We start from the raw sequence: 115343 nt of genomic DNA on the forward strand, positions 1-115343 counted from the left end.
CCCAGGCGCAAGAACACCCCCAGCACTTCCCTGCTGCGTCCCGGCACGGATATTGGCGGCTGCTCAGCAGCAGACATGCGGCGTCCCCCTCCGCGCAGCGCCGACGATGGCGCAGGCCGATTCTGCCAGGGTAGTGCGACCGCCGCTGCCTGGGACCGCGAACGATCCATGCCGGCCGGCTGGGCACTGCCAAAGCGCGTTCGCATCTACACTGAACTGGCAGTTCGCCCGCCCCGGACGCGTGCGTTTCGACGCCGGCGAACCGTTCTGCCGCTTCTTCCCGGCGCAACGGCTAGTACCAACGAGACCGAGCCGCGCTGGCGAGGCAGACGAACGACTTCCCGGCGTGCAGCCATGCCCGAGCGCACTCCCGACCCGGGTTGCGGTACGCATCCCAGCGCCTGCGCGGCAGCACAACTGTCTACTACTTGTGCCGGGGCGATCGGCTAGAGTCGAACGCGTCGAGCAACGCTGCGGATCGCGCGATAGCCGCGCACGCAGCATCTGACGCGTCACCTGGCACCCGCGCGGCAGCGTCACCGCCCGCCCCGCAGCATTCGTCCCCCGATGCTGCCTGCCACGCTGGCGCGTTCCCCCTGCGCTCGACGCACCTGGGACGATCACACAGCAGTTGCCTTCACCCGCCGGTCAGGAGAGCGACATGGATATTTCTTCTTCGATCCCGTAAGCGCAGCGTCGCAGGGCGCTGTCCATCGCCGCGGCCAGGCGCGTACGCGCCGCGCCGGTGTGCGGCTGCCCGAACCAGTCTGTCTCGACACAGCCGTCGCCGCGGTTGCGGGCGTGCATGCCCGCACCCCGGGCCGGCGCGCCCGGCGCAAGGTCCGTCCTCGCGCAACGGGCCTCTGCATTCTCGACCGTGCCGTCGGCGTGGTCGTGTGGCCGGTCCGGGGCCGGGGAGAGTCCGGACACACCCAGCACGCAGGCCACGTCCGCGTGGGACCGACGCACACAACAGGGAGTACACCATGCACCTGCCTCATCTGCGCATCATCGCCGCTGCAGCCGCGCTGGCGCTCGCCAGCGGCACCGCGACCGCCGGCAAGTTTCCCGACTTCGGCTACGCGCCGCCACAGACCTACAAGGGCCCGCTGTTCCAGCTCAGCCAGGACTTTCCGCAGCAAGCGCCCAGCGGGCCGCCGCCGGCGTTCTTCCAGAAGTTGCCCAAGCCGCTGAGCAACAATTTCGAGACCTGGCGCGGCTACGTGGACGCGGTGAAGACCTATTGCCTGGAAGGCAACGTGGAAAGCGACTGGTACGTGCAGAACAACAAGGTCCGGCGTTGGTACCACGCACCGTGGCAGCACTACGGGCCGCTCGGCCGCGAAGGCGTGCACGGCCTCACCAAGGAAGCGCAGATCCAGGTGAAGCAGCTGGCACCGACCCAGCTCACCACCGGGCAGACCTTCGCGGTGGGCATCTACAACGACATCGGCGCCTATACCTTCGGCCAGGTGTGGAAGGATCCGCAGAATCCCGATCCCAGTTTCACCTCCAAGCCGAACAGCTTCCGCGACGGCACCGTGGTGTGCAAGGCGCTGTTCGCCGACGTGGACAGGAGTCAGGTGCCGTTCCTGCAGAACCCGGTGCTGTGGACGGCGTACGTCACCAACAGTTTCAGCTCGGCGGACAGAACGCTCAAGCAGGTGGCCCTGATCCAGATGGACTTCGCCGTGCGCGACCGGCGCATTCCCGGCACCGGCTGGATCTTCGGCACGTTCCAGTACAACGGCGCGGTCAGCGGCAAGCCCGGCTGGCAGAACCTGGTCCCGGTCGGGGTGATGTGGGGCAACGACCCGCAGAATACCGGCAACGACTACACCAACAAGCAGCCGACCCAGACCCGGATCAATCCCGGCATCCTGCAGTCGGCGATCAACGCCCGGCCCGAACTGCCGGCGACCCACCTGGGCTGGAACGGCCGCCTCAACGGCCCGGTCGACAATCCCATCAGTTCCTGCCTGAGCTGCCACATGACCGCCGAGTCGCCGCAACTCTCGCCGATGAACCCGACCTTCCAGGCGGCCAGCAAGATCCCGCCGGTCGGTTCCAAGGAATGGATGCGCTGGTTCCAGAACAACGCGGCCGGCACGCCGTTCGACGCGGCGGCCCAGAGCACCGACTTCAGCCTGCAGCTGGCCGGCGGCATCGCCAACTTCTACGACTGGAAGTGCACCCAGGACGGCGTGTTCGTCAGCGGCGGCAACCTCTGCCAGCAGAGCGCGCTGCCGCTGAAACTGATGCGCTCCACCACCCCGCCAGCGACGGTCTACCCGGTCGAACGCGGCGTGGACAACCAGGAGCTGGAATAGTCCCGGCGCGCTCCGTTTGTATGTCGGGCGGGGCGCATTGCCCTGCCCGGCATGCGGCGGTAGAAAGCGAACCGCGATGCGCTGGCCCGATGATGGTTCAGGCGCGCAAATGTCAGCGGCTCAACCTGGATGCGCCGGGACCTCCGGCGGGCCGAAGTAGGAGTTCGGCAACGGCGCGCTGCGGATCACGATCTTCTGCACGACCATGGTCGGATCGACCATCATGATCTTCAGCACATGCCGCCCCGCAGTGGACACGGACTGCGAGGCGGTCAGGGTGCGCGCATTGTTCCTGGCGTTCTCGTAGAACGCCTCGCCCAGGAAATCCTGCGACACGCGCTGCTCCGGCGTGAACACGCTGATGACCTGCGGCGGCTGATCGTCGAAGGCCACGGCCACGCTCAGCTGGTGCGCCGTGTTCACGTTGAGCGTCGGGTTGGTGATCAGATCGATGTCGTAACGGCCGGCCTTGGCCAGATAGACCGGATACTCCAGGCGCGGCGCAGTGCGCGGGTCGGAGAACGAGGCCGCGGTGACGGGAAAGACCGACATGGCGGCGCGTGCGCGGCCGTAGTCGGGGATGCGCTCCCAGCGCACGCCGCCGGCATCGACGTTGCGTTCGAACGCGTCGGCGGCGATCGCGATCGGCCCTTGCAAGCCGCCGAATGCGCCACGCGCTTCGCGCCGCTGCGCCGCGGAGGCCTTGATCGCCTTGACGTGAATCGTCTGCGTCTTTTGCGCGCCGGTCACGACGATCGTCCCGGCCTGCTCGCCGACGCCGGCCTGGTCCCAATCGATCTCGACCCAGAAGCGCCGATCGTGGCGTCCTACGCCGAACGGCTTGCCCTCGGCGATCACGATCCACGGCTCGGCCGCGGCCACCTCGAACGCGATCGGGCGCGCGCCGCGCGGAAACACGTCGACGTAGTGCCGCTGCCGGCACAGGCTGTCGAACATCGGCAGCTCCGGGTCGAGCCAGTAGCCCGGCCAGCCCGGCACCGCACCTTCGACTGCCACCGCATAATCGGCGGTGTCTTCGATCCGCAGCGTCGTCACGGCTGGCATGATGTTCGCCGGCGGCGAGTACCAGTCGAAGTAGCCCAGATGCACCTGGTCCATCAGGTGGTTCCACTTGCCGCCCGCCAGGCGCGTGTTGTAGTACTCGGTCAGTTCGCGGTCGCGCTGGAACAACTGCCGCACGTAGTCGGCCTCGGCGTTCGCGCTCGCCCGGCCCTGTTGCGCGTAGAACGCATTGCGCGCCGCGGCGATGTTCAATTCCGTCGCCGTCGCGCAGGCCTTCACCGGATGCAGCACCAACTGGTAATACGCGTCGTGCGCATCCGCCGGCAACCGCGACTGGATCCTTTCGGCCTGCGCCACCAGCGTGGCCCAGGCGTCCAGCACGCGCTCGGCCTCGCGGTAGTGCAGCAGGCTGAAGGTCTCCGGCTTCACCAGTTCCGGCTTGCGCCAGGCGTTGTACTTGGCGTATTTGGCGACGATGTCCGCGATCTGCACGGCGTGCTCGGCGCCGAATTCCCTGCTCGCCCAGCGCTGCGTCCAGCCGGCGACATCGTCCTTGGTGATCGCGTCCGGATTCCAGGCCAGCCGCAGGAAGAACTCGATCGGGATCTCCAACGGCTTGAAATCGCCGACGTTGGCGATCCAGATCCGGTTGGCGCCATAGCGGTGCGCCAGGGTCATCTGCTCCCAGATCTTCGGCAGCGGATTGCTGTTGAGCCACTTGTACGAGAACGGCCCGCCGTTCATGTCCATGTGGTAGTAGATGCCGGAGCCGCCGGCGCGCTGGCGCTCGTCGGGTTTCGGCAGCCGGCGCAGATTGCCGACGTTGTCGTCGGTGAACAGCAAGGTCACGTCGTCCGGCACCTTCAGGCCGGCGTCGTAGAACTTCTGCACCTCGGTGAACAGCGCCCACAGCTGCGGGACCTGGCTCGCATCGGCACCTAGTTCCGCGGCGAGAATCTTGCGCTGATCGGCGATGATGGTTTCGAGCAGGCGCAGATCGGCCTGCAGATCGCCGGCGCTGGCCATGGCCACGTCGCCGTCGCCGCGCATGCCCACCGTCACCAGCACCTCGTGCGAGCGGTTGCGTGCGATGCCTTCGCGGAAGAAGGTCTGCAACGCCTCATTGTTGGTGGCGTAGTTCCATTCGCCGTTGCCGTATTGCGTGCGGTGGTCGGTCCACTCCTTGTGCGCGCGCATCATCGGCTCGTGGTGCGAGGTGCCCATGACGATGCCGTATTCGTCGGCGAGCCGGGCGTTGTCCGCATCGTCCTGCGCGAACGCGTTGTCCCACATCGCCGGCCACAGGTAGTTCGCACGCAAGCGCAGCAGCACCTCGAACAGGCGTGCGTAGAACTTGGAATTCATCCCGCCGAACTTCTCGGTGGTCCACTTGCCCAGACACGGCTGCTCGTCGTTGAGGAACACGCCGCGATACTTCACCGCCGGCGGCCCTTCGAAATGCGTGCCGCGCCGGATCGAGATCGCCGGACGCCGCCGAACCGGCACGTCCGCCCACCAGTACCAGGGCGACACGCCGATCTGTTCGGACAGCGCATAGATGCCGTAGATGGTGCCACGCTTGTCGCTGCCGGCGATCACCAGCGCTTCGGCCACGCCAGGCATCGGATCGGCCACGGTCTGCAGCGTGTAGGACTCCCACTGCCCGAGGATCGGCGCGGCATCGAGCTTGCCGTCGGCGACCAGCGCATCGACGACCGCACTTTTGCCGAGCGTGCCGATCAGTACGGCCCGGCGATCGAGCCGGCTCTTTTCGTTCACGAGCGCGGCAGGCGTTCCGAACACGCGGCCGATGTCCTCGGCGAGATCGCGCGCCGCCCTGGCCACGCCAGGGAAATCCTGCACGTCCACCTGGATCGGCGCGACGCCCCCGTCGCCCGCGAGCCGAAACGCGTTGTTAGCGCTATCAAAAATGACCATGGCGCGCAGCGGCGAGGCGAAGATCGCCGCGCTCCCGGCGCCGACCAGGAAGTCGCGGCGCGAGAGGAGGAAGGAGGAATTCGATTCGGTCATGGGATGCGATTCGAGTGGCGAATGGAGTGAAAGAACCAGCGACATCCAGCGGCAATGCCGTCTTCGGGCCTCGTTGGAGCGGCACTGGCGCGCTCCCCTGCAGCGACCCGCACCAGGCAGGACGATAGGCAGGGAATCGTCCAGTTCGCAACACAAATGCAGTGCACGCCCTTCAACCGTGGCATGGCAGGGAAAATCGCACCCGAGTTGCTGCGCAGCAGCATGCAGCTGCGCTGGATGGATGCCCGCTAAGCGGCGCCGCCAATCACTCGCCTGGAAGATGGAGCAGACGCAACGCGCTGGTAATAGGCGTGGCGTTCGACGAGGCTTCCGCGGTACTCCACTTCGTCAGTTGGGGGCGACGAACGACACGCGAAGTCGAACGAGACGACCTTCTCCGATCCGTTCTTATGCGGCTCGTCTCATACCGGAGTTCGAGCTTGGCGTGCATCAGTTGGTTACGGTCGATCGTCTCGGCGCTCAGCCTGTGCTCCAACCATGCGTTCAACTCACCCGCTATCCACAGCGTCGGACTGTGACCGGCGCTATGCATGACCGTCTTTTCCATGCGCCAACCAGCCATCATCTGGCAGAGTTCGTTTGCGATGTCTTGCGGCACTTTACGGCGCATCAGGGCGCCTAACGCGCGTTGCGCGGCGCTGCCACACGCAATGGATGTGCCGGATTGTCTCTGAGGAATGCCGGCACTTGCGCGAGCCTGTCGGGCAGCGCTGGTCCAGACGTGCTGCGGTAGCTGGAGAAGCGGAAGCCAGCCTCGTAGAGCGCCTGGACCTTCGCCCACTGCTCTGTGTCCTTGGCGCGTGGCGCCTTGAACGAGCGTCCCATCTCATGGATCTCGCCGGCGCAATTCGGGCACACCGCAGAATAGCCCGGCCGCGGAGCGATCTTGAAACTCTTGCGGCATTCGAAGCACGCATGAGCAATCAAATAGTGGGGAAAGAATTTTTCTGCAGTCTCCATCGCAATCCCCTATCGCGTTACGCCGCTAGGCGGCGCTGGCGTGCAGGCGCTCATGCAAGCCATATCAGTCTTCGGACTTGTCATAGATGTCCAAGCACAGCGAGATGCCACGTTTGGAGAGCTCCCCGAGCACGCCCGGACTGAATTCGAGCCCATCATTCGACGACCCCATGAAGACGCCGCAGAAGATATCGAGCGTGAACCGTGACGCGAGCAGATCCCAGACCGCCGGATCGGCACTCAACTTGCCGAGGATTTCGGCAATCTGGGCAGAGATGTCTTCGGGGTGCCGATCGGCAGCAGACACGCTCCAACGCCCGGTCTTTTCCACGTAACGGTTTCCGGTCTTCTTGCCGATACGCACATCGCCTTTTGCGAACGCCCGGGTCGGCTCGCACTGCAACAGTGCGGTCACCTCGGCGGGCACGAGATCATCTCCGAAGACCCGGAACGAAACGATCGAAGACTCAGCGATTCCCATCTGCCTGCGAGCGACCCCTGGGCCGCATTGCAGCGGCGGCATTGCCAGTATCGCGCATCGTGGCCCAGCTTCAAACGCCGGGGCAGGCGGCGTCTGCGATGCTTTGCGGACGTCCTGGAGGCTGCCCCCCTGCCCCTGGCGCGCAGCGATGGTGCCGATCGACGCAGCATCGGCCTGCTTCTACCAGCGATGCAGGTTCCGTCACCCCTTCCCCACCGGCAACACCACATCCATCAGCGTCGCATCTTCCGGGTCCGGCGTGGCCTTGAAACCCAGGTGTTCGCACATCGCCAGCATGGTGCGGTTCTCGCGCAGGACCTGGCCTTCGACGACGTTGAGGCCCAGCCAGCCGGCGTATTCGATCATGATCCGCATCAGTTGCCAGCCGATGCCGTGGCCCTTGAGGTCGGAGCGGATCAGGATGCCGTATTCGCCGCGGTCGTAGTCGGCGTCGGCGTGCAGGCGCACCGCGCCGAGCATGTCGCCGGTCTTGGGTTCGATCGCCACCAGGGCGATCGAACGGGCGTAGTCGAGCTGGGTCAGGCGGGCGATGAATTCGTGGCTGAAGTGCTTCACCGCCTGGAAGAAGCGCAGGCGCAGGTCCTCGTCGGTGACGCGGGCGAAGAAGCTGCGGAACAGCGCATCGTCTTCCGGGCGCACCGGGCGCACGAACGCGGCGGCGCCGTCGTTGAGCACGATGCGCCGCTCCCATTCCTTCGGATACGGGAAGATCGCGAAGCGCGGGTGGCCGCGGCCCTTGTGCAGGCGCCGCGACGGCGCCACCGCCACGCGAGCGTCGACCGCGATCACGCCGTCGCGGTCGGCCAGCAGCGGATTGATGTCCAGCTCGCGGATTTCCGGCAGGTCGGCCGCCAGCTGCGCCAGCTTGACCAGCACCATCGCCACCGCGCGCTCGTCGGCCGCGGGGACGTCGCGGTAGGCCTTGAGGATGCGGCTGACGCGGGTGCGGCCGATCAGTTCGTGGGCCAGGCGCAGGTCCAGCGGCGGCAGCGCCAGCGCCTTGTCGTCGATCACTTCCACCGCGGTGCCGCCGCGACCGAACACGATCACCGGGCCGAAGGTGGGGTCGTCGGCGATGCCGGCGATCAGTTCGCGCGCCTTCGGCCGCAGCAACGTGGGCTGCACCAGCACGCCGTCGATGCGCGCGTCCGGACGCGCGGCGCGCGCGCGGGCGAGGATGCCTTCGGCGGCGTCCTGCACCGCCTGCGCGCTGACCAGATTGAGGCGCACGCCGTCCACGTCGGACTTGTGCGGGATGTCGGCCGAATGGATCTTCACCGCGACCGCCAGGCCCTGCGCCAGCATCGGTGCCGCCGCCAGCGCGGCGTCGGCGGCGCTGGCGGCGTGCACCACCGGCGCGGTGGGAATGCCGTAGGCGGCGAGCAGGCGGGTGGTGGCCAGCGGATCCAGCCAGGTCTGGCCGGCGGCCAGCGCAGCGTCGACGATGCCGCGCGCGGTGGCCGCGTCGAACACGAAATCCTCGGGCAGGCTGGGCGGGGTCTCCATCAGCGCCGCCTGCGCTTCGCGGTAGCGCACCAGGTGCATGAAGCCGCGCACCGCGTCGGCCTCGGTGGCGTAGGTGGGGATGTGCGCGGCGTTGAGCGCGGCGGTGGCGCTTTCGTCGTTGCCCAGCCACACCGCGAACACCGGCTTGTCGCGGTGGTGGCGCGGGCGCAGGCCGAGGGTACGGGTCAGCGCCTGCGCCGCGTCGGCCGAGGAGGTGAACGCGGTCGGCACGTTGACCACCAGCACCGCGTCGTTCTCCGGATCGGCCAGCAGCGCTTCGGCGGCGGCGGCATAGCGCTCGCCGTCGGCGTCGACCACGATGTCCACCGGGTTGGCGTGCGACCACTCCTGCGGCAGCGCCTGCTCCAGGCGTTGCAGGGTCTGCGGCGACAGCGCGGCCAGGGTGCCGCCGAGGTCGGCGAGCTTGTCCACCGCCAGGCGGCCGACGCCGCCGCCGTTGCTGAGGATCGCCAGGCGGCGGCCGGGGAAGGTGCTGAGCCGGCCCAGGGTCTCGGCCGCGGCGAACAGTTCGTCCAGCGCGCGCACGCGCAACAGACCGGCGCGGGCGAAGGCGGCGCCGTAGACCGCGTCGGAACTGGCCAGCGCCTGCACATGGGTGTCGGCGTTGGGGTCGATGCGCAGCAGGCGCCCGGATTTCACCACCACCACGGGTTTGGCGCGCGCCGCGGCGCGCGCGGCGGACATGAACTTGCGTGCGTCGTGGATGTGTTCGACGTACAGCAGGATGGCGCGGGTGCGGTAATCGGTGGCGAAGTAGTCGAGCAGGTCGCCGAAGTCCACGTCCAGCGCATCGCCCAGCGACACCACCGCGGAGAAGCCGACCGAGCGCGCCACGCCCCACTCCACCAGGGCGGCGGCGATGGCGCTGGATTCGGAGATCAGCGCCAGGTCGCCGGGCTGCGGGCAATGCGCGGCGATGCTGGCGTTGAGCTTGGCGTGCGGGGCGATCACGCCCAGGCAGTGCGGACCCAGGATGCGCAGGCCCTTGGCGCGCGCCGCCGCCTCGACCCGCGCCGCGGCCGAGCCCGGGCCTTCGCCCAGCCCGGCGGTGAGGATGATCGCCGCGGCGACGCCGCGCCGCGCGGCGATGGCGACGATGCGCGGCACGATCCGCGCCGGCGCGGTGATGACCACCAGGTCCGGCACCCAGGCCAGATCGGTGAGCCGGCGCACGGTGGGCACGCCGTCGATCTCGCGGTAGCGCGGGCTGACCCAGCCGATCTGCCCGGGAAAGCCGGCGGCGCGCAGGTTGCGCACCACCGCGCGCCCGGCCGAGCGCTCGCGCGGACTGCCGCCGACGATAGCGACCGAAGCGGGGCGGAACACGGACTGCAGGTGGTAGGTGCTCATGGCGGGCGTGGGGCGGGCAAGCGGTGCGACAACGGTACACGGGTGATGCTGGCGCGGGGATGATTGGAAGATGCGGACGATCCGCGGCCTGCAGCGTCGCGGCTTTGGTCGATGCGGGAATGACGGTGGGTTCCGGCGTCCACGCGTCGGGACTGAAGTCCCTCCCACAGTGCACCACGGCCGATCGCGAGTTCCCTGCAGAAGCCGTTTAGACCGCGACGAATGCAGCGTTGAGCATTCCGGCACCGATTCCTGTCGGGGCTGAAGCCCCTCCTACAGTGCACCTGGACGCTGGCCGCAGGTCTGTGGGAGCGACTTCAGTCGCGACGAACGAAGCGGGGACGCTTGCCGGCTTCGCGCCTTGCCGGCGCCGATGGCCCGAAGCCGCCAAGCCGTGGCTCCCCGACCCCACCCGGCGTCCCGGCGATGCCAAAGGTCAGCGCCACCTGCGTCTTCCCCCAATCCGGGTAAGCGGACGGTCGCGTGGCGGCCGCATAATGGCGCGATGGAGACGACTCATGCATAGCGGCGGCCTGGAACTGGCGCTGGTCTTGCTGCTGGCCGCGGTGATCGCGGTGCCGGTGTTCAAGCGCCTGGGCCTGGGCGCGGTGCTGGCCTATCTCGCCGCCGGCGTGGTGCTAGGTCCGGACGGCCTGGGCTTCGTGCAGGACACCGAGCGCATCCTCAACGCCGCCGAGATCGGCGTGGTGATGCTGTTGTTCCTGATCGGCCTGGAACTGTCGCCGGCGCGGCTGAAGCTGATGCGGCGCGCGGTGTTCGGCGCCGGCACCGCGCAGGTGGTGCTGACCGCGCTGCCGCTGGGCGTGCTGCTGCTGTGCCTGGACCTGAACTGGAAGAGCGCGCTGGTGGTGGGCCTGGCGCTGGCGCTGTCGTCCACCGCGGTGGGCCTGCAGCTGCTGGCCGAGCGCAAGGCGCTCAACAGCGACTATGGCCGGCTCGGCTTCGCCATCCTGCTGTTCCAGGACCTGATCGCGATCCCGCTGCTGGCCGCGATCCCGCTGCTCGGCGGCGCCAAGAACGACACCCTCACCTGGACCGAGGTGGCGCAGGCGCTGGGCGCGCTGACGGTGGTGGTGCTGTGCGGCCGCTTCGCGCTGCGCCACCTGTTCCGCGTCGTGGCGCGCACACGCATGCCCGAGGTGTTCACCGCCAGCGCGCTGCTGGTGGTGCTGGGCAATGCCTGGTTCCTGCAGAAGGCCGGGCTGAGCCCGAGCCTGGGCGCGTTCCTGGCCGGGGTGCTGCTGGCCGACTCGGAATTCCGGCACGAGCTGGAGGCGCAGATCGAGCCATTCCAGGGCCTGTTGCTGGGCGTGTTCTTCATCGCCGTGGGCATGGGCATCGACCTGGACCGCATCGTCGCCGAGCCGTGGCTGATCGCCGGCGGCGTGGCCACGCTGCTGTTGGTCAAGTTCAGCCTGCTGGTCGGCATCGGCCGGGTGGCGCGGCTGCCGCTGCGCAGCGCGCTGTTGCTGGGCAGCCTGTTGTGGCTGGGCGGCGAATTCGCGTTCGTGGTGTTCACCGAAGCGCAGCGCGTGCAGTTGCTCGACGACGCCAACCACGACCGCCTGGTCGCGGTGGTCGGCGTGTCGATGGCGCTGACGCCGCTGCTGTTGATCGGCATCCAGCGCCTGCTCGACGGTGGCGAGGCGGCCAAGGCCAGGCGCACGCCGCCGCCGGCCGCCCAGTACGACACCGTGGACGAGCAGCGCGCGCAGGTGCTGATCGCCGGCATGGGCCGTTTCGGCCAGGTCGTGGCGCGCCTGCTGACCGCGCAGCGCATCCCGTTCGTGGCGCTGGAGCACAACCCGGACACGGTGGAAGACCTGCGCCGCTTCGGCAACAAGATCTACTACGGCGACCCCAGGCGCCCGGACCTGTTGCGCGCGGCCGGCAGCGACAGCATCGGCATCTTCGTGGTGGCGATGGACGACCCGGAGACCAACATCAAGACCACGCGGCTGATCCGCCGCCTGTATCCGAAGGCGCAGGTGCTGTCGCGCGCGCGCAACCGCCAGCACGCCTGGCGGCTGATGGATCTAGGCGCCGAACCGTTCCGCGAGGTGTTCGCCTCGAGCCTGGAACTGAGCGAGAAAGTGCTGGTGAATCTGGGCCTGAGCCCGGAGACCGCGCGCGACCGCATCGCCCGCTTCCGCCAGCACGACGAGCAGCTGTTGCGCGCGCAGCACCTGGTGTACGACGACGAGGCGGCGGTGGTGCAGACCTCGCGCGATGCGCGCGCGGACCTGATGCAGCTGTTCGAGGCGGATGTGAGCGACGCGCCCGGGGACGCGGCGGACGATGCGGCGGCGGCGAAGCCGCAGGCATAACGGTGTTGGTGTTGATGGTGCGGCGCTTGCGTAGCGTGTGCGGCGGGAGGACTGGCGGCAGGGATGTCGGTCGTGGCGCTGCCGGATGCCGGTTGGATCCTTGCTTCGTTCGTCGCGGCTGAAGCCGCTCCTGCAGGTTTCGCGAGCTTATTCTGGAGCGCTTGCAGGCGGGCTTTCGCCCCAACAGGATGCGAAGCCGGTGGGCTCCACCTCTGCGTTCGTCGCGACTGAAGTCGCTCCCACAACGTGCGGCCGGCATGCCGAGGTGCTGTGGCGGGAGGAATCTTGACGGTCTTGGGCCATCGGTTCCGACAGGATCCGAAACCTGACGATTCCGCGGCTTCGTTTGTCGCGGCTGAAGCCGCTCCTACAGGGGTTCGCGAGTGGTGGCTGCCCTTGTAGGAGGGGCTTCAGCCCCGACAGAATGCCGAACCTGCCAGGTGCGCCGCTTCGTTCGTCGCGGCTGAAGCCGCTCCTACAGAACTGCAGCGGGCGCGCTGCTGCAGCACTTGCGGCTGGTGCGCCGAGTGCACTGTCGGAGGACTTCAGTCCCGACTGCAGCCAGGCCTCGTCTCGACGGTGGCACAAGGCCACCTGACGTCGCTCCCACACGGGCTACGCGCATTGCGGGTCAGCGCTTCGCCGCCGGTCGTTTGGCCGCAGCTGCGGGCGACTTCTTCGCCACGCGCTTGCTCGCTTTTCCGGCAGAGGCTTTGACTGCCTTCTTTGACGCGGCCGTCTTGTTGCCGTCCGCTGTCCTCCTGCCCTCCGTCGCCTTCGGCGAGGCGACCGCTTTCTTGGCCGACGCAGTCCTCGCCGCCGCAGCCTTGCTGGGCTTGCCGGCGCCGGCCGCCTTGGCTTTCGAAACGGCAGGCTTGGCAGAAGCCGAAGCACGCTTCGGCGGCGCTGCGGGCCTGGCGTCGGCGCCGCCCTCCGCCGGGCGCCGCGGCGGCGGGCGGCGGCCGGCGGTCAGGGTGCGCCAGCTGTGGCCGCCGTTGAGCGCGAGCAACGCATCGGCCGCGGCCGGGCCGGCGCTGCCGGCCGGGTATTGCGCCACTTCGTCGGCCGAAGCCTGCCAGGCATCGAGGATCGGCTGCACGATGCGCCAGGCCGCCTCGACCATCGTCGCGTCCTGGAACAGGCCGGCCTCGCCGTTCATGCAGTCCTGCAGCAGGCGTTCGTAGCCGACCGTGTATTCCTTCGGGAACCAGTCGCGGTAGCGGAAGTCCATGCGCACCGGCGCCAGGCTGACCCGCGCGCCCGGACGCTTGACGTCGAACTGCAGCGAGATGCCTTCGTCGGGCTGGATGTGCAGCACCAGCCAGTCGGGACCATAGCCGCCGATCTCGGCGCTGCGCAGCGGCGCCAGCGGCGCCGGCTTGAAGCGGATCGCGATCTCGGTGGTGCGTTCGCGCAGGCGCTTGCCGGTGCGCAGGTAGAACGGCACGCCGGCCCAGCGCCAGGTGTCCACCTGCAGCTTCATCGCCACGTAGGTCTCGGTGTTGGAATCGGACGGCACCGTGTCTTCCTCGCGGTAGCCGGGCACCGCGTTGCGCCCGATCGCGCCGGCCGCGTACTGGCCGCGCACCACGTCGGCGGGGGCCAACGGCCGCACCGCCTCGATCACCTCGGCGCGCCGGCGCAGCATCGAGGCCGGGGTGAACGCCGCCGGCGGCTCCATCGCGATCATCGCCAGCAGCTGGAACAGGTGATTGGGCACCATGTCGCGCAGGCAGCCCGTGGGGTCGTAGAAGCCGCCGCGCCCTTCCACGCCGATGGTCTCGGCGGCGGTGATCTGCACGTGGTCGATGCGGTCGCGGTTCCACACCGGCTCGAACAGACCGTTGGCGAAACGGAAGGCGAGGATGTTCTGCACCGTCTCCTTGCCCAGGAAATGGTCGATGCGGAACACCTGGTCCTCGTCGAGCACGCGGCCGACGATGGCGTTGAGCTCCTTGGCGCTGCGCAGGTCGTGGCCGAACGGTTTCTCCACGATCACCCGGCGCCAGCCGCCGCCGGCGGTCTGCTTGACCAGCCCGGCCGCGCCCAGCTGCTCGATCGCCGGAGCGAAGAAGCGCGCCGCGGTGGCCAGGTAGAACAGCACGTTGCCGCCGGTCTGGTACTGCGCGTCGTACTTGGCGATCACCTCGCCCAGCGCGCGATAGGTCGCCGCATCGGCGAAATCGCCGCGCAGGTAGTGCAGGCGCGTGCGCAGCCAGTTCCACACGTCCTCGTCCAGGCCGTCGGCCTTGAACTCGGCATCGCGGTCGGCCATCAGCCCATGCAGCGCGGTGCCGAGCAGGCGCCGCCAGGTGGTTTCGCTGATGTCGCCGTGGTCCACGCCGATCACCGCGAACTGTTCGGGCAATGCGCCGCTGCGGCGCAGGTTGTACAGCGCCGGCAGCACCAGGCGCCGGGTCAGGTCGCCGCGCGCGCCGAACACCACGATCAGGCAGGGAGGAGTGGTTTGCGTCGCTTCGCTCATGGAGGGGTGTCCTGTTTGCCGAGTAAGCCATGCAGGCGCAACGCGGCGTGGACCAGGGCCACGTGCGAGTAACCCTGCGGAAAATTGCCGAGCATGCGGCCGCTGCGCGGATCGTATTCTTCGGCCAGCAGGCCGACGTCGTTGCACAGGCCGAGCAGGCGTTCGAACAGCGTGCGCGCCTGCTCGGTGCGGCCCAGCAGCGCGTAGTTCTCCACCAGCCAGAAGCTGCAGGCGATGAAGGTGCCCTCGCCGGCCGGCAGGCCGTCGCCGCTGTCGTCGTCGGCGCGATAGCGCTCGACCAGGCCATCGATGCTCAACCGCTGCGCGATCGCATCGGCGGTGGCCGCCACGCGCGGATCGTCGGCCGGCAGGAACCCGACCAGCGGAATCAGTAGGGTCGCCGCGTCCAGCCGATCGCTGCCGTAGCTCTGCACGAAATAGCCGTCCGGGTGCACGCCCTGCTCCAGCACCTGCGCATGCACTTCGTCGGCCAGCGCGCGCCAGTGCGCACGTTGCGCGGCGTCGGCGTCGGTGACCCCGTCGCGCGCGCCGCAGTCGAACGCCAGCCACGCCATCACCTTGGAATGCACGAAATGGCGGCGCTGGTCGCGGATCTCCCAGATGCCTTCGTCCGGCTCGCGCCAGCGCTGCTCCAGCACTTCCAGCAGCTGCCGCGCCAGCGAGCGGCCATGCGCCGCGGTCGCCATGCCTTCGTGGTGGCCGCGATGGAACGCGGCGATCACCTCGCCGTACACGTCCAGCTGGAACTGGCCGGCGGCGGCATTGCCCACGCGGACCGGCAGCGCGCCTTCGTAGCCGGGTAGCCAGTCCACTTCCCATTCGGACATGCGCCGTTCGCCGCCGATGCCGTACAGCGCCTGCAACTGGTCGGGCGAGCCGGCCACGGTGCGCTGCAGCCAGCCGTGGAACGCGGCCGCTTCGTCGGAATAGCCGGCGGCGTGCAGCGCGGTCAGGGTGAACACCGCATCGCGCAGCCAGCAGAAGCGGTAGTCCCAGTTGCGCTCGCCGCCGAGCCGTTCCGGCAGCGAGGTGGTGGGCGAGGCGACGATCGCGCCGGTGGGCAGGTAGCTCAGCCCCTTCAGCACCACCAGCGAACGCCGCACCGCCTCGGTCCACGGGCCGGCCTGCACGCAGCGGTGCGACCAGCCATGCCAGAACGCCTCGGTCTGCGCCAGCGCCTGTTCCGGCGCCAGCGGCGGCGGCAGGTCCAGGTGCGAGGCGCCATGGCTGAGCACGAACCAGGTGCTGTCGCCGGGCTCCAGCGCGAAATCCGTCTCGGTGGCGAAGCCGTGGCCATGCATCGGCTGCGGGCTGCGCAGCGCGATCTGGTCCGGCCCGGCGATCGCCTGCAGGCCGCCGTCGATCTGCGACACCCAGGGAATGGTGCGGCCGTAGTTGAAGCGCAGCTGCAGCTGCATGCGCAGCGGCACGCGGCCGCGCAGCCCGCGCACGATGCGCACCACGTGGTTGTGCACGTCGTCGTCGTGGCTGGCGACCATGAAGTCCAGCACCGCCACGGCGCCCTGGTCGGTCTCGAACTCGGTTTCCAGTACCAGGCTGCCGTCGCGGTAGCGGCGGGTACTGGTGAAGTCGGCGACCGGCGCGATCGACCAGCGGCCGTGCTCCGGGGTGCCCAGCAACGCGGCGAACAGCGCGTCGGAATCGAAGCGCGGCAGACACAGCCAGTCGATCGAGCCGTGCCTGTCCACCAACGCCGCGCTGCGGCAGTTGCCGAGCATGGCGTAGTCCTCGATTCGTGCTGCCATCATGTCCGCCGTTCGCCAGGAAAGCGCGAGTCTGCCAGCGCCGGCGTTTGCTTTGCGTAAGGGCCGCCGGCCGGCCACAACGTGCCGTTAATCCCCGAGTGGGTCTGCCCGGGAATCGACGGCGCGCTCCATGGGCAGACGCAATCGGCCGGCTGCCGCTACACTGCGCCGGCGCATGAATGCCACTATCGCTGCCGCCGCCCTGCGCGTTCTGGTCCTGGAGGACGATCCGATGCTGCGCGAGCGCATCCTGATCCCGGGCCTGCGCCGTTTCGGCTTCGACACCCAGGGCTGCGGCAGCGGCGCCGAGCTGCAGGCGCGGCTGCTGACCGCCCCCGCCGACATCGTGGTGCTCGACGTCGGCCTGCCCGACACCGACGGCTTCACCGTGGCGCGCGAACTGCGCCAACAGTATCCGGCCATCGGCATCGTCATGCTGACCAGCCTGGGCCAGACCGAAGACCGCGTGCGCGGACTCACCGGCGGCGCCGATGCCTATCTGGCCAAGCCGGTGGAGATCGACCTGCTGGCGGCGACCTTGCACAGCCTGACCCGGCGCCTGGGCGGCGCCCCGATGGAACCGGCGCGTGGCCGCTGGCAGCTCAGCGAGGACGGCTGGTGCCTGCTGGCCCCTTCCGGCGCGGCGGCGGCGCTGACCGCGAGCGAACGCCGCCTGTGCCGGCGCCTGCTCGAGCAGCCCGGCCTGCTGGTCGCCCGCGAGGCGCTGATCGCGGCGCTGACCGACCGCGTGTACGACTTCGACGCGCACCGCCTCGACTCGATGGTGCACCGCCTGCGCAGCAAGGCGCAGCGCCGCTGCGGCGCCGCCCTGCCGTTGGCCGCGGTGCACGGCAAGGGCTACATCTTCGATCCGTCCGGCTGAGCGGCGGCCACGCGCGCCGTGCGGGCCGTCGCGGCCGCGTGCGGCAAGGCGATGCGGAAGCGGGTGCCCACGCCCAGTTCGCTGTGCACCTGGATGCGGCCGCCGGCGCGCGCCACCAGGTCGTGCACCACCGCCAGGCCGAGCCCGGTGCCGCTGTCGGCGGGCTTGGTGCTGTAGAACGGCTCGAACACGCGCGCCACCACGTCCGCCGGCATGCCCTGGCCGTCGTCGGCGACCTCGATGATCGTCCACGCCGCTTCGCTGCGCACGGCGATGTCGAGATGGCCGCGGTCGGCGATGGCGTCGCGGCTGTTGCTGGCCAGGTTGAGCAGCATCAATTCGAACTGGCTGCGATCCAGGTGGATCGGCGCCGGCGTCGCCGGCAAGGCGCAGCGCAGCACGATGCGCGCTTCCAGCAGTTGCCGCAGCATCGGCTGCAACGCATCGATGGCGGCCGCGGCGTCGAAGTCCTCGGCCTGTTCGCCATCGCGGCGGCTGAAGCGCAGCAGCCGGCGGATGACCGCCATGCCGCGCCGCGCCGATTCCTCCACCGACGCCAGGCTGTCTTCCAGCAGCGCGATGCGCTCGCCGTCGCTGCCGGCGTCGTCGTCGTGGCGCGTGGCGGAGAAGCCGACGATCACCGCCAGCACGTTGTTGAAATCGTGCGCCAGGCCGCCGGCCATGCGCTCGACGATCTCGCGCTTCTGCGCATGGATCAGCTGCGCCTGCGCGCGTTCGCGCGCCAGCATTTCCTGCTGCAGGCGATGGCCGCGCGCATTGGATTCGCGCAGGCTCTCGCGTAGCGCTTCGGTGGTGCGATCCAGCAGCAGCGTCACCAGCAGGTAGCTGAACAGCACCGACGGCAGGTTGTAGAACGCGCGCCCCGGCTCGTCGGCGAACTCCAGCAGCGCATCGTGGCCCACGCCCAGGCCCAGCATCAGCAGCAGTGCGCCGAAGGTGATCCACAGCGCGCGGCGCCCGAGCACCAGCCCGGCCAGGATCAGCACCAGCATCTGCGCCAACTGATCCGGCAACTGACGCTGCAGGCCGTTGACCGCGGCATTGACCAGCAGCGACGCCAGCATCGCGGCCAACAGCAAGCCGACGCCCCCGCGCAGCGCGCCGCGGCGCACGCGCACGAAGCCGATCGCGGCGCACACCGCGATCAGCAGACTCATCGACAACGACACCACCAGGCCGGGCGGCACCCCGCGTCCACGCAGCTGCGGCCAGGCGAGGGGCAGCGCGACGGCGAACGTGGCCGGAATGGTGATCGCCAGGAACAGCAGCAACAGCTGGATCACGCGCACGTTGCGCCGGTCCACCTCGTCCACGACCGGCACCCGGTCGAACCAGTTCAACAACGCCCTCACCATCCGAATGCGCTCCCCATCCCACTCGACTCGGTGAGAACCCGGTGATGATCGTGCGAGAACTTGCGGGTGACAAGCAAATGACGCCGCGCATAAGTTCGCTGTACGGAGCGCGCACAGGGGGAATCACGGCGCGCTTCCCAAGACCACTCGGACCGAAGCGGCGCCCGCGCGCCGTTGACGTCGCGTCCTGCCCTGTCGCCACGCACACCAGAGATCGCCATGAACGCATGCATGTCCATCCACGGCACCGCCGCCCCTCGTCCGACCCTCAGCGCCGCGCTCGGCGCTTCCACCATTCGCACCCGCACCGTGCTGGCCCTGGCGTGCGCGCTGTGCCTGGCGCCGCCGGCGCTGGCACAGGCCGCGACCGATGCGACGGCCACCGACACCAACGCGGCACCGGCGGACGCGAGCGCCGACGCCAGTTTCTATCTGCAGGCCACCGGCAGCGACAGCAGCAACGCCGGCGCCTATGCCGACGGCGAAGAGGCGCTGGCGGCGGGCGAAGCCGCCTCCGCGGTCGGCACCGGCACCGTCGCGCTCGGCGCCGGCGCGGTCAGCTACGCCAACCAGGCGCTGGCGGTGGGGCACAACAGCCTGGCCACCGAGGTCTCCACCACCGCGATCGGCGGCGTGCTCGACCTGGACTACTCGTACAAGCAGAACGGCCAGGTGATCTGGCAGCAGACCTCCGCCTCCGGCCTGGCCGCGACTGCGCTGGGCGCCGGCGCGCAGGCCGGCGGCGAGTACAACGTGGCCACGGGCGCCGGCGCGATCGCCAGCGACCGCTCCAGCGTCGCCATCGGCGGCATCGTCGATCTGGGCAACGAGTTGTATCCCGGCTTCGGCCTGGACGGGGTCTACCTGCAGGCCACCCAGGCCACCGGCCCGCTGTCCACCGCCGTTGGCGGCGGTGCGCTGGCCACCGCCTACAGCTCCACCGCGGTCGGCGCGCTGGCCGAGGCCAGTTCCGAACGCACCGTGGCGATCGGCACGCAGTCGATCGCCAACCAGTACGGCGCGGTGGCCGTGGGCGGACGCAGCGAGGCGTCCGGCGAATTCGCCGTGGCGATCGGCGTCGCTTCCAGGGCGCTGGGCCAGAGCAGCCTGGCGCTGGGCGGAAGCGCCTTGGCCGCGATGGACGACACCACCGCGCTCGGGCAGGCCGCGCTGGCGCTGCAGCAGGGCGCCACCGCCGTCGGCAGCGGCGCCTGGGCCGGCGGCACCCGCAGCATCGCGATCGGCCAGGCGATGGTGTGGAACGGCAATTTCTGGGGCGACACCCCGATCATCTTCCACGACAGCATCGCGGTGGGCACCGGCGCGGACGCCTACGGCGACCAGGCGGTCGCGATCGGCGCCGGCGCGCGGGTGGGCAACTCCACCTTCGTCGACGATGTGCAGATCATCACCAACAGCAGCGTGGCGCTGGGCGCCGGTTCGGTCGCCGAGCGCGACAACACCGTGTCCATCGGCCACGCCGGCGCCGAGCGCCAGCTCACCAACCTGGCCGCCGGCACCGCCGATACCGATGCGGTCAACCTGGCGCAGCTGCGCGGCGTGGCCAGCGCGTTCGGCGCCGGCAGCACGGTGGATGCCAACGGCAATCTGATCGGCGGCAGCTATCTGGTCCAGGGCACGCGCTATAGCGACCTCGGCTCGGCACTGGGCGCGTTCGACACGGCGCTGACCGGCTTCGACACACGCATCAACGCCATCGCCAATTCCGGCGGCGGCCAAGGGGTCAGCATCGGCGGCGGCGACGCGGCGCCCCCGAGCACCGGCACCGGCACCAACGCGGTCGCGGTGGGCTCCGGCGCCACCGCCAATGGCGACAACGGTCTGGCGCTGGGCGCCGCATCGCTGGCCTACGGCCCCAACGACACCGCGATCGGCGCCAACGCCAAGGTCAATGCCGACGGCAGCACCGCGGTCGGCGCCAACGCCCGCGTCGCCGCGGTCGCGACCAATGCGGTGGCGGTCGGCGAGAGCGCCAGCGCCTCCGCCGCGTCCGCCACCGCGCTCGGCCAAGGCGCCTCGGCCACCGCCGCCAATTCCGTCGCGCTGGGCCAGGGTTCGCTCGCCGACCGCGCCAATACGGTCTCGGTCGGCAGCAGCGGCAACGAGCGCCAGATCGCCAACGTCGCCGCCGGCAGCGCCGGCACCGATGCGGCCAACGTGGCGCAGATGCGGTCCGGCGACAGCGCCACGCTGAGCAGCGCCAATGCCTACACCAACACCCGCGTCACCGCGCTCGACGACAGTTTCAACCAACTGCGGACCGACACCGAGCACCGCCTGGACGGCATGGACCGGCGCATGGACCGGCTGGGCGCGATGAGCGCGGCGATGCTCAACATGGCGATCAACGCCGCCGGCACGCAGAGCCCGCGCGGGCGCGTGTCGCTCGGCGCCGGCTTCCAGGGCGGCGAGCAGGCGCTGTCGATCGGTTACGCCAAGAAGCTCGGCGCACGCGCCTCGTTCAGCCTGGGCGGCTCGTTCAGCGGCGGCGAATCCTCCGCCGGCATCGGCGTGGGCGTGGACCTGTGAGGTCCATGCGTCCCGGCCACGCGCCGTCCTCTCTTTCCTCTCGTTGCCACAGGACCTTCAGATGATCTCCAAGAGCCAACTCAGCGCGGCCCTCGCCCTCGCCCTCGCCGCCAGCGGCGCCCAGGCCGCCGCGCCCGCCATCGGCAAGGGCGGACTGACCGAACCGGCCACGCAGTCCGCACAACCGCCGCAGGTGGGCCAGCGTTTCATCGTCAAGACCCGCGATGCCGGCACGACGGCGCGGCGCCTGCTCGACGGCACGCTGTCGACCGCGGTCAGCCGCACCGGCCTGCAACGGGCCAAGGCCGCCAGCGCCGGCGCCCCGGCGCAGGGCGCGGTCAGCGCCAAGGTGCTGCGCGAGATGGCGGTGCCGGGCTGGCACGTGGTGCAGACCTCGCGCCGCCTCAACGCCAGCGAAAGCGCCGCGTTTGTGAAAGAACTGCAGGCCGATCCGGCGGTGCTGTCGGTCCAGGTCGACCGCCTCTACCAACGGCTGGACGAGCAGCGCGTGGCGCTGCCCAAGGCCGCGGCGGCGGCGGCGGCGGCGGCGGCTCCCAACGATCCGGCCTACGCCCAACTGCAGTGGAACTTCCACGATCCGGTCGGCGGGGTGAATGCCGAGCAGGCCTGGACCCGCTCCACCGGCCAGGGCGTGGTGGTGGCGGTGATCGACACCGGCGTGGTCAAGGACAACCCGGACCTGGCCGCGAACGTGCTGCCCGGCTACGACATGATCACCGACCATCGCGTCTCGCGCCGCGACAGCGATGGCCGCGTGCCCGGCGGCTACGACCTGGGCGACTGGGTGGAGGCCGACTACTGCGCCGCGCTGGGTTCGCCCGGCAACCAGCAGCAGGGCAGCTCCTGGCACGGCAGCCATGTCTCCGGCACCATCGCCCAGGTCACCAACAACAGCCTGGCCACTGCCGGCCTGGCCCACGACGCCAAGATCCTGCCGGTGCGCGTGCTCGGCTCGTGCGGCGGCTTCGGCAGCGACATCGCCGACGGCATGCTGTGGGCGGCCGGCTTGCCGGTGGACGGCCTGCCGGCCAATCCGAATCCGGCCGAGGTGCTCAACATGAGCCTCGGCAGCGGCGGTCCCGACACCTGCCCGCAGCTGTACCAGGACGCGATCGACAAGATCAACGCCGCCGGCAGCATCATCGTCGTGGCCGCAGGCAACTCCAACGCCGACGCCGGCACCTACACCATGTCCTCCTGCAACGGCGTGATCAGCGTCGGCGCCACGCGCGTCAATGGCGGCCGCGCCAGCTATTCCAACTACGGCACGCGCGTGGATGTCGCCGCGCCGGGCGGCGGCGGCAGCGTCGACGGCAACCCGAACGGCTACATCTTCCAGGTGGTCAATGCCGGCACGCAAAGCCCGACCGGCGATTGGCAGATCGGCGGCATGGCCGGCACCTCGATGGCCTCGCCGCACGTGGCCGCGGCGGTGGCGATGGTGCAGAGCGTGGTGAGCACTCCGTTCACCTGGAGCGGCATGCGCGATCTGCTGCGCGCCAGCGCGCGCCCGTTCCCGGTCGCGATCCCGACCACCACGCCGATCGGCGCCGGCATCCTGGACGTGGACATGCTGCTGCAGATGGCGACCACGCCGCCCTGCCAGCCGTCGGACAGCAGCTGCGTGCCGCCGACCAAGACCCTGACCAACAAGGTCGAGATGCGCGGTCTCGGCAGCCAGGGCGGCGACGCGCTGTACAGCTTCCAGGCCGAGGCGGGCAAGGCGGTGAGCTTCATGACCTTCGGCGGCACCGGCAACGTCGCGCTCTACGCCGCGGCCGGCAAGGTGCCGACCAGCAGCAGCTACGACGCACGCTCGGTGCGGACCGGCACCACCCAGACGATCCGCGTCACCCCGTCCAGCGCAGGTACGTACTACCTGCGCCTGTCCGGCAGCTACAGCGGCCTGACCCTGGTGGTGCGGCAGTAGGCGCCACGCGGCGGCGCCGTTCGCCGCCGCGCCGGCGGGCGCGGGAGGGCGTTCCTCCCGCCCGGTTTCACAGGAAGTGATCTGCCCGCCGTCAGGCGGGCTTTTTTCGCTCTGACGCCGCACCGAAATGCGCAGGCGCGGCGACATCCTCCAGGTTCGAGTAGCACCTGCGGCTGGCGTCCGATCTCCTACCCAAGGGAGATCAAGAACAAGCGTTTTTCCGAAGAGCAGATCATCGGCGTCCTGCGTGAGGCCGAAGCCGGCGTGGCGATCAAGGACCTATGCCGGCGGCAGCGCAGAGCGTCGACCATGGCTTCGAAGCAACCGGCCACAGCCAGCGCCGGGTCTGCTGGTAGACCGCTTCCCGTGGCGGGAAGTCGTTGCGCATCAGCCGCCAGGGCGCTCCGGCATGCGCCATCCAGCAACGCATTGAACATCGACCGCAGCGCGTACTTAAGCTGCGGAGCATGCTCGCTCGTGGGACTCAGACAGGGTGACGCGATCGTCCACTCTTCGTCGGAAATGTCGGTCGGATACGGACGTTGCTCCGCATCCAACCGCGATGGCCGGAGTGGATGCAAGTTCATCACACGCTCCAGGAAGGCTGCAGTGCAGCAAACGCCACAGGCTGGCGTGGCCGCCAAGGGCCGTGCGCGAAGTGAAGTGGAGTGCCGAGGGGCGGGGCTTCGCATCGTTGCGCGGAGGCGGCTCGTCGGCGCCCCGCACATCCCTTCACGATGCAGGCCCGGGCGCCGACGGCGGATCGGCGACGGCCGGGTTTGGCAAGTGCAGGTCTCCTGGATTTTCCCGCTGGCCGGCGCCAGCCATCGATGGCGCCGCAATGCGCCTTTTCAGATCCACGCGTTGCCGCATGTCGATGGCCGACGATCGTCCGCGAAGGACATGCATCACTCCGCGACCATCGTGCGAAGCGCCTGGCGAGGGGTTCGCCGTCATTCGGCCGGTTGCGGCTGTCGGCTACAGGGTAGGAACGGTGCCGCCGTCGATCCGATACTCCGCCCCTGCGATCGAAGCGGATCGCGGGGAGGCCAGGAACGCGATCAAATCGGCGACCTCGTGCGGTGCGGCGGGCCGGCCCACAGGAATTCCTCCCAGCCAATCCATGACGATCTTCTTGCCGCCCTCGTAGTCCGTTCCGGCTTGGTCGGCCATGCGCTGCGCAAACACGACGGACGCCTCGGTCTCGATCCAGCCCGGCGCAACGCTCAGCACGCGAACGCCTTTAGGCGTCACCTCTCGTGCCAGCGCCTTGCTGTAGGTGGTGAGGGCGCCCTTGGCCGCGGCATAGGCCGTCGTGGACTCGGGCAGAGGCAGCACGCGCTGGATCGAACTGACGTGGATGATGACGCCGGCACCTTGCGCCAGCATCGTCGGCAGCAGGGCACGATCCAGGCGCACGGCGGGCATCAAGTTCAAGTTGAGTTCGGCGTACCAGTGCTCGTCGCTGATCGCCGCGAAACCGCCGCCGGGAGTGTTCGAACCGCCGAGCACGTTGATCAGGATGTCGGCGCCGCCCCACTCCTTCAGGACGGTCCCAGCGAGGTGACTCGTGCCCTCCGCCGTCGACAGATCGGCAGCCACGTAGGTGACCCCCTCCACCGGTTGCGCTGGCACAGTGCGCGCGGAGGTCACCACCCGAGCGCCCGCCTCTACAAGGGTTTTCACGACTGCAGCGCCAAGACCCAGCGTGCCACCGGTGACCACGGCCCGCAGGCCGTTCAATTGCAGGTCGAAGCTCATGCGGTGATCTCCAGCGAGGCGATCAGGCCGCGTTCGAGGCGAAAGCGGTAGGACAGCACGATCGGGCTGCCAGGGAAGTTGCCGGTACAGTTGGCGCGGACGAGTTGGACGCCGTCCTCTTTCTCGATGGCGAACGGCACGCTGGTCGCGCTGTACTTGGCCGTTGCCTCGGCCATGAAGGCCTTGATCGCGTCGACGCCCGTGTAGGTATGACCGTCGTCCTTCATGACGGCTTGCGCCGTGAAGCACTGCGCCAAGGCTTCAGGGTGTTGTTCGGCCGCAAAATAGGCGGCGATCGGCTCGGGAAGGGTCACGGCGTGCATGTTGTTGGCTCCATGAGGTCGGTGAAGGCCCCAGGATGCGTGCCAGTGTGAAGTTAGTGAATATCCTAGAATTCGGATAGGTTGTGTAGGGAAAATACATAATGCGCGGATCCGACTTTGCCGAGCTGAAGGCCTTCGTGGCCATCGTGGAGCGCCAGAGCTTCGCCCGGGCTGCGGAGCATCTGGGTCTGTCGCCTTCGGCGCTCAGCCAGACCATCCGTCAGCTCGAAGGCCGCATCGGCGCTCGCCTGCTGAATCGCACGACGCGAAGCGTCGCGCCGTCGGCCAGTGGCGAACTGCTGTACAGGCGCATCGCTCCGCTGTTTCGGGAGATGGCTGCCGCCGTAGCCGAGGCCAGCGAAGCGACAGGACAGATGAGCGGCACGCTGCGCATCAATACGCTGGGGATCGCAGCGAGAACCATCATTGCGCCCCGGCTTTCACGCTTCCATCGAGCGCACCCCGACGTGGTGCTCGACATCGTGGTCGACGACGCGCTTGCCGATATCGTCGCTGGCCGCTTCGACGCGGGCATCCGCGTGGGTGGGCGGCTCGAGAAGGACATGGTTGCCGTCCGCCTCACGCCGGACCTGAACATGGTGGCCGTGGCCTCCCCGGACTACCTCGCACGTCGAGGAACCCCCAAGTCGCCTGCCGAGCTGCATGACCATGCATGCATCAACTGGCGGCTGCAGATGGACGGCAGGCACTATCGCTGGGAGTTCGAGAAGCGCGGGCAACCACTCGAAGTGGCGGTGGACGGCCCGGTCGTCACCAACCATGCCGACATCGGCATCGCTGCCGCGCTGAACGGGCTCGGCATCGCCTATCACTTCGAGCGGGACGGCGTGGGCGAATTCTTGGCCCAGGGAAAGCTGGTCCAGGTCCTGCCGGACTGGTCGATTTCGCGCCCGAGGCTGTTCCTCTACTATCCGAGCAGGCAACATCGCCCCGCCCTGCTCGGTGCGTTCATCGACTGTCTGCTGGATCGAACGCCGTTCGATCGACCCTAGCGGCTCTCGCGCAGGAACCGGGCCATCGACGACACCCCCGGCAGCGCCGGCTGGAACTGGCCGGCGACGTCGACGAAGCCGCGCATCACCGCGATCTCGCGCGGCGGGCGGTTCAAGGTGTCGCGCAGGTCCGGGTCGGCACCGGCGCGCAGCAGGCGCTGCACCAGCAGCGGCAGGCCGTGCAACGCGGCCAGGTGCAGCGGGCCGAAGCCGCGCGGATCCTGCACGTCCAGGCTCACTTCCTCGTCGAGCAGGCGCTCCACCCCGGCCAGCACCACCGGTTCTTCGCAGGCGGTGCCGGGTTCGGCGCGCGCGCCGAGCAGCAGCAACAACGGGGTCACCCCGCCGGCGGCGCTGCGGTCGGCTTCGGCGCCGGCCAGCAGCAAGGTGTCCAGCAGCGCCAGCAGGCGCGACTTGTCGCGCGCGGTGAAACCGTACAGCGCGGCGCAGTGCAGCGGCGCCAGCTGTTGCGCGTCGCCGGCGTGCACGTCGGCGCCGGCGGCCAGCAGGCGCGCGGCGATGTCCGGCAGGCCCAGCGCGCAGGCCAGCATCAGCACGGTGACGCCGCCGGGCAGGCGGTGTTCGATCTGCGCGCCGGCGGCCAGCAGCGCGGCGACGATCTCGGTCTGGCGCATGCTCACCGCCGCCGACAACGGCGTGGCGCCGCTGCCGGCGGCGTGCTGCAGGTTGGCGCCGCGCGCCAGCAACAGGTCCACCGCCGCGGCATGGCCGCCACCGGCGGCGCGCAGCAACGCGGTGCAGCCCTGCGCGTCGATCGCGTCCACCGGCAGGCCCAGGTCGATCAGGCGGCGGATCGCGTCGGCGTCGCCGACCATCGCCGCGGCCGGCAAGTCGGCCTCGCGCAGCGGGCGCCGCGGCAACGGCCAGATCCGCCAGTCCAGCCAGTCGGCCAGGTCGCGGCGGCCGCTGGCCAGGGCCACGCCCAGCGGGGTCTGGCCGTCGGCGGCGCGCGCCTCCGGCGAGGCGCCCTGCTGGATCAGCAGCTTCAGCGAGGCCTCGCGGCCCAGCGCCGCGGCCAGGTGCAGCGCGGTCATGCCGTGGCTGTCGCGCGCCTCGCGGTCGGCGCCGCGTTCGAGCAATTGCAGTTGCAGGCGCAGCCAGCCCAGGCGCACCGCCAGCGACAGCGGCGGATCGCCGGCCGGCGACGGCGCGAACGGGTCGGCGCCGCGTTCGAGCAATTCCAGCGCGAACTGCTCCAGCGCGCGCGAGGCATGGTCGTGCTGGGCGCAGGCGGCCAGCAGCCGGGTCAGGCCGCCGCGGCCGGCCGGCGACACGCCCTGGCGCAGCATCGCCTGCAGACTGGGCACCGCTTCCACGCCGCGCGAGAGCAGCGCGAACATCGGCGTGTCGCCGCAGGCGTCGAGCACTTCCGGCGCGGCGCCATGCGCCAGCAGCCACTCCACCGCCTGCGGGTTCAGCGCCAGGTGCGGATCGTGCAGCAGCGCGCCCAGTTCCTCGGCCGCGCACAGCCGCGCCAGCGCCGCCAGGCCGTCGCGCTGGCCCAGTTGCAGGCCTTCGCGCAGCAGTTCCAGCGGCGGCCGGTCGGGCAGGCTGGCGCTGCCGACCTCGCCCTGGCCGTCGCTGACCGCGGCCGGCAGCGGGTAGTCCGGGTCCAGCGCGGACACGATCGCCCAGCGCCCGGCCTCGGCGGCCAGATCGACCGCGCGGCGGCCGCTCTGGTCCGGCTGCGCGGCCGCGATGCCCAGTTCCAGCAGGCGCCGGATCAGGCCCGGCGAGACCTGGTCGGCGGTGCAGGCCAGCAGCACGGCGTTGCGGCCGTCGCCATCGACCGCGACCAGGTCCGGCTTGTGCGGCAGCAGGTGTTCGAGCACCGCGACGCGACCATGCCGCGCCGCTTCCAGCCATGGCGTGCGGCCCAGCGCGTCGCGCGCTTCCAGGTTGGCGCCGGCGCCGAGCAGCGCATCGACGATCTCCACATGCCCGGCCTGCGCCGCCTCGTGCAGGGCGCTGCGGCGCTGGCGGTCGCGCGCATCGACCCGCGCCTTGTGCTTGAGCAGCATCTGCACGCCGGCCGGATCGTCTTCCTCGGTGCCGGCCGCGGCCAGCAGCACCGGGCTGCCGTCGGCCGGCTCGGGCTTGGCGCCGCGCTCGAGCAGGAACTTGCCCATGCGCCAGTTGCCGACGTGGCAGGCCACCGCCAGCGGGGTCAGGCCGTCGCGGTTCAGCGCGTCCAGCTCGGCCGCGGCATCGCGCAGCAGGGCCGCCACGCCCGGATCGGAACTGCGCGCGGCGTGGTGCAGCGGCGTGTTGCCGTCGCTGTCGCTAGCGCGCGGATCGGCGCCGTTGGCGAGCAGGGTCATCACCGCCTCGGGGCGGCCGTGCCAGCTGTCGCGGGTCGCCGCCAGCAGCGGGGTCATGCCCAGGTGCGGCTGGTTGACGTCCACCCCGCGCACGATCAGCTCGCGCAGCAGGCGCAGGTCCGGCAACACCGCGGCCAGTACCGGCAGGCTGCGCTGGTCGCGCCAGTCCGGCGCCGGCAGCGCGTGCGGGTCGGCGCCGGATTGCAGCAGCTGCAGCGCGCGGTCCACGCGGCCGCCGCGCGCGGCGTCGTACAGCGCCGCATGCAGTTCGTCCGCCGCCGGCGCCGCTTCGTCCTCGCGCGGCGCGGCCTTGGCGCTCAGTTCGGCGAACAGGTCCGCCGAGGTCGCCCGCACCGGCAGCGCCTGCGGCGGCGCCACGCGCTGCAGCAAGGTATGCAGCAGCGGCGACAGCAGCGCATAGGCCAGCGCCAGCGGCCAGCGCGCCGCGGCGGCCAGCAATCCGGGCCAGGCCAGCAGCACGCCGACCCCGGCCAGCAGCAGCACCAGCGCCGCCACCGCCAGGCCGCGCCAGGCCTGCACGTCCTGCTGCGCCAACGCATGCCAGCGCGCGCCCAGCGCGCCGCCCTCGCACTCGCTGCCGTGCCACAGCGGCCAGGTGCGCCACAGCCCGAGCAGCGCCGCGCTGGCGGCCACGCTCAGGGCCAGGGCGGCGGCCAGGCTGCCGCTGTCGCGCAGCGCCGCCAGCGGCCAGGCCACCAGCAGCGCGACCAGGCCCAACCCGCCGGCCCACAGCGCCAGCAGCGGCAGCAGTTCGCGGCCCAGCGCCGGCACGCTGGCCGGCCGCGGCCGGCTGCCGCGGGACCAGGACAGCGCCAGCGCGAACGCCGGCTGCGCCAGCCACGCGCCCAACGCCGCGGCCAGCGGGCCGAACCCGGCGATCAGCGCCAGCAGCGCGCCCAGCGCGGCGGCGATCCAGGGAGCGCGCGCGCGGAAGGGGGATTCAGTCATCGTGTCGATCGGTCCGGCCGTCGGGCAGCGGCGGCAATTGCAGATGGAAGCCGCAGCCGGCCAGGTTCGCGCGTACCGCCGCGGGGTCGGTCCGGGCCAGGGTGCGCTCGGCGGTCAACGCCACGTCCAGCACGAACACCAGCGGCTGCAACGACGCCAGCAGCGGCGGCGGCAGACAGCCGAAGTCGTCGCGCTTGGCGAGGTAGAGATAGGTGTCCGGCTTGCGTTGGCTTTTGTAGACGTAGGCTTGCATGCCCGTGGCGTGCGCCTGGCGTGGAAAGGCAAGCGATTGTGGAGGAAATGCGCCAGCGGCGAAAGCGCGCGCGCCGCGCTGCATTTATAACCGCATGCGCCGTGCCCGTTCACGTTCAGCGTGGGCGCGCGCGCTTCACGGCTTCGCGGACCGCGTCGATATACTCCCCCGATCCATTCTTTACGGAATATCGCGTGACCGAAGCGTCCCCGTCGCCCCGCATGGCACCCGTCGCAATTCGTGCGTACACCGCGACCACCGCGCTCGGCAGCGGATTGCAGGCCCAGGCCACGGCCTTGCGCGACAGCCGCAGCGGCCTGCGCCGCAACGATTTCGGCGCGCAGCCGTTGCCCTGCTGGATCGGCCGCGTGGACGCGCTGGAGACCTTGCCGCTGCCGCCGGCGCTGGCCGCATGGGAATGCCGCAACAACCGCCTGGCCTGGCTGGCGCTGCAGCAGGACGGCCTGCGCGAGGCGATCGCCGCCGCCGCGCAGCGCCATGGCGCCGAGCGCGTGGCGGTGGTGATGGGCACCTCCACTTCCAGCATCGGCGCCAGCGAAGAGGCCTATACCCGGCTCGACCACGACGCCGAGGGCGCGCGCTTTCCCGCCGACCTGGAGCGGCCGATCGTGCACACGCCGCATTCGCTGGGCGATTTCGTGCGCGCCGCCACCGGCCTGCGCGGCCCGTGCATCACCGTGGCCACCGCGTGTTCGTCCAGCGCCAAGGTGTTCGCGCAGGCGGCGCGGCTGATCGCCGCCGGGGTGGTGGATGCGGCCCTGGTCGGCGGCGTGGACACGCTGTGCGGCAGCGTGCTGTTCGGCTTCAATGCGCTGCAATTGGTGTCGCCGGAGCTGTGCCGGCCGTTCGACGTGCGCCGGATCGGGCTGTCGCTGGGCGAAGCCGGCGGCTACGCGCTGCTGGAGCGCACCGATGCCGCCACCGCGCCGCCGGCGCTGGCGCTGCTGTGCGGCTATGGCGAATCCAGCGACGCGCACCATATGTCCGCGCCGCACCCGCAGGGCCTGGGCGCGCGCCTGGCGATGGGCGGCGCGCTGCAGCGCGCGGGCGTGGACGCTGCCGAGATCGGCTACCTGAACCTGCACGGCACCGCCACCCCGGCCAACGACAGCGTCGAGGCCGCCGCGGTCGCCGCGCTGTTCCCGGCCACCCTGCATGCCAGTTCGACCAAGGCCTGGACCGGGCATACGCTGGGCGCGGCGGGCATCGTCGAGTCGGTGTTCGCGCTGCTCGCGCTGCGCGACGGCCTGCTCCCCGGCACCCTCAACAGCGAACAGCCCGATCCCGAGTGTGGCCCGCAGATCCGCTTCGCCAATGCCCACGCACAGGTCCGTTACGCGATGAACAATTCCTTCGGCTTCGGCGGCAACAACTGCTCGCTGCTGTTCGGCCGAGCATGAGCACGCCGATGTTGACCGCGACCCTCGAAGGCATCGGTTTCTGGACCGCGGGCCTGCCCAGCTGGGCGGCCGCGCGCGCGTTCGCCGCCGGCAGCGGCGGCATCATGGAGACGCCGGCGCGACCGGCCTCGCAACTGCTGGCGCCCAACGAGCGGCGCCGCGCACCGGACACGGTGGCGGTATCGCTGGAGGTGGCGCTGGCCGCGTGCCAGGACGCCGGCCGCGATCCGGCCGCGCTGCCGTCGGTGTTCACCTCCACCCACGGCGACCTGGCGATCACCGACTACATGTGCACCACGCTGGCCAGCGATCCGCTGGCGATCTCGCCGACCAAGTTCCACAACTCGGTGCACAACGCCGCCGCCGGCTACTGGACCATCGGCGCCGGCGCCACCGCCGCGGCGACCGCGATCAGCGCGCACAGCGCCAGCTTCGCGCAAGGCCTGCTGGAAGCGCTGTCGCAACTGGCCGCCGGCGAGGCGGCGGTGCTGCTGGCCGGCTACGACAGCCGCTCGACCGGTCCGCTCGGCCGCGTCTCGCACAGCGACGGCCTGCTCGGCGGCGCGCTGGTGCTCGGCGCCGCGGCGCTGCCCGGCAAGCCGCGCCTGCGCGTGCACCTGGCCGATGGCGACGCCAGCGCCGGCGACGGCGCACTGGCGCGGCATGCCGCCAGCAATGCGATGGCGCCGATGCTGGTGCTGTTCGACGCACTGGCCGCCGGCGCCGCCAGTTGCACGCTGGATGCAGGCGGCGGCCGCTGCCTGCATGTGGAGCTGCAGGCGTGAGCCGGATCGCGCTGATCGCCGCCGATGCCGCGATCCTGATTCCGGCGCTGAACGAAGCGCTGCGCATCCGCGAAGTGGTCGGCGATGCGCTGGCGCACTGCCCGCGGGTGATCGTGGTCGACGACGGCTCCGACGACGGCACCAGCGATTGCATCGCCGACCTGCCGGTGACCCTGATCCGCCATCCGCAGCGGCGCGGCAAGGGCGCCGCGCTGCGCAGCGGCTTCGCCGAAGCGCAGCGCCAGGGCGCGCGCGCGGTGATGACCATGGACGGCGACGGTCAGCACAGCGCCGCCGATTTCCCGCGCCTGCTGGCCGCGGCCAATCGCCATCCCGGCTGCGTGATCGTCGGCGCGCGCCTGCGCAAGCGCGCCAGCCAGCCGACCATCCGCCGCATCGGCAACGACTTCGGCGACTGGGGCATCGCCTGGGGCTGCGGCTTCCGCCTGGTCGACAGCCAGAGCGGGCAGCGCCTGTATCCGCAGGCGGTGTACACCCTGCCCAACGTGCCCGGCGAGGGCTTCGTATTCGAGGCGCAACTGCTGATCTCCGCCGCGCGCCAGGCCGGCGCGCGCGTGGTCGCGGTGCCGATCGAGACGCGCTACGCCGACCAGACCCCCGGGCAGTTCCGCAAGAGCCATTTCCGCCTGGTGCGCGATCTGTGGAAGATCACCTCGCACGTGGTCGTACAGGTGTGGCAATACGGCCATGTCGTGCGCGAATACCGTCGCGTGCGCGCCAATCCGGTGCTGATCGACGACGCCGCTGGCGAATTTCCCGCGGTGCCCCCCCCTTTCGACAAGGAAGAAACGCCATGAACCAGCAGCATGCGGATGTGGTCATCACCGGCGGCGGCCTGGCCGGGCTGACCCTGGCCCTGCAGTTGCGCCAGCGCGATCCGCAGCTGCGCATCAGCGTGCTGGAACGGCGCGCGCATCCGGTGCGCGAGGCCGCGTTCAAGGTCGGCGAATCCTCGGTGGAGATCGGCGCGCACTACTTCGCCAACGTGCTCGGCCTGCACGAGCATCTGGAGAGCGAACAGATCCGCAAGTTCGGCTTCCGCTTCTTCTTCTCCGACGGGCGCGAGGACATCGACCGCTGCACCGAGCTGGGCGTGAGCCAGCTGCTGCCGACGCCGTCGTGGCAGATCGACCGCGGCCGCTTCGAGAATTTCCTCGGCGAACGCGCACGCGCGCTGGGCATCGAGTTCATCGACGGCTGCACGGTGCGCGGCATCGACCTGGCCGACGACGACGCCGACCACCAGGTGCGCTACGAGCGCGACGGCGCCGCGGCGACGCTGCGCGCGCGCTGGGTGGTGGATGCCAGCGGCCGCGCCGGCCTGCTCAAGCGCAAGCTCGGCCTGGCCCAGGACAACGCGCACAACGCCAACGCGGTGTGGTGGCGGGTGGACGGGCTGGTGGATCCCAATGCCTGGTCGCAGGACAGCGCCTGGCTGCAGCGCTGCACGCCGCCGGACCGCTGGCGCTCGACTAACCACATGTGCGGCCCGGGCTACTGGTTCTGGCTGATCCCGCTGTCGTCCGGCGCGCATTCGCTGGGCATCGTCTGCGATGCGCAGATGCACCCGCTGGAGACGATGAACACGCACGAAAAAGCGATGGCCTGGCTGCGCACGCACCAGCCGCAGGTCGCGCGCACGCTCGATCAGAGCCAGCACGCGCTGCAGGACTTCCTGTTCCTGCGCAAGTTCTCCTATGGCTGCAAGCAGGTGTTCTCGGCGCAGCGCTGGGCGCTGACCGGCGAAGCCGGCGTGTTCCTGGATCCGTTCTATTCGCCGGGCAGCGACTTCATCGCCATCTCCAACACCTACATCTGCGAACTGATCGAACTCGATCGCGCCGACCGCAACATCGCGCCCTACGCCGAGTTGTACCAGCAGCTGTATTTCTCGTTCTACGAGAACACCCTGACCCTGTACCAGGACCAGTACCCGCTGTTCGGCGACGCGCAGGTGATGCCGGTCAAGGTGATCTGGGACTACACCTACTACTGGGCGCTGCTGGCGCCGCTGTACTTCTCCGAACGCATCGCCGATCTGCCCATGCTGGGCCGGCTGCGGCCGGAGTTCACCCGCGCGCGCGCGCTCAACCTGGGCATGCAGGCGCTGTTGCGCGACTGGGGCCGGCACAACGACGCGCAAGGCCGGCCGGACGCCGATGGCCGGCTGCTCGACCAGTACCTGATCGGCTGGTTCCACCAGCTCAACGCGGCACTGCGCGAGGAGCTGGACGACGCGGCGTTCCTGGCGCGCCTGCGCGGCAACGTCGCGCGGATGGGCTGGCTGGCGCGCGAAGTGCTGAGCCAGGCGCGTGCGCAGCATCCGCAGATCGACGACCACGGCCTGGACGCGCTGCTCGCCGACATGCTGGAAGGCGAGAGCTCGCTGGCCGACACCTGGTACGCGCGCGCCGCGTGAGCTGGCGGGCGGGCGCCGGCCTGCCAGCGTGCGCAGCGCACCCCTGGCCGCGTCATTGCTTGGGCGATGCAGGCGGCGTTGCCTGGGCCGAACCCTCGGCGGCACCCGGCTCGCCCTGCTCCGCCTCGTCCGGCTCGCCGCCGAAGCGATCGAACACATCCGGATCGAACAGGCTGGCGTTGGCGATGTCGCCGGTGGAGATCACCTTCGCCGCCGGCAGTTCGGAACCGGAGAAGATGTCCTCGGAGTAGTTTTCGGTCACCACCACCCGCAATGTCTGCGCATCGCGATAGCCGCTCCACACCGGAATCATGCGCAGGTACGGCGAAGCGTCGGCGCGCAACGGCGGAATCCATTCCAGCCAGCCGGCATAGACCTTGCGGTCCTTCAGCGACAGTAGCACCGGCACCGGCGCGAGCAGGCCGTCGCTAGTCTCCAGTGCGTCCAGGCGATCGGCCGGATGCACCTGCGCATCCAGCGCAGCCTGTTCCGAAGCCGAGCGCGGCGGCAGCAGGCGCGACAGCCAGCGGCCCAGACGCAGCGGTGGATGCCACAGCATGCGGATCGCCAGTTCGGCGACGAAGCCACGGGTCCGGACCTGCTCCACACGCAGCACACTGAGGAAGAACAACCGCTCCAGGCTGTTGTAGGTGCCGGTGCCATACAGCCACAGCGCCGCTTCGTCGCGCGGCCAGAACCAGTTGATCCACACCCGCAGCGCCAGGCAGACGAGGAAGGCGAGCAAGGCGGTGCCGATGCCCGGATACGGCGCGACCAGATGCAGCAGCCGCCAGGCCTCCTGACCCCAGGCGGTGGCAATCAACAGCACCGCCAGCACCCGCGCGACCGCCAGCGCGACGATGCCGACCAACGCCGAGGCCAACAGCAGTTGCTCCTTGCCCTGGCGCGATGCCCAGTAGGAGGTGATGAAGGTGAAGTTGACGAACAGGTAGCCGCCGATCAGCGGCAACAGCAATTGGTTGAAAGGCATTCCTTGCCCCTGCGGCTATTTGGAGCGCTTCGCCTCGACGTGGCCCCTGACCGTCCGCGCCAGCTTGCTCACCGCCTGGCGCCCGGACTCGCTGTTGAAGAACGCCTGCAGGTCCACGCGCACGCCCGACCCGGTGAACACGGCATAGGTGCGGTTCTTGAGTTCGGACACGGTCGCAACCGTCCCGCCCGGGATCCGGCTAGGGCGCTTCTTGATGGCAGGAACAGCGGACATGCCCCGACTATAGGCCCGGCCCGCTCGCATTCCAAGTGCCGCGCCGCGGGCCTCAGCCCATGCCGCCATTGATGCCGATCACCTGCCCGTTGATGTAACCGGCCGCGTCCGAGCACAGGAAGCCCACCAGCGCGGCCACCTCATCCGCCTTGCCGGGGCGGCCGGCCGGCACCAGTTGCTTGATCGCCTCCGGCGCGAACGCCTCGCCGGCCATCGCGCCTTCGATCACCCCCGGCGCGACCACGTTGACGCTGATCCCGCGGCTGGCCATCTCCCGCGCCAGCGACTTGCTGGCGCCGTGCAGCGCGGCCTTGGCCGCGGCGTAGTTGGTCTGCCCACGGTTGCCGAGCACCGCCGCCACCGACGACACGCTGACGACTCGCCCCCAGCGCGTGCGCGCCATCGGCAGCAGCAGCGGCTGGGTCACGTTGAAGAAACCGTGCAGCGACACATCGATGACCCGGTGCCATTGCGCCGCGCTCATCCCGGCCATCGGCGCGTCGTCGTGGATGCCGGCGTTGTTGACCACCACCTGGATCGGACCGGCCTCCAGCAGCACCGCCAGCGCCGCGGCGCTGGCATCGGCATCGGCCACGTCGAACGCCACCGCCTCGGCGCTGCCGCCGGCCGCGGAGATGTGCTGCACCACGGCGGCGGCGCGCGCCACGTTGCCGTTGGCGTGCACGATCACATGCAGCCCGTCCGCGGCCAGGCGCCGGCAGATCGCACCGCCAAGGTCGCCACTGCCGCCGGTGACCAGGGCGCGGCGTTTCGTCGAAGGATCGGTCATGCGCACATTCTCCGTGTTGCGTTGGCTGCGGGACCCTTCATCGTAGAACACGGCGATGTGCAGGGTCAGTGGCCGGCACCCGCCGGGCGCGCCTCCACGGTGCGGCGGATGCATCTTGCGGCGCCAGGATCGGGCGATCGATTATTTGCTGCCGAGCAGCGTCTGCATGTTGTGCGCGGCCTTCCTTACCCGTTCGAGCGCGACCTCGCTATCCACACGCAGGTCTTCCGGCAGGGCGAAGTGCTCCATGCATGCGTTCTCGGCGATGGCGCCGCGCAAGTGCGCGATGACGCGGATCATCAGATGGTCCATCCGCCAGCAGATGGACGGTTCGATGCCGGCAAGCCGCTCCGCCGTCGCCGGATGGCTGGTCCCTCCGATCCACAGGTCCGTCTCGAAGGCGAACTGGATCGCATCGTAACGGGAGTCGGCTTTTGTATAGCCGGGATCGCTGAAGAGGATCTTCCAGCGCGGAATCGCCGAAAACCGCAGGCTGCAGAAGATCGGCCGGAACAGGCGGCGCGACCTGTCCACCTGGGCGATGGATGCCGGGATCTGCGTATGGAAATCGGCGAACACCTCGACCAGATGACCGAGCGCAGGCGGTATGAGCTCGATGTAGCGCGCGATCACGAAGCCGGGCGCATCGGCGGCATCGACGGCGGGGATATAGAAAAGATCGCCCGGTTTCGGTGCTTTCAGCGCCTTCATCGGCGGTTTCCCGCATGCATGATCGGTACCGGGCGCCGCTACGCCGCGCCCAGCATCACCGTGGCGCGCCCTTCGGCCAGCAGTTGCGCGCCATGCACGATGCGGAAGCCGTATTGCTGGCTGTCCTCGGCCTGTAGCAGCACTTCGGCCTCGCACTCGATCGCCTCCGGCAGCTCATGCAGATCGGCCACGTGCAGTTGCACGCCGCGCAGCGCGACCAGCATGCCCGGGCGCACCGGCTTGCCGCTGGCGCGGCCGAGCAGGCCGCCGTGCACCGCCATCGCCTGCGCGCCGTATTCGCACAGGTGCAGCGCGCGCAGGCGGCCGCCGCTGCGCAGCGGATGCGCGACGGCGCGGTGCGCCTGGCTGCGCAGCACGATGCGCTGCGCGTCCCAGGCCACCACTTCTTCCCACAGGCACATCAGGCCCTGGTGCGGGATCAGCGCCGCGATCGCGTCGCGTCCGTGCGGAAGCTCGGTCATGCAGCGTCTCCTAATGCGCGGTGGCTGCGGGCGCGTCGCTGGCGGTCTCGCGCGAGATCAGCAGCGCCAGCACGAAGTTGAACAGCACGCCCAGCGCCACCGTGCTGCCGATCGCGCGCAGCACCGGGATGCTGGAGGCGGCCAGCAGCGCGAACACCAGCAGCGTCATCAGGCTGCACACGATCAGCGCGTGCAGCGTGCGCAACTGGTCGGCGCGGTCGTCGCCGGCGTGGTCGAAGAACAGCGCGTAGTCCAGGCCCAGGCCGGCGGCCAGGATCAGCGCGATCAGGTGGAACAGGTTCAGTTCGACCCCGCAGCCGCGCAGGATCGCCAGGATCAGCAGCGTGGTCAGCGCCATCGGCAGCAGCACGCGCACGATCCGGCGCGGCGTGCGCAGCGCGATCGCCACGGTCAGCGCCAGCAGCAGCGCGGCGATGCCGAGCGCGCCGAGCACGCGGCCGCGGTAGGCGGCGACCAGCGATTCGGAGGCCTCCTTCAGGTCCATCAGCTGCGCGCCACTGCCCTTTACCGCATCGGCCAGCAGTGCCGGGTCGCGCAGGCCGGTCAGCGATACCAGGGCGGTGGCGTGGTCGGCGCGGTCCAGCAACAAGCCATCGACCGTGGTTGCCAGCGGCGTGCCATGCAGGTCGCGCGCGGTCAGCGGCGGCGCGCTGCGGGCGCGCTCCAGATCGGCCAGGAACGGCGCGAAGGCGTCGGCACGGAACGGCGTGGCGGCCACCGCGGCGGCGGTCAGCGCGCGCGCCTGCGCCGCATCCGGCAACGCCGCCTGGCGCCGCTGCTGGGTCGCCGCGCTGGGCAGGTAGCGCGCGGCCATGTCGTAGCCGGCCAGCTCGCCGCGCGCGACCAGCGCATCCAGGCGCGGACGCAGTCGCTCGGAGGCGGCCAGCGCGGCGTCGGCGGAGGCGGCCGGCAGGGCCAGCACGTAGCGCACGTCGGGCGCGCCCAGTTCCTTGCGCAGATGCGCGTCGCGGGCCAGGCCGTCGGCCGGTACCGGGGTCAGCTTGGACAGGTCGTTCTGCCAGAACGGACCCGGTGCGAACGCGATCACCGCCGCGGCGACCAGCGCCAGCGGCAGCAGCGACCAGCGCGGCCGCGGCAGCCGCGCGATGCCGCGCCACAGCCGCGCCAGCGCCGGCGAATCGGCGTGGTCGCGCGGCGAGGGGTCGATCAGCGCCGGCAACAGCAGGCGCGTGGTCAGCGCCGCCACCAGCAACCCGGCGATGGTGAACACCGCCAACTGGCGCAGGCCGTCCACGCCGGAGAACAGGAAGGTGACGTAGGCGATGCAGGTGGAGACCACGCCGGTGGCCAGCGTCGGCCACAGGTGGCGCGCGTTGGCGCGCGGATCCAGGCCCGGGCGCTGATGGCTGAACAGGTGGATCGGATAGTCCTGGACCACGCCGATCAGGGTGAAGCCGAACGCCACGGTGATGCCGTGCACGCCGTCGAACAGCAGCGCCACCGCGCCCAGCCCGGCCAGGCCGGCGCTGGCCAGCGGCAGCACGCCGAGCACCGGGATCTTCCAGCTGCGGTAGGCGACCAGCAGCAGCACGATCAGGCCCAGCGTATCCAGCATGCCGATCCACTGCGCCTCGTTCTGGGTGCGCCCGCCGATCTCCACCGAGAACGCGCCGGGGCCGGTCAGGGTCAGGCGGCTGGCGCTGCCGGCGCTGGCCTTGGCGAAGGCGGCATGGATCGCGTCCACCGCCTGCTGCTGCCCGGTCGGATCGAACCCGGCGGCGCGGGTCTGCGCGACCAGCAGCGCGTCCTTGCCGGCGCGGTCGAACCAGACCCCGTCGCGCTGCTGCGGGCCGCCGGCCGGCTGCAGGCTCTCGGCCAGGTGCAGCACTTCCAGGGTCGGATCGCGCGGCAGCAGCGGCTCGACCATCGCCGCGGCCGGCGAGCCCAGGTCCTGCAGCCGCGCCTGCAGCGCTTCGGCCAGCGTCGCCGCATCCAGCGGCTGGGCGTCGAAGCTGTCGCTGAGCAGGTAGCGGTAGGCCAGCAGCCGCTCGGGGATCGCGTCCAGACCGGCATCGGCGCCATTGGCGACCAGCTCGAAGGTGTCGCGCTGCGCGGCCAGCTGCGCGCGCAGCGCCTGCGATTGCCGCGCCAGGGTCGGCGCATCGGCGCCGGACAGCGACATCAGCAGCAGCCGCGAGCCCGGGCCTTCGCCGAGTTCGTCGAGCAGCAGTCTTTGCGCGGGGGTCTGGGCTTCGGGCATGAATTTGCGCAGATCGCCCGATACCTGCAGCACGTTGCCCAGCCATACGCCGGCAACGGTCAACAGCGCCAGCCACAGCAGCGCCAGCGAGATGCGCGCCGTCGAACTCAATCCACGTTTCATCGCTGCGACCACGCAAGCGCCAGCACGTTCTTACCCGGGGCCACGCACAGCACGGCCCGCCCGCAGCGATCGCAAGCGGACATCAGCGCGCGTCGCCGTGGCACAGCGCGGTCAGCGCCTCGGTCTCGGCCAGGCTGGCCGCGTCGCGCGCGGCGCCGGCCAGCAGGGTGCGCTGCACGTCGCCCTTGGCCGGAGTGGTCTCGATGCAGCGCAGCTCGGCGCCACGGCCGTACAGGCGCAGGCTGCGCACCTGCGCGGCCAGTGCCGGGTCCTTGGGCTGCAGCTGCAGTTGCCAGCGTTCGCGGGTGCCGCTGCTGCTCAGCGTGTAGTGCTGCTGCAACTGCGCACGGTCGCCGGACAGCAGCGCGCCGAAGCCGTTCTGCAGGCCGGCCAGTTCCGGCACCCGCGCCAGCGAGAAGCGCCGCGGCGCCTTGCCGGCCCGCTCCAGCGTGGCTTCGCCGCCGCGCAGGGTGGTGGTCTCGCGGTACGGCGCGGTGACCTCGCGCACCAGCGTGTCGGTGTCCGGGCGCCGGTACTGGCCCTGCACGCGCAACGGCGCCTTCAGCAGCGCCGAGCCGCGCAGTTCGACGAAATCGGTGCTGACCGGGACCGGCCGCGCCAGCTTCTGCAGGATCCAGCCGGGGTCGAGCGGCTCAGGCGACGCGGCGCACAGCGGTGCGGCGCTGCACAGCAGTATCAGCATCCACGGCAAGAGGCGGCGCATCGGCATGGCGGTTGTTCCAGAAATCGTAGAAGTTGAACCAGTTGTACGGCGCGGAGCGCGTGTAATGTTCCAGCCTGGCGGCGTAATCGCGGATGAGCGCGGCCAATGCCGGCGCACGCTGCCGGCGCGGCAGGTCCAGGCCTTCGCTGAAGGTCTCGAACACCAGCTGGTAGCGGTTGCCGCCGCGGTACAGGCCGAACGCCAGCACCACCGGCACCTTCAGCGCCGCGGCGATCAGCCACGGCGAGGTCGGGAACATCGCGCCCTGGCCGATGAACGCGGCCGGCAGCGCCGGGTCTTCCGGGCGCGGCCGATCGACCAGCAGCGCGACCAGCGCACCTTCGTCGGTGGCCTGCTTGATCGCCATGACGATCGAGGTGCTGTCCATGCCGGCATCGATGATGTTGGCCGCCAGCTGCGGGTTCAGCGCGCCCAGCAGTTCGGTCATCGCCGGGTTGTGGGCCTTGTCCAGCACCACCTTGACCTGTACGTCCGGGCGCTCGGTGGCCAGCACCCGCAGCGCGTCGAAGCTGCCCAGGTGCGAGCCGAAGATCAGCACGCCGCGGCCGCGGTCCATCTGCGCATGCAGTTGCTCCAGGCCCTGGATGTCGACCCGGAAGCGGTGCATCTGCCCGCACAGCATGAACACCCGGTCCAGAATGGTCGAGGCGAAGGTGTGGATGTGCCGGGCCACGTCCAGCAGCGTGGCCGGGCGAGCGAACACGCGGCCCAGGTAGTCGCGCGAGTCGCGCCGTTCCGGGCCGCGCACCAGCAGGAAATACAGGGTGATCGGATACAGCAGCAGGCGCCCGAGCGCGCGGCCGCCGTAGCGGGCGATGCTGCGGATCAGCCACAGCGCGAAGCGGCCGCCGCCCTCGGGGCGGTGTTTCCAGCTGGCGCTCACGGGGCCGCCTCGGCGACCAGGTCGCCGCTGACCAGCAGGTCCTCGCCGCGGCGCACGCGGAAACGCCAGCGCGGCGCGACGCCGTCCAGTTCCACCCGCGCCGGCTGCCCGGGCAGCAGCGGCTGCAGGAACTTCACCTGCGGCAGGCGCAGCGGCCCGCACGCACCGTGCGCGGCCTCCACGGCCTGCAGCACGTGGTCCAGCACCACCACGCCGGGCACGACCGGGTGGCCCGGGAAATGCCCTGGCAGGCTGGGATGATCATGCGGTACGACGAAATCCATAAGGCTGGCGACTCAGATCCTGGGTTCGAGCATGGCACGGACGGCCTGGTGTGCGCGCTGGGTCAGCTGTTGCCGGTCCAGCGGGCCATCGGCGCCGTTCACGTTGATCGGCGTGCCGATCCGCACCCGGATCACCCCGGGCCGCACCCGGAACAGGCTGGTCGACGGCAGCACCTTGCCCGCTCCGTCCAACGCCACCGGCACCACGTCCACGCCAGCATCGATAGCGGCCTGCAGCAGCCCGGCCTTGAATTCGGCCAGTTCGCCGCTGCGGCTGCGGGTGCCTTCCGGGAACAGGCACAGGTCCTGGCCCTGGCGCAGCAGCGCCGCGGCCTGGCGCCGGACCATGGCGCCGGCGCGGCGGCTGTCGCGGTCCAGGAACAGCATGCCGGTGGCGCGCGCATACCAGCTCACGAACGGCACCTGCAGCATTTCGTCCTTGAGCAGGAAACGCAGCGGCACCGGCAACGCCGCGAACAGCGCGCAGATGTCGATGATCGACTGGTGGTTGCTGACGAACAGGTGGTTGCGCGACCAGTCCACCCGCTCCTGGCCTTCCACTTCGAAGCGCACGCCGGCGCCGAAGAACAGCACCGGCGCCCATACCCGCGCGCCCATGCGCAGTGGCAGCCGCGGCCCGGCCAGCAGCAACAGGCCCAGCGCCACGACGATGCCCAACCCGGTGAACGCCAGCGTGAAAAGCAGTTGCAAGGTATTCCACACGGCCCAGGCCATGCGCGACGGCATCCCTGCCTGCGGCATCTTCAGTTTGTCCTTGATGATCTGCACAAGCCTCTGCATCCCCCGATGCGCGCGTCAGCGCAATAGATCGCGCCAAAAAACCGGCCCCAGCCGCGCCAGCTGGTGCAGGAAGTCAGGCAGATTACGGTAGGGACGCTGCGGAAACCAGCGCCCGCGCAGGACGTACTCGCCGACGAAGAAGCCGCCGATCACGCCGTAGCCCAGCAGGTTGGCGATCAGCGAGGCGCGCGCATCGCCGATCGGCACCGGCGAGGCCTGCCCCAGCTGCGCCAACACCCCGCTCGGCACGGCGCACAGCGCCAGCAACAGGTTCAGCAAGGTCATGGCGGCCAGCAGCAGGGTCCAGGCCAGGGTCAGCCGGCGCGTGTAGCGCAGCTGCTCGGGCGCAAGCGGCAATCCGGCCTGGCGGTACAGCGCCTCGACGATGCGCGAGATCAGCGGGGTGCGCCCGCGCTGCAGGCTGCGCCCGAAGAACCAGGCCACCCAGGCGGTGAACAGCACCGGCGGCGCGGCCAGCAGCAGCAGCGCGTGCGGCGAGCGCCACAACGGCACCAGCGCGGCCAGCGCCAGCAGCGCCAGCGCCCAGGCCCACGGCCGCAGCCGCGCCATCGGCTCCACCAGCACCATCAGCACCAGCGCCGCGCCCGCCAGCACGGCCAGATCGGGACGGTGCGCGGCGTTGGCCCAGTGCGCCAGCGGCGAATACGCCAGCGCCAGCAGCACCCCCAGCGCCAGCGCCCACGGCGCGGCGGCGGCCGGGTCAGCTGGTCTTGTTGGCTTCGACATGCGCCGACAGTGCGCGCAGCGAGGCGAAGATGCGGCGGTTCTCGTCGTTGTCCGAGCGCAGCTGGAAGCCGTAGCGCTTGCTGATCGCCAGCGCCAGTTCCAGCGCGTCGATCGAGTCCAGTCCCAGCCCGGTATTGAACAGCGGCGCCTCCGGATCGATGTCGCCGGGCTGCACGTCTTCCAGGTTCAGGCTCTCGACCAGCAGCTCGGCCAGTTCACGTTCGGCGGCGGTTTGCGAAGACATCCAGGGGCTTCCAGGCGGTGAGGACAGGTGCGACAAGATGGTGCATCGCGCGCAGCGACGCAACTGTCCGACCCTGGCAGGCAAGCTATCATGGCATTCGTCTTACATGTCCACCGCAGGTTTTTCAGGATGAATTCCACCGCCCCTGTCGGCGCGTCCGCGCCGTCCCCCGCCGCCCCACAGGCGCCCGCGGCGGAAACGCCAGACGTGCTGGTGATCGGCGGCGGCCCCGCCGGATGCGCCGCGGCGACCCTGCTGGCGCAGCAGGGCTGGCAGGTGACCCTGCTGGAAAAGGACCGCCATCCGCGCTTCCACATCGGCGAATCGCTGCTGCCGATGAACATCCCGATCCTGCAGCGGCTGGGCGTGCTCGAGCAGGTGCGTGCGATCGGCGTGCTCAAGCTCGGCGCCGATTTCCCCAACGACAGCGGCGGCTACAACACCTTCCGCTTCGCCAAGGCGCTGGATGCGCAGTCCGACTACGCGTTCCAGGTGCCGCGCGCCGACTTCGACCGGGTCCTGTTCGCTCACGCCCGCGCCGCCGGCGCCGACCTGCGCGAGGAGACCAAGGTCGAGACGGTGCAGCTGGACGGGGAGCAACCGCTGGTGCAGGCGCGCAGCGCCGACGGCGTGCACACCTTCCGCCCGCGCTACCTGATCGACGCCAGCGGCCGCGACACCTTCCTCGGCAACAAGCTCAAGCTCAAGCGCGCCAACGCCCGGCACCAGTCGGCGGCATTGTTCAGCCATTTCCGCGGGGTGGCGCGGCGCCCCGGCGAGGACGCCGGCAACATCAGCATCTACCGCCACCCGCATGGCTGGATGTGGCTGATCCCGCTGCCCGACGACGTGATGAGCGTCGGCGCGGTGTGCTACCCGGAATACATGAAGACCCGCCAGGGCGACAGCGAGGCGTTCCTGATGCGCACCCTGGCGCTGAACCCCGACGTGGTCGAACGCATGGCCGGCGCGCAGCGTGTGGCGCCGGTGCACGCCACCGGCAACTACGCCTACGAGTGCACGCGCATGAGCGGGCCGCGCTGGCTGATGCTCGGCGACGCCTATGCCTTCGTCGATCCGATGTTCTCCTCCGGCGTGTACCTGGCCATGCACAGCGCCGAGCGCGGCGCGGCCATGGTCGATGCGGCGCTGCGCGATCCGGCGCGCGAGGCGCGGCTGCAGCGCGGCCTGGAGAAGCACCTGCGGCGCGGCCTGAGCGAGTTCAAATGGTTCATCTACCGCTTCACCTCGCCGACCATGCGCGAGCTGTTCGCGCAGCCGCGCAACGTGCTGCAGGTGGAACAGGCAGTGGTGGCGATGCTGGCCGGCGACGTGTTCGACAACCGCGCGGTGCTGCGCCGGCTGCGCGTGTTCCGCGCGATCTACGCCATGTCCGCGGCCGCGATGTTGCCGCGCGCCTGGCACTCCTGGCGCCAGCGGCGGCGCCAGGCACGCGAACACTTCCAGGGCGACACCTTGCACGGAGACAGATCATGAGCCGGCCGCACCCGCAGTTCCCGCACCACGAGCAGCGGCATCCGCAGCTGCAGGTGGACTACGTCGCCGAGACCGATCCGGGCGAGCTGCTGCGCGACGACCGGGTGCTGGCGGTGTTCGGCTTCGGCAACGACGCGCCGCACCACGCCGATCCGCGCTACCTGCGCGTGCCGCTGCAGCCGCACGGCCCGCGCATGCTCGAGGTCTGGCGCACCGACGCGCCGGTCAGCAGCGGCCGCGACGGCGACATCGCCTGGGCCAGCGACGGGCGCCTGCAGTTCGGCGTGATCGAGATCGACGAGCAGGCGCTGGAGATCGAAGAGGCCTCGACCCTGGCCTATGCGCAGATCACCGCCTTCGTCGCCGGCAGCGCCACGCCGCGCCTGCTGCGGATCTGGAACTACCTCGACGCGATCACCCTGGGCAGCGGCGACCGCGAGCGCTACCGCCAGTTCTGCGTCGGCCGCGCGCGCGGCCTGGGCGACTTCGACGCCAGCCAGCTGCCGGCGGCCACCGCGGTCGGCCGTTGCGACGACGCGCGGGTGATCCAGATCTACTGGCTGGCCGCCGCGCAGGCCGGCACGCCGCTGGAGAACCCGCGCCAGGTCAGCGCCTACCGCTACCCGCGCCAGTACGGGCCGCAATCGCCGAGCTTCGCCCGCGCGATGCTGCCGCCGGCCGGCAGCGACATGCCGCTACTGCTGTCCGGCACCGCCAGCGTGGTCGGCCATGCATCGATGCACACCGGCCAGCTGCTGGCGCAGCTGGAGGAAACCTTCGCCAACTTCGACGCGCTGCTGGCCGCCGCGCGCACCCACAGCCCCGACCTGCCGGCGCAGTTCGGCGACGGCACCCGGCTCAAGGTCTACGTCCGCGAAGCCGCCGACCTGCCGCTGGTCGCGGCCGCGCTCGATGCCCGCTTCGGCGACCGCGTGCCGCGCCTGCTGCTGCACGCGGTGATCTGCCGCAACGAACTGGCGGTGGAGATCGATGGCGTGCATGGGTGAGCGTGCGCGCGGCTCAGCGCGCCAGCTCGCCATCGCCGCGACGGCTGGTGCGGTTCGTTCGACCAGGCGTCGAGCAATGCAGGACGTTCGGTCGCCACTGCCACTGCGGTTCGCCACCTGCAGATGCGCGCGCCTCAATCCCAAGTAACGTCGCCAGCTGCTCGGCGGCGTCCGCCCCAGATCCTCGCACTGGCATGCCATGTCCGACAGTCGCCGCAAGATCGTGATCGTGTCCGGCGCACCTGGCGCAGGAAAAACCACCTTGGCGATGCCGCTCGCCAAACGGCTCGGCTTTCCGCTGTTCTGCAAGGATGTCATCAAGGAAACGCTGACCGACAGCCTCGGCGACAGCGGCGGCGATCTGGCCGCGTCACGCCGGCTTGGCGGCGCGGCGATGGAACTGCTCTGGTCGCTGGCGCGCCACGCGCCGCACGCGGTGCTGGAAGCCAACTTCCGGCCCCGCAGCGCGTACGAACGCGACAAACTGGCCAACCTGGACGCGGTCATCGTCGAAGTTCACTGCGACTGCGGCCCCGACGAAACCGCCCGGCGTTTTCGGGATCGCGCCGCGGCCAGCGCACATCACGCCGCGCATCCGTTGAAAGAACTGCCGCCGGACATGCTTGCGGAGTACGCCGGGCCGGTGGGACTAGGGACGGTGGTGGCGGTGGATACGCGCGTGCCGGTGGACCTGGAGCGCCTGGTGGCGGAAGTCTTGAGCGCTTTATCCTGAAGAACGGCGGCTGCTCCATTCGGCGTTGAGGCCAAGCCGAGTGCCAAAGGCAGCGACGACCGCCAGGCGTGCGGGATGCGTACCGTATCCGCTTGGCCGATCAGGACCCGCAACGGATTTCCCGGCCGATGCAGCGCCATGCTGCGCAGATGCGGCAGTCACCGGAAGCGCTACGGCATCCGGCGCCAATCGACCCTCACCCCTCGCGCTCGCCCGCCAACAACGCCAGCAACCGATCGCGCGGCAACTTGCCGGTCTCGTTGCGCGGCAAGGCATCGAGCTTGCGCAGGCGGCGCGGCAGGAACACCGGGTCCAGCTCGCGGCGCAATGCGGCCAGGATCGCGGCTTCGTCCAGGCTCGGCGCGACCACCACGGCCGCGATGCGGCCGACGCGCTGACCGGGTTCCGGCTCCAGTTGCAGCATCGCGCCGTCGACCACGCCCGGCACGGCCAGCAGGCGCCGGGTCAGGTCGGCCAGCGAGGCGCGCTTGCCGGCGATCTCCAGCAGGTCGGCCTGGCGGCCGCGCACCTGGAAGCGGCCGTCGGCGTCCACGTCCATCAGGTCGGCCAGCAGCACCGGTTGCGGCAGGTGCGGCGCGTGCACCAGGGTGCCGTCCGGTTGCGGCGCCACGCGCACGCCGGGCAGCGGCGTCCACTGCGCCTCGCAGGCGGTGCGGCGGCTGGCGAACACGCAGGTTTCGGTGGAGCCGAACATCTCGCGCACCTGCCCGCCGAAGCGCGCCTCGGCGGCCGCGGCCAGTTCCTGCGCCAGCGGCGCGGTGGCCGAGACGATGCCGGCCAGCGGCGGCAGGGCGACGCCGGATTCGACCAGCGCACGCAGGTGCACCGGCGTGGTCACCAGCAGCCGCGGCGCCGGCACCTGCGCCAGCGCGCGCGCCACGTCCTCGGGGAAGAACGGCCGCCCGGCATGCACCGCCAGCGGCGTCACCAGCGGCAGCAGGATCGACAGCTCCATGCCGTACATGTGCTGCGGCGGCACCGTCGCCACCACCTGCGGTACCGCGTCCGCCTCCCACAATCCGACCAGCGCCAGCAGATCCTGGCGGGTGCTGGTCAGGAAGTTGCCCCAGGTCTTGGGGTTGGGTTTCGGCGTGCCGGTGCTGCCGGACGTGAAGCCGATCGCGACCAGCGCATCGGCCGCCAGTTGCGGCATGTCGCCGTCCAGGCTCGGCAACGGATCGGGCAGCTGCCAGTAGCGCGGCGGCGGTTCGGCCAGCGCCAGGTCGCCCAGGCAATAGCTGTCGGCATGGCTGCGCTGCACCTCGGCGACTACTGCCGGCGCGCGCGAGGACGGCAGCAGCGAGGTCTGCCCGCGCAGCGCCACCGCGCAGAACGCGACCATGAACCGGTAGCGGTCCTCGCACAGGTTCAGCGCATGCCGGCCCGGCGGCAGCACCGCCGCCAGGCCGCGCACATGGCCGAGGAACGTGGCCAGATCGATGTGCTGGCCGCCGGCGTAGGCCAGCGGACGGTGCAGGTCGCCGACGGCAAGCGGATGCAGGAGCGGCGGGGAAACGGCGGACGAAGCGACAGGCATGCGTGGCGAAGGCTCGGCGGGCGACAGGCCCGCAACGGGCAGCGCGAATCGGTAGCTTGGCGGCCACCGCCGTCGCTGGCAAGCCGGGCGCACTGCCCACGCGATGGCGGCACGCCGCACGCGCGCCGCGACTCCACCGGAGAACTCAGTGGTGGTAGCCGCTGTCGGCCGTGATCTTGCCGCGGAACACCCGGTACGACCATGCGGTATAGCCCAGGATCACCGGCAGCAGCACCACCAGCCCGGCCAGCACGAAGCCCTGCGAGGACGGCGGCGAGGCCGCTTCCCAGATGGTCAGCCCCGGCGGCACGATGTTCGGCCAGATGCCCAGCACCAGCCCGAAGAAGCCGAGCACGAAGAAGCACAGGGTCAGCACGAACGGGCGCGCGTCGCGGCCCTGCGCCATCGCCGCGCGCCACAGCGCGAACGCGTTGACCAGCACCAGCAGCGGCACCGGCGACAGCCACCAGAAATTGCCGCCGTGGAACCAGCGCGCCATGATCCGCGAGTCCAGGAACGGCAGCCAGGCGCTGACCAGGCCCATGAACACCACCACCACCAGCACCAGCGGCCGGGTCAGCGAACGCGCGATGCGCTGCATCGGCCCTTCGGTCTTCAGGATCAGCCAGCTGCCGCCGAGCAGCGCATAGCCGAACACCACCGCCGCGCCGGTCAGCATCGAGAACGGGCTGAACCAGCCCAGCACGCCGCCGAGGTACTTGCCGCCCTGCAGCGGCATGCCCTCGACCAGCGCGCCGAGGATCACGCCCTGCCAGAACGCCGCGCACAGCGAGCCCAGCGCGAACGCCCAGCCCCACAGGTACTTGGAGCGATGCGCCTTGAAGCGGAACTCGAACGCCACGCCGCGGAACACCAGCGCGATCAGCATCAGCAGCACCGGCAGGTACAGCGCCGACAGGATCAGCGCATAGGCCTTGGGGAACGCCGCCAGCAGGCCGGCGCCGCCGAGCACCAGCCAGGTCTCGTTGCCGTCCCAGATCGGCGCGGCGGTGTTCATCATCAGGTCGAGCTGGTCCTCGTCCTCGGCGAACGGGGCGAGGATGCCCAGGCCGAGCACGAAGCCGTCCAGCAGCACGTACATCAGCACGCCGAACCCGATCACCCCGAACCAGATCACCGGCAGCACGGTGGCCATGTCCATCAGCGTGTCTCCTCGAGATCGTCGCCGGCCGCCGAGATCGGCCGCGCCGGCGTCCTGTCGCCATCGTGCAGCTGCGGCTCGGGCTCGTGCGGCAGCGGCCCCTTGCGCAGCATCTTCAGGATGTACCAGCCGCCGAAGCCGAACACGAAGGCGTAGGCGGCCACGTACACGCCCAGCGACACCCACACCATCGCCGGGCTGATCGCGCTGACCGCATCGCGGGTGCGCAGCAGGCCGTAGATCACATACGGCTGGCGCCCGATCTCGGTGACGAACCAGCCGGCCAGCAAGGCCACGAACCCGGCCGGCAGCATCGCGTTCCAGGCCACGTGCAGCCAGCGCCGCCGCAGCAGCGTGCCGCGCCACCAGAACCACAGCGACACGAAGGCCAGCAGCAGCATCGCCATGCCCAGGCCGACCATGATCCGGAACGCGTAGAACACCGGCTTCACCGGCGGCCGTTCGTCGGCGGGCACCGAGGTCAGCGGCGCGATCTCGCCGTCCAGGGTATGGGTCAGGATCAGGCTGCCCACGCGCGGGATCTTGACCTCGTAGTCGTTGCGCTCGGCCTGCTCGTTGGGCACCGCGAACAGCACCAGCGGCACGCCGGCGCCGGGCGCCTCGCCATGCCAGTGCGCCTCCATCGCCGCCACCTTGATCGGCTGGTGCTCGAGCGTGTTCAGGCCATGCGCGTCACCGGCGGCGATCTGCAGCGGCACCGCGATCGCGGCGAACGCCACCGCCAGCTTCAGCATCCGCCCCGCCACCTGCACGTGCACGCCACGGCGCAGGTACCAGCCGCTGACCCCGCCGATCACGAAGCAGGTGGTGATGAACGCGGCCAGCACCATGTGCGCCAGCCGGTACGGGAACGACGGGTTGAAGATCACCTCGCGCCAGCTGGTCGGCTGGAACACGCCATCGACGATGGCGTAGCCGGCCGGCGTGTGCAGCCAGCTGTTGGCCGACAGGATCCAGAACGTGGAGATCAGCGTGCCGATCGCGACCAGGCAGGTGGACAGGAAATGCAGCTTCTCCGGCACCTTGCGCCAGCCGAACAGCATCACCCCGAGGAACGAGGCCTCCAGGAAGAACGCGGTCAGCACCTCGTAGCTGAGCAGCGGGCCGAGGATGTTGCCGGCGCGCTCGCTGAGCACCGACCAGTTGGTGCCGAACTGGAAGCTCATCACGATGCCGCTGACCACGCCCATGCCGAACGACACGGCGAAGATCTTCAGCCAGAAGAAATACAGGTCGCGCCACAGCGTGTCGCGGGTGCGCAGCCAGCGCCACTCCAGGAACGCCAGCCAGCTCGACAGGCCGATGGTGAAGGCCGGGAACAACACGTGGAAACTGATGACGAATCCGAACTGGATACGCGAGAGCAGCACTGCGTCCATGGACGTCGCTCGTGAAACCGTAACTGGCCGCCATTGTTGGCCCAGCCGGGCGAAATTGCGTGTGACGTCTTGTCGCAGGGCCGGGATTGGGGATTGGGGATTGGGGATTGGCAAAAGCGAAAGGCCTCTGCAAATCCCCAATCCCGGCCGCCCCATGACCAACGGCGCAGTCGCCGCGCCATCGCGGCTGCTACCCTCCCCGCTTGCCCGTTCGTCCGGAATCCAGATGCGTCGCGTCCCCCTGTGCGTTGTGTTGCTGTCCCTGTCCTGCCTGGCGCCGCTGGCCGCCGCGCAGGAAACCGCCGCTCCGTTGACGATCGAGCAGGCGATGGCCGATCCGGACTGGATCGGGCCGCCGGTCGAGACGGCCTGGTGGGCCTGGGACGGGCGCCAGGTGCAGTACCAGCTCAAGCGCGCCGGCAGCCCGGTGCGCGATACCTACCGCCAGGGCGTCGATGGCGCCGCTGCGCAGCGCGTCGAGGACACCCAGCGCAGCACCCTGGATGCGGCCGATCCGGTCTACGACGCGCGGCGACAGCGCATGCTGTTCGTGCGCAACGGCGACGTGTTCCTGCGCGACCTGCGCAGCGGCGCGCTGACCCAGCTGACGCGCAGCAACGACGCCGCGGCGCGCCCGCAGTTCACCACCGACGGCGGCGCGCTGTGGCGGGTCGGCAACGACTGGTACCGCTGGAGCGCCGGCGGCGGCACGCTGCAGGCGGCGGTGCTCAAGGCCGAGCGCGATCCCGACGCCGCGCCCAAGCCCGATGCGCTGCGCGAGCAGCAGCTGCGCACCCTGGAAACCCTGGCCCGCGATCGCGCGCAGCGCGACCTGGCGCGGCAGCAGGAGCAGGCCTGGCGGCGCGCCGACGGCAGCCGTGCGCCGGCGCCGGTGTACCTGGGCGAAGACGTGGCCATCGACGACAGCGCACTGTCGCCGGACGGCCGCCACCTGCTGGTGGTGACCCACGCCAAGGGCGGCGACGAAGGCCGCGACGGCAAGATGCCCAAGTACGTGACCGAATCGGGCTACGAGGAATTCCAGGAAACCCGCACCCGCGTCGGCCGCAACCCGCCGCTGGCGCAGACGCTGTGGCTGGTCGACGTGAGCGCCGGCAGCGCGCGCAAGCTCGACGTCGCCGCCCTGCCCGGCATCGACGCCGATCCGCTGGCGGCGCTGCGCAAGGCGGCCAAGCAGGAACCGCTGAAGGGGCCGCGCGCGATCCGCGTGGAGACCGACGGCGACGGCGCCGGTCCGGCGATCCACTGGAGCGACGACGGCCGCAATGTCGCGGTGATGCTGCGCGCAGTGGACAACAAGGACCGCTGGATCGCCAGCGTCGATCTGGACAAGGCCACCCTGCTCAACCGCCACCGCCTCACCGACGCGGCCTGGATCGGCTGGAGCTTCAACGACTTCGGCTGGCTGCCGGACAACCAGACGCTGTGGCTGCTGTCCGAACAATCCGGCTATGCGCACCTGTACACCCAGCGCGGCACCGACAAGCCGCGGCAGCGCACCTCGGGCAAATGGGAAGTCTCCGCGCCGGTCGCCACGGCCGACGGCCAGGGCTTCCTGTTCCTGTGCAACCGCAAGTGGCCGGGCGACTACGAGGTGTGCAAGCTCGACCTGCGCGACGACCGCGTCAGCGAACTGACCGCGCTCGACGGCGTGGAAGACTTCGCGCTGTCGCCGGACGGCCAGCAGCTGCTGGTGCGCTACTCGGGCAGCTACCTGCCACCGCAGCTGGCGGTCGTGCCGGTGGCCGGCGGCAACGCGCGCACCCTCACCGACACCCGCAGCGCCGCGTTCAAGGCGCGCGACTGGATCCAGCCGCAATACGTGCAGGTGCCGTCCAAGCACGGCGCCGGCGTGGTCTGGGGCAAGTACTACGGCCCGCAGCATCCCGAGCCCGGCAAGCGCTACCCGATCGTGATGTTCGTGCACGGCGCCGGCTACCTGCAGAACGTGTCGGCGCGCTACACCCCGTACTTCCGCGAGCAGATGTTCCACAACCTGCTGGTGCAGAAGGGCTACGTGGTGCTCGACCTGGACTACCGCGCCAGCGCCGGCTACGGCCGCGACTGGCGCACCGCGATCTACCGCAACATGGGCCATCCGGAGCTGGAGGACTACCTGGACGGCCTGGACTGGCTGGTCGCCGACAAGCAGGGCGACCGCGACCGCGCCGGCATCTACGGCGGCTCCTACGGCGGCTTCATGACCTACATGGCGCTGTTCCGCAGCCCCGGCACGTTCAAGGCCGGCGCCGCGCTGCGCCCGGTCGGCGACTGGACCCAGTACAACCACGAGTACACCGCCAACATCCTCAACACCCCGGAGCTGGACCCGGAGGCCTATCGCACCTCCTCGCCGATCGAATACGCCGCCGGCCTGCGCGACCACCTGCTGATCGCCCACGGCATGGTCGACGACAACGTGTTCTTCCGCGATTCGGTGAGCATGAGCCAGAAGCTGATCGAGCTGCACAAGGACAACTGGGAGATCGCCCCGTACCCGCTGGAAAAGCACGGCTTCACCCGCGCCGATTCGTGGCTGGACGAGTACAAGCGGGTGCTGAAGCTGTTCGAGCAGCAGGTGAAATAGGTCTGCCTTTCGGCAAGCGGTCTTGGCTGAAGCCGCTCCTACAGGACTGCCTGCGGAACGCAGGGGCTGTTGTGGGAGCGCCTTCAGTCGCGACGAGCGAAGCGCCGGCTTGCCGCTGACCGGCGGGCGAAGGGGCACAGCTCGCTTGCACCGGCAGCCACCCGCCCTATCCTTGCCGGACGCTTCGCGGCCCCCGTGCCGCACCCCATCGAAGGACCGCCGATGCCACCCCCGCCCCTGCCCTCCGCACGCAACCCGATGATCGACACGATGGCGAAGATCTCGCTGGTGGTCGGCGTGGTCTGGCTGCTGTACGCGCTGTGCCAGGTGGCGGTGCTGGCGGTGCTGCCCGATGGCGCGCTGCAAGGGCTGTTCGCGCGCGTCGGCATCACGCCGCCGGCGCTGTGGCAATGGTGCCTGGACCACATGCTCGCGCTGTCGCTGCTGTCGGCACTGCTGGCGCTGCTGTTCAGCGCCTCCGCGTGGGGGCTGCAGCAACGGCGCGAATGGGCACGGCTGAGCTTCGTCGCCTTCCTGGTCGTCACCGGACTGGCCAACTTCGCCAGCCTGCCGCTGATGTGGCACTTCTTCGGCGCGATGCACCAGATGCTGCCCGAGGCGCTGCTGCACAGCGCCGACGGCGCGCAGTTGCTCGCTCAGCTGCAGTCCGGACGCATGATCAGCATGGCCACCGCGGCGGTGACCTCCCTGGTCTTCGCCGCGCTGCATGGCTGGATCGTCTACCAGCTGTACCGGCCGGCGATCCGCGCCGAGTTCCGCAGCTGATTCCACCCGCCGGCATCGCCGGCTTCGAAAAGGATTTCCGATGACATCGCATTGCCCCAGCCGCCGCTTCCTGGCCGGCGCCACCCTGTCCGCGCTGGCCTGGTTCGGCATCGCCGCCTGCGCCGCCGCCGCGCCCGCCGCCCCCGTCTGCGGCCTGTACGTGGACGGCGCGCAGAACGCGCTGTACCTGGAAAGCGCCGACAGCGCGCGGCTGGAACCCGAGCAGGACACGCCGCGGCGCTTCCATCTGCAGCGCGAGGGCAACGCCTTGCAGCTGTTCGATCTGGCCAGCGGCCGCAGCGAGCGCTACACGCTGTCGGCGGACGCCGCGCAAGTCCGTGCGGCGGACGGCACCGTCTATCGGCGCGGCAGCAGCGCGCCCTGCGCCGCCTCCGTCCCGGCGGCGACAGCGGCGATCGCGCAATGCCGCGCGGACCTGCCGGCCTGCGCGCAGCGGCTGGCGTCAGGCGACCAAGCGCAAGCCGCGGCGCTGTGCGGGCCGCAGTTGCCGTTCGCCTGCCGTGCGCTGCTCGATCCCGCAGCGACGGCGACCACCGCCCCCGACCAGGCCGGGGCCGCCGTGCAGCCCGAAGCCGTGTGCCAGCGCAGCGCCTCCCCGCAGATCTGCACGGCGGCGGCGGAACGGCAGTGGGACGACGGCCAGTTCCTGCGCGCCAAGGCACTGCTTGAACAGGCCTGCGCCCTGCGGTGGCCTGCGGCCGCACCACGGCACTGGAAGACGTGGACGCGGCGCTGCTGCAGTCGCCGCCGGCCACACGGCTGCCATGCGGCCGTTTCATCGCCCCCATCGGCGACGCGATCAGCCTGCAGTTCGGCGCCGATGGCAGCGTGCGCGACGGCAACGGCAACGTGATGGAAGCGCGTCTGCAGGACGGGCAGGTCGCGCTGCGCCAGCAGGATGGACAGCCATGGCGGCTGCGTCCGCTCGGCGCGAAGCGGCTGCTCGGCCTGGATCACGCGCACCGCTTCGTGGTGTTCTTCGGCGACGAGGCCGACCACTGCGGGGCCACGGCGCCCTAGGGCGTGTCCTCCGTCCCCGGGCGACTCGCGCCACCGCCGCGCATGCATCCACGTCGGCGCCGACACGGCAGCGCGCACGAGCGAGCTTAGTCCTGCGGGTTGGGGCTGCGACCTGCTCTGACATGGATGACACGCCCAGGCACACGGCAGCGGGCGGCCCGAAAAGGCCCCCGGGCGCCCAGCCCGCCGCGGCGCACGCCTCGACGCTCGAACGCAGCGCGCGGAAATGCGGTCATCCGACCGCGTTAACAGCCCCCGGCGATCGGCACGCAATAATGTGCGGCACGCCGCTGCCTGTCGCCCAGCTACAGGTGGCTGCCCCTCCCCCGCCCGACTGCCTACCGCCACCATGACCGAGTTCGACCGAGTACGCGACTACCTGACCGGGCTGCAGGACCGCATCTGCGCCGCCATCGAGGCCGCCGACGGCCGCGCCCGCTTCGCCGAGGACCTGTGGCAGCGTGCGGAGGGCGGTGGCGGGCGCACCCGCATCCTGCGCGACGGCGCGCTGTTCGAGCAGGCCGGGATCGGCTTCTCCGACGTGTCCGGCACGCGCCTGCCGCCCTCGGCCAGCGCCAACCGCCCGGAACTGGCCGGTGCCTCGTGGCGCGCCACCGGCGTGTCGCTGGTGTTCCACCCGCACAGCCCCTACCTGCCCACCACCCATGCCAACGTGCGCTTCTTCCGCGCCGAGCGCGACGGCGAAACCGTGGCCTGGTGGTTCGGCGGCGGCTTCGACCTCACCCCGTACTACCCGTTCGACGAGGACGTGCGCCACTGGCACCGCACCGCACAGGCGCTGTGCGCGCCGTTCGGCGAGGACCGCTATGCCGCGCACAAGCGCTGGTGCGACGAATACTTCTTCCTCAAGCACCGCAACGAGACCCGCGGCGTGGGCGGGCTGTTCTTCGACGACCTGCACGCCGACTTCGAGCGCGACTTCGCCTACCAGCGCGCGGTCGGCGACGGTTTCCTGGATGCCTACCTGCCGATCGTCGAGCGCCGCCGCGCGCTACCGTGGGGCGAGCGCGAGCGCGAGTTCCAGCTGTACCGGCGCGGGCGCTACGTCGAGTTCAACCTGGTCTACGACCGCGGCACCCTGTTCGGCCTGCAGAGCGGCGGCCGCAGCGAGAGCATCCTGATGAGCCTGCCGCCGCGGGTGCGCTGGGAATACGGGTTCCAGCCCGAGCCGGACAGCGCCGAGGCGCGCCTGGCCGACTACCTGGTGCCGCGCGACTGGCTGGCATGAGCGCGCAGCGCCGCGCGCCGCTGCCGTCGAGCGTGCTGGGGCGTGAGGAGAAGGCGCGCATCGCCGAGCAGCTGCAGCGCTACCTGCGCGAGGAGCTGCAGCAGCAGATCGGCGGCTTCGAGGCCGAATTCCTGCTCGATTTCGTCGCCGAGCGCATCGGCGCGCATTTCTACAATCGCGGCCTGCAGGACGCGCGCGCGCAGCTGGCCGCCCAGCTGGACGCGCTGGACGACGCGCTCTACCAGCTGGAGCAACCGACCGAGCCGCGCCGCTAGGTGGGGGCGCCGCTTCCTGTAGGAGCGGCTTCAGCCGCGACCGGGCGTTACCGGTGAAGCCCGGTCGCGGCTGAAGCCGCTCCTACAGGGACAGCGGGCAGGCGCCTCGGCGCTGCCGGAAGCCCTGCTCAACTGTCCTTGGCGGTCAGGATGGTGATGTGGCCGTTGGTCTCCAGCAGCGCCAGGCGCACGTTGTCCAGGCCCGGGCAGCCCTGCTGGCGCATCGCCGCCTCGAAGTCGGCGTTGCTGACCAGTTCGCGGCGCAGCACCTGGCGGAACACATGGCCGTCGCGCGCCAGCACCACCGGCTCGCCTTCGATCAGGCGCTCGGCGCGATCGCTGCGCGAGGTGATCAGGCCGACCCCGAAGTTCAACGCGATCAGCGTCGCCGCCAGCAACAGGCCACCGCCGAGCGAGGTGTCCTGGCCCAGCAGGGCGTTCTGCACCGCATTGCCGAGCAGCACGATCAGCAGCATGTCGAACGGTGTCAATTGCCCCATCGCGCGCTTGCCCGATACCCGCACCATGGTCAGCACCGCCACATACACCACCACCGCGCGGAAAATGAATTCCCACCAAGGCATCGACAGATGAAAAAGATCGGGCATCGCGCGGCTCGCAGGTTGGTGGTTGCGCCCCGGCGCGTGCCGGCGGCGATGGCGCTGAACTGGATTTTTTCGCAGGCAATAAAAAAGCCCCGCGGACCAGGGGGAGGTCGGCGGGGCCAGGGAACGGAGACTTGGGGAGGAGTCGCCGTTCCTAGATCTGCTCCAGGGGATGGGAGGAGATCCGCGACAGGTATTGCGCCTGTCGAGGGATATAAAAACATTTTGCACCTTGCTAGTTCGTGAAGATTTTAGTTAAAAATTCATCGAATTAAGGACTGATTCATTCACGAAATCCAGCGCAACGCAGGGTTCCAGAAACAACTGCTTTTTATAGGGTGGATCCGTGCGCAAGAACGCGGCGAACGCTCGTTTGTGATGCGGAGTGGATCCCGAAACCGTGCGCTGTTCGCCGGTCTGGCGCATGGATGCTCCAAAACCGCTGCGAAACCGTCTGCTTCGCTACGCGAGCAACGCCAGGAGCAGCGCGTAGACAGTTGCGCTGCGACGCTCCCCGGCCATTCCATCGCCACGCCGCGCGATTTCCAATAAAGGCGTTCAGGCGTGCCGCAACATCACGAGCGCGGCCCGGCCACCATTCCTGCGCCCGCGAATCGGGCCGCCTACGGCAACGCGCCCCCATCCCCGTTCACCACACCAAGCCCCGGCCACTGGCCGGCCCGGACTTCCCGTTCCCGATTCTCGACTCCCGATTCCCTGCCCCCAACTAATGCGCCTCGTCCCAGTTGTCGCCGACGCCGCTGTCCACCACCAGCGGCACCTTCAGCGCGGCGGCGCCGGCCATCAGCCGGGTCACTTCGGGCAGCAGCGTGTCGACGAAGTCGGCATCGGCCTCGAACACCAGTTCGTCGTGTACCTGCAGGATCATCAGCGCGCGCTCGCGGTGCGGCTCCAGCCAGGCATCCACGGTGACCATGGCGCGCTTGATGATGTCCGCCGCGGTGCCCTGCATCGGCGCGTTGATCGCCGCGCGCTCGGCGCCGGCGCGCAGTCCCTGCTGCTTGGCGTTGATGTCGTTCAGGTACAGGCGGCGGCCGAACAGGGTCTCCACGTAGCCTTGGGTGCGCGCCTGCTCGCGCATGCGCTCCATGAAATCGCGCACCGCCGGGTAGCGGCTGAAGTACAGCGCCACGTAGTCCTGCGCCTCGCCGCGGCCGATGCCCAGGTTGCGGGCCAGGCCGAACGCGCTCATGCCGTACATCAGGCCGAAGTTGATCGCCTTGGCGGCGCGGCGCTCGTTGTTGGTGACGTCCTCCAGCTTGCGCCCGAACACCTCGGCGGCGGTGGCGCGGTGCACGTCCACGCCGGCGCCGAAGGCGCGCAGCAGGCCCGGGTCCTCGGACAGGTGGGCCATGATCCGCAGTTCGATCTGCGAGTAGTCGCAGGCGATCAGCTTGCGCCCGGGCGGGGCGACGAAGGCGCGGCGGATGCGGCGGCCGTCGTCGGTGCGGATCGGGATGTTCTGCAGGTTCGGATCGGCCGAGGACAGCCGTCCGGTGGCGGCGCCGGCCTGGTGGTAGCTGGTGTGTACGCGGCCGGTGTCGGGGTTGATCATCTCCGGCAGCTTGTCGGTGTAGGTGCTGCGCAGCTTGGCTAGGCCGCGGTATTCCAGGATCACCCGCGGCAGTTCGTGCTGATCGGCGATCGCCTCCAGCGCCTCTTCGTTGGTGCTGGGCTGGCCCTTGGGGGTCTTCATCAGCGCCGGCAGTTTCAGTTCGTCGAACAGCACCGCCTGCAGCTGCTTGGGCGAATCCAGGTTGAAGGTGCGCCCGGCCAGCGCGGTGGCCTTCTGCTGCGCGGCGAGCATGCGCTGGCTCAGGTCCTGGCTCTGCCTGCGCAGTTCGGCCATGTCCACACTGACGCCATTCGCCTCGATCCGCGCCAGCACCGGCACCAGCGGCATCTCGATCTCGCGGTAGACCTTGGCCAGCGCCGGTTCGGCGTCCAGCTGCGCGGACAGCGCGCGGTGCAGGCGCAGGGTGATGTCGGCGTCCTCGGCGGCGTAGCCGGTGGCGTCGTCGATGGCCACCTGCGAGAACGCGATCTGCTTGGCGCCCTTGCCGGCCACGTCCTCGTACTTGACCGTGTCGTAGCCCAGGTAGCGCCGCGCCAGCGAGTCCATGTCGTGGCGGCTGGCGGTGGAGTTGAGCACGAAGCTCTCCAGCATGGTGTCGTCGGCGTAGCCGCGCACGTCCACGCCGTGGCGGCGCAGCACGTGCAGGTCGTACTTGCCGTGCTGGCCGACCTTGGGCTTGGCCGGGTCCTCCAGCAGCGGTTTCAGCGCTGCCAGCGCCAGCGTCCGGTCCAGCTGCACCGGCGCGCCGGGGTAGTCGTGGCCCAGCGGCAGGTAGTCGGCGCGGCCCGGTTCGATCGCGAAGCTGAGCCCGACCAGGTTGGCGCGCATCGCGTCCAGCGCGTCGGTCTCGGTATCGAAGGCGAAGCCGGCGGCCGCGCGCAGGCGCTGCAGCAGGTGTTCGAACTGCTCCGGGGTCATGATCGCGGCGTATTCGCCCTTGGCGGCCAGCGCCGGGTCCAGGGTGTCGTCGATCGGCGCGGCGGCGCGGGCGTAGCCGGCGGCGGTACCGCGCAGGCTGGGGGTCACCTCGGCGGCGCCGGCCGGGGCCGCCACGCCGCCGTCCAGGTCGCGCAGCGCCTGGGTGAAGCCGTAGCGCTGGTACAAGCCGCGCAGCAGGTCTGGGTCCTGCTCGCGCAGGGCCAGCGTGCGCGGGCCGCCGGGCAGGGCCACGTCGGTCTTGATGGTGACCAGTTCGCGGTTCAGCGGCAGCCGCGCCAGCGCCGCGCGCAGGTTTTCGCCGATCTTGCCCTTGATCGCGTCGGCATTGGCCATCACCCCGTCCAGCGAGCCGTATTCGGCCAGCCACTTGGCCGCGGTCTTGGGGCCGCACTTGTCCACGCCCGGCACGTTGTCGATGGCGTCGCCCATCAGCGCCAGCAGGTCGACGATCTGGCTCGGCCACACGCCGAACTTCTCCATCACCGCCGCGTCGGAGTCCATGCGGCTGCCGCTCATGGTGTTGACCAGCTGCACGCCGGGGCGCACCAGCTGGGCGAAGTCCTTGTCGCCGGTGGAGATGGTCACGTCCAGGCCGTCGCCGGCGCCCTGCAGGGCCAGGGTGCCGATCACGTCGTCGGCCTCGACCCCGCCCTCGCGCAGGATGGTGATGCCCAGCGCATGCACGATCTGGCACATCGGCTCGACCTGCGCGCGCAGCTCGTCGGGCATCGGCGGGCGGTTGGCCTTGTACTGCGCGTACAGGTCGTCGCGGAAGGTCTTGCCCGGCGCATCGACCACGAAGGCGACGTACTCGGGGCGCTCCTTCAGCGTGGCGCGCAGCATGTTGACCACGCCGAACAGCGCGCCGGTGGGCTCGCCGGCGGGGTTGGTCAGTGGGGGAAGCGCGTGGAACGCGCGATACAGGTAACTGGACCCGTCGATCAGGACTAATCGGCTCATCGGGCAATTCTACGCTGCACCTGGCTGGGGACCGGGGATCCGGAGCCCCTCTCCCGCCGGGAAGGGGTTGGGGTGAGGGTGCGGCGCGAAGCGACTCGCTGGGGTTGGGTGCGCGAGGCTGCGCCCGTACCCTCATCCGGCCCTGCGGGGCACCTTCCCCCGAAAAGGGGGCCATGGTCCCGGTGGGAGAAGGAACAGCCGCCAGCCCATCAAGAGAGGGGTTGGGTGAAGCGCTGCGCGCATCCAGCCGTTACGCGCCGAATGCGGCCTCTCGGCGCATAATCCGTGCGACGACTTCGCTGTGGAGAATGCTGCAATGAAAGCCCTGATGCTGGTTCCACTGTTGCTGCTGGCGGGCTGCGCCTCGACCGGGATCGGCCCCGACGGCCCGCCGGTGGACGTCCGCGGCGCGGACGTGACCCATCGCACGATGGACAACGGCGACAGCGTGGACGAATACCGGGTCTCCGGCCAGCTGCGCGCGGTCAAGGTGACTCCGGCCAACGCCCCGGCCTACTACCTCTACGACCAGAACGGCGACGGGCACATGGACGGCAGCAAGGACAATGTGTCGCCGGTGTATTGGAAGCTGTATAGCTGGTGACGCCGGATCGGGAATGCTCGATCCAGCGCCGGCCGCGCACCGCTGCCACAAACGGAAACCTGGCGCGCTTTCGGATGCTCCACGCGTCGCGACCGAGGTCGCTCCCACAGTGTGCCCAGCCAGCGCGCGGCTGGCCTTTGCGGGAGCGACTTCAATCACGACGCGCGGAGTCGGCAACCACAGCGATTTCGGCGCCATGTCGGGGCTGAAGCCCCTCCTGCAGTGCACCCGACACGCCGGCCGTTTCCCGTAGGGGCGGTTTCAACCGCGTCGAGCGAAGTCGTCCAGCCATCCGGCTTCGGCAGCAGTCGGGGCTGAAGTCCCTCACAGTGCACCGGCCGGCACGCCGCAAGCCCCTTGTGGGAGCGACTTCAGTCGCGACGCACGGCGCCTGAAACGCCCCCGACTTCGGCGGTGCCGGGCCGAAGCTGCCTGCACCGGGGGAACGCCGGCACCGCAGCCGGCGGCACGCGCCGGCTCAGGCGTCCTCGTCGCGGACGCCGGCCACGTGCTGCAGTTCGCTGACCCCGGCCGGGGCCAGTTCCTTGAGCAGGTCCAGGAAGTTGCGCCCGACCAGGCGCTGCGCGCGGCGCAGCAGCAGCGGCACCGGGCTGGAGGGTTCGTGGCTGGCGTAGTAGGCGCAGATCTCGTCGAGCCGGCGCATCACGTCGTCGGGACTGGCGATGCGGGCATTGCCGCCGGCTCCGGCGGGCGCGGCAGTGCCGCGCTGGCCGTCGGCCGGCGCCTCGCCCGCCGCGTCGCCCTCGGCTGCGCCGCCGTTGCGCGCGGTCCATTGCGGCAGCAGGAAGCGCTCCAGGTCGCGCAGGTCGCCGAGCAGCGGCTTGAGGTCCGGCGCGGCGCTGCCGATGCGTTCGGCGAACAGCGCGTCCACCTCGCGCGCCAGCTGCTGCGCACGCTGCACCGCGGCCACGGTCTCGCCCAGCGCTTCCAGCGGGCAGTCCAGGCAGCAGGCCTCGATCTCGGTCAGCGACGGCACGCTGTCGCCGGCATTGGCCGGCTTCACGCTGCCGTTGGCCACGCGCAGGTCGCGCAGGCTGAAGCGGCCCAGCCGCGGCGATTGCACGAAGGCCGTGCTGCGCAGCGCGCCGAGCAGGCCCAGCGGATCGCCCAGCGCGACCACCGCGTTGACCCGCGCGGTCGGGTCGTCGTCGTCCTCGGCGTCCAGCTGCGGGTGCACGCTGTCCCAGCGCTGCGCCAGCAGCGCGTGCACCAGGGCCAGGCCGTCGGCCCAGCCGGGCAGGCCGCGCAGGCGCAGCCAGGCCGCGCTCAGGTGGATCGCCACGCGCAGGTCGTGGCTGCGGCGGAACAGCGCCAGCGCCAGCGTCTGCACCTTGTCCCAGTCCGGCTCCTCGGCGGCGATCACGCTGTCGCCGACCGCGCGCTCGGCCTTGTTCGCCGCGGCGCGGTCCAGCGCCAGGAAGTCGGGGTCGTATTCCAGGTCCGGGCCGGACGCCGCGTCGTCGGCGATCGGCGCCAGCAGCGTCTCGAGGGTCTGTTCGGTGCTCATGCGCAATCACTCCGGGGCGGATGCGGCCGGCGTGGCGAGGGCGCACGCCGGCAGGGAAACGGGACGGCGGCGCGGTGCGCTCATTCCTGCGTGCATTGCGCATCCGGATCGTCGGCGTCGCAGGCCGGCTGCTGGTCGGCCGGCAGGCGCAGGCCCGGCTTGACCAGGCCGAACGCACGGTAGTTGGCGTTGGCCGCGCTCAGGTCCACGTAGGCGATGGTGCGGTTGCTGGAACTCTGCGCGCGGCTGGCGAACGCCGAGGTCGGTACGTTGATGCCCGACTCGCCAACCACGCCGAGCAGGCTGCCGTCGGCGGCGAGCGCGTAGAAGTACGCCGGCGGCAGGCCGATCGCCGCCACGGTCTGGTTGCGCACGCCCAGCACGTAGATCGGATTGGCGGCGGTGCCGATGCGGCCGCTGGCCGAGAAGGTGCCGGCGCCGTCGTACAGCCAGGTGGTGTCGGCCTGCAGCAGGTCGCCGAGCACCGCCAGGTACAGCGCCGAGGTGCCGGCATTGACGGTGTAGGCGCTGCCGTTGAGCGCGGACAGGGTCAGGCTCTGGCCATTGGTCAGGCTGAAGCCACCGGGCGAGGAAAAATCGCCCAGGGTGCCGATGCGGTTGTCGATCGCCGCACCGGCGGCGCCCAGCCGGGTGCTGCCGCCGACGCTGCCGCTCAGCGTGTCGGCGCTGATGCGGCCGCTACCGGTTTCGCTCAGGTCGCCGCCGGCCTGCAGCCAGACGCTCTGGCCGCTGAGCGCGCTGCCGATCGCCAGATCGCCGCCCGCATCCAGGCGCAGCGCACCGGCGACCGCGACCGGACCGGTCACGCTCAGGTCGCCCAGCGTGCGCAAGCTCAGCTGCGTCGCGTCGAAGGCGCCGAGCGCGGCGATGGCGTTGGCGCCGGTCAGGCTGGTGGCGCCGCCGGAACTGCCGCTCAGCGACGCGGCACTGAGCGTGCCGGCGGTCTGCGCGATCGCGCCGCCGCTGTGCAATTGCAGGCTGCCGCCGCTGCTCACGTCGTGGCCCAGGCCCAGGTCGCCACCGGCGCTCAAGCCGATGCTGCTGCCGCGCAACGCGCCGGCCGTGCGCAGCGCGCCGGCCGCGCTCAGCGCCAGGCTGCCGCTGGCCTGCGCCGCCACCGTCAAATCGTTGCGATCGGCGATGGCGATGTCGCCGCCGCTGGCCTGCACTGTGCCCTGGAAATCGTTGCCGGTATCGGTCAGCGCGATCGCGCCGCTGCCGGCATCCAGGGTCGTGGCGCCGGCGACGGTCAGCGCGCCGCGCTGGCCGATGCCGCCGCCGCTCGCCGCCGGCGTGGCGACGCTGGCGGTGACGATGCTGGAGGTGGTGCCGCCGCCAGCATCGCTGCGTGCGACCAGATCGCCGCCGATGCGGCCCTGGCCCAGCGACAAGGCGCCGCCGCTGGTCACGTTCAGCGCGGCGACCGCCACGCTGCCCAGCGCCAGTGCGTTGCGGTCGCGCAGGGTGACGGCGCCGCCGGCGAGGTTCACTTCGCCCTGGAAGTCGTTGCCGGCCGTGTCCAACGCGATCGCGCCGCCGCCGCTGTCGATCGTGGTGCTGCCGCCCACCTGCAGCGCGCCGCGCTGGCTCACCGCGCCGCCGCCGCTGGCGGCGACCAGGTCGCCGGCGATGCTGCCTTCGCCCAGGTTGAGCGCGCCGTGGCTGGCCACGTCCAGCGACCCCAGCGACAGCGTGCCCAGGGACAGCGCGTTGGCGTCGCGGATGCGCGCGGTGCCGCCGCTGAGCGCTAGCAGGCCCTGGAAGTCGTTGCCGGCGTTGTCGAGCGCGATGGCGCCGCTGCCGGTGGCGATCGCGGTATCGCCGGTCACGCGCAAGGCGCCGCCCTGGCTCAGGGCGCCGCTGCTGGTGAGCTGCAACGCGCTGGCATTCGAGGCGCCCAGGGTCAACGCGCCGAGCGCGTCGATGCGCACCGCGCCGCCGTCGAACGCCAGGATGCCGGCGAAGCGGTTGGCCTGGTCCAGCGTGATCGCGCCGCTGCCGGCCATCAGGCTGGTAGCGCCGCCGACATCGAGCGCACCGCTCTGACCGATCGCGGCGTTGCCGCTGTCGGCCTGCAGGGCGCCGCGCACGCTGCCGCTGCCCAGGCTCAGCGCGCCGCCGCTGCTCACCGCCAGGCTGTCGACCGACAGCGTGCCCAGGGTCAGCGCGCCGCTGTCGTGCAGCTGCACCGCGCCGCCGGCGATGTCCACGGTGCCGGCGAAATGGTTGCCGCTGCCGGTCAGGGCGATGCCGCCGCTGCCGGTGGACAGGGTGCTGCTGCCGCCGACGGTCAGCGCACCGCCCGACTGCACGATGGCCGCGTTGTCCGTGCTCAGCAGCAGAGTGCCGGTCGCGGCGACGTCGTCGGCCAGGCTCAGGCCGCTGCCACCGCTGAGGGTCAGGTTGTGGCCGCTCAGCGCGCCGCCCAGATGCAGGGTGCCGTGGCGGGCGATCAGGCTTAGATCGCCGCTGCCGGTGTCGATCGCGCCGCCCGGCAGGTCGAGCGAACCGTCGGCGAGCAGCGACAGCGCGGCGTTGTTGCCGTTGTGGACGGCGGCGATGCTCAGGTCGTTGCGGTCGGCGAGTTGGATGCCGCTGCCGCTGAGATCGACCGCGCCGACGAAGTCGTTGCCGGCGTTGGCGAGCACGATCGATCCGCTGCCGGCGTCGAGCGTGCTGGTGCCGGCGACCGTGAGCGGGCTGCTGGCGGATTGGGTGATGGCGCCGCCGTTGCTGATCGCGGTCAGCGCGCCGTTGATCGTGCCGCTGCCCAGATTCAGCGCACCGCTGCTGGTCGCGGTGAGGTTGCCGGTGGTCAGCGTGCCCAGGGTCAGGGCGTTGCTGTCGGTGATCGCGGTGCTGCCGCCGGTCAAGCTGACCGCCTGGCCGAAGTCGTTGCCGGCAGTGGCCAGCGTGATCGATCCGCTACCGGCGTCGAGGTTGCTGCTGCCGGTGACGACCAGTGCGTTGGTGGTGGACTGGGTGATCGCGCCACCGTTGCTGGTCGCGGTCAATGCGCCATTGACCGTGCCGCTGCCCAGGTTCAGCGCGCCGTTGCTGGTCGCGACGAGGTTGCCGGTGGTCAAACTGCCGAGCGTCAGCGCGTTGCTGTCGGTGATCGCGACGCTGCCGCCGGTCAAGCTGACCGCCTGGCCGAAGTCGTTGCCGCTGGTGGTCAGCGTGATCGATCCGGCGCCGGCGTTGAGGGTGCCGGCACCGGTGACGACCAGTGCATTGGTGGTGGACTGGGTGATCGCACCGCCATTGCTGGTCGCGGCGAGGGTGCCGGTCACCGTGCCGCTGCCCAGGTTCAAGGCACCGGCGCTGGTCGCGGTGAGGTTGCCGGTGGTCAGCGTGCCGAGCGTCAGCGCATTGCTGTCGCCGATCTGGGTGGTGCCGCCGGTGAGGCTGACCGCCTGGCCGAAATCGTTGCCGCTGGTGGTCAGGGTGATGGCGCCGCTGCCGGCATTGACGTTGCTGGTGCCGGTGACGCCGAGTGCGTTGGTGGTGGACTGGGTGATCGCGCCGCCGTTGCTGATCGCAGTCAGCGCGCCGTTGACCGTGCCGCTGCCCAGGTCCAGTGCGCCGCTGCTGATCGCGGTGAGGTTGCCGGTGGCCAGCGTGCCGAGCGTCAGCGCGTTGCTGTCGGTGATCTGGGTGAGGCCACCGGTGAGGCTGATCGCCTGGCCGAAGTCGTTGCCGTTGGTGGTCAGGGTGATCGATCCGGCGCCGGCGTTGAGATTGCTGGTGCCCGTGACGCCGAGTGCGTTGGTGGTGGATTGGGTGATCGCATTGCCGTTGCTGGTCGCGGCCAGGGTGCCGGTCACGCTGCCGCTGCCCAGATTCAAGGCGCCGCTGCTGGTGACGGTGAGATCGCCGGTCGCCAGCGTGCCCAGGGTCAGCGCATTGCTGTCGGTGATCTGGGTGGTGCCGCCGGTGAGGCTGATCGTCTGGCCGAAGTCGTTGCCGCTGGTGGTCAGGGTGATCGCGCCGCTACCGGCATTGAGATTGCTGGTGCCGGTGACCGTCAATGGGTTGCTGGTGGATTGAACGATCGCGCCGCCATTGCTGGTCGCGGCCAAGGTGCCCGTCACCGTACCGCTACCCAGATTCAAAGCGCCGTTGCTGGTCGCAGCGAGGTTGCCGGTGCTCAACGTGCCCAGGGTCAGTGCACCGCTGTCGGTGATCGCCGTGGCGCCGCCGGTCAGGCTGACCGCCTGCCCGAAGTGGTTGCCCGCGCCGGTCAACGTGATCGCGCCGCTGCCCGCATTGACGCTGCTGGTGGCGGAGGCGGTGATTGCGCCGGCGCTCTGGGCGATCGCGCTGTCGACGGTGGTCAGCGCCAGCGTGCCGGTGGCGGTGACGTCGTGCGCCAGGGTGATGCCGTCGTCGCCGCTCAGGCTGACGTTGCTGCCGGACAGCGCTGCGGCCGTGACCAGCGCGTTGCCGCTGTGCAGGCTCAGGTTGGCACTGCCGGTGGCGATCGCGCTGCTCGGCAACGTCAGCGTGCCGGCCGCAGACAGGGACAGCGCGCTGTTGTTGCCCAGGGTCAGCGCGGACACGGTGAGGTCGTTGCCGTCGGCCAGGCGGATGCCGCTGCCGGTCAGCGACACGGCGCCGACGAAGTCGTTGGCGACGTCGTCCAGCGTGATCGCGCCGCTACCGGCATTGAGGGTGCTGGTGCCGGTGACGGTCAGCGGATTGCTCGCGGACTGGGTGATCGCGCCGCCGTTGCTGGTCGCAGCCAAGGTGCCGGTCACCGTGCCGTGGCCCAGGTTCAGCGCGCCAGTGCTGGTCGCGGTGAGATTGCCGGTGGTCAGGGCGCCGAGGGTCAATGCGCCGCCGTCGGTGATCGCCGTGGTGCCGCCGGTCAGCGTCACCGCCGCCTGAAAATCGTTGCCGGCGTTACCCAGCGCGATCGCGCCGGTGCCGGCGTCGATCTCGGCCAGGCCGGTGACGGTCAGCGCATTGCTTTGACCGATCGCCCCGCCGTTGCTGGTCGCATCCAGCGTGCCGGTCACGCTGCCGCCGCCCAGGTTCAAGGCGCCGCTGCTGGTCGCGGTGAGGTTGCCGGTGGCCAGCGTGCCCAGGGTCAGCGCATTGCTGTCGGTGATCTGGGTGATGCCGCCGGTCAGGCTGACCGCCTGACCGAAATCGTTGCCGCTGGTGGTCAGGGTGATGGCGCCGGTGCCGGCATTGAGGGTGCTGGTGCCGGTGACGGTGAGCGGGTTGCTGGTGGACTGGGTGATCGCACCGCCGTTGCTGGTCGCCGACAACGCGCCGGTCACCGTGCCGCGGCCCAGGTTGAGCGCGCCGGTGCCGGTCGCGGTCAGGTTGCCGGTCGCCAGCGTGCCGAGGGTGAGCGCGCCGCTGTCGGTGATCGCGGTGGTGCCGCCGGTCAGGCTGACCGCCTGGCCGAAGTGGTTGCCGGCGCCACTTAAGGCGATCGTGCCGCTGCCGGCGTTGACGCTGCTGGTGCCGGTCACCGTCACTGCGCCAGCGCTCTGCACGATCGCGCTGTTGACGGCGCTCAGCGCCAGCGTGCCGGTCGCGGTGACGTCGTGCGCCAGGGCGATGCCGGCGTCGCCGCTCAGGCTCACGTTGCTGCCTGACAGCGCCGCGGCGGTGGCCAGGACGTTGCCGCTGTGCAGGCTCAGGTTGGCGCTGCCGGTGGCGATCGCGCTGCCCGGCAAGGTCAGCGTACCGGCCGCGGACAGCGACAGCGCGCTGTCGCTGCCCAGGGTCAACGCGGCGATGGTCAGGTTGTTGGCGTCGGTTAGGGCGATACCGCTGCCGGTCAGCGACACCGCGCCGCCGAAATCGTTAGCGGCGCGCTGCAGAGTGATCGAGCCGGTACCGGCGTTGAGATTGCTGGTGCCGGTGACGGTCAGCGCATTGCTCGCGGACTGTGTGATTGCGCCGCCGTTGCTGGTCGCGGCCAGCGTGCCGCTCACCGTGCCGCTGCCGAGATTGAGTGCGCCGCTGCTGGTCGCCGTGAGATTGCCGGTGGCCAGCGTGCCCAGGGTCAGCGCGCCGCTGTCGACGATCGTGGTGGTGCCGCTGCTCAGGCCGACCGCCTGCCCGAAGTCGTTGCCGGCGTTGTCCAGCGTCAGCGCATGGCTGCCCAGCGAGAAGCTGCTGCTGCCGCCCACCGTCAACGCACCGGACTGCGTCAGGTCGATGGCATTGGACAGGCTCAGGTTGCCGCTCACGTCCAGCGTGCCGAGTGCGGCAATGCGGTTGCTGCCGCTGAAGCTGGCGTTGCCGCCGATGCTGCCGCTCAGGGTGCCGGCGGTGTAGGTGCCGCTCTGCTGCACGCTGCGCTCGGTGCTGATGCTGATCGCGCCGCTGCCCACGTCGATGCTGCCGCTGCCGCCGATGCCGGTCTGGCCGGCGCCGTTGGCGACCAGCGACACGCTGCCGTCGCTGCCGCTGCTGAGGGCGGCGGCGGTGATGGTGCCGCTGTTGTTGATCAACTGGTCGAACAGGCCCTGCGCGGCGCGCGCCTGCAGGGTGATGATGCCGCCGGGCGCACTGAGGCTGCCGCTGTTGTCCACCGCCAGCGTGTCCAGTTGCAGTTGCAGCGCCTTGTCGACGACGACGCCGAAGCCGCCGCTTTCGAAGGTCAGGGTGACCTTGTCGGCGCCGACCAGGTTGATGTTGCCGGCGCTGGCGGTGATGGTGCCGCTGTTGACCACCTTGCCGCCGATCAGGTCGACCGCGCCGGCGGCGGCGTTGATGGTGCCGCTGTTGGACATCAGCGCGACCGTGTTGCCGCCGGCGTCGAGCGTGTCGTTGCCGCTCATGAAGTCGGAGGCGGTGGTGCCCAGGGTGCTGGCCACCAGCCCGCCGACGTTGAACTGCGCGGTGCTGCCGAAGATGATCCCGTTGGGGTTGATCAGGAACACCTGGCCGTTGGAGTTGAGATTCCCGAAGATCTGCGTGGGATTGCCGCCCTGCACCAGGTTCAGCACCGCGGCGCTGGTGGACGGCTGGTTGAACGTCACCGTCGCCGCCGAGCCGATGTCGAAGGTGGACCAGTTCAACGCCATCCGGCTGGAGGTCTGGTCGATGGTCAGGGTCGCGCCGCTGGCCGCATTGATGGTGCCGGTGCCGCCGGCGATGCTGCCGCCGGTCGGCAGCTGGGTGCTCGCCACCTGCGCCGCCGCAATGCCCGGCGCCGCGCCGAGCGCGACCGCCAGGGCCAGCGCGAGCGGCGAATGGCGCAACGCGCAGCGGCGTACGGCATGGGGGGCGATCGAAGTCTGGGCGATGGCGGACATGAGCGGATTCCTCAAAAGGTGAAACCGAAACGCGAATAGAAACGGACGTCGCGTCCGTCGGACGCATCGCGCCCGCCGGTCGGCTTGGCGGCGCTGAGCCGCAGCTCGAAGCTCTTCCATTGCGGCACGCGCACGGTGACGCCGGCACCGACGCCGTCGAACGTGGTCACCGCCGCGGTGGTCGCGCGGTTGCCGCCGGCCGGATAGACCTGCGCGTGGTCGGCGAACACGTCCAGCTCCAGCACCTCGCGCCACGGCCGGCCGTTGAACGGCGAGGCGGCGTCGGCGAAGCCGGGCGCATCGACGTGGTACTCCAGCGCGGCGTAGTAGCCGCGGTCGCCGAGCGCGTCGGACACCGGGTAGGCGCGCACGCTGTCCGGCCCGCCGACCGCGAACTGCTCCATCGGGGTCAGTGCGTCGTCGCTGTACTGGCCGTTGAGCTTGAGGTACAGGCGCTGGGTGCGGCTGAGGTACTGCATGCGCGTATAGCTCAGCCGCGCGATGCTGAAGTGGCTGTCGTGTTCCGGGCTGACCAGGTCCGGCGTCGCCGAGCGGTCCTTCAGCGACTGGCGCAGGCTAAGCTGCAGCAGGTCGATGCCGCGCCAGCGCAGGTCGGTGCGGCGCAGCGCGCTGCTCAGTTCGACCACGTCGAACTTCTGGTCGGACAGCTGGATGCCGGCGGCGCTGAGCCGCGACTGCTCGCGCAGGTAGCGTGCCGAGGCCTGCCATTGCAGGTTCTCGCGATTGACGAACTTCCAGTCGCTGCCGAGGTAGACCACCGAGGTCGGACCCTGCAGGCCGAGCGTGGCGAACACGCCGTTGCGCACTTCCAGTTCGCTGCGGCTGGCGCCGATCACCGCGCCGAACCCGGGCACCGCCGGCACCGGCAGCGCATAGGACAGCGCGCCGATCCGGCTCTGCCGCGGATCCAGCGAATAGGCGTAGTTGGCGGAAAGCACATCGCCCAGGCCGAGCGGGCTGTTCCAGGCCAGGCCGAGCTGGGCGCGGTAGCGGCCGGTCAACTCGGTGCCGTAGTTGTTGCCGCCCAGGCTGATCGCATACGGGCGCGGCGCTTCGCTGGCGACCAGCAGCACGTCGGTCTCGCCTTCGTGCTGGCCCGGCTGCAGCACCGAGGACACCGACACGCCGGGCAGGTCGCGCACGTACAGCAACGCACTGTCCACGTCCTGCTTGCGCAGTGCCCGCCCCTGCAATGCCTGCAGCGGCGCGGCCAGGGTGCTGGCGCGGTAGCGCGACGCACCCTTGACCTCGACCTGGCCGACGCGGCCTTCGAGCACGCGGATCTCGACGATCTGTTCCGGCCCCGGGGTCTGCGCCGGCAGGTAGGCGGTGCTGACGATGAAGCCGGACAGACGGTAGGCGCGGGTGATGGCGTCGGCCACCGCCTGCAGTTGTTCGAAACGCAGCGCCACCACCGGCTGGCCCTGCGCCAGTGCCTGGAATTGCGCATCGGCCAGCGCCTGCACGCTGGCCGGGGTGATGCCGGCCTTGGCGTGTTCGCCGACGTCGCGCACGCGGAAGCCGCGGACCTGCAAGGTCACCGCGTTGTCCTCGCGATCCTTCAGCGGCGGCAGCGTGGCGCTGGCGCCGCTGGCCGCCATGCCGGTATCGGCGGCGGCAGGCGGCAACTGCGCCCACGCCGGAACGGCAGCGAGCCACGCGGACACGGCCGCGGCCAGACACGTCATACGCATGCGATTTCCCCTGGAACGATTCCCTGTCGTGCGCCGGCCTCGCCCCACTGCGTCCCGGGCCTTGCGGCATCGACGAGGCGATGCGCGCGCGGATCGGGAGCGGCCGCCGCTTGCGCCTGCCCTGCGAATGCGGGCACGGCACCAGCGAAGAATAGCAGCAGAAATGCGAGCAGCGTCACGAAAATAAACACGACGAGCCAGCGCCGGCGGCGGCGTGCCGGCGCGTCGGCGAACAGCGCCCGCAGCGGCTCGTGCGCGGCGCGCGTGGCGTCCGGCGCGGCGACGACGACGGTCGGCCGCAGCGCATTGCGATGGGTCACCCCCTGCCCGGCGCCGCGCACGGAGGCCAGCACGTTGCGCCGGCGCGCGCGGTATTCGTCGCGGCCGATGCGGCCGTGCTGGTAGGCCTCGGCCAGGGCCTGCAAGTGCGCGTTGGCCAGTTGCTGGGCCTCGTTCATGGCAGCTCCCGCAGCACGCGCAGGCCCACGTCCGGCTGCGCCGAGCCGTTGTCGGCGCGCCGCGCCTGCACCGTGCAATCGGCCCAATAGCTGGCGAAACTGCCGCCGCGCGCCTGCACTCCGGCGCCGCTGGACACCCATTCCCAGACGTTGCCGGTGACATTGACCAGCCCCCACGGATTGGGTTCGCGGCCGCGCGGCGGCAACGGTGCGCGGCTGGCGTCGCCGGCGCTGGCGGTGGGCGGCACGCAATTGCTGTCCTCGGCTTGGCGCCAATCGCTGCCGGCCTGCGCGGCGTGCTGCCATTCGGCATCGGTGGGCAGGCGATAGCGCCAGCCGCCGCTGGCGATGGTCAGCCAGCGCAGGTAGGCACGGGCCTGGGTCAGGCTGATGTTGCGCACCGGCGCACGCGCCAGTTCCAGGTCCCCGGCCGGTTGCGCGGTGCACTTGCCGGTGGCCTGGCAGAACAGGTTGAAATCGGCCACCGCCACTTCCGCGCGCGACAGCGCGTAGGGCTTGCCGCCGGCCAGGCCGGGCACCACCACCAGCATCGGCCCGCGCTGCGCGCCGAGCGCATCGAAGCAGGCCCTGCCGCGTCCGGGTGCGGCGGCGGCGGCGGCGCAAGGATCGGGGCCGGTGGGCACCGGCGGCAACGGGTCCTCGTCGCTCGCCGCGCCGGCGGCGGGCGCGCGTGCGCTGGCCGCAGGCGCGGTCGCCGGCTTGGCGGCGGGCTTGCCGGTCGCCGGCTTGCGCGTGGCGTCCTTGGCGACGGGCTCGGTCGCCGCGGCCGCCGTCGGCACCACTGCATCGGAACTCGGCGCATCGCTGCCGGCCTGGCGCTGCAGGCGCGCGCCGAGCGTGCCTTCGGGCAGCTGCCCGCGCGCCTTCAGGTCGGCTTCCAACTGCGCCATCGCCTGCGCATCGCGGCGGTACAGCGCCTCCAGGCGCTGGCCCAGGCGCTGCCGTTCGGCAGCGGGCAGGGACGGCGTCGCAGCGTCCATCACCGCCGCGACGACGTCGTAGCGGGCCTGCGCGGCACGCAGTTCGGCGCGGTCGCCGAGTGCGGCGACGCCCTGGCCGAGCACGTCGGCGGCCTGGCGATAACGGCCCTGGCGGAACGCGCCGGCGGCGTTGCCGAGATAGACCCCGGCGAGCAGCTGCGGCGCTTCCTTCTGCAGGAACGGATGTTGCGGCTGCAGCGCGCCGATGCGCGCCAGCGCCTGGCGCGCCTTGTCCAGATCGTTGGCGGCCGCGGCGCGGCGCATCGATTCGATCCGCGAGGTCACTTCGGCCTCGGCGCTCTCGCGCGCCAGCATGGTCTGCAACTGTTGCTGCAGGGTCTGCAGGCGCGCGCGCTGGGCCAGCAGCTGCGGCGCCTGCGGCGCCTGGGTCAGGCCGAAATCGACCAGGGCCTGCGCGCCCGGCAACTGCAGCGGATCGCTCTGCGGCGCGACCGCCGCAGCGATCGCCGCCGCCAGCGCCGCGTCCTGCGCATCCCGCTCGGCCGCCGGCAGCACCGCCAACGCCGCTTCCACGTTGTCCTGCCAGTCCGGGTCGGCGGAAGGCTCGGCCAGCAGCCCAGCCAGCGCCTTGCGCGCCTGCGCCGGATCGTGCAACGCCGCTGCCGCCGGCTGGCTGGCATGGTGCTGCGCCAGTTCCAGCTGCGCGCCGCGCAACTGCAGGCGCAGCGAATCGGGCAGCGCCGCACGCGCCTGTTGCAGGCGGGTGCGCGCCTGCGCCCACTGCTGCGTGTCGGCCGACTGCTGGATCGCCGCGTCCAGGCGCAACTCCAGTTCCGGGTGGCGCAGCAGGGCGCTGTTCGGATCGATGCGCCGCACCTGGTCCAGCGTGGCCAGTGCGTTGTCGGCGCGGTCGCGGAAGATGGCGCCGGCGGCGATCTGCGCGTTGAGCGCGGTATCCAGCGCGTTGAGGCGTTCGTTCTTCTCGCGCTCCATGCTCTCGCGGCGCGCGTCCAGCGCCGGCGAATACAGCCGCAGCCGGTCGCGCAACGCGAACACCTGCAGCGCGCCGCGATAGTCGTAGCGCCCGCTGGCCGGGTTCCACAGCGCATCCAGCCGGCGCAGCAGGAAATCCTGGATCAGGTCGCCGCGGTCCACCAGCAGGCGCCGGCGGTCGTCGTCGTCGAGGCTGGCCAGCGCCTGCATCGCCTGGGTCTCGTCGACGTAGCGCTGCGGATCGGCCGCGCCGAAGCGCGCGGTGACCTGCTCCAGATGGCGCTGGTGCAGATAGCGCGAGGCGCCCCAGCCGCCGGCCCCGACCAGCACCAGCGCCGCGGTGCCGTAGCCGAGCAGCGGCAGCGCGCGCTCGCGCAGCGGCACCTCGCGCAGGCCGTCCAGCAGCGCCTCCACCTTGCTCAGGCGCTGCGCGGCGGGAAACGCCACTGCCGCGCACAGGGTCTGGTACTGGCGTCTGGTCAGGCCCGGCACCGGCGGCGGCACGCGCTTGTCGCGCAAGGCCACTTCGGCGCTGAGCTTGTCGAACGGATGCTTGCCGGTGAGCAGTTCGAAGCACACGCAGCCCAGCGCGTAGATGTCGTCGGCCGGCGTGGGTTCCTGGCCGCGGATCATCTCCAGGCTGGCGTAGGCGGGGGTCAGCGCGCCGAGCGTGGCCGCGTCGAACACGGTCTGCTCGCCGGCCACGTCGGCGGCGTGCTTGCCGGCGCGGGCGATGCCGAAGTCGAACACCTTGGCCACGCCGTCGCGGGTGACCATCACGTTGCCCGGCTTGAAATCCGAATGCACCACGCCGGCGGCATGCGCCCGCGCCAGGGCCCGGGCCATGCCTTCGATCAGCGGCCGCGCGCGCGCCAGCGGCATGCCGTTGTAGGCCTGTTCGCGGATCAGCGTCTTCAGGTCGCAGCCGTCGATGTACTCCATGGTCATGAAGACCAGGGTGCGGTCCTTGTCGAAGTCGTAGACGCGCACGATGTTGTCGTGGGCCAGCTTCTGCGAGCGCCGCGCCTCGCGCTGCAGCGCGATCAACGAATCGGGATGGCGGCGGAACTCGTCGCTGAGCACCTTAACCGCCAGCCACGGGTCGCGGTCGCGCGCCTCGACCTTGCGTTCGTCGCGCGCCAGGTAGACCACGCCCATGCCGCCGCGGCCGAGTTCGCGCTCCAGGTAGAAGCGGCCCTTCAGCAGCGTGCCGACCGTGGCGTAGTCGCCGCCGGCGGCATCGGCCAGGCGCTGCCAGCTGGCCAGGCTGGCGGTGCCCGCGGTGCCGGTCGCCCCGCCGGTGCCGGTGGCGCCGGTGCTGTCGGCGCCGGCCTGCGGCAGCGGCATCGCCGGTTGCACGCGGGTGGCATCGTCCTCGACGGCCGATGGCAGCGGCGCGGCACGGCGCGGCATCACCACGGTGGCGTCGTCGTCGATCGGCGCGGCCACGGGCGCGCTGCCGCCGTCCGCGCGCAAGGCGTCGAGGCGGGTCACCAGCGTGGTCACGGTGGCGTCGTCGAGCAGGTGCTGCTGGCGCAGCTGCCACAGCGTTTCCACCCCGGCCCGGTAATCGGCTTCGGGCACGGCGCTGCGTTTGGCCAATGCGTCGAGCACGGCCTTCAGGTCCAGCTCGCCGGTGCGCATCGCGGCGACCAGCTCGACGACGGTAGCGGTATCTTCATGCACGTCCTTCACTCCTGCAGGCGGACGACGACGGCGGTGACGTTGTCGCGCGCCGCCCGGCCCATCGCCAATTCGAACAACCGCGTCAGCAGCGCCTGCGGCTCGCCATGCAGGCGGCACTCGGCATCCAGCTCCGGGTCGGGGATTTCCTTGTTGATGCCGTCGCTGCACAGCAGGAACTGCGCGCCGGACGCGCTGGGCGCCAGCACCCAGTCCACGAACAGCGGTTCCTGCGCGCCGACCGCGCGGGTCAGCACGCCGGCGTTGGCGGCCGGCTCGGCGCTGGCGCCGGCCTGCGCGAACTGGGTGGCGTCGTCCTTGACCCCGTGCACGTGGTCGCGGGTGAGCTGGCGCAGCGGCCCCTCGAGGCGGCCGTAGCCGCGGCTGTCGCCGACCCAGCCGTACAGCATGAAATCCGGATCGTGCACCAGCAGCACCACGGTGGAGGCGATCATGTCGACCTGGCGCTGCTCGGCGCAGCGCAGCAACTCGGTGTTGATCTGCGCCAGCGCGTCTTCGATCGCTTCGATGAAATCGCATACGTCGGCCGCGCGCGGCAGCGTCGCTAGGCGCTCGACGATCAAGCCGCTGGCGTAGTCGCCGGCGGCATGCCCGCCGAGGCCGTCGGCGACCACCCACAGCCCGGCGTCGTCGCGCAGCAGCAGCGCGTCCTCGTTGTGGCGACGCACCTTGCCGACTTCGGTATGTCCGGCGGAGCGGTAGTGCAGCGCGGCCATCAGCGCGTGGCCTCCGACAGCGCGAGCGCGGCCGGCGCCAGCCAGCCCAGGTAGTCGTGCGCGGACAACAGGCCGACGCTGTGCTGCACCACGCCGTCGCCGCTCCACCACAACGCCTGCCCGGCCAACGCGCGCGGCGCATTGGGAATGGCGGTGGCGTCCGGATCCGGCGCCAGCGCCTGCAGCTGCGCGTCGAACGCCTCCACGCCCAGCGTGCGGTCGGCCAGCGCCTGGCCGAGCAGCGTGGCCGCACGCACATACCAACTGCGGTCCGGCGCGGCCTGCGCCAGCGGCAGCGCGATCGCCAGCGGGAAGCAGCGGCCGACCCGGTCCTCGCCCGGCCCCAGCACGCCGGCCCAGGCCCCCGCGCCGCACAGGCCGCTGCCGAGCACGAACGCATGCAGGCCGCTGCCGCGGTAGGCCGGCGCCCACTGCGTGCCGAGCTGGTCGCGCGCGCCGGCGATCAGCTGCGAAAAATGCCGGTCCCACGGTTCGACGAACGCCGGCGGCAGCCGCCGCTGCACGAAGTCGCCGGCGCTCGGCAGCTTGCCGAAGAATCCGGGCTGCATGGCCTGCGGCATCCTCAACCCCCACACGCGAAACGACGCACGTCGGCGTCGAGGAAGGGATGGCGCAGGTTGCCGGCGCGCAGCGGCAGTTGCACCGCATGTCCCCCGACATCGAAATGGGCGACGAAGCGCAGGTCGGACGGGTTCTGCAGGTCGCCGGCCTGCAGGGCGCGGAACAACGCCCAGTCGCCCTGGTAGTCGAGCCGGCCCAGCGCGGCGCCGTCGGCGCCGAAGGCGGCGATGCTGACGTGGCCGGGGGTGGGCCCGGGCCATTTCATCGGCATGCTGTCCACGCCGCCGGCGGTGTAGTCGAAGCGCTGGCCTTCGATGTCCACGGTCAGCCGCGCCACGCCGGCATCCAGGATCGGCGCCAGCACGGTGAAGCCGACCTCCGGCTGCGCCGCGCCGCGGAAGTATTTCTGCTTGATGCGCTCGGCCAGCTGCAGCTGCGCCGGCAAGCCCGGCGCGCCGGCCAGCGCATCCGGGCCGCTCTTCCAGCGCCAGTCGCGGCCGCTGGTGTCGAGCAGCTTCTGCAACGCGTCGCGGTACAGCGCGTCGAAGCGCCCGCCGACGCCGAACAGCTCGCCGAAGTTCTGCAGCGGGATCTCCTGCGCGCTGGCCGGATCGAACGGATAGCGGCCCTTGACGAATTCGGCGCAGACCACGCCCACCGCCTGCTGCACCTGCGCGTCCAGCGCGGTCTGCGCGCCGCGCGTCATCAGCGCGGCGCTGCTGCCGGTCAACGCCTGCAGCCAGCCCGACAGCGGCGGCGGCAGTTGCGCCGCTTCCTGCCGCGCCAGCAGCAATTGCGCATTGGGCTGCGGCGTGGCGGTGGCCGGATCGGTCATGGTCAGCAGGGTCTTGCTGAGCTGGTCGAGCACGCCGAGCAGGTGGTCCAGCGGCGTGGCGCCGGGCGCACCGCTGGCGAGCGCGTTGAGCGCGGCGAAATGGCTGGCGATGGCCTCGCCGGGCGGCGCGGCACCGGCATCGCCGGCGTCGCCGCTGGCGGCCAGCGCCGCGGCCATGGCCGCGTTGCCGCCGGGCAGCTTGGCCGCCAGTTTCGCGCCGGCCTTGCCCGCGGCCTTGCTCGCCGCGTCCTGCCCTGGCTTGGGCGGCGGCGCGCGCAGCAATTGCTGGGTGTTGTCGCGGACCACGCCGAGCAGCAGCCGCAGCGGCGAACTGGGCCCGGCCAGCTTGGCCGCGATCGCGCTGGCCTGCTGCAGATCGGCGGCCGGCTGCAGCTGCAGGTCGGCGAGCAGTCCGTCCCAATAGTGGATGTAGTCCTGTTCGTAGAGCACGCGCACCTGCTGCGCCAGCCGCGCCTTGCCCAGCGCGTCGATGCGGCGCGGGCCGAACACCCAGTCGTCGCGCACGAACTGTTCGACCGCCTCGCCGATGCCCTGCCCGGCCAACGCGGCGAACACCGGTTGCGTGTACAGCGCCGGCAACGGTTCGGACAGTGCGGTGCCGCTGCTGCGCTGAAACACGTTGCCGAGCAGGCCCAGCGCCTTGTCCAGCTGCAGCGGCTCGGCGCCGGCCTGCGGTTGCGACAGCTTGAGGTTGCCGTACACCAGCGTGGCCAGGTCGGCCGAACGCAGCGTGTTGCGCGCCTGCTCCAGCAGCGCCGGATCCAGCGACAACGCGCGCAGCCGTCCGGGTTCGTCGAGCAGCGCCTGGAAATGCCCGGCCAGGGCTTGCTGCAGCACCGTATCGGCGGGAAACAGCTTGCGCCATTCGATCGCGCTCAGCGCGGTCAGCTGCGGCGCGTCCAGATGCTGCGGCTGGCCCAGCATCAGGTAGCCCTTGAGGTAGTAGTACAGCGCCTGCGGCGCGCCCGCGTTCTCGGCCATGCCCTGGCGCAGGCGCAGCGCCACGCCCGGCACCAGGGTGCCGTTGAGCTGGCGCAGGTAGGCATCGTGCAGTTCCTCGCCGACCGCATCGCCCTGGTACAGGCCCATCCGCATCGACCACGGCGCGCCGTCGCGGTACTGCTGCGCGACCTGCGCCAGCGCGCGGGTGCCTTCCAGTTGCTGCAGCGCCAGCGCGAAGTACTGCGGCGTGGTCGCCGCGCTGTCCGGATCCGGGCTGTGCGGGCGCGCATCCAGCGCCGTGCGCACCTGTTGCAGGTAGGCGCGATTGCCCAGATAGCTGCCGGCAAGGCCGCCCAGCAGCAGCGCGCCGAGCAGCGCGATACCGGCGTAGCCGGCGACCTGCAGCCAGGCGCGGCGCCGCTCCAGCGCCGGCGCGCGTCCGGCCAGGCCGGATTCGCGCAGCAGCACCTGGCTGAGCAGGCGTTCGACGAAGAAGGTGCGGCGCTGCGCGCCCGGCGCCTGCACGCTGGCCTCGGCCAGGCCGAAGGTGCGCGCCACCGCGCCCATCATGCGGTCGATCGGGGTGCCTTCCTGGGTGCCCGAGGTCAGGTACACGCCGCGCAGCAGCGGCGGCGTGCCGTAGGCGGTGCCGGCGAACACGCCTTCGACGAACTGCCGCGCCGCTTCGCCGAGCGCGGCGAACTGCTGCGGGAACGACAGGATCGCCGCGCGCCGGGCGCGGTCGCGCTCCACGTGCATGCGTTCGAACAGGCGCGCGTTGAGCCGCTCCTGCAGCAGCGCGTATTCGTCGGCGAAGCCGCGCGCGGCACTGCCGTCGAGGCTGCGCGGCAGCGGGAACGACACGCCCCACACCTGCGCGCGCTGCTCGGGATTGAGATCGTCGAAGAACTCGCCGAAGCCGCCGATCAGGTCGCACTTGGTGAACACCAGGTACACCGGCACGCTCATCTTCAGCTGCTCGCTGAGTTCGTCCAGGCGGCGCCGGATCGCCTGCACGTGCAGGTCGCGCTCGGCATCGTCGAGCAGCAGCAGGTCGGACATGCTCATCGTCACCAGCACGCCGTTGAGCGGACGGCGGCGGCGGTAGCGGCGCAGCAGGCGCAGGAAATCGATCCACGCGCCGGCATCGACCTGGCGGTCGGAATCCTGCGTGGTGTAGCGGCCGGCGGTATCCAGGAACACCGCTTCGTCGGTGAACCACCAGTCGCAGTTGCGGGTGCCGCCGATGCCGCGCAGCGCCTGCTGGCCGAAACGCGCGGCGAGCGGGAAATGCAGCCCGGAATGCTGCAGCAAGGTGCTCTTGCCCGAGCCGGGCGGGCCGATCACCACGTACCACGGCAGCGTGTACAGGTCGCCGCCGCCGCGGCGCTTGCGCAGGACCTGCACCGCCTCGTGGAAGCGCGCCTGCAATTGGTCGCGCTCGTCGGCGCTGCGTGCCTGGCGGTCGTCGCCGAGCGCGTCCAGCGCCGACGGCGTGGCCATCTCGGTGGCCAGCTGGCGGCTGTGCCGGCGCGCACGCAGCTGCTGCCACTGCAGCCAGCCGGCCCACGCGCCGACCAGCAGCAGGATCAGCAGCAGCCGCGGTACCGCGCCGGCCAGCGGCTGGTGTCCGGCGATGCCGATGTAGGGGCCGATCAGCCAGATCAGCAGCGCCGCCAGCAGCAGCCCGACCATGGTCACGACCCAGCCGGATCGCAGCATTCCCAGCAGCTTGCCCACGGCGCTCACTCCCCCGGTTGGAACAGGATTTCGACGCGGCGGTTGCGCGTCCGGTTGGCCGCCAGGTCCGGCGGCACGGCCACCGGCTGCGAATCGCCGGCGCCGGCCGATTCGATCCGCCCCGGCACCGACAGGCGTTGCCCCAGCAGCTGCGCCACCGCGTCGGCGCGCGCCGCCGACAGCGCGTAGTTGTCCTTGAAGCGCAGCGAACGCAGCGGCTGGTCGTCGGTATGCCCGACCACGATCACCCGCCCCGGCAACTGCTCCAGCGCCGCGGCGATCTTGCCCAGCAACGGCAGCTGGTCCGGATCGACCTCGACCCCGCCGGAGGCGAACATCGCGTTGGCGTTGAGCCGCACCCGCGCCTGGCCGTTGGCCTGCTCTTCGACGACGAGCAGGCCGGCGCGCTCCTGCGGCGCCAGCAGCTGCTTGAGCGTGACCCGCGGCGGCGGCGGCCGCAGCGCGTCCGGCGGCGTGCCGCGCTGCAGGCCGATCTGCGCGGCGGCGGCGCTGATCGGCGCCGACAGCGCATTGAGCCGCGCGTTGAACCACGCGAACGCCAGCAGCACGATGCAGGCCATGCCCAACGCGGCCACCCACAGCGGCAGGTAGCGCGCCAGGCGTCGGCGCCGGTCGTCCACGCCCTGCCAGTGCGGCGCCAGCGTGTCCGCCGCGGCGCCGCGCTGGGCGCGGATGCGCCGGTACAGGTCGTCCTGGATCTCCGCCAGTTTGGCGCGACCACCGACCTCGATCTGGTAGCGGCCGCAGAAGCCCAGCGCCAGGCACAGGTACATCAGCTCGATCAGGTCGACGTGGCGCGGCACGTCCGCGCACAGCCGCTCGAGGATCTGGAAGAACTTGGCGCCGCCGTAGGACTCGCCATGGAACACCACCAGCAAGGTCTTCTGCGACCAGCCGCTGTGCTCGCCCCACGGCGCATTGAGCACCGCCTCGTCGAGCATCGCGCACAGCACGTAGCGCGCCGCGGTCACCGCTTCCGGCGCCGCGCCACCGTCGCGCGCGCGCTGCTCGAAGCGCCGCACCTGCGCGGTCACCTGCTCGCGCAGCCGCGCCACGTCCGGCAACGCCACGCTGTGGCGCAGTTGCACCGCCAGCAGCAACAGCGGACTGGCCGCCTGCACCAGCGGATTGACGCTGCGGCCGAGGAATTCGCTGATGTCGGCATCGCCGGCAACGGGGGCCGCCGCGCCCGTTGGCGTGGCGAACGGCGCGGCGCCGCGCTGCGGCCGCATGACGGTGGCATCGCTCAACGGATCGACAGGCGGTCGTGCATTCATGCGCTCAGCTCCGGATCGCCCACAGCTGCAGGTCCAGCCCGGCGAACTCGCTGCCGAAGTGGAACGCGATGCCGCCGGAGCCCTTCAACGTGCGCCACAGCGGCGACTGCTTGTCGAATTCGAAATACAGATAGCCGGCGTGGTACGGAATCTGCCGCGGCGCCACCGGCATCGGCATCGCCGCGATACCGGGCAGCTGCAGATTGACCAGGTCGCGGATTTTCTCCACCGGGCCGATCTTGGCCTGCAGCGGCAATTGCCGGCGCAGCTCTTCGGCGGGCACGTCGGCCTTGGCCGCGAGCACGAACGCGGCGCTGTCGAACAAGGCCGCATCCGGCACCATCGCCACCCACACGCCGAACTTGCGCGCCTGCACCGGGATCGGCAGCGCGGTCTGTTCGAGCACCGCGCTGAGGCTGCCGCGCAGGCTGGCGATCACCGGCTCGAAGCTCGGCTGCAGCGCGTCGTGGCGATACGCCGGCCATGCCGGCGGGCGCTTGCCCGGCGTGGTGAAGGTGCTCAGTTCGCCGGCCAGCGCGATCAGCGCCGCGTACAACTCCTGCGGATGCAGCAGCGGCGCCGACGTCCAGTGCGCGACCAGCGGCTGCCACCGGTTGACCACCTGCAGCAGCAGGAAATCGGCGATTTCCGCCGCGCCGCCGCGGTCGCCGACCGACACCCGCGCGGCCAGCGCTTCGCCGCGCTGGTGCAGCAGGCCGAGCAACTCGACCAGGAACGTGGCCAGCCGCGGCGCGGCCTGGCAGGCCAGCGCGGTCGGCACGAACGCCTCGTCCAGCGTCACCTGGCGATCGGCGCGCGATTCGACGATGCGCGCCAGCGGCATCCGGGTCAGCCCGTCCAGCGGCTGCGACTGCGGCAGCAGGCGTGTGCTCATCCCGCCCACTTCCATCAGCACCGCGCCCTGCATGCTGCCGGAGGCATCGTCGACTTCGGTCTCGCGCACCCGGTAGCGGAACAGCTGGTCGGACGGCGCCTCGGCGCGACCCACGTCGGCCTGCGCCGCCGCGCGCAGCGGCAAGGTCAGGTACACGGTCTGGTCGCGCCAGTTCGGCTCCACGTCCAGCGCCGGCGGCAGCGGATCGTCGCCCGGCATCGCGAACGGGGTGCCGTCGGGAAACACCCCGCGCGCGCGGCGGATGCCGAGCTTGCCGATCGCCAGCAGATCGGTTTCCAGTTCCAGTTCGGAGAAGCCCCAGGCATGGGGATGCAGGCCGCCGGCGCGCAGCTCCACGTAGCGCTCCAGGTAGCGCTCCTGCTGCTGCAGATGCTGGGGGCGCAGAAACAGCCCCTCGCTCCAGACGACCTTGTTGTTGTGCATGATCCGCCGTGTCCGCTGCTGTCGATGGCGATGCGGCCGCGGCGATGGACGCAGCAGCCGACCCCAATGTGCGATCCCCTTGCCGACGGCCCGGACGCGGCGCGCGGCGCGCGCAGTCCAGGCTGGCGGGATGCAGTGTGGCCAGCGCGGATGCCGGCTACCCGACAATTCGTCTCAGGGCGGTGGGGACGCCGCGGCGCGGCGCTGCGCTCGAGAAGATGGTCTACGCAACGATGCCGACCGCAGCGCGCGCATTGCAGACCGGCGCCGCCGATGTCCTGGTGTCGTGCGCCGACATGCACCGCGGCGCCGACGCGGTGCGTTGCCGCTGCCGCATATCGCCGATGCCACGGCCGACGCCCTGCAGGCCACCTGCACCACGGCGCCGGCGGCATGCGCCGTGCGTACGTTCCTGCAGCTGCCGCCACGGCGGCTTTTTGCAGGAGCGGCTTCAGCCGCGATACGTGCTGCGGACACTCCCTGTCGCGGCTGAAGCCGCTCCTACAGGGGAGACTTCCCCGCGCGCCGCGCCGACTTCAGCCGCGCCAGCTGCGCCTCGTAGGCGCGGGCGAACTCGTCGCCGAACAGGCGCCGGAAGCATTCGTCCGGGTCCTTGGCCAGGGCCTGGAAGTTGTCGCGGTAGCGTTCCCAGTAGCGGCCCTTGCCGGCGAATGCCAGGCGCTTGCCGCTGGCGTCCACCTCCTGCTCCAGCCGGTCGGGGCTGAAGTGGAACAGCATCGATTCGAACGCGGCGCGCATGCCGGCCAGCATTGCCATCTGGTGGCAGCGGATGTCGTCGAACGCATCGTCGAACGCGGCCACGCCGGACAGGAACGCCGGGCTCGGCGGTGCCAGCAGCTTCTGCAGCGCGTCCTCGGGCGTGGCGGCGAACTTCAGCGGGTTGTTCTCCGAACGCTGGATCACCGTCACCGGCAGGCGGAAGGTGTTCTTGATCTCGGCGCGCGCGCGCAGCACCTCCATCACCCCATCGACGACGATCTCGAAGATCCGCGCCACGTCGTCCGGCATCTGCGCGGATGGCGCGGCCTGCGCCGCGAACGGCGGAGGTGCGGCAGGCATGGCCGCGGCGCTCGCCAGCGGCGGCGCCGCCGGCGCGAAATCGCCGGTGGTCAGATCCCAGTTTTCCGGCAGTTCGAAGCCGCGCGCCGCGGCCGCTGCGGGCGGCGCTGGAACGCGGAAATGGTCGTGGCCCGCATCGCTGTGGTTCCAGCTGTGCGTCGGCTGCGGCGGCACCAGCGGTGCCGGCAGCGGATCGAGCAGGCGCAGCGGGTCCAGTTCGCCGGCCGCGCCCGGCACGCCGAGATCGCCGAGCAGCGCATCGTCGTAGGCGCCGCCCGCGGGCGCGGCAGCGCTGCCGAATCCCGGCAGGCCGAAGTCGAAATCGAACGCGCCGGCGGCGCCGGGTGCACTGCTGGCTGGGTGCGGCGGCAGCGGCGCCGGCACCACCTGGGTCAGGTCCGACGCGTCGTCCGGCACTGCCACGGCGGGCGGCGGCGGGGCGACGGGCGCTTCGGCCTGCAGCTGCACCTGGATCTCGAAGCTGTCCAACTGCAGGCGATCGCCGTCGCCGAGCGCGGCCGGGTCGCCGCGTTGCAGCGCGGCGCCGTTGAGCAGCATGCCGTTGGTGCTGCGGTCCTCGATGAAATACATGCCGTTGAGGTAGCGCACCACTGCATGCGTGCGCGACACGCCGGGCGCGGCCAGCACCCAGTCGCTGTCGTCGGCGCGGCCGATGCTGCCGCCGCGCTGCGCGAACACCATCTGCGCGCGCGCGCCGAACTGGGCGGCGGCCTGGCCGGCGACGGTGAGAGTCAGTTTGGACGGTAGGGACACGTGGCGCTTCCTTCGGATCGGGTGGCGCGGCGCAGCCGCGGACACGCTGGTACGGATCGGCGCGGCATTGCCGCGTGCGCGCGGCGGCGCGGCATGACCGCGCTCATGCCGCCGCTCCGCCGGCCAGCAATTCCAGCGCGTGCAGCGCATAGCCATGGCGCCGCGCCTCGAACTGCGCCGGTTGCTGCGCGGCGAGCAGGTTGATCGCCGCCACCGCCGCGCGCGCGGTCAGGTGCTCGGCCGGCGGTACCGGCGTGTCCTGGGTCGGCGGCGCCAGGCTGCCGCCGGACCAGGCCACCGCCGCCGCCAGCCACGCGCCCAGCGAGGCATAGCCGCCGGCCTGGGCGAAGGCAGACGCGGCGCGGCGATTGGCTTCGTTCGGCTCGCGCACCCATTTCTCCGCCAGCGCCGCGCCGGCGCGGTCTTCCGGCGACAGCGCTTCGCCGCGCGCGCACTGGCACAGCCAGGCGACCACGTAGCGCTTGGGCAGCAGCCGCGCCAGCAGCTTCAGCGCATCCTGCGGCTGGCCGCCGTCGAGCAGCACGCGCACCGCGGCCTGCGCCGGCTGCGCGGTGTCCAGCTGCGCGCGCGCCGGCGCCGACAGCTCCATGTCCACGCAGGCCTTCTCGATCGCATTCATCGCCGTGCCCTCAACCGATCATGATCAGCGCGCCGCCGATCTGGTGCAGCGCGTCGGCCTTGAGGCTGAGCATCGGCGCCTTCAGCGTGCCCATCGCCCCGCCCTCCAGCGCCAGCATCGCGTCCGAGTGCACCTTGACGCTGGCACCGGCGCCCATGTCCACGGTCGCCCCGCCCTTGATCGCCACCTGCACCTTGCCTTCCACGTTCACCGCGTTGTTGCCGGTGACGGTGATGGTCACGCCCTTGATCTCGATTTCGCCGCTGCTCTTCATCACGATGCTCGACGCGCCGGTGACCAGTTCGATCTCGCTGCCCGCACTGAGCTTGAACTTCTGTCCGATCGCGTGCGTGGCGTTGTTGCCGACGTCCAGCGTCTCGTCGTTGTCGACCTTGTGCTTGCGGTCGTGCTTGACGGTGCTGGTCTGGTCGTTGTCGACGGTGGCGAAGTGGTCGTGCTCCACTTCCTCGCGCAGGTCCTTCTGCGCATGCACGAACAGTTCCTCGCTGCCGAGCTTGTCCTCGAAGCGGATCTCGTTGAAGTCGGCGGCGCCGCCGCCGGCGCTGCGGCTGCGCACCCCGCTCTGGGTCTTGTTGTCCGGCAGCGCGAACGGCGGCATGTGGTCGGCGTTGTAGACGCTGCCGATCACCAGCGGGCGGTCCGGGTCGCCTTCCAGGAAACTGACCACCACCTCCTGCCCGACCCGCGGCAGGCTCATCGCGCCCCAGCCCTTGCCGGCCCACGACGAGGCCACCCGCACCGGGCACGACGGCTTGCTGCCGTCGCGCGCCGACGTGTTCCAGTGGAAGGTGACCTGGATGCGCCCGTACTGGTCGACCACGATGTCCTCGTCGGTGTCGCTGCCGGTCACCACCGCGGTCTGCAGGCCGGCGATCAGCGGCTGCCGCGCCCGCGCCGCGTTGCGGAACGGCAGCTTGCTCTCGATCGCCTCGAACCGGCACGCGAACGGCGCCGCGCCGCTGCCTTCGCCGGAGGCGTAGCCTGGCGCTTCCAGCGCGGTCTGCGCGCCGATCACCAGGTATTCCTGGTTCCATTCCGGGCGCGGGAATGCCTTCAGCGAGAACAGCGCGCCCACCCGCAACCCCACCGCGTCGCTGTCGCCGCGATAGCGCGAACGCTGCACGTTGTGCGCTTCCGCACGCACCTGCGCGTAGCGCTTGCCATCGGCGACCAGCACATGCGCGCCGGGGTAGTCGAAGGCGGTCAAGCCGCTGACCGGATGCAGATCGCCGCCGTGGCCGATGTCCTCGTCCACCGCCAGCGACGCACGCGGGCGCAACGGATCGTAGTCGGTGAGCTGCTGCGCGCTGGTGTGCACGCGGCGCGCCAGCTGCCATTGGCTGATGGTGGCGCCCATCCCGTTGGCATGCTGCCCTGGCGGCACGTACGGCAGGGCCTCGAAACCGCTGCTGCTGGCGTGCGCGCCCAGCGCATCGGCCAGCACCAGCGTGTGCGTGGTCTGGCTGTGGGTGAAGAAGTAATAGATGCCTTCCTGCTCGAGCAGGCGGCTGATGAAATTGAAATCGTCCTCGCGGTACTGCACGCAATAGTCGCGCTTGGGATAGGTGCCGCTCAGGCTCAGGGTCACATCGCCGTAGCCGATGCCGTCGAGCACCGCGCGCACGATCTCCGGCACGCTCTGCGCGGTGAAGATGCGGCAGTCGCGGCGCTGGGTCAGCAGCCACGGCTTGGGCACCAGGGTCACCTCCAGCACCGCGTAGCTGAGCCGGTCGACGACATGGAAGCCGGTCTGCGCGACGTGCGCGACGATGCCGTGGTACCAGCGCACATGGCCCTCGCCCGCCTTCAGCTGCACCGCCATCGAGGTGCCGAGCAGCGCACGCAGGTCCGGCCGCGGCTGCGTGCTGAGCGCGGTCAGGCGGTACTCGAACAGCTCGCCCAACGCTTCCGTCGCCTGCATGCGCCAGAACAGCAGCGCATCGCCAAGGTCGGAGTGCAGCGTCATCATCGGCGTGGGCATCGTGGTGTCCGGGAAGTCGAGCGCCGCGCAATGCGGACCTGGGCCGGCGATCGCGAGCGGCGTTCGCGGTGCGGCGCGCAACGCCGGCACCGGCCCGAACGCCGCCCCCGTGCGCTGCCGGCAGGGCGATACTCACACGGCGCCCGGCGCGAAAGCCGACATTTCGTCTCAGCGCTGCGGCGGTTTGCGGCGCGCGTCCTCGCCGCATACCGGTGCCGAAGCGCGCGGCGCTAGCGGCGTGCCAGCACCACCCAGCCCTGCACCGGCGCACCGCCCTCCTTGCGCAGCTGGTCGGCGCGCAGTTGCACCCGGGCGAAACCGGCCTGCGCCAGCGCGGCCTGCACGTGCGCGCGGCTGTGCCGGTAGCGCCCGCTCGCGCCGAGCTGCACCCGATCGTCCGCGGCGTCCAGCGCTTCCACGGTGAAGGCCAGCCAGCCGTCGCGGCGCAGTGCCGCGTGCGCGGCCGCGCAGACCTCGCGCAGGTCGCCGAAGTACACCAGCGTGTCGGCCGAGACCACCACGTCCCACGCCTGCGGCTGCGCCTGCAGATACGCGGTCAGTTCGCCGACCACCAGCGCGTCGTAGCCGCCGCGCTGACGCGCCTTGTCGATCATGCCGCCGGACAGGTCCACGCCGGCCAGCCGCCGCGCATGCGGCCGCAGCAGCGGCGCACACAGGCCGGTGCCGCAGCCGGCATCGAGCACGTCCAGCGCGGCGCTCGGCGCATGCAGCACCTGCGCCAGTTCCGTGGCCAGCAGCTGTGGCGCGCGGTACTCGAGATTGTTCAGCAGTTGCTCGTCGAAGCTCTCGGCGAAGCCGTCGAACACTTCGCGCACGTAGGCATCGTCGGCGCGCGGCGGCGCGGCGCTGCCGCCACAGGCGGCCAGCATGTGCCGCGCCACCGCATTGTGCGGATCGCGCGCCAGCCAGTCGCGATACACCGCCACCGCTTCGTCATGGCGGCCGAGCAGATACCAGGCGGTGCCGAGCGCCTCCAACGCGCGCAGGTTGGTCGGGTCCAGCTGCCACGCGGTGCGGAAGCACTCGGCCGATTGTTCCAGGTGCTCATGCTGCTGCGCGTGGTTGCGCAGAAAGAGGCCGAGCAGGTAGTGGCCATGGGCGAACCCGGGCACTTGCTGCAGCAACTGCGCATAGGCCAGGAAGGCCTCGTCCAGCCGCGCCTGCGCTTCCAGCACCACCGCCAGGTTGCTCAGCGCGTTGTGGTGCGACGGCGCGCAGGCCAGCGCGCGGCGGTAGCAGGCTTCGGCCTCGGCCAGGCGCGCGCATTCCTTGTGCACGTTGCCGAGGTTGTTGTGCGCATCCGGATAGGTGGGGATCAACGTCAGTGCACGCTCGATCAGTTGCAGCGCTTCGTCGCTGCGCCCGCGCTGGTGGCACAGCACGCCGAGGAAGTGCAGCGCGTCGGCATGCGCGGCGTGCTGCGCGAGCAGGTCGCGATAGCCGCGCTCGGCCGCGTCCAGGTCGCCGGCCCGGTGCACGGCGATCGTCTGCGCCAGCATCGGCGCGGCCGGCATCCCCATGCCGACCGCCACCGCTTCCGCTTCCCCATGCCGCGCCAGCGCGGCCCCCGCCTGCTGCATCGCCCCGCTCCCCTTATCCGATCAAGACGGTGAAACACCCCAGCACGATCGCCCCGCCGTGCGCGGTGCTGTCGCCCAGCCGCGCCGCAGGCATGCCCGCGATCAGCACGGTCGGTGCGCCGGACACGATGCTGTCCGGCGGCCCCACGCACACCGCCATGTCGCCGATCCGCGCCGCCGGCAGCCCGCCGATCAGCACCGCCGGCGCACCGGGCGCCGTGATCGGCCCACCCACGTGCGGCACCACGCCGGTGACCATCGGGCAGACGTGCAGATCGGTGAGGCGGGCGGCAGGTTGCATGCGGAGCCGATAGCGCAGTGGCCAGGCGTCCAGCTTGGCGCGCGCGGCGGCGCGCGACCCGTCATTTCGTCTCAGCCACCACTGCCGAGCGCGGCGCATCCGGCGCGTCCAGCTTGGCCAGCGTCTCGCGCACCTGCGCCAGCGGCCCGGGCGCATCGCCGTACAGCCCGACCAGGATGTCGCGCGTGCGTTCGGCATGCGCGCGCGCCTGTGCGCGCTGCCCCAGGGCGATCTCCGCCTCGGCTAGGCCGCGCAGGATTTCCGCGGTCACCTCGTGCTTGTCGCCGAGGACACGCTCGGCATCGGCCAGGGCCGCCCGCTGCTCGGCGGCGGCGGCCTGCGCCTGGCCGTCGTCGAGCAACCAGAACGCATGGTTGGTGCGCGCCATGATGGTGGTGGGATGGTCCTCGGGGTAGCGCGCGCGCGCACTGTCCAGCGCCTTGCGGTAGTAGGGTCCGGATTCGGCGACCTTGCCCTGCTGGCGCAGCGCCCCGGCCAGGTTGTTGTAGATCATCTGGGTATCCCAGCCGTTCTCCCCGTACAGGCGGATCATGATCGGCTGCAAGGCCCTCAGTTCGCGCTCGGCGGCGGGGTAGTCGCGCTTCATCAGCAGATAGACCGCCAGGCTGTTGCGCATCGACAGGGTCAGGGGATGGTCCGCACCCAGGCGCGCGCTACGGCGCGCGATCAGGTCACGGATCAGGGCGATCGCCTGGTCGTAGTCGCCGCCGTCGGCCAGCGTGGCGGCGTAGCGATCGCCCGCGCTCAGCACGCTCTGGTCGTCGGCCGGCAATACCCGCAGGATGCCCGTGTAGGCCTGCCGGCTCTCGCGCAACGCCGCCTTGGCCTCGCCCTGCGCGCGCAGCGCCCAACTCAGCCGCGACTGCATGTCGTAACCCAGCGACGCGTCGGCGCCAAGGCGCAGGCGCACCTGCGCGATGCCCTCGCGCAGGATGGCTTCCGCGCGCTTCGGCGCGCCCACGTTCACCAGCGCCTCGCCGAGCAGCCGCATGATCTGCAGCTCGTCTTCGCTGTAGGCGCCCGAGTGCGCCTGTGCATGGCGCCGCGCCGCCTCGAGCTGGGTCACCGCGCGCTTGTACTCGCCCAGCGCGATCAGACTGGTGCCGATGGTCAGTTCCACCTCCACCAGGGCCTGCGGCTGGCTTGCCAGTTCGCGCGTGGCGCGCTGCGAGGCCTGGTCCATCACCTGCAACAGCAGGGTCTTGTCCTTGTCCTGGGCGACCGACGGATCAACGCTGGACAGCAGCGAGCCAAGGAAGTCCGCCGTCACCTGCGCCCGCTGCGCCTCGCGCTGCGCATTGCGCAACGACCACAGCGTGCTGGCCAGCCCGCCGAACAACGCGGTCAACACCAGCAGCGAGGCCAACACCGCACCGCGGTTGCGCTGTACGAACTTGCGCGCGTCGCGGCGCAAAGAGCGGGGCAGCGCGCGCGGCGGATAGTCGCCGAGCCAGCGACGCAGGTCGTCGAGCAACGAGGACACCGACGCGTAACGCGCCGCACGATCCGGCGCCATCGCCTGCAGCACGATCGCGTCCAGGCCGTCGTGCAGTCCGCGCAGCAACTGCGCCAGCGACACCCCGCGTTGTTGCGCCAGCTCGCGCTGCTGCGGCAGCGGCTGCGCCTGGATCCAGCGCGAGGGCGCTTCCGGCACGCCCGCCTCGAACAGCTCCGGGCGTACCCCGCAGATCAGCTCGTAGAGCAGCGCGCCCAGCGAATACACATCGCTGCGCGCATCCACTCCGCCATCGTCGCCCTGCGCCTGCTCCGGACTCATGTAGCCAGGCGTCCCGCTGGCGCCGGCCGGATTGCGCGACGGCTGCGCGGTCTCCACGGCGATGCCGAAATCGATGATGCTCGGTGCCGGGCGCCCATCCACCTCGCCGACCAGCACATTGTTCGGCTTGAGATCGCGATGGATCACGCCCTTCTGGTGCGCGTGCTGCACGCCCTCGCCGACCCGCACCAACAGCTCGATCCGCGCGCGCAGCGACAGCCCCCGCTGCGCGCACCAGCGGGTCAACGGCTCGCCGCGGATGTATTCCATCACCAGGTACGGCCGCCCCTGCGCATCGGTGCCGGCGTCGTGGATCTGCGCGATCGCCGGATGCTGCATCTGCGCCAGCAGACGGCATTCGAACTCGAACACCGCCCGCTGCTGCGCATCCAGGGCGGTCGCGGCGATCAACTTGATCGCCACCTCGCGCTCGTAGGCGCCATCGGCACGATGGCCCAGATAGACCTGGCCCATGCCGCCACGGCCGATCACCCGGTCGATCGCCCAAGGGCCGAAGCGGGTCCCGGCCGGCAGCTCCGCGGCGCCGGCACCGCCGCCGAGCAGCGTGCCGAGCAGGCCCGGCCGCGGCAGCTCGGTGGCACGCGAGTCGGCCGCGAGCAGGCCGAGCAACTCGTGCAGCAGTTCCGGATCGTCGCCTGCTTGCGCGTGCGCGAAGGCCGTGCGCTGCGCCTCGGGGAGTGCGCAGGCTTGGTGGAACAGCGCCTGCAGGCGTTGCCAGGTGGCGGGGTTCAGTGGCATGGGGTGGTGGCCTTTTCCACGATCCAACGCGGTGCGATGCCCGAACCGCGACATGGGACGTGATGCGCCGAGTCTTGGACAGCGATCGGGAACGGCCTGGGCACGACGTCGAGCATAGCTGGCGGAAGAATGGGGGCCACTCAAGTATCACGCATAAAAGATGACGCGACTCGCATTCCACCGCCTGCCGGTCGGATGAATCAAGCGGCACGCGCCGGATCCGCCTCCCGCTTCGTGCCGGATTCGCTAGAGACCTGGCATGGTTTCGCTCGCCGGGGTCACTCACCGGTACCAGGGAACTCCTACCAGCGCAAACACATCGCTGCGTGATCCGAGCCAAAACGAAGTTTGATCTCGGCATGCGGCGCAGCCTGATCGAAGGCACGAAAGACCAACACCGGCTGAAAATTCGACAAAGCGTAGTCGAGCTTGCGCCCGCTGATTCTCGTCGGACCGACGGGCGCGCAGATTTCGCCGGCCGGCACCCCCTGGGCCAATAGCTGGCCGGGTTCGGCGTTGAGATCACCGAACAGGATGCTGTTGCCGGCATGATTGGCTTTGATGAAGTTCCACATGGCAGCGACGACCTGGCCGTTGTTACCCGACGGCGCATGCCAGAAGAACAAATTGACGCCGCCGTGGACCACCCACCTGGGAATGCGCCTATCGCCGCCGGCGAGATGCGGGCCACCCGGCGGTCCAGGCACGCCGACACCGACCGCTGGAAAGGCCAGCGGTTCGGCGAGCACGCCCAGGATGTCGGTCCAATAGCATAAGATCTTGGCGCCAGGCGCCACTGCGTTGCGTAAAGAAGAGGTGTTGCCGGGATAGCCCTGCTGAACCTCGCAATAGAACACCGGAGACGGCTGGCTTTCGAGCCAGCTTTGCGTCTGGCATTTGCGCCGGCTGACCTCGGCCTTATGTTCGAGCCTGGTGACCTTAAGAAGCTGGCTCAACTCGGTCTCAACTTGGCGCTGCACCCTGCGGTCATCGCTGTAGATGGTCCGAGCGTAGGGATGATAGGCCCCGGCCTTCATTACCTCCCTACCTGCGACTCGACGCATCGAGCGCGTGATTGGCGGGGTTACGACGGCCCCTTTCGCCGCGTGGTTTTCAAGCTGCTGCATCGTGTCGAGTTGAGCGCGCTCGGCTTCCGCTTCCCTTTCCTGGGCAAGCAGTTCCGCATTCGTTGAGAGATGTTCCGCATTCCAAAAGTAGATTTTTGGCATAAATCTAATTCTCCATTGCATCTGTTTTCTTCGATCGACGTACACATATATCGAAATCGGCGGCAGGCCGCAGTCAAACACATGGATACAAACGAACGTCGCTCCATGAAGCAAAGCCGATTTTCAATCGATTTTTCGCCGCGGTGTCGCGCAGCCTCATTGCAGGGCCTGCCATGCAGCCACCGCCAGAGAGTCCTCGATCAGCGTATCTAGTTCATCGGTAGCTGCGACGTGGCGACCATTCACGTTCATGCGATATAGATAGCGATAGCTGTCTGCGAGTTCGAAGGAAGGCAATCCCGCCCGCAGTAATTTGTCACGTACCGGAATCAGATACAGCGCGGCCATTCAAGCCATGAATCTCGATCCGGTCCATAGGATCGCTACCCGTACCACTGCCGGTGAGGCGCCTATCAGCGAAACCCCGCCGTTGCCTTCCGACAGGGAACATCGACCCATCTGTTCTGTTGCCGTCAAGCGTTCTGAAGACACCGCAATCGCCAGATGCCATCCGCGAATCACAGCTGTGTCACCCGATGCCCTAGCTCGGCCTGTGCGAAGTTGTTGACTGGGAAAAACTCTCTCAGCATGAACTCGTAGATTTCATTCTCTGTCGCCAGATCGACCTTCATCATCATCCCCAAAATGGTGGCATTTGAACCGTCAAAGGCTGCAGCGAACACATACGCGGGCATCATTCTCGAAAGCCATGTTCTGCGTGCCAGGTCGGGTAGCCGGATCAATGACCCTACGGGTGTAATCGGAGCAGGAAGCACAGAATATTTCACCGCAACGCCGGCAATGGTGGCGCCGCCGGAGAACATTGAATCCAACGCCGCAGAAGACGCAATGAGCGCGCGTATTGTCGGCCACCCATGGCTGCCGCGGCGCTGGAACCGCTGGCGCCTGGGTCCAGTTCGCCCGGGTCGCCTTCAGAACACTGACGATCCGATCGACTTGACGCTGATGCAGCCCAGTCAAATAACAGTCCCAGATGGCGAACAACGTCATATCTATAGGCTGGCGACCCTGATATATCTGGATGTTGGATCTGCCCGGGAACAATTCGATGGCACGACCATGGACATCGAGCCACATGTGATGGAACATCGGCCTAATGTCGCCCACCGCTCCGCCATCCATTCGCGTCTTGTATTCCACATAGAAGCGATACGGCGTCACCGTTGTTCCATTGGCGGCGGAGAGGGTCAGGCCATTGGCTTCGAGGGCCAGTCGCATCACCGCATCGACGGCGGCTGTACGCGCCGCGTCGACGTTATACATAACCGCATCCATCCAGTTTTCCTGTATCGCCCCCAACCGATCGGCATTAGCTCGCGTTCGGAACCACCCTCGCCCATGATGATCCAGCACATTGTCCACAGCCTGGCCATCGGTGACGTGCGCAAACATGTAGCTCGGCCATACGGCATTGTGGTAGCAGCCCGTCAGCGCCCAGTTCCAGCATGCAATCGTTCCCCATTCTCCTGGGGTATAAAGCGCTCCCGGCCCCTGATTCTGAATGACCTGCATCGCCAACGGGGTTAAAACCGGCATATTTATCTCCTTGCATTCGATGTACGTCACCCCTCATCGTGGAGGGGGAGAGATCGCAACGCGTCTACGCATTCGGCTTTTCCACAGCTTCATTGGGAAAAGTTGCTCGATCTCCAAGCCATAGCTGGTTGCGCCACGCTCCACTCATCAACGATCCCTAGCCCACAGCAGATTCGCTAAAAAATTTCAATGATATTTGAATTCAGCACTTACGCTTAAACACGGGCTTTAAGCGAACGGCTACTTTGCGCAGTCGCAACATAGAAAATATCCCAGAACATGCGTTCGCCAATTGCTCTTGCCATCACTGTCCAAAAGTTTCGATCTACGGCCTTCATTTCCACTCGTAATCGTATTCGCGATGCACCATTTCGTTTATCGAAGTGAAAGAACACTTCATCGACTCATCAAGATGACGCAATATCTTTTGGCTGACCATCTCTTGAAGAAGCTCCATTGGGCGGCGCCTCTTCTCCTCGACTTCTTTGATGATGGCTTGATACGCGCCTTTTTTCTTTGATTCTTGCAGGACAGTTTCAACCCAGGTGCCAACAATTTTTCCCATCGTTGCAAGAAGCTCCTTCCCCTCCATCGAAAGAGGAGGCACATCATTTTCGTCGCGCCGCTCTGCTTCGAAATGCTGCTGAATGTTACTCAGGGCCGATGATGAGCCCTTAAAATCCGTTATCGGCGCAAGCTCCCTGCGTTTCATTTTTCCTAGATATAGGTCCATCATGCTGACCGGATGCATCAGAAGGCAGCGATACGGCTCGGCCACAGCGATGCAGGTAACCAATTTAGCCATTAAGTTACAGAACAGCGGCCAATTGTAGTCTTGTGTCTTTATAAATTTCAGATCTTTTTTCTTTATCACCCTCATCAGGTCGCCGCATGTACTTGAATACAACGCCGGGATATTTGCACCTTCCCAGCAATTTTTGTATATCAAATTTATGTCGTCAATTATTGACTCATAGGTGCCGGCCCTAGTAAGGGACTGCCCTTTTCCGTGAACGTGTATGTCGATCGAATTTTCATAAATCACAAGATTGAGCGTTGCCTCGGCATTCAGCGCAGGGAAGAAGAAAGTGAAATAAGTCATCGGGTCTATCTTTACCAATGGCCCGACAGCAAGAAGGTCGCAGGCCGAGTTCACTGTAACCTTCACCCGGCGCGGCTTAAGCAACCCGATTCGCTCTTCGAGTATCTGGAAATTCGCTTTACGAGATCTCGAGTCGACAAACATTAACATTTCCAGCATGAGCCAGGAAAAGAACGCTTCATCGTCCAGCGAGAAGGTCATGTTCTCGTCGATTTTTATTTTCATAAGATTTCCCCATCCGTCGCTACGACCAACACCAGCGATAGTTGCAACCACGCCGACCGAAGGCGAAAGACGCCGCCAACCTATTCCACTGCTTTTATATCTCCACTCCATTCGTCGGCTCGGAGGTCTTCCGCTGTATTGCGCCCGTCCGCACCGTATTCGCCTGGGCTACAACCCCACCGACCTCGGCGAGCTTCGCATCAACGATCAGCGCCTTTTCCTGGGCATCCGAGTATTTCTTGACCCATCGGTAATAGGTGTTGTTCCCCGCATTCACAACAAGATATGTACCACCATGACCAGGCATATCACTCTCCATCATCAGGACAAACAAGCCGGCCCAACCGGCCGGGACAGAAAAAGCGCGATCAATCGAACACGTAAGCGAAACCGTCCTCGTCGGCACGAACGTTCACTCCAGCGATCGGGCGCGAGGCGATCATCCGATTCAAGAACTCCCGCGAAATCTCCGGCAACATCGAATTGGTCAGGATCGCATCGATCATCCGCCCGCCCGATTCGCTCTCGGTGCAACGGCCGACCACCAGCTTCACCACGTCCTCGTCGAAGTCGAACGGGATCTTGTAGCGGGCTTCCACGCGCTGCTTGATCCGGTTCAACTGCAGCTTGACGATCTCGCCGAGCATGGCGTCGCTCAGCGGGTAGTAGGGGATGGTGACCAGACGGCCGAGCAGCGCCGGCGGGAAGATCTTCAGCAGCGGCTCGCGCAGGGCCTTGGCCATGCCGTCCGGATCCGGCATCAGCTCCGGGTCCTTGCACAGGCTGGCGATCAGCTCGGTGCCGGCGTTGGTGGTGAGGATGATCAAGGTGTTGCGGAAATCGATGCGGCGGCCTTCGCCGTCTTCCATCACGCCCTTGTCGAACACCTGGAAGAACAGCTCGTGCACGTCCGGGTGGGCCTTTTCCACCTCGTCCAGCAGCACCACCGAGTAGGGCTTGCGCCGCACCGCCTCGGTCAGCACGCCGCCTTCGCCGTAGCCGACATAGCCCGGAGGCGCGCCCTTCAGCGAGGACACCGTGTGCGCTTCCTGGTACTCGCTCATGTTGATGGTGATCAGGTTCTGCTCGCCGCCGTACAGCGCTTCGGCCAGGGCCAGCGCGGTCTCGGTCTTGCCGACGCCGGAGGTGCCGGCGAGCATGAACACGCCGATCGGCTTGTGCGGGTTGTCCAGGCCGGCGCGGGTGGTCTGGATGCGCTTGGCGATCATCTCCATGGCGTGGTCCTGGCCGATCACGCGCTTGGCCAGCAGCTGCGGCAGGCGCAGCACGGTGTCGATCTCGTTGCGCGCCATGCGCCCGACCGGGATGCCGGTCCAGTCGGCGACCACCGCAGCCACCGCCTGGTAGTCCACGGTCGGCAGGATCAGCGGGTTCTCGCCCTGCAGCGCGCCCAGTTCCGCCTGCACCTGGCGCAGCCGGGCCAGCAGCGCGTCGCGTTCGTTGCCGGACGGCGTCTGCGCCGGCATCTCCTGCATCTGCTGCGCTGGTTCCTGCAGCGCCAGCGTCTGCGCCGCCACTTCCAGCGGACTGCCGGTGCCTTCGATCGGGGCGATGCCGGCGCGCAGTTGCGCGCGCAGCGCCAGCAGTTCGTCGACCAGCGCCTTCTCCTCGCCCCAACGCTGCTCCAGCCCGGCCAGGCGCGCCTGTTCGGTCTCCAACAGCACACGGCAGGCGGTGTCGCGTTCGTCGACGACGATGCCGATCGCGCGTTCGCGTTCGATGATGCCGCGTTCGGTCTGCAGCGATTCGATGCGACGGCGGCTGTCGTCGACATCGGCCGGAGTGGCGTGCAGGCTCACCGCTACCCGCGCGCAGGCGGTGTCGAGCAGGCTCACCGACTTGTCCGGCAGCTGCCGCGCCGGGATGTAGCGGTGGCTGAGCTTGACCGCCGCCTCCAGCGCCTCGTCGAGGATCTGCACCTTGTGGTGCTGCTCCATGGTGCTGGCCACGCCGCGCATCATCAGCACCGCCTTGACCTCGTCCGGCTCGTCCACCTGCACCGCCTGGAAGCGGCGGGTCAGCGCCGGGTCCTTCTCGATGTATTTCTTGTACTCGGCCCAGGTGGTGGCGCCGACCGTGCGCAGCGTGCCGCGCGCCAGCGCCGGCTTGAGCAGGTTGGCCGCATCGCCGGTGCCGGCCGCGCCGCCGGCGCCGACCAGGGTGTGGGTCTCGTCGACGAACAGGATGATCGGCTTGGCGCTGGCCTGCACTTCGTCGATCACCGCACGCAGGCGCTGTTCGAACTCGCCCTTCATGCTGGCACCGGCCTGCAGCAGGCCCACATCGAGCGCGCGCAGCTCCACCTCCTTCAGCGCCGGCGGCACGTCGCCGCGGGCGATGCGCTGGGCCAGGCCCTCGACCACCGCGGTCTTGCCGACGCCGGCCTCGCCGACCAGGATCGGATTGTTCTGGCGGCGGCGCATCAGGATGTCCACCACCTGGCGGATCTCGTCGTCGCGGCCGATGATCGGGTCGAGCTTGCCGTCGCGCGCCTGCGCGGTCAGGTCGGTGGTGAATTTCTTCAGCGCTTCCTGCTTGCCCAGCGCCGCCGGCGCGATCGCGCCGCTGGCCTCGCCCGGCGCGCCGGCCTGGCCCAACTGGAAGCCGTCGCTGGGCAGCAGTCCGTCTTCCGGCGAGCCGGCGACGATCTCGGCGAAGCGCTCGCTCAGTGCTTCCGGCTTGATCTTCTCGAACTCCTTGGAGATGCCGAGCAGCGCATTGCGCAGCGTGCGCACGCTGAGCACGCCGACGACCAGGTAGCCGGTGCGCACCTGCGCTTCGCCGAAGCTGAGCGAGGCGTACACCCAACCGCGCTCGACCGCTTCCTCGACGTTGCCGGACAGGTCGGTGACGCCGCCGGCACCGCGCGGCAGCCGGTCCAGCGCCTCGGTCACGTCGCGCGCCAGGTTCGACGGGTTGAGCTCGAAGCGCTTGACGATGCGGTGCAGGTCAGAGTCGGGCAGCTGCAGGATCTGGTGCAGCCAATGCACCAGCTCCACGTACGGGTTGCCGCGCAACTTGCAGAACACGGTGGCGCTTTCGATGCCGCGGTAGGCGAGCTTGTTGAGCTTGCCGAACAAGGCGCTGCGACTGATCTCGGCCATGACGGTGATTCCTTGTGCGAATGCGAAAAGAAGAAAAAGTGGAAAGCGGCGCTCAGCCGGACGGCCGCAACACCACGTCGTCGGCGTCGGCGATGTCCCAGCTGCGCTGGCCGAGCCAGGTGTCCAGGCCCAGGCGACCGCCGCGCGCCAGCGTGGTCGCCGGCACCTCGTCGGACTGCAATAGCAGCTGCAGATCCCAGCCTTTTTCGTCGCCGACGTAGCTGCGCACCGCCGCGGCCAGCTGGCGCAAGGCCTCGCCGCCGGGCAGGAAGCGCTGGAACGCGCTGCGCGACAGCGGCCCCAGGCGCAGCCGGAAGCGCTGCTGCGCGCCGCGCGCATGCGCGCCGAGCACCGTGCTGTGGCCGAGCGTGGCGACCTCGGGCGAAGCGCCCAGCCGCAACCGCGCATCGTCGGGCAGGCGCATCCATTCGGCGACGAACTCGAGCACCTGCACTGGCACCGCGAACAGCTGTTCGAGCAGGCCGCGCAGGCCTTCGGCATTGCGCGCCACCGGCAGCAGGCGCCCGGCGAAATGGCGGCGCGCGTCGTCGGGCAGCGCGTCGCGCCCGCGCAGGTGCGGCGAGGCGATGCCGCTGAGCGCGTCCAGGTAGCCGCGGAAACGGTCCTCGTGCGGGCGGTCGGCCTGCACGGTCGGCTGCGCATCGGCCCAGGCGCGGTAGAACAGGCTCAGCATGCGGTGGTGGAACAGGTCGGCGAACGCGGCCAGGGTCGGGTCCCTGGCCTGCGCCTGGCGCTCGATCGCGTACTCGGTGAGGTGCAGCGGCAGCGGCGCGTTCGGGCCGAACAGGCCCAGGAACAGCCCGTACAGCTTGCCCGGCTGGGTGCCGGCGGCGGCCACGTAGCGGTCGATCGAGCGTGGCGCGAACGCCAGCGACGGCGTATGCCGCAGCCGCACCGGGTCGTCGGACGGGCGCGTGGAGCGGCCCAGTCGCGGGCGCTGCGGATGCGCGCGTTCCAGCGCGCGCAGCGCGGCGAAGAACTCGAAGTCCTGCGGCCGCTCGCGCAGCGCCTGCTCCAGGGCGGCCAGATCGGCGGCGCTCACAGCAGCGCCCGTTTGCCGAGCTGCGCCGGCCAGCGGGCGATCTCGTTGCGCTCGCTGGTGCGCAGCACGGTCTCGGTGAAGGAATTGACCGACACGTAACGGGCGAAGAAGTGCTGCAGCACCGCGCCGAGCAGGAACGCGCCGCTGCCTTCGAAGGCGCTGTCCTCGCAGGTGAGGGTGATCTCCAGGCCGCGACCGAAGGTGATCGGGCCCGGCGCCGGGATGCGGCGCACGATCGGCTGCGCGCGCACCTGCTTGATGCCTTCGATCTGGCGCAACGCTGCGGCGTCGAACGGATCGCAGTAGAGCGTCAGCATCTCGCGCAGCGCGGCGGCGCCATCCTGGCCGTCCTCGAACAGCGACAGGTAGTTCAGCTGCAGGTGGCTGAGCAGGCGCCACGCGGTGGCGCCGTCGCTCAGCGCCGGGCGCGGCTTGGTCGGTCCGGCCACGCAGCGCACGCTGTGCACCGGCGCGCCGGCGTCCATGGTGAAATCGGTGGCGCCCTTGCCCACCGGCATGTGCAACGGCAGGTCGCGGTTGCTGCACAGCAGCTGCAGGCCGAGCTGGCGCAGGGAGGTGGCGTAGGCGCCGTCGTCGGCATCGACCAGACTCATGTAGACCTCGCTGCCGACGTAGCTGGAGCGCGCGCCCTGGCGGCGCTGGCGTGCCGACAGCAGGCGCGGCTCGCGGCGCATGGTGTAGAACGCGCCGTGGCGCGCATGCCATGTATGTGCGTCGCCGCCGTAGAACGGCAGGAAGCGCTGCTCCGGTTCCTGGCGGTCGCCGAAGCCTTCGACCTCGCCCAGGCTGTGGATCTCGAAATCCATCGGCCGGGTGCGGTCGGCGAGCACGTGGTATTCGGTCTTGCCCGGCGCCAGGTGCAGGCGGTCGGCGCGGCGCGGGAACAGGTTGATCGCCGGCGTGCAGAACAGGCGGAAGTTGTCCGCGCTCACCGCCTGCGCCAGGCTGGGCACGCTGCGCTCCAGCAGCACCACGATCTCGAAACCGGTGCCGTGCAGCCGCCGCAGCGCCGCGCGCAATCCGCCCAGTTCGGCGAACAAGAAGCGCTGCGGGCAGGCGAAGTATTCCTGCAGCAGGCGGTAGCCGCTGAACGCGCGGCCGTCGTACGGCACCAGCGCCTCGTCGTCGGCGAAGCCGCGCGCGCGCAGGTCGCTGCGGCCGCGCTGCAGTTCCACGCTCGCGCCGGCCGCGCCCTGGCCGCGGACCACGAAGCCGGCGGCGTGGCCGAGCAGTTGTTCGTACAGGCGCGTGGGCAGGTCGTCGGTGCCGGCCAGGAACAGCGGCAGCGCGTCCAGCGCCAGCATGTTCGCCTGCACCCCGGCCAGCGTTTCGAAACGCAGGCGCAATGCGGCGCGCACCGGCTTGGCCGCGGCCTGCACCGGCGGCAGGCCGATTCCGGCCGCGGCGATCGCCGCCGGCGTGTCCAGGTACTTGGCCTCGCGCAGCGCCAGCGGCCACAGCGTCAGCGCGTGCGCGGTGCGGTATTCGCAGGCCGTGCGCTCGCCGCCGGCGACCAGGCTGCGCAGCGCGGTGTGGCGCGGCACGGTATGGCCGGCGGCCAGCGCGCTTTCCTTCAGCTCCGGCTGCAGCTGCACCACCGCCATCGACGGCATCGGCGTCAGGTAGTGCGGGTACACCATCTGCAACAGGTGCTGGGTGAATACCGGATACTGCGCGTCGAGCTTGAGCTGCACGCGCGCGGCCATGAACGCGAAGCCTTCCAGCAGGCGCTCCACGTACGGGTCGGCGCACTCGAAGCCTTCCAGGCCCAGGCGTCCGGCGATCTTCGGAAACTCGCGCGCGAACTCGCCGCCCATCTCGCGCACGTGCTGCAGTTCGCGGTTGTAGTAGCCGAGCAGGCGCGGATCCATCAGGCGTAGCCCTCGCTCACGTCCAGGCGCCCGGTCTCCAGGTCCAGCTCGGTCTTCAGGTACAGGTTCAGCGGCAGCGGCTGCGCCCACATCTCCGATTCGATGAAGAACACCAGCGAGCGCCGGTCCATGCGCCGCGCGTCGGCCTGCACGGTGACGCGCAGGGTGTCGGCGATCAGCCGCGGCTCGAACGCCAGGATCGCCTCGCGCAGGCGCAGCTGCAGCGCCGCCGCGTCGATGCCGGACATGGCCACGCCGGCCAGGTCGGGGATGCCGAAATTGAGCACCGAACGGCGCACTTCCGGATACGCGTCCAGCGGCTGGTCGGTGGCCAGGTTGACGCAGTTCAGCAGCCACGACAGGTCGCGCATCACGCACTCGCGCAGGCGCGCGGCGGAGATCACCCGCTTGTCGCGGCTCTCCTCCTGGCGCAGCGGCTCGTCGTCGCTGAGCCGGTCCAGCAGCGAGGGCTGCAGGCGTTCCTGGGTGGTGAGTTCGGCCATCGCAGCGCTGCGCTCAGGCCGGGTCGAACAGGATCTGGCGCACGTCGAGCAGCGCGTGTTCGCCGGCATCGGTGGCCCACACGCGCTGGCCCAGGCCGACGTCGCCGTCGCGGCCGCTCCAGTCGGTGCGCCGCGCCAGCAGCAGCTGGCCGTCGTCGCTGCGTTCGGTGCCGGGGTAGCGCACCGGCACGAAGCCGAACGCTTCGCCGCCGTTGCGCCAGGTCACCGCCACCGGCGCCCACAGCATGTCGCGCAGGTCGGCCGGCGCCTCGAAGCGCAACGCCTGGATCTGCGCGAACGGCACCCAGGCGTAGCCGCCGTTGACCACCAGTTCCAGGCACGGGCCGAAGCGCGGATCGGCATCGGCAATCCACGCGAAACGCGTGTCGTCGAGCTCGCCGGCGCTGGTCGGGGCCTGCTCGAATGCCTGCGCGCGCAACTCCGCGGCCTGCGCGGTGGCGCCTTCGGCCGACAGCCGCAGCGCCTGCAGCAGCAGCGCCAGCCACGGCTCGGGCGCGCCGAGCACGGTCGGCAAGGCCTGCCCGGCGAACACCGCCGCGCGCTGGCGCTCGGCCTGCACGGTGATCGCATAGGTGGCGGCGAGCGCCGCATTGTCGGCATCGAGTTCGCGACAGGCGTCGAGCTGGGCGCGGGCGCGGTCCCATTGGCCGAGCACCGCCAGCAGTTGAAACAGGAACACGCGCTGGCGCGCATCGGCCGGATGCTGGCGCACGCGTTGGGTCAGCAGTTTCAGCGCTTCGTCCGGACGCCCGTGACGCAGCAGCAGTTCGGGAGTGGTGTCCATGGTCTGCCCGCACGAAGGGAAGGATGCGGCGCCGTCGCAACGACGGCGCCGGGTACGAGGCGGCGATCGCCGCCGTCGCGGTCAGGCCTTGGCCACGCCCTGGATGTCGTAGGTGAATTCCTTCGCCCCGCCCTGCGCCGTGCCCTTGTCGTCCTGCGGCTGGAAGCTGTACTTGAACTTGCCGAAGTGCAGGGTCAGGTTCTCGGTCAGGCGATCCTCGCCACCCGAGCCGCCGGTGGACAGCGAGGTAACCAGCACGCCTTCGCTCAGTTCCAGGGTCAGGAAGTCGGTCTGCTCGCCGGTGGCGTTGGTCACGTACAGCCACGCATTCTCCACGCGCGCGCCGGTGCACACCGCATCCAGCAACGCGTTGGAGCAGCCGTCGACGTACTTGGTGATGGAGATGTCCTGGATGTGCGCCTTGCCGCCGCTGGCCGAACCGCCACCGGTGTGCAGGTCGCCGGAATTGCTCGCGCCCCACGACCAGGCCAGGATCGGCACCTCGCCCTTGTGCTTCTTGTGGTTGGACGCGCCTTCGATCTTGACCTTGCCGCTGCCGAACTTGATATGCATGTCGAACGCCATGGAACTGCTCCTCTAGTGAAAAACGGACAACGATGGGTCGGCGCGCGGCGCGCATCGCCTGCGCGCCGGGGCCGTGGCACGGTGGCGCCGGGTCAGGCCTTGGCCGCCGACGGCAGCCGCGACACCAGTCGCAGCGACACGGTCAGCCCTTCCAGCTGGTAATGCGGTTTCAGGAAGAACTTGGAGGTGTAGTAGCCGGGCGCGCCCTCCACTTCCTCCACCACCACCTCGGCCGCGGCCAGCGGCTTGCGCGCCTTGGTGTCTTCGCTGGAGTTGGACGGATCGCCGTCGATGTACTGGGTGATCCAGCGGGTCAGCCACGCCTGCATCTGCTCGCGATCGCTGAACGAGCCGATCTTGTCGCGCACGATGCACTTCAGGTAATGCGCGAAGCGGCAGCAGGCGAACATGTACGGCAGGCGCGCGCCCAGTGCGGCGTTGGCGGTGGCATCCGGATCGTCGTACTCGTCGGGCTTGTTCAGCGACTGCGCACTGATGAAGGCGGCCATGTCCGAGTTCTTGCGATGCACCAGCGGCATCAGTCCCATCTTGTCCAGTTCGGCCGAGCGGCGGTCGGTGATCGCCACCTCGGTCGGGCACTTCATGTCCACGCCGCCGTCGTCGGTGGGGAAGGTGTGCGTGGGCAAACCCTCGACCGCGCCGCCGGACTCAATGCCGCGGATCCGCGAGCACCAGCCGTACTGCTTGAACGAACGGTTGATGTTCACCGCCATCGCATAGGCCGCGTTCTGCCAGGTGTACTTGGCCGAATCGGCACCCGTGGTCTCTTCCTCGAAATCGAACTCTTCCACCGGATTGGTCGATGCGCCGTACGGCAGCCGCGACAGCGTGCGCGGCATCGCCAGGCCGATGTACTTGGAATCCTCCGACTCGCGCAGCGAACGCCATGCGGCGTAGTCGGGCGTGGAGAAGATCTTGGCCAGGTCGCGCGGGTTGGACAGCTCGTTCCAGTTGTCCATGCCCATCAGCTTGGGCGCGGCCGCGGAGATGAACGGCGCGTGCGCGGCGGCGGCGACCTGGGCGATGCCGTTGAGCAGTTCCACGTCCGGCGGGCTGTTGTCGAAGTAGTAGTCGCCGACCAGGCAGCCGTACGGCTCGCCGCCGAGCTGGCCGTATTCCTGCTCGTAGACCTTCTTGAAGATCGGGCTCTGGTCCCAGGCGGTGCCCTTGTAGCGCTTGAGCACCTTGCCCAACTCCTTCTTGGAGATGTTGAGCACGCGGATCTTCAGCTGCTGGTCGCTCTCGGTGTTGTTGACCAGGTAGTGCAGGCCGCGCCAGGCGCCTTCCAGCTGCTGCATGTCGGCGTGGTGCAGGATGTGGTTGAGCTGCTCGCTGAGCTTGCGGTCGATCTCGGCGATGTAGGCCTTGATCGTCTGCGACACGTCCTCGCTGACCACGTCGCTGCGGCTGAGCACCTGCTCGGCCAGCGTGCGCACCGCGGACTCCACTTCTTCCTTGGCGCGTTCGCTTTTGGGCTTGAACTCGCGGTTCAGCAGCGCGGCGAAATCGCCCGCTTCCAGAACCTGGGTACCGCTGCCGGCTTCGGCCAGTTGTTCGCTCGCCATGGCTCAGCCCTCCTTCGGATCGGCGGGCTTGGCCGCCGAGACCAGCGACTGCAGCAGCGCCGGGTCGCGCAGCGCCTGCGCGATCAGGTTCTCGGCGCCGGCCTTGCCGTCCATGTAGGTGTCCAGGTTGGCGAGCTGGGTGCGCGCCTCCAGCAGCTTGGCCAGCGGCTCGACCTTGCGCGCGATCGCCGCCGGCGAGAAGTCGTCCATGCTCTCGAAGGTGATGTCCACCGCCAGTTCGCCTTCGCCGGTCAGCGTGTTGGGCACCTTGAACGTGGCGCGCGGGCGCATCGACTGCAGGCGGCTATCGAAGTTGTCCACGTCGATCTCCAGCGCCTTGCGTTCCTCCAGCGACGGCAGCTCGCCGGCATTGGCGCCGGACAGGTCCGACATCACTCCCATCACGAACGGGATCTGCACCTTCTTTTGCGCGCCGTAGACTTCCACGTCGTACTCGATCTGTACCCGTGGCGCCCGATTGCGCGCGATGAACTTCTGACTGTTTGCCATTGCCTCGTCTCCGATTGAGCCTTTCGACCCGGCCCGCCGGCAACGCCGTGCAGGCCGGCCGCGCACCTGCCGCCGGTTGATCCCCGGGACGCCGACGCGAAACGCCGGCGGCGCTCCCCCATCGCGCGCTCGCCGCCGTTCCGCCTCCACGTTCCCCTTGCGCCGTCGGTGCGTGGGCAGATCGCCGCACACCGGGCATCGCATGCCATGCGTGGCGCCGATCCCCTCGGCGCATCCCGCTGCACGGCGCTTTTCAGCGATGCGGCGAGTCTAGGAACGGCCCCGGCAGACCACCCGACATTTCGTCTCAGCGAAGGCCGCGTCTACGCCTGTGCACAAAGTGTGACGACGGTGATGGCTTTGCCCCGCTTCTTTCGGTTGTACCGATGACAGGCCCCGGGGTGGGCCGCGACCGCCGCAGATGACCACGATCCGTCGCATCACCGTACCGGCGCGCATGCCAACGCGCGCGCACCTCGCCGACGCCGGCGAACCGCTGTTGATCGACCTGCTGGCCTATATCGAGGAGAACATCGGCGAACCGGAGTTGGGCGGCGAGATGCTGCTGGCCGCGTTCCCGCTGTCGCGCGCCACCTTGTACCGGCTGTTCCAGGCGCGCGGCGGCGTGGCCAGCTACATCCGCGAGCAGCGCCTGCGCACCGCGCACCGCTACCTGCAGCTGCACCCGCAGTGCAGCCTGACCTGGTTGTTGTACGAAATGGGCTTCGCCTCGGAACGGCAGTTCCAGCGCGCGTTCCAGGCCCGCTTCGGCATGTCGCCGGCGCAATGGCGCAAGGCGTGCCGCGCGGCGCCGTGCCAGCCCAGGGAGGAGCGTCGCGGCCCCTACATCCCGATGTGGCGGATCATCCGCGAACTGTGCCGCACCTCGATGGTGGACGATGCGCCGGTGTACGCGCCGACGGAGCCGGCGACGGCGCAATAGCCGCCGCCGCGCCGCGTTCCCTGTAGGAGCGGCTTCAGCCGCGACAGGTTCGCGCTGGGGAACGATTCTGTCGCGGCTGAAGCCGCTCCTACAGAACGCGCCGCCGCCGGCGCGTGTCCCGCCTCAGCGAATCACCAGCACCGGCACCTGGCTGCGCGCCAGCACCTCGGCGGTCTGGCTGCCGAGCAGCACCCGGCTCATGCCGCGGCGGCCATGCGAGGTCATCACGATCAGATCGCAGCGGTGCGAAGTGGCGATATCGATGATGCCCTCGGCCGGATAGCGATCGAGCACATGGCAGCCGTGCGCGATCACGCCGGTGGCCTCGGCGGCGGCCAACGCCGGCGCCAGGATCTTCTGCGCGCCTTCTTCCCGGTCCTGCCGGTATTCGGGCGTGGCCTCGTAGCCCACGCTCCAGCCCATCGCGTCGTACATGCCCATCGCCCAGGGCTCGGACACGGTGACCACATCCACTTCCGCACCGAGCCTGGCGGCCAGCGCCAGGCCCTGCTGCAGCCCCTTGGCGGACAACTCGGAACCATCGATCGCAATCAGAATGCGCTGGTACATCTGCGTGCTCCGGTAACGCCGCTTGCAGCGGCATGGGTCCCATTGGACACCCGGCGTGGACGCCGCGCCTTGACCCGGATCAATTTCCGGGCGACCGCGCCGCCAGCGCGCGCGCCGGATTGCCGGCCACGCGCGCACCGGCAGGCACGTCGCGGGTGACCACGCTGCCCGCACCGATCACCGCATCGTCGCCGATCGTCACCCCGGGCAGCACGATCGCCCCGCCGCCGATCCACACGTTGCGGCCGATCGTCAGCGGCCGGCCGAATTCCAGCCCGGCCGCACGCTGCGCCGCATCGCGCGGATGGTCGGCCGCATACAGCTGCACCGCCGGCCCGATCTGCGTGCCGGCGCCGATGCTGACCTTGCACACGTCCAGGATCACGCAATTGAAGTTGAGGAACACGTCCTCGCCGAGGAAGACGTTGTAGCCGTAGTCGCAATGGAACGGCGGCCGCACCACCGCCCCGCGCCCGACCGCGCCCAACCGCTCGGCCAGCAACGCACGCCGCGTCGCCGGCGGTTCGGCCAGCGCCGCGTTGTAGCGCACCATCCACGCCTTGGCCGCGGCCTGGTCGGCCTGCAACTGCGCATCGCCGGGCCGGTACGGCTCGCCGGCCAGCATCTTGTCTTTCTCGCTAAGCATCCTGTCCTCCCAGGCGGTGTGGAGGGCGCATGATCGCATCGACCGCGACACCTGCGTTGTGATGCCCTCGCCGCATGGGCAATACTTTCTGCACTGCAGCCGGCCGGCGACCTGATCGTCATTGGGTGATCGCGTGAAACTTCGCCTTTTCTGCTTGGCCACCCTCCTCGCGATATTGTTCGGCACGCCGGTCCATGCCACGTCGACGCTTGCGTTCGAAGGCGGCGGCTACAGCATGACGTTCGAGATCGGCCACACCGATCGTCCGGTGATCGCCAGTATCCATTTCTACGAACCGGGCGACACCAAGGGTGTCGTATTGCGCGAGAGCTTCCAGGTAAGGACCTTCGACACCAAGCGCAAAGCGCTGCGGCTCGTCTACAGCGGCCGCGACCAGCGCGTGCCTCCCTTCACGCTGGTGGTGCATGCCAATACGTCGACACTGTCGATCGGAGGCAAACGCATCGCGTCCACCTTCAGCTGGGAGATGTAGCGTGGCGAAGCGACCGCGCTAGGCACCGGCCACGATCGCGCGCCGCCGCCCCCGGGCCGATCCATCTGCCGCGCTGGGCCGCCCCCACCGGTGCTAATGTCCCGCGCTTGACTCACCCCAATCCAGATCCCGGAGCCCCGCCATGCCCGCCGCTATCCTTCCCGTCCCCCGCCGCGCATGCCTGGCGCTGGCCCTGGGCCTTTCCCTGGCGCTGGCTGGTGCGGCAGGCGCGCAGACCGTACGCACGCCGGATGTTCCGCCGCCGCAGGACACGCCGTATCCGGGCAGCATCGCGCTGCAGGTGGATGCCGGCGACGTGCGCCAGGGCATCTACCGGGTGCGCGAGACCATTCCGGTCGCGGCCGGGCGGCTGACGCTGCAGTATCCGCAGTGGATCCCCGGCGACCATTCGCCGAGCGGGCCGGTGGCGATGCTGGCCGGGCTGACGCTCACCGCCAACGGCGCGCCGCTGGCGTGGCGCCGCGACACCTTCGATGTCTACACCTTCCACGTGGACGTGCCGCAGGGCGTGTCCGCGATCGAGGCCAGCTTCCAGTACCTGTCGCCGCGCGACGACGGCTTCGAGATGACCGACAGGATGCTGCAGCTGGAATGGAACAAGCTGGCGTTGTATCCAGCGGGACACTACACGCACGGCATCCGCGTGGTGCCCAGCGTGACCCTGCCGGCAGGCTGGCAGTTCGGCACGGCGCTGGAGACCGCCACGCAGTCCGGCGCCACCACCACGTTCAAGCCGGTCGATTTCGAAACCCTGGTCGATTCGCCGATCTACGCCGGCCGCTATTTCAAGCGCGTGGACCTGACCCCGCCGGGCAGCGCGCCGGTGCATCTGAATGTCATTGCCGATACGCCGGCATCGCTGGAGATCACGCCCGCGCAGTTGCAGGCGCACCGCAACCTGGCCGTGCAGGCGCTGAAGCTGTTCGGCTCGCATCACTACGACCACTACGACTTCCTGTTCTCGCTGTCCGACGTGCTGGGCGGCAACGGCCTGGAGCACCACCAGTCCAGCGAGAACGGGCTGGAGGCGGACTACTTCAGCGCCTGGGCCGACAACGCGCCCGACCGCGATCTGCTGGCGCACGAGTACACCCACTCCTGGAACGGCAAGTTCCGCCGTCCGGCCGATCTGTGGACGCCCACCTTCAATGTGCCGATGGGCGACTCGCTGCTGTGGGTCTACGAAGGGCAGACCCAGTATTGGGGCTATGTGCTCACCGCGCGCGCCGGGATGTGGACGCCGGAACAGTTCCGCGATGCGCTGGCGATGACCGCGGCCAACTACGACCGCAACCGCGAGGGCTTCCAATGGCGTTCGCTGGAAGACACCACCAACGATCCCACCGCCGCGCATCGGGCGCCGCTGCCCTACCGCAGCTGGCAGATGAGCGAGGACTACTACAGCGGCGGGCAGATGCTGTGGCTGGCGGTGGATGCCAAGCTGCGCGCGCTCAGCCACGGCCGCAAGTCGCTGGACGATTTCGCCAAGGCCTTCTTCGGCGTGGACGACGGCAGCCACGCGGTCAGGACCTACACCTTCGACGACGTGGTGGCCGCGCTCAATGGCGTGGCCGCGTTCGACTGGGCCGGCTACCTCGCCCCGCGCGTGGATGCGGTGAACCCGCCGCTGCTGGAAGGGCTGCAGGCCAGCGGCTGGAAACTGGTCTATACCGACCAGCCGAGCGCGTTCGAGAAGCAGTACGACAGCCGCCACCAGTCGGCGCGCCACCGCTACAACTTCGCCTGGTCGCTGGGCCTGGTGATGAACGACGATGCCAGCATCAACGACGTGGTGTGGGACGGCCCCGCGTTCAAGGCCGGCGTCAGCACCGGCGCCACGGTGCTGGCGGTCAATGGCCAGGACTACACGCGCGAGGTACTCAAGCAGGCCATCGCCGACGCCAAGGGCGGCACCGCGCCGATCGTGCTGACGCTGAAGTTCCAGGGCGGCGTGCGCAGCGTGGAGGTGAACTACCACGACGGCCTGCAGTACCCGCACCTGGTGCGGGTGGACGGCACGCCGGACAGCTTGAGCCAGGTCATCGCCGCGCGACGCTGACGCGACGGGCGGCCGGGTCCGTACCGGTCGCCACTGCGCGGGCAGGCCACGCGAAGGCAAACGGGCCTGGCGCCGCCATTGGGAAGCGCCGCGCATCGGGCACCCCGGCGCGGACGCGGTCCATGCCGCCTCCCGGTCCACCGCCAGCCGGGGTGGCCGGATCGTCGCCGGCCAAGGCGGCGCGGCGCTGGTCGCAGCGCGAGCGCGGCTGCCTTTCCCGCGAAAAACTGTGGCAGAATTCTCACAATAAGCGTGCTGGGGAGCACGAAGACGCCTCGGACTATGGTGGTTTCTGCGCCATTGCCGCCTGGCGACCGCCGCACTTCGATGCCCTGCCGAGTTCAGCGCGCGCCCCTCCGGATCTGGTGAGCACATGGACTTCCGCACTTCGTTCGACCTGGCCTCGTCGCGCATGAAGCTCGTCCTCCGCGGCGTCCTGCTGGCGCTGGCGGCGCTGGCGTTGAGCGGCTGCCAGCCGCGCCAGACCGGCATGTTCTCCACCCTGGAACTGGACAAGGACGGCCTGCTGTACGGCTACGAGATCTTCATCGTCAAGGCCGATCGCGACGCCGGCGCGGGCCAGGACTACTACGCGATCGTGCAGTGCGCCGACGGCAAGGCCGGGCCGCCGGCGATCGGCCAGGTGACGATGACCGCCGATCAGGTGCGCATCGCGCTGCCGTCGCACGCGACGCCGGGCTGCCCCTCCTCCACCTTCGTCGGCACGGTGGGGTTCAAGGAACTGGCCGGGCATTTCGCCGGCGGCGAGCAACTGGCGCTGGCCCGCAAGTACAGCTTCTGGGAATGAACGCCCTCGCCTGACCCCGGCCGTGCTTGTTGGAAGACGGACGGCAATGCTAGCGTCGCAGCGCACGCCTCCACAGGACGACTCCATGAACGCGCAGGGAGTACGCCCGTTCCGTTGGACGCAGCGTGCTGCCGCCGAGTCGCCGTTGGCGTGTTGTCCATTGCAGCCGGAACATTCCTGGGAGGTCGCATGAAGATGCTGTGTGCCGTCGTGTTGGCGGCGGTCTTGATACCGGGCGCGTCCGCGCATGCCGATTCGCCGAAGTCCTCGCCCTTGCTCGGCAGCTGGGCCGTGGACGTGTCACGGTTGCCGAAGCCGCCGCAGGAACGGCCGCAGAGCGTCACCCTGACGTTCGGCGAAGCCGGCGGCGGCAAGTGGGCCGCCAAGGTCGACATTGTCGAACAAGGCGGCGGGAAGATGCATGCCGAAGGCGCCGCCGCCCTCGATGGCCGGGCCACGCCGGTGAAGAACAATTTCGAAGCGGACACCTTCGCCCTGCAGCGGCCTTCGCCCAACGTGCTGGTGATGATGCTGGCCAAGGATAGAAGCGTGGCCTCGACCCGGATCTACACCGTCGCCGCGGATGGCCGTTCGATGACGGAAACCGTCGCCGCGTTCGCGCCCGACGGCAGCCCGACGATGCGCACCAACTATTTCACCCGCGTCCCGTCGCCACCACGCCGCTGAGTCCGGCGGCATTCGACGAGCCGGCATCGCGTCGCGGCGCACGTTCATCCACTCTGCTCGAAGGCGCAGGCCATGCGCCTTCCACCCACCCATTCCCGGAGGTTGCAATGAAGCGAGTCACCGGCATTGGCGGCATCTTCTTCAAGGCCAACGACGCGGCGGCGTTGCAGGCCTGGTACAAGCGGCATCTGGGAATCGATGTGCAGGCGTGGGGCGGCACGGCGTTCCCCTGGACCGACGCTGCCGGCACGCCGGTCGCCGGCAGCACCATCTGGTCGATCGGCGCGGCGCAAGGCGAGCAGTTCGCGCCCAGCACGGCGCCTTTCATGATCAATTACCGGGTGGACGACCTGCACGCGCTGGTCGCGGCATTGCGCGAGGAAGGCTGCAACGTGCTCGACCGTGTGGACGAGTCCGAATACGGGAAGTTCGCCTGGGTCATCGATCCGGAAGGCAACAAGGTGGAACTCTGGCAACCGCCTGCGGGGCAGTGAGCGCCCCGGCTATGCGGATGCGTTCCCAACGGCAGGTGTTGATCGCGATCGTATTGGTGAGCGCGCTATGCGCATGCGGCTCACCAACACCGCCACTACCGGCGTCGGGTACCGATCAGGCCCGGGTCTGGACCGGACTTTCCTGTTCGTCTGAGACACGGGAAGAAGACCGTCTCCTGGTTTCGTCGATCCCACATGGCGAGAAGACGACCTGCGTGGATCGTGGCGCGGTCCATATCGACTACCGGAAAGATGCGCTTCGCATCCTTCCCTATAGAGCCGGCATCACGGCGCTGGAACTGCGTTGCGTTTCCCAGCAACAAGCCAATTCCTTCTTTCGGGAAGCACAGGACCAGCTAGCAATCCTGGTGGCGGGCGACAACGCGATCGCGACTTACCATGTCGAGCCACCGACGATGGGATGCGGATGGCATGGTGCGAGCGATCTGCTGCAGGCCGTCGCGCAGTGCGAGCGCATCGCCGACGCCTGGTCCGTGCCCAGCAAGCGCTGTTCGACACTATGCGACCAGACGAGCGACGCTGACACCGGCATCTGCGTTGCCAACACGCGCACGCGCTGAACGGGGCTTCGATCGCGCTGTCGCCGAGTTTGCGCGGCGCGCCCAGCGAGGCGCTGCGCGAGATCTGCACCTTCGGCCGCACTTCGTGCAACAGCTCGCGCTGGATCTCGCGCAGGAAGCGCGAAGGCACGGATGGCATCTTCTTCAAGGCCAACGACGCGGCGGCGTTGCAGGCCTGGTATGAGCGCCATCTGGGCATCAATGTGCACGAATGGGGAGGCACGGCATTCGCCGGGACTGCAGCGCTGCCGTGCGAACGCGGGCAACCCAGGAACCTGCAACGGCGCTAAAGTAGCGGCCCGATTGCCAGACATGCCCTCCGTGACGCCCAAGTTCTGGCTGCTGCAAGCGTTCGGCTGGTCGCTGTTCCTGTCGCTCGCCTACGCCGCCCGCCCCAGCGAAGCCGCGGTCGCCGACGGGCTGCAGTTCGTGGCGATATGCGCATTGAGTGCGGCCGGGCTGGCGGGAAGCCTGGTGCTGCGCTGGATCTACCGGCGGTTGCAGGCCGATGGCTATGGCGACGTGCGTTGGCTGGGCATCCTGTTTGCCGCAAGCGTGCTGGCGGCCGTGGCGATCGACCTGCTGTTCCACGCCGCGCTGTCCCTGGGCGCAGGGCTGGCCCCGGCCCTGGCGGCGCTGCGGGAAGCGCAGCCGGCGATGTCGCGCGCGCCGCTGCTGGCCGTGGCCTATATCGCCTGGAGCCTGCTGTACCTGGCCATCAGCCGGCAGACCCGGCTGCAGCAGGCGGCCCGCACCCAACGCGATCTGCAACTGGCGTTGAAGGACGCGCAATTGCAGCGCCTGCTGGGCCAGCTCAGCCCGCATTTCACCTTCAATACGCTCAACAACATCCGCGCGTTGATCCTCAAGGACCCGGAAGCCGCGCGCGAGCAACTGACGCGCTTTGCCGCCACGCTGCGCTACCAGTTCTCCGGCGGCGACGAGGCGCTGGTGTCGGTGCGCGAAGAGCTCGAGGTGGTGCGCGACTACCTGGGCCTGGTCGGCCTGCAGCTGGGCGCGCGGCTGCGCTACCAGGAA

At 69.9% G+C, this 115343-nt stretch carries 89 protein-coding genes and 5 pseudogenes (2 of these 94 running past the window's edge); 31 read left to right on the forward strand and 63 right to left on the reverse strand.

Annotated features, from left to right (window positions below; genetic code table 11):
- Window positions 1-77, reverse strand: partial view of a chromate transporter gene (gene chrA, locus AB8810_RS22690; RefSeq protein WP_191825996.1) — the 5' portion only. Its footprint begins 1153 nt before the window's first position; the window shows 77 of its 1230 coding nt (coding positions 1-77); it begins with the start codon at window positions 75-77; its stop codon lies off the left edge, out of view.
- Window positions 78-208: 131 nt separating this feature from the next.
- On the opposite strand from chrA, the pseudogene AB8810_RS22695 reads away from it, so the two are divergent.
- Window positions 209-324: pseudogene (locus AB8810_RS22695) on the forward strand (DUF6065 family protein); the annotation flags it as partial.
- Between the two features lie 324 nt (window positions 325-648).
- Here AB8810_RS22695 and AB8810_RS22700 read toward each other — a convergent pair.
- Window positions 649-807 (reverse strand): hypothetical protein, encoded by a 159-nt coding sequence (locus AB8810_RS22700; protein ID WP_369914979.1) that lies wholly within the window; start codon window positions 805-807, stop codon window positions 649-651.
- A 179-nt stretch (window positions 808-986) separates the two neighbouring features.
- Here AB8810_RS22700 and AB8810_RS22705 point away from each other — a divergent pair, with 179 nt between their 5' ends.
- On the forward strand, window positions 987-2330 hold the full coding sequence (locus tag AB8810_RS22705) for a hypothetical protein (RefSeq protein ID WP_179569786.1): 1344 nt from the start codon (window positions 987-989) through the stop codon (window positions 2328-2330).
- 120 nt (window positions 2331-2450) lie between these two features.
- Here the strand turns inward: AB8810_RS22705 and AB8810_RS22710 are convergent, their stop codons facing one another.
- From AB8810_RS22710 to AB8810_RS22725, 4 genes are all read right to left on the reverse strand, one after another.
- Window positions 2451-5540: a glycosyl hydrolase 115 family protein gene (locus AB8810_RS22710; RefSeq protein WP_369914980.1), complete on the reverse strand. Its 3090-nt coding sequence runs from the start codon at window positions 5538-5540 to the stop codon at window positions 2451-2453.
- Window positions 5541-6023: 483 nt separating this feature from the next.
- Window positions 6024-6365: a hypothetical protein gene (locus AB8810_RS22715; protein ID WP_179569790.1), complete on the reverse strand. Its 342-nt coding sequence runs from the start codon at window positions 6363-6365 to the stop codon at window positions 6024-6026.
- A gap of 64 nt (window positions 6366-6429) precedes the next feature.
- Window positions 6430-6888 (reverse strand): DUF4279 domain-containing protein, encoded by a 459-nt coding sequence (locus AB8810_RS22720; protein ID WP_369914981.1) that lies wholly within the window; start codon window positions 6886-6888, stop codon window positions 6430-6432.
- A gap of 159 nt (window positions 6889-7047) precedes the next feature.
- A complete protein-coding gene (locus AB8810_RS22725) occupies window positions 7048-9744 on the reverse strand; it encodes a bifunctional acetate--CoA ligase family protein/GNAT family N-acetyltransferase (protein WP_179569792.1) in 2697 nt (898 codons plus the stop codon).
- A gap of 518 nt (window positions 9745-10262) precedes the next feature.
- On the opposite strand from AB8810_RS22725, the gene AB8810_RS22730 reads away from it, so the two are divergent.
- Complete coding sequence (locus tag AB8810_RS22730) at window positions 10263-12092, forward strand: monovalent cation:proton antiporter-2 (CPA2) family protein (RefSeq protein WP_369914982.1); 1830 nt, start codon at window positions 10263-10265, stop codon at window positions 12090-12092.
- A gap of 631 nt (window positions 12093-12723) precedes the next feature.
- Here AB8810_RS22730 and zwf read toward each other — a convergent pair.
- Window positions 12724-14577, reverse strand: a complete 1854-nt coding sequence (gene zwf, locus AB8810_RS22735; RefSeq protein WP_369914983.1) for a glucose-6-phosphate dehydrogenase — start codon at window positions 14575-14577, stop codon at window positions 12724-12726.
- Window positions 14574-16364 (reverse strand): glycoside hydrolase family 15 protein, encoded by a 1791-nt coding sequence (locus AB8810_RS22740; RefSeq protein WP_369914984.1) that lies wholly within the window; start codon window positions 16362-16364, stop codon window positions 14574-14576. Before AB8810_RS22740 ends, zwf begins: the two co-directional genes overlap by 4 nt.
- A 175-nt stretch (window positions 16365-16539) precedes the next feature.
- Here AB8810_RS22740 and AB8810_RS22745 point away from each other — a divergent pair, with 175 nt between their 5' ends.
- On the forward strand, window positions 16540-17247 hold the full coding sequence (locus AB8810_RS22745; RefSeq protein ID WP_206229510.1) for a response regulator transcription factor: 708 nt from the start codon (window positions 16540-16542) through the stop codon (window positions 17245-17247).
- Here AB8810_RS22745 and AB8810_RS22750 read toward each other — a convergent pair.
- Window positions 17223-18623: a sensor histidine kinase gene (locus AB8810_RS22750; RefSeq protein ID WP_372530404.1), complete on the reverse strand. Its 1401-nt coding sequence runs from the start codon at window positions 18621-18623 to the stop codon at window positions 17223-17225. The genes AB8810_RS22745 and AB8810_RS22750 overlap by 25 nt on opposite strands.
- Before the next feature lie 219 nt (window positions 18624-18842).
- Here AB8810_RS22750 and AB8810_RS22755 point away from each other — a divergent pair, with 219 nt between their 5' ends.
- The 3 genes and pseudogenes from AB8810_RS22755 to AB8810_RS22765 form a co-directional block, all read left to right on the forward strand.
- Complete coding sequence (locus tag AB8810_RS22755) at window positions 18843-21173, forward strand: YadA-like family protein (protein WP_369914985.1); 2331 nt, start codon at window positions 18843-18845, stop codon at window positions 21171-21173.
- A 61-nt stretch (window positions 21174-21234) separates the two neighbouring features.
- Window positions 21235-23124 carry a S8 family peptidase gene (locus AB8810_RS22760; RefSeq protein ID WP_369914986.1) on the forward strand — a complete coding sequence of 630 codons (1890 nt, stop codon included), beginning with the start codon at window positions 21235-21237 and terminating at the stop codon, window positions 23122-23124.
- 201 nt (window positions 23125-23325) lie between these two features.
- A pseudogene (locus tag AB8810_RS22765) lies at window positions 23326-23415 on the forward strand (transposase); the annotation flags it as partial.
- A 2-nt stretch (window positions 23416-23417) separates the two neighbouring features.
- On the opposite strand, the pseudogene AB8810_RS22770 reads toward AB8810_RS22765, so the two are convergent.
- The 3 genes and pseudogenes from AB8810_RS22770 to AB8810_RS22780 all read right to left on the reverse strand — a co-directional run.
- Window positions 23418-23711: pseudogene (locus AB8810_RS22770) on the reverse strand (transposase); the annotation flags it as partial.
- A gap of 391 nt (window positions 23712-24102) precedes the next feature.
- Window positions 24103-24885: an SDR family oxidoreductase gene (locus AB8810_RS22775; protein WP_179569808.1), complete on the reverse strand. Its 783-nt coding sequence runs from the start codon at window positions 24883-24885 to the stop codon at window positions 24103-24105.
- Window positions 24882-25208, reverse strand: a complete 327-nt coding sequence (locus AB8810_RS22780; RefSeq protein WP_179569810.1) for a nuclear transport factor 2 family protein — start codon at window positions 25206-25208, stop codon at window positions 24882-24884. Before AB8810_RS22780 ends, AB8810_RS22775 begins: the two co-directional genes overlap by 4 nt.
- 101 nt (window positions 25209-25309) lie before the next feature.
- Here AB8810_RS22780 and AB8810_RS22785 point away from each other — a divergent pair, with 101 nt between their 5' ends.
- Window positions 25310-26221, forward strand: coding sequence for a LysR family transcriptional regulator (locus tag AB8810_RS22785; protein WP_369914987.1), 912 nt, complete (start codon window positions 25310-25312; stop codon window positions 26219-26221).
- Here the strand turns inward: AB8810_RS22785 and AB8810_RS22790 are convergent.
- Together AB8810_RS22790 and AB8810_RS22795 are read right to left on the reverse strand one after the other, a co-directional pair.
- Window positions 26218-29532 carry an ankyrin repeat domain-containing protein gene (locus AB8810_RS22790; protein ID WP_369914988.1) on the reverse strand — a complete coding sequence of 1105 codons (3315 nt, stop codon included), beginning with the start codon at window positions 29530-29532 and terminating at the stop codon, window positions 26218-26220. The genes AB8810_RS22785 and AB8810_RS22790 overlap by 4 nt on opposite strands.
- Window positions 29525-29785, reverse strand: a complete 261-nt coding sequence (locus AB8810_RS22795) for a YcgL domain-containing protein (protein WP_179569816.1) — start codon at window positions 29783-29785, stop codon at window positions 29525-29527. The genes AB8810_RS22790 and AB8810_RS22795 overlap by 8 nt, the downstream gene beginning before the upstream one ends.
- Window positions 29786-30006: 221 nt before the next feature.
- Between AB8810_RS22795 and AB8810_RS22800 the strand changes: the two genes are divergently transcribed.
- Genes AB8810_RS22800 through AB8810_RS22815 form a run of 4 tightly spaced genes read left to right on the forward strand, consistent with a single transcriptional unit; the run spans window position 30007 to window position 34431 of the window.
- The gene (locus AB8810_RS22800) at window positions 30007-31206 is read left to right on the forward strand and encodes a beta-ketoacyl-[acyl-carrier-protein] synthase family protein (protein ID WP_369914989.1); all 1200 of its coding nucleotides are present in this window, start codon (window positions 30007-30009) and stop codon (window positions 31204-31206) included.
- 8 nt (window positions 31207-31214) lie between these two features.
- Window positions 31215-31991: a beta-ketoacyl synthase chain length factor gene (locus AB8810_RS22805; RefSeq protein ID WP_369914990.1), complete on the forward strand. Its 777-nt coding sequence runs from the start codon at window positions 31215-31217 to the stop codon at window positions 31989-31991.
- Window positions 31988-32809 (forward strand): glycosyltransferase family 2 protein, encoded by an 822-nt coding sequence (locus AB8810_RS22810; RefSeq protein WP_369914991.1) that lies wholly within the window; start codon window positions 31988-31990, stop codon window positions 32807-32809. The genes AB8810_RS22805 and AB8810_RS22810 overlap by 4 nt, the downstream gene beginning before the upstream one ends.
- A complete protein-coding gene (locus tag AB8810_RS22815) occupies window positions 32806-34431 on the forward strand; it encodes an NAD(P)/FAD-dependent oxidoreductase (protein WP_369914993.1) in 1626 nt (541 codons plus the stop codon). The genes AB8810_RS22810 and AB8810_RS22815 overlap by 4 nt, the downstream gene beginning before the upstream one ends.
- Window positions 34432-34483: 52 nt before the next feature.
- On the opposite strand, the gene AB8810_RS22820 is transcribed toward AB8810_RS22815, so the two are convergent.
- The 12 genes from AB8810_RS22820 to xanC form a co-directional block, all read right to left on the reverse strand.
- On the reverse strand, window positions 34484-35422 hold the full coding sequence (locus tag AB8810_RS22820; RefSeq protein ID WP_369914994.1) for an exosortase/archaeosortase family protein: 939 nt from the start codon (window positions 35420-35422) through the stop codon (window positions 34484-34486).
- A 15-nt stretch (window positions 35423-35437) separates the two neighbouring features.
- On the reverse strand, window positions 35438-35593 hold the full coding sequence (locus AB8810_RS22825) for a hypothetical protein (protein ID WP_179569830.1): 156 nt from the start codon (window positions 35591-35593) through the stop codon (window positions 35438-35440).
- Window positions 35594-35708: 115 nt separating this feature from the next.
- Window positions 35709-36446, reverse strand: a complete 738-nt coding sequence (gene fabG / locus AB8810_RS22830) for a 3-oxoacyl-ACP reductase FabG (protein ID WP_369914995.1) — start codon at window positions 36444-36446, stop codon at window positions 35709-35711.
- Between the two features lie 141 nt (window positions 36447-36587).
- Window positions 36588-37157 carry a hypothetical protein gene (locus tag AB8810_RS22835; RefSeq protein WP_369914996.1) on the reverse strand — a complete coding sequence of 190 codons (570 nt, stop codon included), beginning with the start codon at window positions 37155-37157 and terminating at the stop codon, window positions 36588-36590.
- Window positions 37158-37195: 38 nt separating this feature from the next.
- Window positions 37196-37639 (reverse strand): phosphotransferase, encoded by a 444-nt coding sequence (locus AB8810_RS22840; RefSeq protein ID WP_369914997.1) that lies wholly within the window; start codon window positions 37637-37639, stop codon window positions 37196-37198.
- 10 nt (window positions 37640-37649) lie between these two features.
- The gene (locus AB8810_RS22845; RefSeq protein WP_369914998.1) at window positions 37650-39992 is read right to left on the reverse strand and encodes an MMPL family transporter; all 2343 of its coding nucleotides are present in this window, start codon (window positions 39990-39992) and stop codon (window positions 37650-37652) included.
- A gap of 94 nt (window positions 39993-40086) precedes the next feature.
- Window positions 40087-40734 carry a LolA-related protein gene (locus tag AB8810_RS22850; protein WP_304951835.1) on the reverse strand — a complete coding sequence of 216 codons (648 nt, stop codon included), beginning with the start codon at window positions 40732-40734 and terminating at the stop codon, window positions 40087-40089.
- Window positions 40658-41632, reverse strand: a complete 975-nt coding sequence (locus tag AB8810_RS22855) for an acyltransferase (protein WP_179569842.1) — start codon at window positions 41630-41632, stop codon at window positions 40658-40660. Before AB8810_RS22855 ends, AB8810_RS22850 begins: the two co-directional genes overlap by 77 nt.
- The gene (locus AB8810_RS22860) at window positions 41629-41916 is read right to left on the reverse strand and encodes a hypothetical protein (RefSeq protein WP_191826015.1); all 288 of its coding nucleotides are present in this window, start codon (window positions 41914-41916) and stop codon (window positions 41629-41631) included. The genes AB8810_RS22855 and AB8810_RS22860 overlap by 4 nt, the downstream gene beginning before the upstream one ends.
- A gap of 12 nt (window positions 41917-41928) precedes the next feature.
- Window positions 41929-42678, reverse strand: coding sequence for a 1-acyl-sn-glycerol-3-phosphate acyltransferase (locus AB8810_RS22865; RefSeq protein ID WP_179570538.1), 750 nt, complete (start codon window positions 42676-42678; stop codon window positions 41929-41931).
- Window positions 42679-42732: 54 nt separating this feature from the next.
- Entirely contained in the window at window positions 42733-43464 is a 732-nt protein-coding gene (locus AB8810_RS22870) for a ketosynthase (RefSeq protein WP_191826016.1), read from the reverse strand.
- Window positions 43439-43708, reverse strand: coding sequence for a xanthomonadin biosynthesis acyl carrier protein XanC (xanC, locus tag AB8810_RS22875; RefSeq protein WP_003470209.1), 270 nt, complete (start codon window positions 43706-43708; stop codon window positions 43439-43441). The genes AB8810_RS22870 and xanC overlap by 26 nt, the downstream gene beginning before the upstream one ends.
- 129 nt (window positions 43709-43837) lie before the next feature.
- On the opposite strand from xanC, the gene AB8810_RS22880 reads away from it, so the two are divergent.
- The 3 genes from AB8810_RS22880 (at window position 43838) to AB8810_RS22890 (ending at window position 46945) form a co-directional block, all read left to right on the forward strand.
- The gene (locus tag AB8810_RS22880; RefSeq protein WP_179569847.1) at window positions 43838-45205 is read left to right on the forward strand and encodes an NAD(P)/FAD-dependent oxidoreductase; all 1368 of its coding nucleotides are present in this window, start codon (window positions 43838-43840) and stop codon (window positions 45203-45205) included.
- Window positions 45202-46212 carry a pteridine-dependent deoxygenase gene (locus tag AB8810_RS22885; RefSeq protein WP_179569849.1) on the forward strand — a complete coding sequence of 337 codons (1011 nt, stop codon included), beginning with the start codon at window positions 45202-45204 and terminating at the stop codon, window positions 46210-46212. Before AB8810_RS22880 ends, AB8810_RS22885 begins: the two co-directional genes overlap by 4 nt.
- A 199-nt stretch (window positions 46213-46411) precedes the next feature.
- Window positions 46412-46945 carry an AAA family ATPase gene (locus tag AB8810_RS22890; RefSeq protein WP_369914999.1) on the forward strand — a complete coding sequence of 178 codons (534 nt, stop codon included), beginning with the start codon at window positions 46412-46414 and terminating at the stop codon, window positions 46943-46945.
- A 196-nt stretch (window positions 46946-47141) separates the two neighbouring features.
- Here AB8810_RS22890 and AB8810_RS22895 read toward each other — a convergent pair whose 3' ends face one another.
- The 3 genes from AB8810_RS22895 to AB8810_RS22905 all read right to left on the reverse strand — a co-directional run bounded on the left by AB8810_RS22895 (window position 47142) and on the right by AB8810_RS22905 (window position 51065).
- Window positions 47142-48503, reverse strand: a complete 1362-nt coding sequence (locus AB8810_RS22895; RefSeq protein ID WP_369915000.1) for an AMP-binding protein — start codon at window positions 48501-48503, stop codon at window positions 47142-47144.
- 145 nt (window positions 48504-48648) lie between these two features.
- A complete protein-coding gene (gene cydB / locus AB8810_RS22900) occupies window positions 48649-49665 on the reverse strand; it encodes a cytochrome d ubiquinol oxidase subunit II (RefSeq protein WP_179569855.1) in 1017 nt (338 codons plus the stop codon).
- On the reverse strand, window positions 49665-51065 hold the full coding sequence (locus AB8810_RS22905; RefSeq protein ID WP_369915001.1) for a cytochrome ubiquinol oxidase subunit I: 1401 nt from the start codon (window positions 51063-51065) through the stop codon (window positions 49665-49667). Before AB8810_RS22905 ends, cydB begins: the two co-directional genes overlap by 1 nt.
- Before the next feature lie 226 nt (window positions 51066-51291).
- On the opposite strand from AB8810_RS22905, the gene AB8810_RS22910 reads away from it, so the two are divergent.
- The 6 genes from AB8810_RS22910 (at window position 51292) to AB8810_RS22935 (ending at window position 57024) form a co-directional block, all read left to right on the forward strand.
- Entirely contained in the window at window positions 51292-53673 is a 2382-nt protein-coding gene (locus AB8810_RS22910; RefSeq protein WP_369915002.1) for a prolyl oligopeptidase family serine peptidase, read from the forward strand.
- Between the two features lie 222 nt (window positions 53674-53895).
- On the forward strand, window positions 53896-54459 hold the full coding sequence (locus AB8810_RS22915; protein ID WP_369915003.1) for a hypothetical protein: 564 nt from the start codon (window positions 53896-53898) through the stop codon (window positions 54457-54459).
- A gap of 40 nt (window positions 54460-54499) precedes the next feature.
- Window positions 54500-55333, forward strand: coding sequence for a hypothetical protein (locus AB8810_RS22920; protein WP_369915004.1), 834 nt, complete (start codon window positions 54500-54502; stop codon window positions 55331-55333).
- Window positions 55309-55500: a hypothetical protein gene (locus tag AB8810_RS22925; protein WP_369915005.1), complete on the forward strand. Its 192-nt coding sequence runs from the start codon at window positions 55309-55311 to the stop codon at window positions 55498-55500. Before AB8810_RS22920 ends, AB8810_RS22925 begins: the two co-directional genes overlap by 25 nt.
- 349 nt (window positions 55501-55849) lie before the next feature.
- A complete protein-coding gene (gene hemF, locus AB8810_RS22930) occupies window positions 55850-56749 on the forward strand; it encodes an oxygen-dependent coproporphyrinogen oxidase (RefSeq protein WP_179569864.1) in 900 nt (299 codons plus the stop codon).
- The gene (locus AB8810_RS22935; RefSeq protein ID WP_369915006.1) at window positions 56746-57024 is read left to right on the forward strand and encodes a DUF2164 domain-containing protein; all 279 of its coding nucleotides are present in this window, start codon (window positions 56746-56748) and stop codon (window positions 57022-57024) included. The genes hemF and AB8810_RS22935 overlap by 4 nt, the downstream gene beginning before the upstream one ends.
- A gap of 128 nt (window positions 57025-57152) precedes the next feature.
- Here the strand turns inward: AB8810_RS22935 and AB8810_RS22940 are convergent, their stop codons facing one another.
- Complete coding sequence (locus tag AB8810_RS22940; protein ID WP_179569868.1) at window positions 57153-57632, reverse strand: DUF421 domain-containing protein; 480 nt, start codon at window positions 57630-57632, stop codon at window positions 57153-57155.
- Between the two features lie 724 nt (window positions 57633-58356).
- Entirely contained in the window at window positions 58357-61125 is a 2769-nt protein-coding gene (gene polA, locus AB8810_RS22945) for a DNA polymerase I (RefSeq protein ID WP_369915007.1), read from the reverse strand.
- Between the two features lie 316 nt (window positions 61126-61441).
- Between polA and AB8810_RS22950 the strand changes: the two genes are divergently transcribed.
- Window positions 61442-61729, forward strand: a complete 288-nt coding sequence (locus tag AB8810_RS22950; protein WP_145703958.1) for a DUF2782 domain-containing protein — start codon at window positions 61442-61444, stop codon at window positions 61727-61729.
- A 478-nt stretch (window positions 61730-62207) separates the two neighbouring features.
- Here the strand turns inward: AB8810_RS22950 and tssA are convergent, their stop codons facing one another.
- The 30 genes and pseudogenes from tssA to tssB all read right to left on the reverse strand — a co-directional run bounded on the left by tssA (window position 62208) and on the right by tssB (window position 107003).
- Window positions 62208-63257, reverse strand: a complete 1050-nt coding sequence (tssA, locus tag AB8810_RS22955; protein WP_369915008.1) for a type VI secretion system protein TssA — start codon at window positions 63255-63257, stop codon at window positions 62208-62210.
- Window positions 63258-63337: 80 nt separating this feature from the next.
- A complete protein-coding gene (locus tag AB8810_RS22960; protein ID WP_369915009.1) occupies window positions 63338-70561 on the reverse strand; it encodes a filamentous hemagglutinin N-terminal domain-containing protein in 7224 nt (2407 codons plus the stop codon).
- Window positions 70562-70572: 11 nt separating this feature from the next.
- Entirely contained in the window at window positions 70573-72270 is a 1698-nt protein-coding gene (locus tag AB8810_RS22965; protein WP_179570539.1) for a ShlB/FhaC/HecB family hemolysin secretion/activation protein, read from the reverse strand.
- Entirely contained in the window at window positions 72267-72734 is a 468-nt protein-coding gene (locus AB8810_RS22970) for a hypothetical protein (protein WP_179569881.1), read from the reverse strand. Before AB8810_RS22970 ends, AB8810_RS22965 begins: the two co-directional genes overlap by 4 nt.
- On the reverse strand, window positions 72731-76375 hold the full coding sequence (locus AB8810_RS22975; RefSeq protein WP_369915011.1) for a protein kinase: 3645 nt from the start codon (window positions 76373-76375) through the stop codon (window positions 72731-72733). The genes AB8810_RS22970 and AB8810_RS22975 overlap by 4 nt, the downstream gene beginning before the upstream one ends.
- A 5-nt stretch (window positions 76376-76380) precedes the next feature.
- Window positions 76381-77109: a PP2C family serine/threonine-protein phosphatase gene (locus tag AB8810_RS22980; protein ID WP_179569886.1), complete on the reverse strand. Its 729-nt coding sequence runs from the start codon at window positions 77107-77109 to the stop codon at window positions 76381-76383.
- Window positions 77109-77696, reverse strand: coding sequence for a type VI secretion system-associated protein TagF (tagF, locus tag AB8810_RS22985; RefSeq protein WP_369915012.1), 588 nt, complete (start codon window positions 77694-77696; stop codon window positions 77109-77111). Before tagF ends, AB8810_RS22980 begins: the two co-directional genes overlap by 1 nt.
- The gene (tssM, locus tag AB8810_RS22990) at window positions 77693-81211 is read right to left on the reverse strand and encodes a type VI secretion system membrane subunit TssM (protein WP_369915013.1); all 3519 of its coding nucleotides are present in this window, start codon (window positions 81209-81211) and stop codon (window positions 77693-77695) included. Before tssM ends, tagF begins: the two co-directional genes overlap by 4 nt.
- Before the next feature lie 23 nt (window positions 81212-81234).
- Window positions 81235-82550: pseudogene (icmH, locus tag AB8810_RS22995) on the reverse strand (type IVB secretion system protein IcmH/DotU).
- The gene (gene tssK, locus AB8810_RS23000) at window positions 82532-83866 is read right to left on the reverse strand and encodes a type VI secretion system baseplate subunit TssK (protein WP_369915014.1); all 1335 of its coding nucleotides are present in this window, start codon (window positions 83864-83866) and stop codon (window positions 82532-82534) included. Before tssK ends, icmH begins: the two are co-directional and overlap by 19 nt.
- A gap of 501 nt (window positions 83867-84367) precedes the next feature.
- Window positions 84368-85648 carry a type VI secretion system-associated FHA domain protein TagH gene (tagH, locus tag AB8810_RS23005; RefSeq protein WP_369916709.1) on the reverse strand — a complete coding sequence of 427 codons (1281 nt, stop codon included), beginning with the start codon at window positions 85646-85648 and terminating at the stop codon, window positions 84368-84370.
- A 175-nt stretch (window positions 85649-85823) separates the two neighbouring features.
- Window positions 85824-86360, reverse strand: coding sequence for a hypothetical protein (locus AB8810_RS23010; protein WP_179569900.1), 537 nt, complete (start codon window positions 86358-86360; stop codon window positions 85824-85826).
- A gap of 10 nt (window positions 86361-86370) precedes the next feature.
- On the reverse strand, window positions 86371-88362 hold the full coding sequence (tssI, locus tag AB8810_RS23015) for a type VI secretion system tip protein TssI/VgrG (RefSeq protein WP_369915015.1): 1992 nt from the start codon (window positions 88360-88362) through the stop codon (window positions 86371-86373).
- A 230-nt stretch (window positions 88363-88592) separates the two neighbouring features.
- Window positions 88593-89903, reverse strand: a complete 1311-nt coding sequence (locus AB8810_RS23020; protein ID WP_369916710.1) for a tetratricopeptide repeat protein — start codon at window positions 89901-89903, stop codon at window positions 88593-88595.
- Between the two features lie 73 nt (window positions 89904-89976).
- Window positions 89977-90264, reverse strand: coding sequence for a PAAR domain-containing protein (locus AB8810_RS23025; protein ID WP_179569904.1), 288 nt, complete (start codon window positions 90262-90264; stop codon window positions 89977-89979).
- Window positions 90265-90325: 61 nt separating this feature from the next.
- A complete protein-coding gene (locus AB8810_RS23030) occupies window positions 90326-92821 on the reverse strand; it encodes a tetratricopeptide repeat protein (RefSeq protein WP_369915016.1) in 2496 nt (831 codons plus the stop codon).
- Between the two features lie 302 nt (window positions 92822-93123).
- Complete coding sequence (locus tag AB8810_RS23035; RefSeq protein ID WP_369915017.1) at window positions 93124-94050, reverse strand: hypothetical protein; 927 nt, start codon at window positions 94048-94050, stop codon at window positions 93124-93126.
- A gap of 156 nt (window positions 94051-94206) precedes the next feature.
- A complete protein-coding gene (locus AB8810_RS23040) occupies window positions 94207-94398 on the reverse strand; it encodes a hypothetical protein (RefSeq protein WP_369915018.1) in 192 nt (63 codons plus the stop codon).
- 170 nt (window positions 94399-94568) lie between these two features.
- The gene (locus AB8810_RS23045; RefSeq protein WP_372530405.1) at window positions 94569-94748 is read right to left on the reverse strand and encodes a hypothetical protein; all 180 of its coding nucleotides are present in this window, start codon (window positions 94746-94748) and stop codon (window positions 94569-94571) included.
- Complete coding sequence (locus AB8810_RS23050; RefSeq protein ID WP_369915019.1) at window positions 94714-95637, reverse strand: FYVE zinc finger domain-containing protein; 924 nt, start codon at window positions 95635-95637, stop codon at window positions 94714-94716. Before AB8810_RS23050 ends, AB8810_RS23045 begins: the two co-directional genes overlap by 35 nt.
- A gap of 304 nt (window positions 95638-95941) precedes the next feature.
- Window positions 95942-97045: a hypothetical protein gene (locus AB8810_RS23055; protein WP_369915020.1), complete on the reverse strand. Its 1104-nt coding sequence runs from the start codon at window positions 97043-97045 to the stop codon at window positions 95942-95944.
- Window positions 97029-97268, reverse strand: a complete 240-nt coding sequence (locus AB8810_RS23060) for a hypothetical protein (RefSeq protein WP_369915021.1) — start codon at window positions 97266-97268, stop codon at window positions 97029-97031. The genes AB8810_RS23055 and AB8810_RS23060 overlap by 17 nt, the downstream gene beginning before the upstream one ends.
- A gap of 34 nt (window positions 97269-97302) precedes the next feature.
- Window positions 97303-100059 (reverse strand): type VI secretion system ATPase TssH, encoded by a 2757-nt coding sequence (gene tssH, locus AB8810_RS23065; RefSeq protein WP_369915022.1) that lies wholly within the window; start codon window positions 100057-100059, stop codon window positions 97303-97305.
- Between the two features lie 52 nt (window positions 100060-100111).
- Entirely contained in the window at window positions 100112-101155 is a 1044-nt protein-coding gene (gene tssG / locus AB8810_RS23070) for a type VI secretion system baseplate subunit TssG (protein WP_191826141.1), read from the reverse strand.
- Window positions 101119-103014 (reverse strand): type VI secretion system baseplate subunit TssF, encoded by a 1896-nt coding sequence (gene tssF / locus AB8810_RS23075; protein WP_369915023.1) that lies wholly within the window; start codon window positions 103012-103014, stop codon window positions 101119-101121. Before tssF ends, tssG begins: the two co-directional genes overlap by 37 nt.
- Entirely contained in the window at window positions 103014-103517 is a 504-nt protein-coding gene (gene tssE / locus AB8810_RS23080; RefSeq protein WP_145703999.1) for a type VI secretion system baseplate subunit TssE, read from the reverse strand. The genes tssF and tssE overlap by 1 nt, the downstream gene beginning before the upstream one ends.
- Before the next feature lie 13 nt (window positions 103518-103530).
- On the reverse strand, window positions 103531-104322 hold the full coding sequence (locus AB8810_RS23085; RefSeq protein WP_179569924.1) for a type VI secretion system accessory protein TagJ: 792 nt from the start codon (window positions 104320-104322) through the stop codon (window positions 103531-103533).
- A gap of 81 nt (window positions 104323-104403) precedes the next feature.
- A complete protein-coding gene (locus tag AB8810_RS23090; RefSeq protein WP_179569926.1) occupies window positions 104404-104907 on the reverse strand; it encodes a type VI secretion system tube protein Hcp in 504 nt (167 codons plus the stop codon).
- A 92-nt stretch (window positions 104908-104999) separates the two neighbouring features.
- Window positions 105000-106493 (reverse strand): type VI secretion system contractile sheath large subunit, encoded by a 1494-nt coding sequence (tssC, locus tag AB8810_RS23095; protein WP_179569935.1) that lies wholly within the window; start codon window positions 106491-106493, stop codon window positions 105000-105002.
- Window positions 106494-106496: 3 nt separating this feature from the next.
- Window positions 106497-107003, reverse strand: a complete 507-nt coding sequence (gene tssB, locus AB8810_RS23100; RefSeq protein WP_191826043.1) for a type VI secretion system contractile sheath small subunit — start codon at window positions 107001-107003, stop codon at window positions 106497-106499.
- Between the two features lie 457 nt (window positions 107004-107460).
- Here tssB and AB8810_RS23105 point away from each other — a divergent pair.
- Window positions 107461-107880: pseudogene (locus AB8810_RS23105) on the forward strand (helix-turn-helix domain-containing protein); the annotation flags it as partial.
- 189 nt (window positions 107881-108069) lie between these two features.
- On the opposite strand, the gene AB8810_RS23110 reads toward AB8810_RS23105, so the two are convergent.
- Both AB8810_RS23110 and AB8810_RS23115 read right to left on the reverse strand, forming a co-directional pair.
- Window positions 108070-108516, reverse strand: a complete 447-nt coding sequence (locus AB8810_RS23110; RefSeq protein ID WP_179569947.1) for a universal stress protein — start codon at window positions 108514-108516, stop codon at window positions 108070-108072.
- A gap of 79 nt (window positions 108517-108595) precedes the next feature.
- Window positions 108596-109162, reverse strand: coding sequence for a maltose acetyltransferase domain-containing protein (locus AB8810_RS23115; RefSeq protein ID WP_369915024.1), 567 nt, complete (start codon window positions 109160-109162; stop codon window positions 108596-108598).
- A gap of 268 nt (window positions 109163-109430) precedes the next feature.
- Between AB8810_RS23115 and AB8810_RS23120 the strand changes: the two genes are divergently transcribed.
- The 8 genes from AB8810_RS23120 to AB8810_RS23155 form a co-directional block, all read left to right on the forward strand.
- Complete coding sequence (locus tag AB8810_RS23120) at window positions 109431-109655, forward strand: hypothetical protein (protein WP_206259025.1); 225 nt, start codon at window positions 109431-109433, stop codon at window positions 109653-109655.
- Window positions 109656-109797: 142 nt separating this feature from the next.
- Window positions 109798-111735, forward strand: coding sequence for a M61 family metallopeptidase (locus AB8810_RS23125; RefSeq protein WP_369915025.1), 1938 nt, complete (start codon window positions 109798-109800; stop codon window positions 111733-111735).
- Between the two features lie 373 nt (window positions 111736-112108).
- On the forward strand, window positions 112109-112543 hold the full coding sequence (locus AB8810_RS23130; protein WP_369915026.1) for a hypothetical protein: 435 nt from the start codon (window positions 112109-112111) through the stop codon (window positions 112541-112543).
- Between the two features lie 189 nt (window positions 112544-112732).
- Window positions 112733-113230: a hypothetical protein gene (locus AB8810_RS23135; protein ID WP_369915027.1), complete on the forward strand. Its 498-nt coding sequence runs from the start codon at window positions 112733-112735 to the stop codon at window positions 113228-113230.
- Window positions 113231-113337: 107 nt separating this feature from the next.
- Window positions 113338-113724 (forward strand): VOC family protein, encoded by a 387-nt coding sequence (locus AB8810_RS23140; protein WP_369915029.1) that lies wholly within the window; start codon window positions 113338-113340, stop codon window positions 113722-113724.
- Window positions 113725-113741: 17 nt separating this feature from the next.
- Entirely contained in the window at window positions 113742-114305 is a 564-nt protein-coding gene (locus tag AB8810_RS23145) for a hypothetical protein (protein ID WP_369916724.1), read from the forward strand.
- Window positions 114306-114334: 29 nt separating this feature from the next.
- Window positions 114335-114595 (forward strand): hypothetical protein, encoded by a 261-nt coding sequence (locus tag AB8810_RS23150; RefSeq protein ID WP_369916725.1) that lies wholly within the window; start codon window positions 114335-114337, stop codon window positions 114593-114595.
- Between the two features lie 22 nt (window positions 114596-114617).
- Window positions 114618-115343, forward strand: partial view of a sensor histidine kinase gene (locus tag AB8810_RS23155; RefSeq protein ID WP_369915030.1) — the 5' portion only. Its footprint extends 315 nt past the window's final position; only the first 726 of its 1041 coding nucleotides appear in the window; the start codon lies at window positions 114618-114620; the stop codon falls past the right edge of the window.

It is taken from the genome of Xanthomonas sp. NCPPB 3005 (assembly GCF_041228095.2).
GTDB classification, from domain to species: domain Bacteria; phylum Pseudomonadota; class Gammaproteobacteria; order Xanthomonadales; family Xanthomonadaceae; genus Xanthomonas_A; species Xanthomonas_A bonasiae.

What these genes read in the sequence shown, in the direction of transcription:
- AB8810_RS22700 (WP_369914979.1), bottom strand. Translation starts at nt 807, where the DNA reads ATGCACGCCCGCAACCGCGGCGACGGCTGTGTCGAGACAGACTGGTTC.
- AB8810_RS22705 (WP_179569786.1), top strand. Translation starts at nt 987, where the DNA reads ATGCACCTGCCTCATCTGCGCATCATCGCCGCTGCAGCCGCGCTGGCG.
- AB8810_RS22715 (WP_179569790.1), bottom strand. Translation starts at nt 6,365, where the DNA reads ATGGAGACTGCAGAAAAATTCTTTCCCCACTATTTGATTGCTCATGCG.
- AB8810_RS22720 (WP_369914981.1), bottom strand. Translation starts at nt 6,888, where the DNA reads ATGCCGCCGCTGCAATGCGGCCCAGGGGTCGCTCGCAGGCAGATGGGA.
- AB8810_RS22725 (WP_179569792.1), bottom strand. Translation starts at nt 9,744, where the DNA reads ATGAGCACCTACCACCTGCAGTCCGTGTTCCGCCCCGCTTCGGTCGCT.
- AB8810_RS22730 (WP_369914982.1), top strand. Translation starts at nt 10,263, where the DNA reads ATGCATAGCGGCGGCCTGGAACTGGCGCTGGTCTTGCTGCTGGCCGCG.
- zwf (WP_369914983.1), bottom strand. Translation starts at nt 14,577, where the DNA reads ATGAGCGAAGCGACGCAAACCACTCCTCCCTGCCTGATCGTGGTGTTC.
- AB8810_RS22740 (WP_369914984.1), bottom strand. Translation starts at nt 16,364, where the DNA reads ATGGCAGCACGAATCGAGGACTACGCCATGCTCGGCAACTGCCGCAGC.
- AB8810_RS22745 (WP_206229510.1), top strand. Translation starts at nt 16,540, where the DNA reads ATGAATGCCACTATCGCTGCCGCCGCCCTGCGCGTTCTGGTCCTGGAG.
- AB8810_RS22750 (WP_372530404.1), bottom strand. Translation starts at nt 18,623, where the DNA reads ATGGTGAGGGCGTTGTTGAACTGGTTCGACCGGGTGCCGGTCGTGGAC.
- AB8810_RS22755 (WP_369914985.1), top strand. Translation starts at nt 18,843, where the DNA reads ATGAACGCATGCATGTCCATCCACGGCACCGCCGCCCCTCGTCCGACC.
- AB8810_RS22760 (WP_369914986.1), top strand. Translation starts at nt 21,235, where the DNA reads ATGATCTCCAAGAGCCAACTCAGCGCGGCCCTCGCCCTCGCCCTCGCC.
- AB8810_RS22775 (WP_179569808.1), bottom strand. Translation starts at nt 24,885, where the DNA reads ATGAGCTTCGACCTGCAATTGAACGGCCTGCGGGCCGTGGTCACCGGT.
- AB8810_RS22780 (WP_179569810.1), bottom strand. Translation starts at nt 25,208, where the DNA reads ATGCACGCCGTGACCCTTCCCGAGCCGATCGCCGCCTATTTTGCGGCC.
- AB8810_RS22785 (WP_369914987.1), top strand. Translation starts at nt 25,310, where the DNA reads ATGCGCGGATCCGACTTTGCCGAGCTGAAGGCCTTCGTGGCCATCGTG.
- AB8810_RS22790 (WP_369914988.1), bottom strand. Translation starts at nt 29,532, where the DNA reads ATGACTGAATCCCCCTTCCGCGCGCGCGCTCCCTGGATCGCCGCCGCG.
- AB8810_RS22795 (WP_179569816.1), bottom strand. Translation starts at nt 29,785, where the DNA reads ATGCAAGCCTACGTCTACAAAAGCCAACGCAAGCCGGACACCTATCTC.
- AB8810_RS22800 (WP_369914989.1), top strand. Translation starts at nt 30,007, where the DNA reads ATGGCACCCGTCGCAATTCGTGCGTACACCGCGACCACCGCGCTCGGC.
- AB8810_RS22805 (WP_369914990.1), top strand. Translation starts at nt 31,215, where the DNA reads ATGTTGACCGCGACCCTCGAAGGCATCGGTTTCTGGACCGCGGGCCTG.
- AB8810_RS22815 (WP_369914993.1), top strand. Translation starts at nt 32,806, where the DNA reads ATGAACCAGCAGCATGCGGATGTGGTCATCACCGGCGGCGGCCTGGCC.
- AB8810_RS22820 (WP_369914994.1), bottom strand. Translation starts at nt 35,422, where the DNA reads ATGCCTTTCAACCAATTGCTGTTGCCGCTGATCGGCGGCTACCTGTTC.
- fabG (WP_369914995.1), bottom strand. Translation starts at nt 36,446, where the DNA reads ATGACCGATCCTTCGACGAAACGCCGCGCCCTGGTCACCGGCGGCAGT.
- AB8810_RS22835 (WP_369914996.1), bottom strand. Translation starts at nt 37,157, where the DNA reads ATGAAGGCGCTGAAAGCACCGAAACCGGGCGATCTTTTCTATATCCCC.
- AB8810_RS22840 (WP_369914997.1), bottom strand. Translation starts at nt 37,639, where the DNA reads ATGACCGAGCTTCCGCACGGACGCGACGCGATCGCGGCGCTGATCCCG.
- AB8810_RS22850 (WP_304951835.1), bottom strand. Translation starts at nt 40,734, where the DNA reads ATGCCGATGCGCCGCCTCTTGCCGTGGATGCTGATACTGCTGTGCAGC.
- AB8810_RS22860 (WP_191826015.1), bottom strand. Translation starts at nt 41,916, where the DNA reads ATGGATTTCGTCGTACCGCATGATCATCCCAGCCTGCCAGGGCATTTC.
- AB8810_RS22865 (WP_179570538.1), bottom strand. Translation starts at nt 42,678, where the DNA reads ATGCCGCAGGCAGGGATGCCGTCGCGCATGGCCTGGGCCGTGTGGAAT.
- AB8810_RS22870 (WP_191826016.1), bottom strand. Translation starts at nt 43,464, where the DNA reads ATGTCGAAGCCAACAAGACCAGCTGACCCGGCCGCCGCCGCGCCGTGG.
- xanC (WP_003470209.1), bottom strand. Translation starts at nt 43,708, where the DNA reads ATGTCTTCGCAAACCGCCGCCGAACGTGAACTGGCCGAGCTGCTGGTC.
- AB8810_RS22880 (WP_179569847.1), top strand. Translation starts at nt 43,838, where the DNA reads ATGAATTCCACCGCCCCTGTCGGCGCGTCCGCGCCGTCCCCCGCCGCC.
- AB8810_RS22885 (WP_179569849.1), top strand. Translation starts at nt 45,202, where the DNA reads ATGAGCCGGCCGCACCCGCAGTTCCCGCACCACGAGCAGCGGCATCCG.
- AB8810_RS22890 (WP_369914999.1), top strand. Translation starts at nt 46,412, where the DNA reads ATGTCCGACAGTCGCCGCAAGATCGTGATCGTGTCCGGCGCACCTGGC.
- AB8810_RS22895 (WP_369915000.1), bottom strand. Translation starts at nt 48,503, where the DNA reads ATGCCTGTCGCTTCGTCCGCCGTTTCCCCGCCGCTCCTGCATCCGCTT.
- cydB (WP_179569855.1), bottom strand. Translation starts at nt 49,665, where the DNA reads ATGGACATGGCCACCGTGCTGCCGGTGATCTGGTTCGGGGTGATCGGG.
- AB8810_RS22905 (WP_369915001.1), bottom strand. Translation starts at nt 51,065, where the DNA reads ATGGACGCAGTGCTGCTCTCGCGTATCCAGTTCGGATTCGTCATCAGT.
- AB8810_RS22910 (WP_369915002.1), top strand. Translation starts at nt 51,292, where the DNA reads ATGCGTCGCGTCCCCCTGTGCGTTGTGTTGCTGTCCCTGTCCTGCCTG.
- AB8810_RS22915 (WP_369915003.1), top strand. Translation starts at nt 53,896, where the DNA reads ATGCCACCCCCGCCCCTGCCCTCCGCACGCAACCCGATGATCGACACG.
- AB8810_RS22920 (WP_369915004.1), top strand. Translation starts at nt 54,500, where the DNA reads ATGACATCGCATTGCCCCAGCCGCCGCTTCCTGGCCGGCGCCACCCTG.
- hemF (WP_179569864.1), top strand. Translation starts at nt 55,850, where the DNA reads ATGACCGAGTTCGACCGAGTACGCGACTACCTGACCGGGCTGCAGGAC.
- AB8810_RS22935 (WP_369915006.1), top strand. Translation starts at nt 56,746, where the DNA reads ATGAGCGCGCAGCGCCGCGCGCCGCTGCCGTCGAGCGTGCTGGGGCGT.
- AB8810_RS22940 (WP_179569868.1), bottom strand. Translation starts at nt 57,632, where the DNA reads ATGCCCGATCTTTTTCATCTGTCGATGCCTTGGTGGGAATTCATTTTC.
- polA (WP_369915007.1), bottom strand. Translation starts at nt 61,125, where the DNA reads ATGAGCCGATTAGTCCTGATCGACGGGTCCAGTTACCTGTATCGCGCG.
- AB8810_RS22950 (WP_145703958.1), top strand. Translation starts at nt 61,442, where the DNA reads ATGAAAGCCCTGATGCTGGTTCCACTGTTGCTGCTGGCGGGCTGCGCC.
- tssA (WP_369915008.1), bottom strand. Translation starts at nt 63,257, where the DNA reads ATGAGCACCGAACAGACCCTCGAGACGCTGCTGGCGCCGATCGCCGAC.
- AB8810_RS22960 (WP_369915009.1), bottom strand. Translation starts at nt 70,561, where the DNA reads ATGTCCGCCATCGCCCAGACTTCGATCGCCCCCCATGCCGTACGCCGC.
- AB8810_RS22965 (WP_179570539.1), bottom strand. Translation starts at nt 72,270, where the DNA reads ATGACGTGTCTGGCCGCGGCCGTGTCCGCGTGGCTCGCTGCCGTTCCG.
- AB8810_RS22970 (WP_179569881.1), bottom strand. Translation starts at nt 72,734, where the DNA reads ATGAACGAGGCCCAGCAACTGGCCAACGCGCACTTGCAGGCCCTGGCC.
- AB8810_RS22980 (WP_179569886.1), bottom strand. Translation starts at nt 77,109, where the DNA reads ATGGCCGCGCTGCACTACCGCTCCGCCGGACATACCGAAGTCGGCAAG.
- tssM (WP_369915013.1), bottom strand. Translation starts at nt 81,211, where the DNA reads ATGCTGCGATCCGGCTGGGTCGTGACCATGGTCGGGCTGCTGCTGGCG.
- tssK (WP_369915014.1), bottom strand. Translation starts at nt 83,866, where the DNA reads ATGCACAACAACAAGGTCGTCTGGAGCGAGGGGCTGTTTCTGCGCCCC.
- tagH (WP_369916709.1), bottom strand. Translation starts at nt 85,648, where the DNA reads ATGGTGTTCGCGCAGCGCGGCGGCAGCATCGGCCGCGCCGACGACAGC.
- AB8810_RS23010 (WP_179569900.1), bottom strand. Translation starts at nt 86,360, where the DNA reads ATGAATGCGATCGAGAAGGCCTGCGTGGACATGGAGCTGTCGGCGCCG.
- tssI (WP_369915015.1), bottom strand. Translation starts at nt 88,362, where the DNA reads ATGCCCACGCCGATGATGACGCTGCACTCCGACCTTGGCGATGCGCTG.
- AB8810_RS23020 (WP_369916710.1), bottom strand. Translation starts at nt 89,903, where the DNA reads ATGGGGATGCCGGCCGCGCCGATGCTGGCGCAGACGATCGCCGTGCAC.
- AB8810_RS23025 (WP_179569904.1), bottom strand. Translation starts at nt 90,264, where the DNA reads ATGCAACCTGCCGCCCGCCTCACCGATCTGCACGTCTGCCCGATGGTC.
- AB8810_RS23030 (WP_369915016.1), bottom strand. Translation starts at nt 92,821, where the DNA reads ATGCCACTGAACCCCGCCACCTGGCAACGCCTGCAGGCGCTGTTCCAC.
- AB8810_RS23035 (WP_369915017.1), bottom strand. Translation starts at nt 94,050, where the DNA reads ATGCCAAAAATCTACTTTTGGAATGCGGAACATCTCTCAACGAATGCG.
- AB8810_RS23040 (WP_369915018.1), bottom strand. Translation starts at nt 94,398, where the DNA reads ATGGCCGCGCTGTATCTGATTCCGGTACGTGACAAATTACTGCGGGCG.
- AB8810_RS23045 (WP_372530405.1), bottom strand. Translation starts at nt 94,748, where the DNA reads ATGATGCCCGCGTATGTGTTCGCTGCAGCCTTTGACGGTTCAAATGCC.
- AB8810_RS23055 (WP_369915020.1), bottom strand. Translation starts at nt 97,045, where the DNA reads ATGGAGTGGAGATATAAAAGCAGTGGAATAGGTTGGCGGCGTCTTTCG.
- tssH (WP_369915022.1), bottom strand. Translation starts at nt 100,059, where the DNA reads ATGGCCGAGATCAGTCGCAGCGCCTTGTTCGGCAAGCTCAACAAGCTC.
- tssF (WP_369915023.1), bottom strand. Translation starts at nt 103,014, where the DNA reads ATGGATCCGCGCCTGCTCGGCTACTACAACCGCGAACTGCAGCACGTG.
- tssE (WP_145703999.1), bottom strand. Translation starts at nt 103,517, where the DNA reads ATGGCCGAACTCACCACCCAGGAACGCCTGCAGCCCTCGCTGCTGGAC.
- AB8810_RS23085 (WP_179569924.1), bottom strand. Translation starts at nt 104,322, where the DNA reads ATGGACACCACTCCCGAACTGCTGCTGCGTCACGGGCGTCCGGACGAA.
- AB8810_RS23090 (WP_179569926.1), bottom strand. Translation starts at nt 104,907, where the DNA reads ATGGCGTTCGACATGCATATCAAGTTCGGCAGCGGCAAGGTCAAGATC.
- tssC (WP_179569935.1), bottom strand. Translation starts at nt 106,493, where the DNA reads ATGGCGAGCGAACAACTGGCCGAAGCCGGCAGCGGTACCCAGGTTCTG.
- tssB (WP_191826043.1), bottom strand. Translation starts at nt 107,003, where the DNA reads ATGGCAAACAGTCAGAAGTTCATCGCGCGCAATCGGGCGCCACGGGTA.
- AB8810_RS23110 (WP_179569947.1), bottom strand. Translation starts at nt 108,516, where the DNA reads ATGTACCAGCGCATTCTGATTGCGATCGATGGTTCCGAGTTGTCCGCC.
- AB8810_RS23115 (WP_369915024.1), bottom strand. Translation starts at nt 109,162, where the DNA reads ATGCTTAGCGAGAAAGACAAGATGCTGGCCGGCGAGCCGTACCGGCCC.
- AB8810_RS23125 (WP_369915025.1), top strand. Translation starts at nt 109,798, where the DNA reads ATGCCCGCCGCTATCCTTCCCGTCCCCCGCCGCGCATGCCTGGCGCTG.
- AB8810_RS23130 (WP_369915026.1), top strand. Translation starts at nt 112,109, where the DNA reads ATGGACTTCCGCACTTCGTTCGACCTGGCCTCGTCGCGCATGAAGCTC.
- AB8810_RS23135 (WP_369915027.1), top strand. Translation starts at nt 112,733, where the DNA reads ATGAAGATGCTGTGTGCCGTCGTGTTGGCGGCGGTCTTGATACCGGGC.
- AB8810_RS23140 (WP_369915029.1), top strand. Translation starts at nt 113,338, where the DNA reads ATGAAGCGAGTCACCGGCATTGGCGGCATCTTCTTCAAGGCCAACGAC.
- AB8810_RS23145 (WP_369916724.1), top strand. Translation starts at nt 113,742, where the DNA reads ATGCGTTCCCAACGGCAGGTGTTGATCGCGATCGTATTGGTGAGCGCG.